Source organism: Imperialibacter sp. (genome assembly GCF_048007035.1).
Taxonomy (GTDB): Bacteria; Bacteroidota; Bacteroidia; order Cytophagales; family Cyclobacteriaceae; genus Imperialibacter.
This window is the reverse complement of the sequence record NZ_CP180355.1, coordinates 3195924-3311266: the sequence shown is the minus strand read 5'-3', so window position 1 is coordinate 3311266 and position 115343 is coordinate 3195924. Positions and strand designations below refer to the sequence as shown.

Genomic DNA, 115343 nt, shown 5'->3' with positions numbered 1-115343 from the left:
ATACTTCAATAACGACGGCCAATTAGCCTCTTTTGAAGAGAATATTTCAAATATAGCATTTTGTTGGTAGGAGAAAATCAAAATACGGAAAGGTCAAAAAAATATTTTTGAGGTTGAAACAAATTACTCTATACACAGATAATATTTAATATTAAATAATACACAAATTAACGTTCAATGTATATATTAAGATAGATTTCTACACAACAACATATTTAATATAGAACGTATAGAAGTTATATAAAAAAATCATATTTACAGCGCAAACGATTGCAAAATTTACTTGTCGGACCCACACTATAGCAATACCGGCCAATACATTCTGCCAGTCGGTACCGGACGCAAAATCCACACCCTGATGAGAAGCCTCCTTCATATGAGCACTATTTCAAATAGTGCTCTATGATGAAATAGCCATAAGGAGAGCCATACCTAGCGGAAATGAATAAAGTCGGAGAACAGTCGACTATCACTTCCGAAATGCTATTGGCTATTCCATGTGGCCGCTGAAAAACAAATTTTATACACATGAAATATGGAGACAATCTTTCCTATTGGTGATTTTACTACGCAATACTGGCCCAGTAATTTCTTCCTTAAAAAAATAGTTATAATTTACCTAGCACATTCGAGACCCTACATATATACCTACTAAGCACCTTACTATGAGCACGACCAAAGGCCAGGAAGCAAAAGCTGTAAAAGCATTAAAGAGGATTAGCAAAAAGGAAATGAAAGACACCCTTCTTGTGGAGATAGCCTGGGAGGTCCTTAATCAGGTGGGTGGGATATATACAGTGATACGATCCAAGGTGCCGGCCACTATGCCCAAATGGGGAGATAACTACTGCCTGCTGGGCCCCTACTTTAAGCACCAGGTATCCGCTGAATTTGACCCAATTGATGATTTCTCTGATCCTTTTGGCAAGGCCGTTGTTAAAATGAGGGAGAAGGGATTTGAAGTGCATTATGGCCACTGGCTTGTGACGGGGCGCCCCAAGGCTGTTCTGTTTAACCTCGGCAGTATCTGGAGCAAGCTTGGTGAAATCAAATACCTGCTATGGGAACACCACGGCATCACCACACCAGCCGAGGACCACCTGATCGACCAGGTAGTTGCCTTTGGAGAGTGCGTTAAAATCTTCCTCGATGAGCTATCGTTGGGTGCCTCCAAAAAGAAAAAGATCATAGCGCACTTCCATGAGTGGATGGCTGCGTCGTGCATTCCAGACATCAGAAGGCAAAAAATGCCGATATCCACGGTATTCACCACCCACGCCACCTTGCTGGGGCGCTACCTCGCCATGAACAGCTCTGACTTCTACCAGCACCTGCCTTTCATGGACTGGTCGAAGGAAGCAACCAATTTCAACGTAGAGGCCATCGCCAACCTGGAGAGAGCAGCGGCTCACGGAGCTCAGGTGTTCACCACAGTTTCTGACGTTACAGCCCAGGAGTGCAAGTACCTGCTTGGCAGAACGCCTGATGTGATCCTGCCCAACGGCATCAACAATCAGCGGTTTGAGGCATTGCACGAATTCCAGAACCTTCACAGGGAGTACAAAGAAAAAATACACCAGTTTGCTATGGCTCACTTCTTCAAGAGCTACACTTTCGACCTGGACAATACGCTGTATTTCTTTACCTCGGGCAGGTATGAATACAAAAACAAAGGGTTTGACCTGGCCCTTGAGGCGCTGGCTCGCCTCAACTGGAGGCTGAAAAATGAAGGCAGCGAAATGACCGTCGTTATGTTTTTCATCACAAAACAGCCATTCCACAGCATCAACCCCGACATTCTGCACAGCCGGGCCGTGCTCGAAGAGCTGCGCCAAACAACAGACGCTATCAAGAAACAGGTGGGCGAAAGATTGTTCTACTCGGCCGCCTCCAGCAGCGACCATCGTCTACCCATGCTCAACGACTTTGTCGACGACTATTGGAGACTGCGCTACAGAAGGCTTCTGCAAAGCTGGAAAACGGACCAACTACCACCAGTAGTCACTCACAATTTGGTCGACGACGGTGGCGACGACATCCTTAACTTCCTCAGAACATCCAGCCTGCTGAATCACGAAGATGACAGGGTGAAAATTGTGTATCACCCTGACTTTGTAAACTCAACCAACCCGCTGTTTGGCATGGAGTATGGCCAGTTTGTAAGAGGTTGCCACATGGGCGTTTTCCCGAGCTACTACGAGCCCTGGGGCTACACTCCGCTAGAATGTATTGCCAGTGGGGTGCCAGCCATTACGAGCGACCTGGCTGGGTTTGGCGACTACGTATTGCACAATATGAAAGACCATGCCAGCAATGGAATCTATGTGGTAAACCGGCAGAAAAGAAACTTCAATCAGTCGGCCGACCAGCTTGCTTACCAAATGTACAAGTTCATCAATATGAACCGAAGGGAAAGAATAACCTTACGAAACAAGGTGGAGAGCACGTCGGTGTATTTCGACTGGACTACCCTAACGAAGTATTATGATCAAGCCTATCAGCTGGCGCTTGATAGACTGAAGGCTTAGTCCAAATAAAAAAAGCGTCCTCAAATGAGGGCGCTTTTCCTATCTATTAATGATAATATAAACCTTAACCGATTGAAATTCTCTTGAAAGAAGTGACCGTCAATCCCTTTTGAACACTGTCAAGGTATTGAGCAATCGTTTTTGAGTTGTCTTTCACGAAAGCCTGGCTAAGCAATGTGCTTTCTTTGAAGAATTTATTCAGCTTGCCAAGAGCGATTTTCTCTACCATCTCCTCTGGCTTGCCCTCCTGACGAGCAATGTCTTTTCCAATCTCAATTTCTTTTTCAATAACAGCTTTGTCAACGCTGTTTTGATCAACTGCAATTGGGTTCATGGCTGCAATCTGCATACCCACGTCACGACCAGCGTCAATCACGTCAGCGCTGTTTCCACCTTTTAGAGCTACCAAAACGCCAAGTTTGCTGCCAGCGTGGATATAAGAAACTACAGTTTCGGCTTCCATCACTTCGTAAGCAGAAATTTCAAGCTTCTCACCAATCTTACCAACAAGCTCTATGATCTTCTCGTCAACTGTAAGATCGCCAGCCTTAAGTGCTTTCAAATCTTCTACCGAAGCTGGAGACTTAGCAAATGCCAGGTCAATGATCGTGTTGCCGAGCTTAACGAATTCTTCGTTTTTAGCAACAAAGTCTGTTTCGCAAGTGAGCGAGATAAGAACTGCCTTTGTATTGCTGTCGTTAGTGCGCACAAAAACGGACCCTTCTGTAGTTTCACGATCAGAGCGGGAAGCAGAAACCTTCTGTCCTTTTTTCCGCAAAATCTCTATTGCTTTTTCGAAGTCACCGTCCGATTCTGTAAGTGCTTTCTTACAATCCATCATGCCGGCGCCAGTCATTTGCCGTAACTTGTTTACGTCTTGTGCAGTGATTGCCATTGTTATTTATCCTTTAATGTTTTTTGAAATGCTTTAAACAAAAATTGAACACCGAAGGATCTCCGATGTTCAATTTTTAAAATCTATCCGTTTCCGGATACACTATTTATAAATTAATCTTTTGATTCTTCTACTGTCTCTACTTCATCTACCCGACGCTTCTCATCTTCGTCTTCTTTAGACTTTGCATCGTCTTTTTCTCTCTTGCGCTCATTGAGACCTTCCTCAATTACTTCAGAGATGTAAGATAAAATTAGTTTCACAGACTTGTAAGCATCATCGTTGCCTGGGATAGGGAAATCAACCTCGTTAGGGTTTGAGTTTGTATCCACAATAGCAAACACAGGAATGTTCAGCTTTTGAGCTTCTTTCACTGCTATGTGCTCACGCTTGATATCCACGATGAAAAGAGCTGCAGGAAGACGAGTAAGGTCAGCGATACCGCCAAGCACTCTTTCCAGCTTTTCTTTTTCACGAGTCACCATCAAACGCTCTCTCTTGGCAAGGCCGGTGAAGCTTTCTTCCTTCATCAACTTGTCAATACCCTGCATTTTCTTCAATGACTTGCGGATAGTAGCAAAGTTTGTAAGCATACCGCCCAACCAGCGCTCAGTAGCATAAGGCATCTTCAGCCTTCTTGCTTCATCAGCCATCAGGTCTTTGGCCTGCTTCTTCGTAGCCACGAACATCACCTTGCGGCCTGAACGTACTACTTGCTTGAGTGCTTTAGACGCTTCTTCGAGGCACACAAGCGTTTTGTTAAGATCGATAATATGGATTCCATTCTTCTCCATGAAAATATATGGAGCCATTTGGGGATCCCACTTTCTCGTTAAGTGTCCGAAATGAACACCAGCGTCTAGTAAGTCCTTGTATTCTAGATTAGCCATTAATTATATATAAAGTATATGAAATACTGATTAACGCTTACTGAACTGGAATCTTCTACGAGCCTTAGCACGACCGTATTTCTTACGTTCAACCATACGAGGGTCTCTGGTAAGGAAGCCTTCCTTCTTCAATGCCGGACGGAACTCCTCGCTGATTTCGCAAAGTGCCCTGGAAATTGCCAAACGAATCGCTTCTGCCTGACCTTTGATTCCACCACCGTCAACATTGATTTTGATGTCATACTTGCCCGACTCGCTGGTAAGCTCAAGAGGCTGCTGAACAATCAGACGAAGGATTTCTGAAGGGAAGTATTCTTCAAGGCTTCTTTCGTTTACGTTGAAAGTACCTTTTCCGCTCTGAAGATATAGTCTCGCTACGGAGGTCTTTCTTCTGCCTATGGTATTGATTACGTCCATTAACTAATTACTAATATGTTAACTTGATTTCTTTTGGTTGTTGTGCAGCATGAGGATGCTCAGTGCCTGCATAAACATATAGATTGCGGAATTGCTCTCTGCCCAAGCTATTCTTTGGAAGCATTCCTCTTACTGCCATCTCAACAAGTCTTCTTGGGTCTTTTTCCAACACCATTCTAGGTGAAGCAAAACGCTGACCACCAGGATAACCTGTGTGACGGATGTATGTTTTGTTGTTCATTTTCTTACCGGTAAGGCGAACCTTCTCAGCATTCAAAATGATCACGTTATCTCCACAGTCCATGTTAGGAGTGTAGCTAGCCTTTGTCTTTCCACGAAGAACATTAGCCACCCGGCTTGAAAAACGACCAAGAATCTGATCAGCAGCGTCAATCACTACCCAGTTCTTCTCAATTTTTGCCTTGCTTAGAGACTGTGTTTTGTAGCTTATCGTATCCATTTATCGAAACAGCTTTAATTTCTTTATTGTGTACAGAATATACCTTGCCCTCAAAAAGGGACACAAAGATAGAAGTATAAAAATTGAATTACAATAATGCCCTGAAAATATTTAAGTTAGCTCCGGCCGCTTGCCAAAATCAACTTCTCACGGATCAACTGTTCTTCTCCAACTGCTTGATCAACACCTCAAAGTCTTTAGGGTAAGGTGCCACAGCCCCCACTTTCTTTCCGTCCAGGTCTTTGAAGACCAATTCATGAGCGTGTAAGGCATAGCGCTTGATCAAGGGTTGCTCTTCTTCGAACTTCCCAATATTAAACTTGCGTTTAAGGCTGGACAAGTAAAGCCACTTGCCACCGTATAGCTCATCGCAGGCAATAGGCGCTCCGGCATAAGCACAATGCACTCTTACCTGATGCATCCGACCCGTCAGTGGCTTGCAGCTTAACAAGGTGTGGTTGGAAAACGCTTTTATAGAATTCAATATCGTCTCTGATGCCTTTCCTTTTCGACTGGGCTTCACCTCACCTTTTCCGGTGGTAAGCAACGGAACAGCCACTTTGTGATCCTCAAACTTGTGGATGCCATCCGTCAGCGCATGATATATTTTATAGACCTTCCTTTTTTCAAACTGGATAGCCAGGCTTCTGTACGCCTCTGGGTTTTTAGCGATAGCGATTACCCCCGACGTGTTTTTGTCGAGCCGGTGCGCTACCTGAGCATCAGTCACGTAGCCTCTTGCCAAATCGAGTACATTGCGTTCGCTCTGCCTGTCCATGAGGGTAGAAAGAAAAGGAGGCTTGTTTACCAGCAGGTAGTTCTCATTTTCAAACAAAATCCAGTCTTCAAATTTCTCTTTCTTCATGAACCAAAACTAATTCCGGCCACAAAGCTATCACACAAAGAGCAAAAACCCTCCAATGGTTGAATTAAGGTTGCCAATAGCTGATATTTATCCTTCCTTGTTGAAAAGAACCCAATATGAAAAGATCAACCTTCCTGTTTCTCACCGCATTACTCTGCCAGCAGGCTTTCGGTCAGCAAAATGAGTTTCTGGCAAAAGTGGAAGCGGCCTACGACAACTTCGCCGAGAAAAGCATCTCAGTAAGGCGGTTCAAACACAGCGATGTGGAGCCACTGCTTTTAAACCTAAAGACGAAACAAGGCTTCGCTGTTACCAAAGCAGGTGAGAGCATTGAGGGCCGGAGCATCTATTTGGTGAAAGCCGGTACGGGCCCGGTAAAAGTTTTGCTTTGGTCGCAAATGCACGGCGACGAAACAACCGCTACGAGGGTACTGCTCGATCTTTTCAATTTCCTTGCTGACAAAAGCACATTCGCCAAAGAAAAGGAGGCCTTATTAAAAGGCGTCACTTTGTACTTCATTCCCATGCTGAACCCCGACGGAGCGGAGCAATTTCAAAGAAGAAATGCCCTGGGTATTGACATCAACAGAGACGCCGTAAGGCTACAGTCGCCGGAAGCACAGTTACTAAAGCACGTCAGAGACAGCCTGAATCCTGATTTCGGCTTCAACCTACACGACCAGAATTCGGCAACCAGCGCCGGCAGCACAGGAAAGCCAGCGTCTCTGTCTTTTTTGGCACCCGCCTATAACGAAGCAAAAGACATTAATGCATCAAGAAAGGCCGCCCTGCAAGTCGTGGTCAAACTCAACAAGCTGGTTCAAAGCTACATGCCAGGCCACACTGCCAGATACGACGACACCTTTGAGCCCAGGGCCTTTGGCGACAACATCCAGAAGTGGGGAACCAGCACAATATTAATCGAATGTGGTGCTTACCCTAACGACCCTGAAAAGCAAGTCATCAGAAAAGTGCATTTTCTCGCTCTGCTGGGCACCCTGCAAAGCATAGCCGATGGGAGTTATAAAAACCTTGATAGCAACGACTATTTCAAAATACCTGAAAACGGACGGTACTACGTAGACCTGTTGGTTAAAAATGGGAAGCTAGCGCTTGACAGCAGCTTGTATACCATGGATTTAGCCATACGCCTCAGGGAAAACACCCGTGAAGACCTGAGAACCTACGACGTGGCGGGCTATATTGAAGATGTTGGCGATATGTCGGTCTATTTTGGCTACGACGAAATTGATGCGACCGGAATGATGATCGTGCCAGGGAAAGTTTACCCGGATATTTTCGATACCATGGATGCCATTCCAGTTGACAATATCGACGACTGGCTGCAGGAAGGGTACACTTATGTGAAGGTGAGAAAGCCAATCGGGAGATATGTTGACTTGCCCGTCAATATTATCGGCGCTTACCAAACGCCTGATGAAAGCATCTCATTTGGCGATCCAGCCACATTCATTGTCACAAAAGACGGAAAGGTGGCGTTCACGGTGGTAAATGGCATGGTTTACAACCCGACTGCCAACAACAAGGGGGTGAAGAACGGGGTAGTGATCAGGTAAAACAAAAAATGCTCTATCAGGCATTTGCGTAATTGATGGTAGGCCAGGCACCCTCAAGCACTACATTGAACAATTCAAATTTATTTCATGAATATTATGAAGATTTCATAAAATTACGCAACGAGCACTAATCTCCTCTCTACTCACATAGCCTTTCCATTAAGAATCACTATTTTTGGAAGCCCTAATTTACACTTAGTCGGCTCAAGCCAAACAAAGGCTATGCCGGCATAAAAATTATACTTTATGAGAGACGTGCTGGAACAGGTAAGGATTGAACTTGGCAAGCCTTACGAAGACCTGACCTTTTTGCTGGAAGCCCTTAGGGATTCATTATCCGAAAACGGTGAAGAAGCCATTGCTTCCAAAATTCCCTGGATTAACAAAATAAACTTTAGCAATACCGACCAGCTTAGCGAAAAGGAGATTCAGCTTTACTCACTGGTGTTTCAAATAGTGAACATGGTTGAAGTAAATGCGGCTGTGCAAAGCCGCAGGCATTTGGAAGACCAGTCGCTGGCTAGTATCAGTGGTTTGTGGGCCAGAAATTTACAATCGCTCAAGGAGGCTGGAGTCAGCCCAAAAGACATTGCCAGCAAACTGGCCGAGATTTCAATTGAGCCGGTGCTCACGGCACACCCAACGGAAGCCAAGCGTGCATCCGTTCTCGAGCACCACAGGGAGTTATACCTCCTCATCGTGCAGCGGGAAAACCAGATGTACACGAAAAAAGAGAAGGACAATATCAGACACAACATAAAACTGGTATTGTACCGCCTCTGGAAAACCGGAGAGATTTATGTGGAGAAGCCGGACGTAGCCTCTGAGTTAAGAAATATACTTCACTACCTGGTAAATGTGTTCCCGGACGTGATACCAGTGCTTGACCGCCGCATGATACAAGCGTGGGATGACGCAGGGTTTGACAGGTCTCTTCTCCTCAACAACACCGCCTTTCCGAAGATCAGCTTTGGTGACTGGGTGGGCGGAGACAGAGATGGTCACCCACTGGTAACTGCCCAGGTGACCGCCGAAACGCTACAGACCTTAAGACTCAATGCCATCGTGGTAGTGCGCCGCCGGTTACTTATGCTGGTAAAGCACCTTAGCCTGGCTTGCGACATTGATAAAGTGTACCCGCCACTAAGAGAGAGGGCCTACCACCTGATGCATGAGTTGGGTGAAAAAGGAATTGAAGCTTTGCAACGCAACAAGGGCGAAGCATTTCGGCAGTTCGTCAATATTCTCATGGCCCGACTACCCATTGACACCAAAAGGGGTCATGCCACCGAGCTACAAGACTTCAAAGGTGCCTATGCTGGCTCAAAAGAGCTGATAGACGATCTTACCATTTTAAAAGATGCACTCATAGACTATGGCGCCAAATCCATTGCTTTTGATGAGGTAATAGGAGCCATCAGGATCGTAGAAACATTTGGCCTTCACCTGGCCCGCCTCGATATACGCCAAAACAGTGCATTTCACGACAAGGCTATTTCTCAGCTGATGGACGCCGCTGGTCTGAAAGGGGCTGACTACCTGCAGTGGAATGAAGAAGAGAGACTGGCCTTTCTGAACAAAGAGCTAGCCTCCAACCGGCCTTTCGCCAACAAGAATGTTCCGCTGGGTGAAAACGCCCAGGCTGTGGTAGACTGCCTCAAGGTGGTGGAGCAGCACATTTCAAAGTATGGCACAGAAGGCATCGGCTCACTCATTGTCAGCATGACCCGGAGTGTCTCCGATTTGCTCGCCGTTTATCTGCTAGCGAGAGAAGCCGGGCTAACAACCCAATCGGAAGAAGGGCTCGTTTGTATTTTGCCGGTGGTTCCATTGCTTGAAACGATAGAAGACCTTGAAAACGGCGGTCAAATTTTACAAGGCTTTTTGGAGCATCCTTTCACCAAAAGAAGCATTAAATACATAAAAACGAAGAACCAGGCCAGTTCGCTCTTCCAGCAAGTGATGGTAGGATATAGCGATAGTAACAAAGATGGTGGCATCATGGCCAGCCAGTGGAACTTGTACAAAGCACAGTCTCGGTTGAGCCAAATTGGACGTGATCTGGGCGTGAAAATTGTGTTCTTCCATGGCAAAGGCGGCTCAATCAGCCGGGGCGCTGGCCCAACGCACTACTTCGTTAACGCCCTTCCGCATTCTTCGCTTCAGGGAGCCATCCGGCTGACCGAACAGGGTGAAACCATTGCGCAAAAGTATGCCAACAAGGTAAACGCTGAGTACAACCTGGAACTGTTGGTTGCCAGCACAGCCGCCCGAACTATTTTGGACGGAGTGACCGAGAGAAAGTATCACCCTATGGCGGAAATTCTTGAGAAGCTCGCCAACGAAAGCAAAGGCTACTACGAGAAGTTGATGCATGAAGAAGGCTTCATACAGTTTTTCAGAGAAGCTACCCCCATCGATGCTATCGAATCCAGCAAAATTGGTTCGAGGCCTGCTAGAAGGTCCGGCGCCAAGTCATTGGAGGATCTGAGAGCCATTCCGTGGGTATTTAGCTGGAGCCAGTCGAGGTACAATATGACCAGCTGGTTTGGCGTTGGATCTACTCTGCAGAATTTGAGAGACAATCAGCCCGAAATTTATGCGGAGTTCAAGAAGGCAATCAAGTTTGATCCTCTCATTCGGTATGTTTTCACCAACATCGACACCAGCCTCGCTTCCACTGACGAATTGATTATGAAGGAGTATGCGTCGCTGGTAACTGACGACAAAGTGAGAGATAAATTCCTCAACATCTTTATTACGGAGCTAAAGAAAACAAGTGAAGCGCTTGAAGGTCTTCTGGGAAGGCCAATGAAGGAAAGGCGGAGAAACCACTACTATTCCAGTCTTTTGAGAGCATCCTTGATGGACAACCTTCACAAGACCCAGGTGAGTTTGCTCAAAAAGTGGCGCAAAGAGAAAGAAGAAGGATCTGACAAGACAGAGGTAACACTTACTCATTTGCTCATTACTATCAATGCAATAGCAAGTGCTATGCGAAACACCGGTTGATGAATTGATTTGAATTGCGCCTGAAAAGTGTCATATTTCTTAATATTTCGCTTTCAGGCCATGAATCATCCTAAACTCGCTGTACTTATCTCAGCATTTATCGCCACGACGCTGTCTGGTTGTTATATGCAAAACGCCCCAGTCCATTTGGGGCAAAAGATAAGCGGTGTGTCGCTGGTGGCAGGCAGGGAAGTAAGCACTGAAGAAGAACTTGAGCACCTCGACAGCGTTGGTGCCAAATGGGTTGCTATTATTCCCTTTGCCTTTGCCCCGGGGCACTCTCCTGAGCTGCACTTCAATCACTCCCGCCAATGGGGTGGCGAAACAACCAATGGCGTGGGGCAACAGATTGTGGCTGCCCATAGCAAAGGCCTTAAAGTAATGGTGAAACCGCATGTTTGGGTGAGAGGCGACGGCTGGGCAGGCGATTTCGTACTTCAAACGGAGGAAGAATGGGCGACATGGGAAGAAAACTATCTGAGCTACATCATGACTTACCTGAAAGTGGCCGACTCATTGAATGCCGAAATTTTTTGCATTGGCACTGAATTCAATCAGGCCATCATACACCGCCCTGATTTTTGGGTGAAACTTGCTACCACGTGCCGGGCGAACTTCAAAGGCAAACTGACCTATGCCGCCAACTGGGACAACTATATGGAGGTAAGCTGCTGGGAACAGGTGGACTACATTGGCATTGATGCATACTTCCCAATCAGCGACGAAAAAACACCTTCAGTAAAACAGCTGAAGAAAAATTGGGCGGAGCCGAAAAAGTCACTGGAAAAGCTTTCTAAAAAATTTAACCGCCCCATTCTGTTCACTGAATATGGCTACCGCAGCGCTGACTATGCAGCAGCTAAACATTGGGAATTGAACGAAAAAGAACAGCCGCTAAACCTCCAGGCCCAGAGCAATACGTATGAGGCGCTCTTCCAGTCTTTCTGGGACGAGCCATGGTTTTCTGGCGGGTTTCTTTGGAAATGGTATCCTGATCACCCCAGGGCTGGCGGAATGGAGAACAACGACTACACGCCACAAAACAAACCCGCAGAAGTTGTTATCAAAAAGTGGTATGGCCGGGAAGCAAATATTCCCCAGGCAGGCAACTAGTCCAGTGCTTTCGCTTTGGGGCTCGCCATGGCCAACACCTTGAACATCCACTTGGCTAACGGCTTGTTTCCCTTTCGCTTCGTGAGATCCAAAAACCAACCATACTTCTTCATGATTGGTATTTTATGAGTCTCGACCAGTTCTATCAGAGCTCCATCGGGGTCTTCTACATAGGCGAACCGACCTCCGGCTTCACCCATAGCAAAAGTGCCTTTGCTATCAATGGTAAATTTGTGGCCAGCTTTGTTCAGCACCTTCTGAAGAGGCTCCATATCCAGCACATCGAAGCAAAGGTGGATGAATCCACAGTCGCCCCAATATCTGGTATCGTCAAAAATTCTTTTTCCTGCTTTGTCTTTCCGTTCAACAAGCTCAAGCTCTATCCCGCCCAGCAGTTGACTAAACGCTCCCACTTGTCCGGGAGTTTTGCTCAACACCAGTCGCCGGACAGACGGTGAGCCAGCATCGACGAACTTGTCTCCCTTGGCTTCTTCATCGAACACTACTCCGGACGTACCAAGCAGCGTCTGGTAAAATGACAGCGATTTGTCCACTGACGAAACTCCTATAACGGCTCCGAAGATGCCGCCAGTGAGGTTGCCATTCTCGCCGAACCATCCTTCTGAAATCTCAACAACCTGGAATATATTACCCATTGGATCCTTTACCCACGCATATCCTCTCCCTTTAGAGTCTGTCAGAATCTCCGACACCTCCGCTTTGGCGCTTTGAGCAAGTGCTACAAATGATTTGATGTTTCGGGTTTTGATCTTTAGAGCGAACAGACCGAGGTCACCATACACAGGGTTAAAAGAGCAGCTGCCGGGTGTTCTGCTTGTAAACTGCCAAATTTCCGCACCACCGCCTCCTGCCATATTCAACGCCAGCACAGCCCTTCTGGAGTGCACCTCTCCGCCGGTGTAGGGCGTCATAAGTGCTGCTTCAGCTCTGTCGTCGAAGATGGCGACAGACAAGCCGAACATTTTGCTGTACCATGGCCAGTATTTATCAATATCCGGCACACCTATGCCTGCCTGCTGAACTCCAGTAATGTAACTTTCCATAGAACCTATTGATCAGTCTTGAGTAGTTTTTTATAAAGGCTTGCCAGCCTATGCTGAGAAGCGCCCCAAAAATACAAGCTAAAAACTAAAAAGTTAGCAAATTGAACCCGAAGGTAGCTATTGGTGTCATATTTTCTTGCTGACACTACTATATCCCTGGGCATGATGCGGAAGCTGCTTTTTTTCTTTATCCGTTCTATGATGTCATAGTCCTCCATGATAAGATAGTGTTCCTGAAAGCCGCCCAAATTCCGAAAAAGCTCTTTTGTGATAAAAAGCGTTTGATCGCCGCCCCGGCACCAAAGAAATGGGAACCTTGTAAAAAAAGCATTGATTCTAAGCGGCAAATTGTTCGAATTGAAGCGGTAGCGATAACAGCCGCTTTCGTAACCAAGTGAAAGCGACTGAGAGATATCGGTCACATAGTCGGGCTCAACAACAACGTCGGCATGCACAAAGTAGAACACATCGCCGCTGGCTTTTTCAGCACCAAGGTTCATTTGCACTGATCGCTGCCTGACAGCAGTTTTAACCACCACCGCCCCCGCAGCCGCAGCTAATCGAGCTGTGCCGTCACTGCTCCCTCCATCCACAACAATTATTTCCCTGCTTTCGTCATCACCGTGCTTTTTCAGGCTTTCAATCAAGCACACGATATTCTGCTCTTCATTGTAGGTTGGAATGATTACACTGATTGTCATTGATGCGTCGGGTCGTTCGTATTTTCTCCAATTCAAACCTGCCCGCCTTGCGTTTGTTCTCGCCATTTGCTTACAAGCTCCGTCCAGCAGGTCTCCTCAGACTTGTGCCAGTATAGCTGCTTCAAAAGCAACACCCAAAAATTTACTGATTATTTTTGCGCAGCGGCACTTACTACTCATCCTCGTCGGGTGAGTCATCCCGAAGAACTTCTATTTCCTCCATGTCGCTCTTGCGGAGTTTAAAAAAGAAAGTTGAGCCTTTGCCCACCGTGCTGGTAACACTGACTTTGCTGCCATGGGCTTCGATAATGTGCTTGACGATGGCAAGCCCCAAACCAGTCCCACCTTTTTCTTTCGACCGGCTCTTTTCCACTCTATAAAACCGTTCGAACACCCGCTTCAAGTCTTCAGGAGGTATTCCACGCCCGGTATCTTTGACGAATATAGTTACATCATGTTTTCCCTCTTCGAAATCGATCTCCACCATGCCTTCATCCTTGGTATACTTGATTCCATTCGAAATGAGGTTAGTCAGCACCTGATAGATTCTCTGAAAATCGGCGTGAACATAAATCGGGGCCTTCCCCGCCTTCGTATAGCTAAGCTTGATTTTTTTCTTCTCGGCTTTTTCTTCGAACTGCTCAATGATTTCTTCTGTAAGCTCCCGAACATCAAAGTCTTCAAAATGCATTTTAATTTCACCGGTTTCCATTTGAGAAATGGTTAACAGGTCGTGCACCAGAATATCCAGACCATCAAGGCTCTTGGCGGCTTTTTTCAAGAACTTGATCCTAACAGACTTGTCTTCAACCGCTCCATCCAAAAGTGTGTGCACAAATCCCTGAGCGGCAAAAATGGGTGTCTTCAGCTCATGGGAAACATCGGCAAGAAACTCCCTTCTGAAAGCCTCCATCTTCTTCAACTCATCAATCTCCCGCTGCTTAATTTTTGCATAGGAATAAATCTCTTCGTTGATTTTCTTAAGGGGGCTGAGGGGATTTGAAGAGGGATCGTCTACTTCAGTGAAATCTTTTTTCCTTATGTTTTCAAATGCTTCATTAATGCCATTGATTTCCTTAAAAAAAAGAAATTCCAGCACGACGCTGATCAACAGATAAGAAGACGAAAACGAAAGCCCAAATGCGACAAAAAGAGCTGTGACGGTTACCTGAGGCAGCAGGTACAAAAAAGCAGTAGTAATAACGGATATGGAAACAGATAGCAGCAGCGCAAGGGCTCGGGAGTTAAGCAACATAAAAGCTTAGTTAGCCTCAAACTTATATCCAACGCCTTTCACGGTAGATATATATCCTTCCCCTATTTTCTCTCTGACTTTTCTGATATGCACATCGACTGTGCGTGCCAACACATATACGTCGGTGCCCCATATGTTCTGCAACAGATCATCCCGGCTGAACACCTTTCCAGGGTTTTGGGCAAGGAAGTACAGCAGCTCAAATTCCTTTTTGGGAAGGTTGATCTTGTCCTCTCCAATGGTGGCAGTGTAGCTTGTCCGGTCAATACTTAAATCACCTGCCGACACCTGATTGTTGTCCTTCTTCTTTTTAGAGTCTCTTCTGAACAAGGCGTTTATCCTGCTCATCAAAGCCCTCGGCTTAATCGGCTTTGTTATATAATCGTCGGCTCCGATATCAAAAGCCGCTACCTCCGAGTATTCTTCGGACCGTGCTGTTAGAAAAATAACGAAAGAATTATTGAGCTCTGGTATCTCTCTTAGCTGCCTGCATGTTTCCACACCGTCCTGATGAGGCATCATTATGTCCAGCAGAATGAGGTCGGGATGGTAGGTTTTGGCAATTTCAACGGCCTTTCTACCATCGAGCGACGTCTTTACGTCATAACCTTCTTTGGCCAGGTTGTACTTTAGCAGCTCTAATATGTCAGCTTCATCGTCTACTACCAGTACCTTTTGTGATTGCTTATTTCCCATTGTTCACCGGGGGATTACGATAATTTAAAAACCAGGTCTTAGCGCTGTATTTTTTGTTACTCAACTGATAAAAACCAGCTACGAATACTAAAGACGGCTTAAAAGTAGACAATAAAGAACTGAATGTAAAAGCGGTAACAATTTGTTAATACTACTCCTGAACGACCGCCAGCCTAGACTTAATATTCTTTGCGTCGGTGATATCAATGTCTACCGAACCCACTAAAAACATCTTAGCTCTCACTTTGAGCGGAATCTTATTCGCATCGTCAGACATCCATAGCAAGATAGCATCTTCCCCTTCAAAAATACTGTTTTCAGGCATAACAGGTGCAAAAACCAATGAGTTGATCTTGCCGAGCTTGGTCTTAAGCACTTCACGCCTCACAAACCTGATTTTCATATCGAAAAGCTCTTTGTCGAAAAAAGCCTTTACCTGGAGCGTATCGTTGGGTTGAGTTTTTGAAAAGTCAAGCGTCCGGATGTAGTAGTAACCACTTACCAGGTCCTGGATATTGGACGGTATGTCGTACATTTTAGTTTCCTTCGGCCTAAAGGTATGCTTGTCCAGCGTGGTCACTTTGGCCTTTTCGTTCTGGTGATCAAAATCAACCACTTCGTATTTTCTATACCTTCCTTCCTGGATATTCCTGTAAAACTGGTGCGGCACCAGAGAGGCGGTGTCATAATAAGTGCCCCAGTTGTCCTTTACGCTATACAGAAAATCGGCCAAGCCTGTAGTTTTTCCGTAGACGTCGATGCGGTAGCAGGGCCTCCCGTTCCGCCTTTCAATATCCGGCAGAATGCTCATCGTAGCTTCACCGGCGGTCAGCATGCCAATATGCAGCCTGTACTCCAAAAGCTCACCCTTTTTGAAACTTCGGTTACTAAGGGTTCTAAATGCACGATCACCAGCGTACTGACCGAACGCTGAAAAAATTCCTGCGAGTGCTATTAACCCACCTATTTTTGTCAGTATACTTTTCATAATGAAGGATATACTCCTTTTAAATAAGTCACATATGCCCTAAGGTCACCCCCAAACCTTTCCTCTAATTCATTTTCGAAGCTGGTCATCTTACCACGGTACCTGAGGTATGACATAAAGAAGGTATTATTAGGCAACCTGTTCTCGGCCTTCCACTGAAAAGGCTTTCTTTCTTTGAAGCGCAGGGTGTCCAGGTTTTTCATTATGTCATAAATCATGTCCCATTTTTGCTCACTTTTCAGGGCAACAGACATTGATTCGTCCATAGTTGTATATAAGCTATCCAATTTTCGTGCCCCATTCAAATAGTGACGGTAGATCTTTTCATAATCGACCTCTGAGTTTACATACGATGTGAGTTCGGCTGAGTTTTGTCCGAACCGGTTCTTTAAGAACTGAATGGCACCCATTCTTCCCACAAAGCTGGCCAGGTTCTCATTAAATTCCACGCTGTCTTTCACGTAGAGCGTGCCGTGTGTAAGCTCATGAATGATCAATTCAGCCAGATCACCTTCTGACCTCTCCAGCATTTTACTCAAAATCGGGTCCTTAAACCAGCCCAGGGTAGACCAACCGCTTACCATGCCGATATGCGTGTCGTAGCCAGCCGAGTCCAGCCTCGCCCTTTCAAGCTTCGCCTTTTCCAGGTCAAAGTACCCCTTGTAGGGAAACGACCCCAGAAACGGAAACTTCCAGCGATATGGCACCAGTGCAAACGGCTCTGCGGCGGTTACATTCCAGAGTAAATTTTCACCCTTCTGATTGTACATCGTCGTGTAGTTGTCAGAAGGGGAAATACCCAGAGAGTCAACCGCAAAAGACCTTATCTCCTGAATGAGCCTTAGCTTGGCCTTTAAAGAATCCGGGAAGTCGGGCGACTCAAGAAATTCCCCAATTGGTTGAGCTTCCCACAAGATCTCAAACTGACCTTTGCCCTGCATCCACCCATAACTAACCAAATCTCTATAGTAGATCAATACTGCTGCCAAAAGCAGAACAATCGTTAAAACAATCTTTTTCTTCACGATTCCAATTTAGCTCTTCAACACCTAACGACGAAAAATATTGTACAGGAAGCAAATCGCCGAACCATTTAGAATGTCAAACGTATAATACCTTGTAAAACATAGTACTAATCATTACCTTGTCTATATGAAGTCTCCTGAACAATTTCAAAGGCACAATAAGATCATCGGAAAAATTCTTATTGTCGTATCACTTCTGCACCTTGTGTTCTCAGCTTTTATGTACAACGCTGTTTATTTTTTCGACAGCTGGGAAATATTTAGTGACATCCATATAGGAGGGCTTACGTTCAGGCATCCCGCTGCCCTTATGTATGCCTTCCCATTTTTCTATGTTGGACTGGCCATTATCGAGTTTATCCTGGCTGCCGGCATACTGGCCAACCAAAAATGGGCGCAAAAAGCATCGATGGCACCTGCGGTTTTCTACTTCTTCAATTTTCCGCTGGGCACTGCATTTTGTATTTATATCTTCCTCACTTTCTGGGAAACACCCACAGCCGCTGAGATGGAAGTCAGTCAAAAGGCGGAAGAGAATAGCTGAGGGCCATTGTTGAGTGACAGGGTAAATCTGCCCATGATAGCGTTGGTATTTGAGGCGAATCCTAGTAAATTCACAGCCCCAATACTCAATATTTTAATCACATATCATGAGCGATAAAACTGAAAAACTGAAGGCGCTGGCGCTGACCATCGACAAACTTGAAAAAACTTACGGCAAAGGCACCATCATGAAGCTGAGTGATGAGCGGGTAGTTGACGTGCCAGCCATTTCTACAGGCTCTTTGGGGCTTGATATCGCTCTTGGTGTTGGTGGAATTCCAAGAGGCCGGGTAATTGAAATTTACGGACCGGAATCATCAGGTAAAACCACCCTTTCAATGCACTGCATTGCGGAGGCTCAAAAAAAGGGAGGTCTTGCTGCTTTCATTGATGCGGAACATGCCTTTGACAAATCCTATGCAGAAAAGCTCGGCATTGACACCGAGAACCTGCTCATTTCTCAACCCGACAATGGAGAGCAGGCGCTTGAAATTACAGAACACCTGATCCGTTCAGGCGCTATTGACATCATCGTGATTGACTCCGTAGCTGCCCTTGTGCCAAAAGGAGAACTTGAGGGAGAAATGGGTGATAGCAAAATGGGTTTGCAAGCCAGGTTGATGTCGCAGGCTTTGAGAAAGCTGACTGGTACTATTAATAAGACTGGCTGTTCCTGCATATTCATTAACCAGTTGAGAGAGAAAATAGGCGTGATGTTCGGAAATCCTGAAACGACCACTGGTGGTAATGCGCTGAAGTTTTATGCTTCGGTTAGGCTTGACATTCGCCGTGTGGGTCAAATCAAAGAGGGCGCTGACAACGTGACTGGCAACCGCACCCGGGTGAAAGTGGTAAAGAACAAAGTAGCGCCTCCATTCAAAATCGTGGAGTTCGACATCATGTACGGTAAGGGTATCTCCAAAGTGGGCGAGATCATTGATATTGGGGTTGATCTGGACATTGTGAAAAAGTCAGGCTCATGGTTCTCGTACCAGGAAACCAAGCTGGGTCAGGGAAGGGATTCAGTAAAGGAATTGCTGCTCGACAACCCGGAACTGATGGAAGAAATAGAAAAGAAAATCAAAGAAAAAATTGCGGGCGTTGCTGCACCGGCCCCTGCAGTGGCAGATAAAGAATAAACAAACAAAAAGCCTTTAGTTTTTCGATCCTCAACGGGCTTAAAACTAAAGGCTTACTTTTTACAGACTCCCGGTCTACTTTGCGTAAGCAATCGATCTCATCTCACGAATAACAGTCACCTTTATCTGCCCCGGGTACTGCATATCTCTCTCGATCTTCTGGCTAATCTCAAACGACATGTCGCCAGCTCTTTGGTCAGAAACAGAATCCGCATCCACAATCACCCTGAGCTCACGACCGGCCTGAATGGCGTAGCACTTGTTCACACCGTCAAACTCCAGCGCCAAAGCTTCCAGCTCCTTCAATCGGCGGATGTACGACTCCATCACCTCACGGCGAGCACCCGGCCTTGAGCCTGAAATAGCGTCACATGCCTGAATGATAGGTGAAATCATCGCAGTCATCTCTACCTCATCATGGTGAGCGCCAATGGCGTTGCAAACATCAGGATGCTCCTTGTATTTCTTGGCCAGCTCCATGCCCAGGATCGCATGTGGCTGCTCTGGCTCTTCCGGCCACACCTTGCCAATATCATGTAGAAGCCCGGCTCTTTTGGCCATCTTGGCATTCAGCCCAAGTTCAGCAGCCAGCGTGGCGCAAAGCTTCGCTACCTCTCTGGAGTGTTGAAGCAGGTTTTGTCCGTAAGACGAACGGAACCTCATCCGGCCAACCATTTTGATCAATTCAGGGTGCACCCCATGAATACCCAACTCAATCACAGTCTTCTCACCAATTTCAACAATTTCATCATCGATGTTCTTGGCAGTTTTGGCTACAATCTCTTCAATACGGGCAGGGTGAATCCTACCATCCTGCACCAGGCGGTGCAAAGACAATCTAGCTACCTCACGGCGCACCGGATCAAAACCTGAGATGATGATGGCTTCTGGTGTGTCGTCAACTATGATCTCCACTCCTGTAGCCGCTTCCAATGCCCGGATGTTTCTACCCTCACGCCCAATGATCTTGCCTTTGATGTCGTCACTTTCAATGTTGAAAATGGAAACACAGTTTTCTATGGCGTGCTCTGTAGCAGTTCGCTGGATTGTCTGGAGAACGATCTTCTTCGCTTCCTTGGTAGCAGTCAGCTTCGACTCTTCAATAATCTCTTTGATGTGAGACGATGCCTTGGAACGAGCCTCATCTTTCAGCGTTTCCACCAGCTGCTCTCTTGCTTCGTCGGCTGTGAGGCTTGAAATTTTTTCGAGGATCTCTACTTGCTGCTGCCTGATTTTGTCCAGCTCTTCCTTCCTCTTTTTCAATATCTCCATTTGGGCATTCAGGTTCTCCTTGGCAGAGTCTAGCTCGGCCTCGGTTCTCTTGTTCTGCTCAAACTGCTTAGACAGCGCCTGCTCTCTCTGCTTGATCTTGTTTTCGTTGGAGATGATGATGGCCTTTTTCCTATTCGACTCCTCCTCGAATTCTTCTCTAAGCTTCAGGAATCTTTCTTTGGCTTCAAGAATTTTATTCTTCTTGATGTTCTCAGCCTCAATTTCAGCTTCTTTTACCAGCAGCTTACTCTTTTCTTCAATGTCCGACTCCTTAGAAGCATAGGATTTCTTAAGGGCCATTCTCCCTGCGAGAAAGCCCGCCACAATCCCAACAAAGGCAAATAGGATGATATATACGGTTGTGTCCATAACATTTAATATAAGGTGTATACTATTACTAGTTAGCACCAGCAGAAATTGCTACAGAAGCACAGGGTAAAAAATGATATGCAGGTTTATAAGGCCTGGGTGATCAGATGATTTAGGTGAGTAATTTTTTCTAGTGTTACCTGATCATTGTCTACAACAGTCTCGTCGACTTTCAGTTTCTCAATAAGCAAGTCGAAGGACACCATTGCCAGCAAGTCTTGTGGATCGTCGATGCCAAATTGTTCCTTGTACGACTTCATCCTTTCATTCAATTGCTTGCCTGCCTGACGTACCATGCCCTCTTCATGAGCCGATACCTTCATTGGGTATTCTCTGTTGCCTATTTTTATCCGTATCGAAAGCTGTTCCCCCATCACTTATCCTTACAGGTTATTGACTCAAATGAGCAATGCACCTATCTATCTCCTTAATATATTCATTTAATACTTGTTTGAGTTCTGTCGAGTCGTCTCCGCTCAATGCCAAACTATCAGCAATCTTACTAATTTTAAATTTATTTTGGAAGTCGCTTATCTGATGTTCCTTCGAACTCAAAACACTACGGAGCTCTTCATTCTCCGTTTTGGTATGATCTAACTCTTTTTTCAGGTTTTTATATTCATTTAAAAGAAGGGAAATCTTTCTTTCCAATGAGTTTAATTCCGAGTTGAGTTGGTTTGAGTTCATAGTAATCACTTCCTTATTATAGCTCCAAGCTGACTTTCAAAAGCAGCTATCAACGCATTCATTGTTTTGTCAATTTGCTTGTCCTTCAGGGTCTCCTTCTCATCCTGAAGAGTGAAACTGATGGCATACGACTTCTTACCAGCTTCCAGCTTGTATCCTTCATAAACGCTGAAAACATTCAGCCCCTTGATCAGTCGACGTTCCGCTTGTCTGGCTACTTTCTCTACCTGAGAGAAACTCACTGACTTGTCCAGCACTAATGACAAGTCACGGCGTACTTCCGGAAACTTGGGCACCTCAGTATAATCGATTGTGCCTTTGTACCATTTCAGCAGTTGCTTCCAGTCGATGTCGGCATAAAAAACCGGCTGTCGCACCTCCGCCAGCTTGAGCACCTTTTTGTTTACCTGCCCAATGCTTGCAAACATTTTTCCATTCAACGAAAAATCAAGGCCCGACTCAAATGTCTTGTCTTTGGTGGGTTGAGTTTCGTATCCAGAGATGTTCAATTTATTTAAAATTTGCTGTAAAGCAGCGGACAAGTCGTAGAATTCTGTCGTCCTGGTTGGCTCCCTCCAGGATTCCTCATGAGAGGCGCCTGTAGCAAACAATGCCAGCCTGTTTTGCTCCCGGTACTTTCCACTGTCCTTCTTATGATACGTCTTGCCAAACTCAAAAAACTTCAGGTTCGGTTGGCGATGGTTGTTGTTGTAAGCCACCACTTCCAGTCCACTGAAAAGCATTGACTGACGCATCACGCCAAGCTCTTCACTCAACTTGTTGAGAATAACGACATTCTGCTCTTCCTCGTACAATCCTGATTTGGTACCATATTCAGCATTGGTCAGAGAGTTGGTGATGATTTCGTAGAAGGACCTTGCCGCCAGGAACTCCGAAATTTTAAGCTGAAGCTTATTGTCGTCCACTGTCGGAAATTCCGACAAAGTTTTGGCACCAATAGTCGCCGATAACTCAATATTATCGATGCCATACACCCTCAAAACCTCCTCTACTATGTCTATTTCACGCTGTACATCCACCCTGTAGGGGGGCACAACAGCGGTGAAATCATCAGCAGTTAAATCCTCAATACCTATATGTAGGTTTTTCAAAATTTTCAGAATAGCCTCTTTGCCGATATCTTTCCCCATCAGCATATTGACCCTGGCAAAACGAACTTTGAACCTGAAGTCGGCAATGGGCTGCGGGTAAATATCAACTACCTCAGAGCTAATGCTTCCTCCAGCCACTTCTTTAATAAGCAGTGCAGCATGTTTCAAAGCATTTACGGTCCCATTTGGATCGATACCTCGTTCAAACCTGAAAGAAGCATCAGTTTTCAGACCATACAAGATGGCAGTTCTTCGCACGTAGTCAGGAGAGAAGTAGGCAGACTCGAGAAAGATACTTGTTGTGGTGTCGGACACGCCCGAGTGTGTACCACCGAAAACGCCTGCTATACACATTCCTTCCTCTGCATCGCAAATCATCAGGTCATTGGCCGAAAGTTTCCTCTCTTTCTCATCCAATGTGGTAAACTTAGTGCCTTCGGAAAGCGTCTTGACAACCACCTTTCCTCCCTTGATTTTCGCAGCGTCGAAAGCATGTAGCGGCTGACCCACGCCGTGGCAGATATAATTGGTGACGTCAACGATATTATTGATTGGAGTGAGTCCTATCGCCTCAAGGCGAGCTTTGAGCCATGACGGCGAAGGCCCAACTTTCAGGCCCGTCAATGTAACACCTGCATACCTTGGGCACGCCTCAGCGTTTTCAACAGAGACGTAAATTTGAAGAGACTTATTGTCTGCCTTGAAAGCATCAATAGCCGGGAATTTCAAAGGCCTTCCGTAAAAAGCTGCCAGGTCTCTGGCTGTGCCGTAGTGCGAGGTAGCATCGGCCCTGTTGGGTGTTAGGCCAATTTCGAATACATAGTCTGTGGTTGGCTTAAAGTAATCTGCCGCTGGCGTGCCATTGGGCAACTGCGTATCTAGTACGATCACTCCTCCGTGATCGTTGCTCAGGCCTATCTCGTCCTCGGCGCAGATCATCCCATTGGACTCTTCTCCCCTTATTTTTGCTCTCTTGATTTGGAAAGGCTCACCTGCCTTAGGGTGTATCGTGGTGCCATTGGTAGCCACCACTACCCGCTGCCCTTTTGCTACATTGGGAGCACCGCAAACAATGCCCAACAGTTCGGGCCCACCAACATCAACTTTTGTCAGCTTCAGCTTATCTGCATTCGGGTGGGGTTCGCATGCCACCACTTCGCCCAGCACCAGGCCCTCCATGCTTCCGGGAATCTCCTCGTGAAATTCGAGCCCTTCCACTTCCAACCCCAACCCGGTAAGTACTTTTGACACCTCCTCGGGCTTCTCTGTCAGATCAATATATTCCTTCAGCCAATTATATGAAATCTTCATTCCTTGCTTCTCTTCTTCCTTATTTAACTCGTTTCAAAAAAACGAAGGGGTAAAATTAACCAAATAGCGTCAAGTAGTAGGCGAGCTAGTAGTTTTTTTCGCCTGCCTCGATAGCGATGTCCAAAACATTCTCTTTCAAAGGAAGGGGGCATGAATAACTGCTGTTGTACTCACAGTAGGGGTTGTAGGCCAAATTGAAATCCAGCACAATTTGCCTGGCATTTTTTACTGACACGTCGAGGTAGCGGCCTCCGCCATACGTTGATTCCCCACTGGTGGCGTCAGCAAACGCCAGGAAAGTGACATTTTGCATGCCTGGCCCGGCCTGCCTCAACAAAGTCAATTTTTTCCTCTGGCCTTTGATTTCAAATTCAACGAATGCAAATTTTTGATACTGCTGTGTTTTTCCATCGCTGGTGCCCAACGTTACCAGCTCTTTCGTCTCCAACTGATTGACATTAGCCATGACTTTGTAGGATGGATCAGCAGGAAAATACTTTAACTCGGTAAATTCTTTTCCTTTGAAGGGAGAGTCAGATGAACTCCGCATAAACTCGTTCTTCTCCTTGCGTTCCTTTTCAATGGACGCTATATACTCTTCGGGTGACTCTTCGCCGGAATTCGCTAAAAAAATAACGACACCAACCACCACTGCAAGAATACTGATAATCAACTTCGAACCTTTCATCTTACCTATAATGTTGCTTCGTCTGCAAAACTATAATATCCTTCGTCACAAAAAATCAAATGGTCAAGTACAAGTATCTGAAGCAACTCTCCGGCAGCTTTCATCGACTTGGTGAGCCTTATGTCCTCCTGGCTCGGCCTGGGGTTTCCTGAAGGGTGATTATGAGTCAAAATAATCCCAGTACAGCCCGGCAGCTCTAATGCCTTTTTATAAATAACCCGGGGATCGGCTACAGTGCCACTAATACCTCCCAAACTCACCTGTTGCACAGAAATTACCTTGCCTCCACGGCCAAGAAAAATAATCCAAAACTCCTCGTGGGCAAGGTCAAGCAAATAAGGCCGCATGAAATTGTAGGCCTCTTTACTGGTGATGATGACGGGTTTTGCTTCTGTGGCTTGCTCCTTCCTCCGCCGGCCCAATTCGAGTGCGCTCATGATGGTAATGGCCCTTGCTTCGCCGATGCCCTCAAAAGTAGTGAAGTCTGCCATGCTAAATTTCCCAAGCGCATTAAGGTCGTTGTTTACCTTTTGGAGGATCATTTTGGCAATGTCGACGGCAGAGTGCCTCTTTGTGCCCGAGTTGATAAGAATGGCAAGCAGTTCGGCATCTGACAAAACCGACTTGCCTTTCGACATGAGCTTCTCCCTTGGCCGATCATCTTCTGACCAGCTTTTTATCGACAGCCGTTGCGTGTAGTCACCTTCCGACATACTTGATTGATTTGCTTCTTAAAGTAACCAAAAACAATAAATCAACCACCAATAAAAACAAAAAGCCCCTTCAAATTGAAGAGGCTCCTTGAATCTTCGGGCAAATTGGTGTTTAGTCTAGCGCATTAACCAGCTTAGCCAATTTTGATTTTTTGTTAGAAGCATTATTTTTATGAATAATGTTTCTCTTAGCAAGCTTGTCAATCATGCCTGCAACTTTTTTGTAAAGCTCAGTGGCTTCTGCTTTATCAGTTGATCCTACAAGCTTTTTGATAAAGGTACGAGTCGTTTTGTGCTGATAACGATTTCTCAACCTTTTGGCTTCTGTAGAACGAATTCTTTTTAACGACGATTTATGATTAGCCATACTATTTTAGTACTTGCGGTAAACAGTTCATTTTTAGAGAGCGCAAAGATAAAAGTATTGTTTGAATTTACAAAACCCTCCTGGAATATAATCTCCAGCGAAGCAACTGAAAGCCTATGCGCCCCAACAGTAAAGTGATAACATTCTCAGCTTCATTTAAAGCTACTTCGCTATTAGCCGTTTTAGGGACGCTAATCGCAAATATATCGTTTTCGAACCCGGGCAGCGGCCGATGGGGATTTTTTGCTCACCAAAAAATAAACCACCTGGCCGTTTACACATTACCTCAGGAATTAGGGGTTTTCTTTAAATACCATATTCAGTATGTGGAGGAAAATGCTGTTAACCCTGACAGGCGCAGGTATGCGATTCCTGAAGAAGCTGCCAGACACTATATAGACATCGACATTTATGGAGACAGTGCCATTTACAAGATGCCAAGGTATTGGAACGAGGCTGTAGAAAAATATACCGAAGATACGCTCCAGGCATACGGTGTCGTTCCCTGGCATATTGCCACCATGAAAAACTTCCTTACAAAAGCTTTTCGGGAAAAAGACATTGATCGCATTCTTCGCTATGCTACAGACATAGGCCATTATATAGGCGACGCCAATGTGCCTCTTCACACTACGGAGAACTATAACGGCCAGCTCACCAATCAATATGGCATCCACGGTTTCTGGGAATCGAGGCTACCAGAACTATTCTTTCAGGATTACGATTTTTTTGTTGGCAAGGCCGAATACATAAAAAATCCCCAGATGGAGGCTTGGAAGGCGGTCACCAATGCCCACCTGGCGCTCGATTCGGTGCTTAGGTTCGAGAAGCAACTAAATGCTCAGTTTGCCGAAGACAAAAAATACACGTTTGAAGAAAGAGGAGGCAGCATGACTCAAACTTATTCACGTGAATACGCAGCGGCTTTTCACCAAATGCTGGGGGCGCAAGTCGAAAACAGAATGCGAGCTTCGATAAAGATGGTAGGTGACTTTTGGTTTACTTGCTGGGTAGATGCCGGCCAGCCCGACATGTATGAGTTGGTCAAAACACAACTAACTGAGAGACAAAAGAAGGAACTTGAGGCTGAACAAGAAGCCTGGAGAGTGAAGAAAGTTAGCACAAGAGACCACGAGGGAGGGGAGTTACCGTGATCGTTCTTCTGAACTTTAAGGTAACATGTCATTCGCCCGACAACATTGTTTGACCTTTCTGAGTTAATTGGCTACCATGAAAAGCACCCACTTTATATTTCTCTTCAGCCTAAGCCTCTTTTTTTCTTGTGAAAAGGAGGGTGAGACGCCAACCGACCCAGTTGAAGATGACTTTGTGCCGACTCCCACCACAACTGTTTTGAAGGCTGGCGAATTCACGAATGTTGCTCATAAAGTGACTGGTAAAGCCACTATATACCAAACCGGCGGCACGAAAACCCTGGTGCTTGATCCATTTACTACTGAGAACGGGCCGGATTTGTACGTTTACCTAAGCTCTGACACAAAAGCATCAAAGTTTGTAAGTCTTGGGAAACTTAAATCAACCAACGGCAAGCAATCCTATGAAATCTCCAGTGACACAATGTTGGACGACTTTAGTTACGCCATTGTTTGGTGCGAAGACTTCAGTGTGAACTTTGGAAATGCGGAGCTGAAGTAGAACCTCTACTCTTCCATCCTCCTCTTTAGTTTGACGGGATTTCTGGCCTTACGCATCCTCATATTAATGACCTCCACAACGAGGGCGAAGAACACTGCAAAGTAGATGTAACCCTTCGGCACGTGGTGATGCCAGCCTTCGATAAACAACATAAATCCAATCAAGATGAGGAAGGACAGCGCCAGTACTTCCAGCGTGGGGTGGTTGTGAATAAAGTTGCTGATAGATCCTGCGAACACCATCATTACGCCCATGGAAATAACAACGGCTATGATCATCAGCAGAAGGTGCTCAGTGAGCCCAACGGCGGTGAGGATCGAATCGAAAGAAAAAATCATGTCGAGCAACACAATTTGAACAATGACATTGAGCAAGGTTGCCGACTTGGACGCCTTTTCTGAGTCGTCTCCCTCCATTTTCTGGTGCACCTCCATGACCGACTTAAATACCAGAAACATGCCGCCAGCCATCAGCACAAGATCCCTTCCACTAAGGTCGGTGCCAAAAAGCGAGAAAAGTGGGCTGGTAAGGCGTGTGATATAGTTGATGCCAAATAACAGACCAATGCGCATTACCAGCGCAAGGCCAAGCCCAACAGTCCTGGCTCTCTTTTGCTGGAGGTCAGGCAGCCCTTTTGAGACAATCGAAATAAAAAGGATATTATCTATCCCGAGAACAATCTCAAGAAAAGTGAGGGTGAGAAGGGCAATCCACGAAGATGGTTGAAGGAAAATATCAAAGCTCATAATAAATAACTCGTTTCAATCTGCTGCAAAAGTAATAAGCAGATGAATGAAGCTCTGATATTTTCCAACTAATAAGTCAATTTTTCAACAATGAAACTTAAACAACCGGAGCCCAGCCCTTCTGATATTCTCTGCTCCAATTTTTAAGCGCATCCTTGTCATTCAAGATCTGCCCTTTAGCAGGATCAATGTTCAGGGTTCTTCCTGTTTCCTGAGAAATATTTCCAAAGTGGCAAAGCTGAGTACTAATAGAAGCATCGGCAATTGGTGCGTTCAAAGTTTTGCCTTCACGAATAGCATCGGCAAAATTATTGAAGTGATACACATCCAAAATGCCCTCGCCCATTGTGTTGGTCGTAGCGCTTTCAGCGCCTTCCTTCACTTCTTTCACCAGCTTACCGGACATGTCGAATAGCTGATAGGAGTTTCTGTCGAGTAGGATTGTTCCTTCTGTGCCATGGATGGTTACGCCTCTGCCTCTGTTGTAAACGTCAAACCCGTTACAACTTCTTCCTTCCCACGTGATCATTTTACCACCTTCAAACTCGTAGTTGACCATCTGAGTATCATAGTATTCCCAATCGTCTTGAAACGCATAACGGCCACCAGAAGAGGATACTTTCGTTGGATAATCGACGCCAAGTGCCCAGCGGCTAATGTCTATTTCGTGCGTACCGTTATTGTGCAGCTCGCCAGTGCCCCAGTGTTTGAACCAATGCCAGTTATAATGCACCACGTTGTCTTTGTATTCCTTCCTGGGTGCCGGCCCCTGCCAAAGCTCCCAGTCCAGCCACTCAGGCACCGGAGCAGGTTTGCCCACACCTATCGACTTGCGAGCATTTGCATACCAGGCTTTACAAGCATAGGCTTTGCCGATAATTCCATTTCTGATGTCACTCATGGCTTCCTTTGACGCTAACCCTGAGCGCTGCTGGTTACCCATTTGCATCACAATTTTGTTTTTCTTTTGTGATGCAACCAACATACCCGTTTCATTCGGATTGTGGCTACAAGGCTTTTCGATGTATACATGTTTGCCAGCGTTGGCACCCATGATACCCATCGGTGCATGCCAGTGCTCAGGGGTGGCTATAGTAATGGCGTCAACATATTTGTTCTCAAGGAGCTTACGAAAATCTTTCTCTGTTTTCGCTTTTTTGCCCATTGCCTTTTCTATGTGAGCGCCTGCTGAGTCAAATACTCTGGAGTCAACATCGCACAAGTAACCCAGGCTGGCATTGTTCACTTTCGAAATGGCCGAAATATGGGCCCTGCCCCTGCTATTGGCTCCCACCACTGCAAAGTTTACCCGATCGTTGGCTCCAAGAATGGAGCCGTAGCTTCTGGCCGACATGGCGAATGAAAGCCCGACGGTCCCTAACGCCGTCTTTTTAATAAATTCTCTTCTCTCGTTATTTGTAGGCATCTCAGTTAATTTTATAGTTCTCTGATTCTAATATTCTTGTAACTCACTTCGTTTCCGTGATCCTGAAGCAGGATGTGACCCACTGGCCACCTGCCAAACTCCGGCCATTTGCTATACTTGCTATAAGCGACCAGAGCCCGGAACATTTGCGAAAAGCGCTCGTATTCCACGACCTTTGTGCCGTTCAGCCAGTGTTCAACATGGCCATCCTTTGAAATAACTTTTGCAGTATTCCAGGTGCCCACACCATTGAATGGCACTGGCTGGCCCGGATCAGAAAGATTCTCTGCTGTAATCAAATCGTACAAAGACGATAATGTACGATTTCCGTTTACACCCATTTTAGCGTCCGGGTGCAGCTCGTTGTCAAGTACCTGAAACTCGCAGCCAATGGCTGAACCTGACCCTTTGTTCATTTCAGGATCCACAAAATACTTGATGCCGCTGTTGGCTCCAGGAGTAATTTTGAACTCAAGCTGCAACTCGAAATTGCCGTAGGTTTTGTTAGTAATAATGTCGCCAGGGCCTGCTGCTTCAGCACCGTCGGTTGCCAATATGGTCAGAACGCCGTCTTTCATTTGCCAGCCTTTCGCCGGGAACTTATCCAGCTTGGCTCCTCTCCAACCTTCGGTGGTTTTGCCATCCCACAGTAATTTCCATCCATCGCTGATCTCCTGATCAGTCAGTTTGACAGTTTGATTTTGAGCGCAAGACTGAGTAAAACCAAAAATTGTTAATACAAAGAGTGTTGTTAGTGTCGTGTTTTTCATTTTCATACCTGATTGAATCTATGAAGGTAATAAAATATAAGGCTCAGGAGAATACCGTTCATCCTTTCCCGTTGTTTGCAATAAAAAAAGCTGCCAAAAACCAGCAGCTTCAAAATAACTCTTGAGGAAACATTATCCAATTTTCAACCGCTACTTAGTCATTTTTCTGTATTTGATTCTGGTAGGGATAATATCTCCCCCAAGTCGAGCTTTTCTGTTTTCCTCATAGTCAGTATAGTTGCCTTCGAACCAATAAACCTGGCTATCTCCTTCAAATGCCAGTATGTGTGTACAAATTCTATCCAGGAACCACCTGTCGTGAGAAATAATGACGGCACAGCCTGCAAAATCTTCCAAGGCATCTTCAAGCACTCGCAGGGTGTTCACATCCAGGTCGTTAGTCGGCTCATCGAGCAGCAACAGGTTGGCCCCCATTTTCAGTGTTAACGCCAGGTGCACACGGTTTCTTTCACCACCGGAAAGTATGCCAACCTTTTTCTCCTGGCATTGCCCGCAAAATTGAACTTGCTTACGTATGCCCGGGAGTTGATTTGCTTACCACCCAACTCAATCAATTCATTTCCTTCGGAGATCGTCTGCCAAACCGTTTTGTTAGGATCAAGGTTATCGTGCTCTTGGTCAACGTAGCCAGTCACCACAGTGGGGCCGACTTCAAATGACCCGGCATCGGGCTGAACCTTTCCGGTTATCAATTTGAAGAGCGTCGTTTTACCGGCACCGTTAGGCCCAATAATACCGACTATGCCAGCTGGTGGTAATGCGAACGACAGGTTCTCAAAAAGAAGCTTGTCACCAAATGCTTTTGAAAGCCCCGTTGCCTCAATGACTTTATTGCCGAGTCTCGGCCCGTTAGGAATAAAGAGATCCAGCTTGGCTTCCTTTTCTTTGACTTCCTCGCCTGCCATTTTATCGTAGGCATTCAAACGAGCCTTTCCTTTCGCCTGACGAGCCTTGGGTGACATTCTGATCCACTCCAACTCACGCTGCAGGGTCTTTTGTCTTTTAGACTCCGTCTTTTCTTCTTTGGCCATTCTATCCTGCTTTTGCTCCAGCCACGATGAATAGTTGCCTTTCCATGGTATGCCTTCACCACGATCAAGTTCAAGTATCCAACCCGCTACATTATCAAGGAAATAACGGTCGTGGGTCACAGCGATGACCGTGCCTTTGTAGTTCTGCAAATGCTGCTCCAGCCAATGCACCGATTCGGCGTCAAGGTGGTTGGTAGGCTCATCCAGCAATAGCACGTCCGGCTCTTTCAAAAGCAAGCGACACAACGCTACTCTTCTTTTTTCACCGCCAGAAAGGTTCTTGATAAGGGCGTCACCAGGAGGTGTCCGCAAGGCATCCATGGCAATCTCCAGCTTGCTATCCAACTCCCAGGCGTTTACATGGTCAAGTTTCTCCTGCACCTCTCCCTGGCGCTGAATCAGCTTATCCATAGCGTCGGGGTCGTCAAGCACCTCCGGATCTGCAAATTTTTCATTGATTAGCTCAAATTCCTTTAGCAAATCAACAATCTCCTGAGCCCCTTCTTCCACAATGTCTTTTACGGTTTTATTGGGGTCAAACTGCGGCTCCTGCTCCAGCATTCCCACGGTGTATCCCGGCGAGAAAACTACCTCCCCCTGAAACTCCTTGTCTACCCCTGCTATAATTTTAAGCAACGAAGACTTGCCTGAACCGTTCAACCCAAGGACACCTATCTTGGCACCGTAGAAAAATGAAAGGTAAATGTTCTTTAAAACCTGTTTTTTCGGGGGGTGAATTTTGCTCACACCCGCCATTGAAAAGATTATTTTTTCTGCACTCATTGTATAGGGTATTATTGATTCAAAGATGGTAAAAATTATTACCAATGATTCATCTTTGATTTATATTAGTTATTTTGCACCAAATGCTCATTTATCCGCAACATTATAATTATTTAGGAACTTGGAAAGACGAGACATACCCTTTGGGTATATAGCAGACGAAAAAGTTTACCTGTCGGCCTACATGGAATTTTCTGACAGGCAAATTGGCGAAGTAAAAGAAAGTGAAGAGAAAACCATCCAATACTTTTTGGATCGCTTTCAACACCTCGTACAGAAGATTGATGAGCTCGAAAAAGCCATCAACGAAAGCGAAAATAAGGGCTCGTACCTTATGAAGCTCCTTCACATGAAGGAATCCCTTGGCAACTACGACGGACTGGGAGACTACCATCCGCTCTTTGAAAGGCTCACGGTGCTGGAAGAAGATTTGAATGTAGCCATTGCCAAAAACAGGGAAAGAAATAGTGAAATAAAAACAGCTTTACTGGAAGAATTGGATCAGGCACTGGCCGAAAGCGATTGGCGGGAAGCCACTGATAAAGTGCTCGACGTGAAGGATCGCTGGATCAAAACGGGAAATGCCAAAAAGGAAATAAACGCTGAACTGGATTTAAGTTTTCAAACGAAGCTTACTGACTTTTTTGACAGAAAGCAGGTCTATTTTGAAGACAGAAGAAAAGCATTTGATGTTCGCATTCAAAAGTGCGAAGACTATATCAACGAATTGAAATCGTTGAAACCAAAGAAAGCCGAGCCAGGTACCATTGACCGGGTTCGTGAGATTCAAAGGGAGTGGAGAAACGTGGGTGAGCTGCCAGCCAGAGAAAAGCGCCGACTTGACAAGGATTTGCGGTATCACACCAACTATTTCTTCCGCAGACCAGACGCACCATCGGGAAGCTTTCAAAGCAGGGGTGGCTTTCAAGGGCGCAGCGGGCCTCCTGCAAGGACAATGTACGGCGGTGGTGGCAGGCCCCAAGACGGAGCCCGACCAGCCTACAGCGCCCGGCCTAATGTGATGCCATCTCCTGAGGAGCTTGAGAGTAATTTGGTAAGAAAGGTTGCGCTTATTCAAGAGGCGGAAACACTGGCTGACTTAGGCACCCGTGAAAGCGTGGACGAGCTTAGAAAACTGCAGCAGATATGGAAGGGCATTGGTATGGTGCCAAAAGAAAGAGCCAAAGAAGTAACAGAGCACTTCCTGATTCTCTGTGATCGGGGCCAGGAGAGAATTTTTCTCGAAAACCTGGCGGCCAACAAAGACCCTGAATACACCAAGAAGAACAATCGGGAGAAGACACGATTCAAGATGAAGCTTATTCGTGACCTTCTGGTAAGAGACGAGCAGGATTTGCAGACCTATCAGGAAAATCTTGACAGGCTCAATGCCACCAAACAGGCATTCGACAAGATGCTTCACAATAAATACCTCAACCAGAAGCGCAAAGTGATTGTGAAAAGGCAGCTGTTACAAGAGCTGAAAGTGTCGCTGGATCAAATTTGAAGCTTTTTGAAACTTTTATTGGATAATTTTGTATTTATCCATAAAATGAAGCCATCAGCGCTGCGATTGGGCATGCCTATTTTGCCTCTTTCCTGCAATTCAGAGCCGATTTAACTTATTGTGTATGAGAAATTTAATAAAGGCCTTTGATTACAAAAACTGATGACTAATTTTGCGCACTATTTGAAAAACAGAACAAAATTGGAGGTATAGATCATGTATTGGACACTTGAACTGGCTTCGTATCTTGAAGACGCCCCATGGCCCGCCACCAAGGACGAATTAATTGACTACTCCATTAGATCAGGAGCACCACTAGAAGTAGTAGAAAACCTGCAAGAGCTAGAAGATGATGGTCAACCGTACGAAAGCATTGAAGAAATATGGCCGGACTACCCGACCAAAGAAGATTTCTTTTTCAACGAGGACGAGTATTAATACCCGTCGTCAATAGAAATAATGGCTAAAATTATGGCCCGGTAGCTTATATCGGGCTTTTTTTATTTTTCAGCAACGCCTCCGCAATCAGTAAATCGGCCTGATGCGTGATTTTAATATTTTCTTCGTTGCCTTCAATAAGCACTATTGATTCCCCAGCCGACTCCACCACGCTGGCATCGTCGGTAAACAGGGGGCTTTCGGGCTGCGTGTAAGCCATCTTGATCACGCCAATGTCGAATGTCTGGGGGGTTTGAACCAATCTGTATTTGGACCGATCACGTGCTGCCGAGTTGCTACCAGGGCCAGAAACTTCCCGAATCGACTCCTTCAGTGGTAAGGAGGCTATCGCATTGCCTTGTTTCGATGCTACTTCAAAGCCCCGAGCAATAACCTCAGCCGACACAAACGGGCGTACTCCATCGTGAATGGCCACCAGTCCTTTGTCTGGCAAGTGCTCTAACCCATTTCTCACTGACTGAAACCTGGAAGCACCACCCGCCACTATTTGATGTGCCGGCAAAAATCGATGCTCTTCGCAGAGCTCTTTCCAAAGAGCCATGTTGCTTGGAGGCAACACCAGAATGACGGCTATAGAAGGATCGAACGAGAAAAACACTTCGATTGTACGCATGAGTATAGGGCGGCCGTTTACCTCCAAAAACTGCTTGGGCAGCGTACTGCCCATTCTGCTTCCTGAGCCTCCCGCTACTATGATCACGTACTTTTCAGGCATAAAAAAACTCCTGTTTGTTAAACCTTCGAAAGATAACGCCGAAGTTTTGTAAACAGGAGCTTCTTAAAAGAAATCTGCTTCGTTACAGAATCAGCATGGCATCGCCATAGCTGAAGAAACGATATTTTTCTTTGATTGCCACACGGTAGGCCTCCATCACGAGGTCATAGCCTCCGAAAGCGCTCGCCATCATCAACAGGGTTGATTCAGGCATGTGGAAGTTAGAAATCAAAGCGTTGCAAATCTTGAATTCGTAGGGAGGAAAAATGAACTTATCCGTCCAGCCTTCATTAGGCTTCAAGCGGTTGCTGGCAGAAACTGACGACTCCAGCGATCTCATCACCGTAGTGCCTACTGCCACCACCCTTTTTTTCTCGTCGATGGCCTTGTTGACCATATCCACTGTTGGCTGGCGTACGAAGAAGTTCTCCGAATCCATTTTGTGCTTGGTCAGGTCTTCAACGTCGACAGGGCGGAAAGTGCCCAAGCCAATGTGCAGCGTAATAGGGTTGATTTCCACACCCTTGATCTCCAGGCGCTTCATCAGCTGCTTGGTGAAGTGCAAACCTGCTGTAGGTGCTGCTACTGCTCCAACATTCTCTGCGTAAATAGTTTGGAAACGCTCTCTGTCGTCTGGCTCAGCTTTTCTTTTGATGTACTTTGGAAGTGGTGTTTCTCCAAGCGTATCGATCATCTTATAGAAGTCAACGCCTTCGCCATCATAAAGGAACCTGATGGTTCTTCCTCTTGAAGTAGTGTTATCAATAACCTCTGCGACAAGGTCTCCATCACCAAAGTAGAGCTTGTTGCCAACCCTGATCTTACGTGCAGGATCCACAAGCACATCCCATAAGTGCAACTCTTTGTTGAGTTCTCTTAGAAGAAATACTTCAATTTTAGCACCTGTTTTTTCCTTGTTACCGTATAACCTGGCAGGGAAAACCTTTGTGTCGTTAATGATAAAGTTGTCCCCCTCATCGAAGTAGTCAACTATGTCCTTAAAAGTTTTGTGTTCAATTTTTCCTGAATCTCTGTGCAAAACCATTAAACGAGATTCATCTCTGTTTTCAGAGGGATAGAGGGCAACCAGCCCCGCAGGGAGGTCAAATTTAAATTCTGATAATTTCATTTAATATTACGGTATTAAATTGTGAAGGAGGTGGTAGTCCATCAAATAAAGGATGCAAAGATATAGAAAGTTTCAGTACGATGTAATTATTTGTATTGAATGTCAACTAATAAAATAAAAAGCCTTGCTGATCATCCGCTTAACACTCGAAAGCTTCAGGTTTGCCTGGAACGCTCTTAGGTCCAACCTACTGAGAACAGTTCTTTCCTTATTAGGGGTGACCATTGGTATCTTCGCCATCATTGCCGTGTTCACGATTGTGGACAGCCTTGAACGCAGCGTTAAAGACAGCCTTAACTTTCTTGGGTCAGACAATATCAACGTCGAGAAATGGCCGTATGGGTTTGGCGGCGGGCCATATCCCTGGTGGAAGTACATGAATCGGCCACAGCCTACCTATGCTGACTATCAGTTTCTGCTGGAAAATGGCGACAGCTTTGAAGCCATAACTATCTCCGCCCGAAGAGGTGGTGTAACAGCCAAACAAAAAAATAATTCGACCTCCTCCGATCTTATGGGCGTCGCTTTTGACCATAAGGATGTATATGAAATACCTCTCGAGAAAGGCAGGTATTTTACCCGACTGGAAGCCGATGCCGCCCGCAATGTGGCCATTATTGGCGCCCGAATTGCGAAAGATCTTTTTCCCTACGAAGATCCTGTAGGCAAAACAATAGCCATGCGAGGCCTGAAGTACTACGTGATTGGCACTATAAAAGAAGAGGGTGAGGGATTCTTGGGCACTCCCAGCAACGACGACAATATTTACGTTCCTTATAAGACATTTCTTAAGCTCTACTATAGCGGAGCCAGAGATGGAATAGGCTCATCAATTACTGCCAAGGGTAAATCTTCAGACATCGGATTGGTTGAGCTCGAATATGAGCTACGAGGACTCATGCGCCAAAGGCGGGGGCTCAAGCCGAAGCAGGAAGATGACTTTGCACTCAATCGCCCCGAAGCACTGGTGAACTTTATCAGCTCGACTTTTGACGTACTGAGTGTTGCAGGTTGGGTCATTGGAAGCTTCTCCATTCTCGTAGGTGGTTTTGGTATTGCCAATATCATGTTTGTGTCCGTAAAAGAGCGAACCAATATTATTGGTATTCAAAAATCACTCGGTGCCAAAAACTACTTTATCCTGTTTCAATTCTTGTTCGAAGCGATTTTCCTCAGCGTGATTGGAGGCGGAACTGGTATCTTCCTGGTATATCTGATATCCTTTGTGAGCCTGGGCACGCTCGACCTGCAGCTTACGGTAGGCAATATTATTCTTGGCCTGGGCGTATCAGCTGTTATAGGCATGGCCTCGGGCATCATACCTGCTGCAACCGCCTCGAGGCTGGATCCTGTTATCGCTATTCGAACGCAGTAAAAGCACATACCTCACCTAACAATTTGTTCACAAGCTCCTTGCTGATGTGACCAGTATGTTGTTTTCTTATTTTTTTCCATATAGCTGGCAACTGTTTGGTGCCAAAACGTGTTGAATATGCTTTGCTCACCAAAGCCTGATCTAACTTTATCATGTCGAAGGAAAAAATCATCCTTTTTACCCTTGCCGGAATAAATTTCACTCATATTATGGACTTCATGATCATTATGCCCCTTGGGGATTTGCTCATGAAAGTATTTGAAATTACTCCCCAGCAATTCAGCCTCATTGTCTCCAGCTATACATTTACAGCAGGTATATTCGGATTTGTGGCGGCCTTTGTCATCGATAGATTTGACCGAAGAAAGGCGCTCCTATTTCTTAATGTGGGGTTTGTGGTCGGCACCATTGCCTGTGCACTTGCTCCAACTTACGTCGTTCTTCTTTTTGCAAGAAGCCTAACTGGCGCCTTTGGAGGTGTATTGGGTGCATTGATCTTGTCGGTGGTGGCCGATGTGGTGCCGGATGAGCGCAGAGGGCAAGGGATGGGAATTGTGATGGCTGCCTTTTCGGTGGCATCGGTGGCAGGAGTGCCTTTTGGTTATTTCCTCGCAGAGAAGTTTAGTTGGCACGCTCCATTCTTGCTTTTGGCTGGCATGGGCACTTTGATTACCCTGGCGATATTCAAATTTATCCCTTCACTCACGGGACATATGGTAAAAAAATCGGATCGACCCAGCCCCGCCAAGGTACTGACAAATGCCATTTCGCTACCCAATCAGAAGCTGGCACTGCTTTTTATGCTAACGTTAATTCTGGGGCAGTTCTCGATTATCCCATTTATTGCTCCTTACATGATTCGAAATGTGGGCTTTGAGGGTGATCAAATTACTTATATCTACCTGGTAGGCGGCGGACTGACCATTTTCACCTCTCCCTTGATTGGGAGGCTTGCTGATAAATTCGGGAAGAAGACTGTCTTCATTGTGTGCGCCAGTGCTGCTATTATTCCCGTCTTTCTGATCACACATATGCCGCCTGTGCCAGTGGCGGCGGCTTTGGTGGTAACCGGACTTTTCTTTGTTCTTGGTGGAGGCAGAATGATCCCAGCCATGGCAATGATTACCTCTTCGGTGAAACCACAGAACAGAGGGAGTTTCATGAGCATTAGCTCATCGGTACAGCAGCTGGCGGCTGGCTTGGCCTCACTGATTGCCGGAGTGATTGTGATTGACAACGGGGGAAGCCTGGCCAGGTACAACTGGGTGGGTTATTTTGCCATTGCCGTTACTGTGGTTTGTATTTTCCTTGGTTCAAGAATTAAGTCTGTTGAGCAATTGGCGGCTGACGACGCTGTTATAGCAAAAGAAAAGGAAGCGCTTGCTGAAGCCTGACAAGAAAATACATGGCTCTGAAATGAAAAGCCTTCCGTTTTTAAGTGAAACGGAAGGCTTTTTTAGTCAAGGCCCCGAAGCGTTACTTGAATTTAGGATGCTTCATGCCAGGAAAGTTCTTGTCGAAGAATTCGCCATAGTCTTTAATGATTTGGGGCATTTCTTTACGCAGCCACAAAATGCCTATCAGGTTGGGGATGGTCATCAGCGCAATGGTAATGCCTGACAATGTCCAGATGATAGTGGTGTCGGTAAAAGAAGCAAAGAAAAAGGCGATGGTATAAATGATGTGATATGGCATTACTGACTTAGGCCCGAGCAGGAAGGTCATGGCTCTGTCGCCATAATACGACCAGGAAATAGCCGTGCTAAAAGCAAAAAGCAGAAGCCCAATAGCGACAATATACTGTCCCGCATCTCCAAAGAAACTCCTGGTAAAGGCGATGGTAGTAAGTGGGGCGCTATGTACCAGCGATTTTCCTTCGACCAAAAGGTCGCCTGAAGGATCAACAAGATTACCGTTTTGCACTTTGACAGATCCGGTGAAAGGGCTGCCAGCTTTTGAAATCTTTACATCTTCGGCTATGGAGCGTGAGTGAATGATTGACAGGTTGTTGGTCACCGAGCCATCCTGCACATTCAGGTCACCGTTGTATAAGGCAACAGCGCCTTTGTTAGTAAGGTGTCCGAAGAGCTTTTCCTGATCCTGCGGATTATTTTCGTCGTAAACGCCGTTAAGCACAAACATGTCCGTTTGTTGAAAAACATTTTGGTGCTTTTCATTCCAAACGCCACTTGAGAGTAGCACAAGGCCAGTAACGGTACAGATGATTATTGTATCAATAAAAGGTTCCAGAATGGCCACCATACCTTCCGAAAGAGGCTCGTTGGCTTTAGCGGAAGCGTGAGCAATAGGTGCAGAACCCTGACCTGCTTCGTTGGAGAATAAGCCCCTGTTCACACCTCTATTAAATGCATAAGCCAACGTAGCACCTAAAAAGCCGCCTGTGGCAGCCGAGCCAGTAAACACATCAGCGAAAATCGATACAAATGAAGGGATGATATTGCCGGCGTTGTAGAAAATAACAGCAAATGCTCCAATGAAGTAAATGATTGCCATGGCTGGTACCAGCTTAGAAGTAACCGCCGCAATTCTTTTGATGCCTCCAATGATCACCATGCCAAGGAAAATAGAAAGCACAAGGCCGGTGATCCAATGCTCAATGCCAAAAGTGGCAAATACCGAATTGGAAATACTGTTAATTTGAGGTAAGCTGCCTGTACCAAATGAGGAAAGAACGGTGGCTATTGCGAAAAGGGTTGCCACCCAGCCCAGGCTTACTTTTTTGCCAAACAGCATGAAATTGGCATTCTTCATATAATACATGGGGCCGCCTGCTTGTGAGCCATCTGCAACAGTTTCCCGGTATTTGTGAGAAAGTGTTACCTCCACAAATTTGGTGGTCATGCCCAGGGCAGCAGTCATCAACATCCAAAAAAGGGCAGCAGGACCTCCAAGGTGGATAGCCAGGGCCACGCCTGCAATGTTTCCGGTGCCTACAGTGCCCGAAAGTGCCGTTGAAAGCGCCTGAAAATGGGAAGTATCGCCGGGCAGGTCAGATTTGTCGTATTTACCTGACACCACCCGCAGTGCGTGGCGGAAGAAGCGTATCTGAGGAAACTTGAGGTAAATGGTGAAGAACAGGCCGGTTCCAAGCAGGAAGTAAACAAACCAATCGGCACTGCCGATAAAGCTGTCGATAAGAACCAGAAAATCGTTGATTTGCTGCATCATACGGGATAGGTTAATAGTAGAATCGTTGGGAATGAGTTTTGTACAATCGACAAAAATAAGAATAATAGCTTCTGGTGAAAGGAGCATTATATAAAAAGCCTGTTTGACCGTACTTCAAGAAGCTAAAGACCGTTAATTTGCTCTGTGACAGAAATAGTAATGAAAATAGACGATTGGCTAACCCTTCTTGAAGAGGAGCAGCTGGAAGCCGCCAATTTCGACTTACCAGTTGGTAGCATCCCATCGTTTCGAACCTACCCGTTATTTCAAATCAAACGCACTGACCCCAATGTCTTTTTTCCGGCTTTGATCGCAAGTAAACTGCTGGAATGGAAGCGCCTGATGAACTCTTCCCAAACCGAACGGGCTGACAAGATTGTCGCCGGAATTGTCGGCACCTTTCCTCTCTACAAAAGCCGCCGGGGCCGCATGCACTACAACTTCTGGCCAACCGATCCTGACTTGCCTTTCCCCAATGGCAGGTTTCTGCATCGATTCGACTTCTTCCGCCTGCCTGATGATATTGACGATACGGCCCTGGTTTATAAAGCCCTGTCAGCCGACCAAAACACACTATTAACTCTGCGGGAAGACATTGAAAAACATTTCATCAAATACTACCCACAACAGCCCAAGGTATATGCTGCATGGCTGGGAGATAAAATGCCCTGGGTAGCGGACACCTGTGCCATAGTCAATTTACTAAGCCTGTTTCGGGGGCTGCAGCCCACCGAGTTCACCAGACAGTCGGACGAACACATAAAAAAAATAATAGAGGAGGCTCTGTATGTGACGGCGCCGTATAAGGTAGCTCCTTACTATCCCGACACGGCCGTTATTGCCTATCACCTTGCCAGGTGGGTGTCAAAGAATGACGACACTTACCTTCTCAGCACGCTGCAAAAGTCTCTGGAAGAGCTCCTCAAGGCAGAAAAAAATGAATTCCGGGCAATGCAGTATTGCATCAGTTTGATGAGACTTGGCGCCTCGCCAACAAAATCCATCGCTGATGACAGACTAGATGCTGACTTGCAAAATTCCCCGTGGTTTTATGGAACAATGTTGTCAGCCGTAAGACCCGGATGGCTCCAGAGCATTGGCCAGCTAAAGCTCTTTCACATCGCCCATTCATGTCCGGCGTGGAATCACACACTATGGTTAGAATACACATTACTAAAAAAAATGACAGAAAAATGAAACATTGTATCGTAATATTACGATTAACAGACTTACCGGGCAGTCCGGCATATTTTTTATCACTAATCATCGTAATAATACGATTAATCATGAGAACACAAGAACTACTATCGTTGCTCAGGGCAGAAAAAGGAAGGCAGCTTGAATTTGAGTACGCACCAGGAAAATTCGTTCCAGCCACTTTTCACATCACGGAGGTAAAGAACCAAAAGATTACGTCGGTAGATTGCGGAGGCAGAAAACTGGCATTCAATCAGACGGTTATTCAACTCTACGTAAATGACCTGGAGACCTTGAGGAAGCCCTGGACAACCGACAAGGCACTTTCCATATTAGATTTGGTTGACACCAAAGATACAATGGACAAGGAAGCGGAAGTGTTTTTTGAATGGGGCCACGGAGCACTTAGAACGTCGGTTTACAGCGTGGAACAAATAGAAAATGATGAGGACACGCTGCGCATCAAGTTATATGCTCAGCCTACGGTTTGCAAACCAAGTCTCGAACTTGCTTTGTCAGCGGCATCGTGCTGTAATTGATTTTTGCTAGCTTGGTTGAAATGTGCCGCCAGCGCCAACTGAAGATTGTGCCTGGCACTAAAAATTGCTTCGAATGAAAACTGAGATAGCTGAAATGGTGCCCTCCGACTGGCCAGAAGTGGAGCGCATCTACCTGGAGGGCATTGAGACAGGGCTGGCGACATTTGAAACCCAAAGCCCTGGCTGGGAAAATTGGGATGCCGGGCATATTCAGGAGTGCCGGTTGGTTGCCAAAGTAAATCAGCATGTAGTCGGTTGGGCGGCACTAAGTCCAGTCTCGAAACGACAGGTTTACAAAGGCGTGGCTGAGGTGAGCATCTACGTCAAGAATGATTTTAGGGGAAAAGGTCTGGGGAAGTTGCTCTTTCAGGAATTGATCATTGCGGCGGAGTCGGAGGGCTTCTGGACTTTGCAGTCTTCGGTCTTCAGGGATAACGTGGCGACAATAGCGCTTCACAAAAGCATGGGCTTCAGGGAAATTGGCTATAGGGAAAAGGTTGCCCAGCTACATGGGATATGGAGAGACACTGTGCTGTTAGAAAGAAGGAGTAAGACGGTGGAATAATGCAGTTGTTTTAAAGGTGGTACCACCAGCTGACGCTGTGGGCACCACCGCTAATACCCGTACTTCTCTTTCCACAAAGTCCTCAGCTGCTTTCTCATTTCTTCCTCACGAGCGTTCTTTCCGGGGTCGTATAGTTTCGTGCCTTTGATTTCTTCGGGTAAAAACTCCATCTCGGCAAAGTTGCCTTTGTGGCTATGGGCATACTGGTAGTCCTTACCATAATTGAGGTCTTTCATCAGTTTCGTAGGCGCATTGCGAATAGCCAAAGGAACAGAAAGGTCTCCTGTTTGATTCACAAGGGAAATGGCGCTGTTGATGGCCTCGTAGCTGGCGTTGCTTTTTGCGGAACAGGCCAGATAGGTGGCGCATTGAGAAAGGATGATGCGTGATTCCGGGTACCCTATCATGGTGACCGCCTGAAAAGTGGAAGTAGCCAGTAGCAAAGCGTTTGGATTGGCATTGCCTATATCTTCCGAGGCCAGAATGAGCAAGCGCCGGGCAATGAACTTCACATCCTCACCTCCTTCAATCATCCGAGCTAAATAATAAACCGCCGCATTTGGATCGCTGCCCCTGATGGACTTGATGAATGCAGAAATAATATCGTAGTGCTGCTCGCCCGACTTGTCGTAAATGCTGATCCGCTGCTGGGCGGTGCTGGTCACCATCTCGTCGGTAATCTCCAATGGGTCGTCTGGATACTGGTCAGTGACCAGTTCAAACAAATTCAAAAGTTTCCTGGCATCGCCGCCTGATAGTCGGAACAAAGCTGCCTTCTCCTTCAACTTGATCTTCCTGTCCTTCAATTTTTCGTCCGCCTTCATGGCGTTCGCCAGCAGGTTCTCAAGGTCTTTTACTTCAAGTGCCTTCAAGGTATACACCTGGCAGCGACTGAGCAGGGCCGAGTTGATTTCAAAGCTGGGATTTTCGGTTGTGGCACCAATGAGTGTGATTTTACCTTTCTCCACAGCCCCCAATAGCGCATCCTGCTGCGATTTATTGAACCGATGAATCTCGTCAATGAACAACACTGTGCGAATGCCAGGCCTGGCCTTCTGAATGACCTCCCTCACATCTTTTACGCCGGCACTGACAGCGCTAAGCGTTTCAAAAGGTACCTTCAGAGTATTGGCAATGATATTGGCCATGGTGGTTTTGCCAACACCAGGAGGTCCCCAAAAGATCATCGAGGGAATTTGCCCGGAAAGGATCACTTTTCTCAAAATACCTTTCTCTCCCACCAGGTGCTCCTGCCCGATCAGCTGATCGAGGGTGGTGGGGCGCATACGTTCGGCGAGGGGAAAAGTGTTTTGGAACATGTTGGTGTTTTGGCGTTTTACCGGGAAAACAAAGTAAGCAAATTTGATCTAAACAGTCGTGTAGCACAAGCATGAATCCGGTAAAAAACAAAGCCTCTGCATCCAGGAGAAATAGTTTCTCGCCATGGAGCAGAGGCGCAACGAAAATCTGAAACTTAGTTTAGTTCAGCAACATCGCCGACTTCACCAGATTGATGAATTCTATGCGGTAACCGTTTTTATCCTGGCCTTTGGCTTCAGTAGCCAGCGACACTATCTGGTCGTAGGTAATGTCACCTTTGAACTCAGAGTTTCTTAGCATCATGCCAAAGCCTGCCACCGCAGCTGACCACCTGTAATTCTCCGACGTTTTGGCTGTTGGCTTGTCCATGATGGTGCTCACCAAAAGCTTGCTGGTGTCGCCATCAGGTTGCTTGTAGCGGAGCTTCACTGTCATCAACTCATTTGTTTTAGCAGCGTCAGGTACGACGGTATTCTGCTGATACTTCAAAGGATCAACCGGCAAAAAGCTACTGTTGACTCCCACAGGTATGATTTCGTAAAGAGCGGTTACTGTATGGCCTGAGCCTAATTCCCCGGCATCCTTCTTGTCGTCATTGAAGTCTTCTTTGTTCAAAAGCCTGTTCTCATAACCAATCAGGCGGTAGGCCTGCACTTTAGCGGGGTTGAACTCCACCTGTATTTTCACGTCTTTGGCTATGGTGAACAGGGTGCCTCCAAATTCATTAACAAGCACTTTTTTGGCTTCCAGAATATTATCAATGTAGGCGTAGTTACCATTTCCCTTGTCGGCAAGGATTTCCATTTTGGAATCTTTGTAATTACCCATGCCGAAGCCAAGAACGGTTAGGAAGATGCCATCATTTCTTTTTTGCTCAATCAGTCTTTCCATGCTTGCATCGCTTGACTCGCCCACATTGAAGTCGCCATCCGTGGCCAGGATCACCCGGTTGTTTCCACCTTCTACAAGATTTTCGAGCGCCGTTTTGTAAGCCAGGTGTATTCCAGCACCACCTGCTGTCGACCCACCTGCCTGTAGTTTATCGAATGCCTCCATGATGGTTTGCTTGTCGCTGCCGCTTGTTGGAGGGAGCACAAGACCAGCCGCACCAGCATACACCACGATAGCTACCTTGTCAACCGGACGTAATTGCTCCGTCAACAGTTTGAAAGACGACTTCAGCAAGGGCAGCTTGTTGGGATCGCTCATTGAACCTGACACATCAATCAGAAATACCAGGTTGCTTGGAGGTAGATTGTCGGTTGGGATCACTTTGCCTTGCAAGCCGATGTGCACCAGATAGTGTTTTGGATTCCATGGAGCATAAGACAATTCGGTGTTGATGGAAAAAGGATCACTGCCTTCAGGCTGTGGGTAATCATAATCAAAGTAGTTGATCATTTCTTCGATGCGGACGGCGTCTACCGGGGGCTTTTGGCCCTGGCTCAGGAATCTTCGCATGTTGGAGTAAGAAGCTGCGTCGACATCGATAGAAAAAGTAGAAAGCGGTTCGTTCAGCGGTTGATGGAAAACGTTCTCGTGGATGGTAGCATAGCCTTCGGTGTTGTGAACCACAGGTGCAGGCTCCATATGATAGGCTGTACTGTAAGCCGCTCCCATCGCCATCGACTTCTTCATGCTTCTTTCCATGGGTTGACTAACCGCCATATCAAAGACAATCTCTTCTTCGTCAGCCACTTCCTTTAGTTCCGGTTTCGGTGCAATGGTCGGCTTCCAGCTGGGATCAGCTTTCATCCTCACCTCCAGCAACTTTCTTCCGACCACGGCTACCTCCTTATTAAAAAACCTGGTTTGGTAAAAATGAGTACATTGTTCTCAGTGGGCACAAAAATTTCGAATTCACCTTTCAGATTAGTGACTGTGGTCTTGCCGGTTGTTTTGACGGCAACATTCACGTCCGTTAGCACCTTGCCATCTTTTTCATTCAGCACCGTGCCATTAACCTTTATGGACGCCGGGCTGTAGGCAGTAAATGAAGATAGCACCAGGGCTATCAGTACGAGGGGTTTTGCTACATTTTTCATTGTCATCATTGTTTGATTTTGATAACAGGATGCAAGACCAGTTCAAATTCCATAAATTGGGCACAACTATTTTCTATTTTTCCGTTCTGTTAACAATTGACTGACCGTTTACAAAAGCAACATCTGTTTGGAATTACTTGATAGATTTTCTGATGAGGCCCTGTGGCAGGGGTTCGTGACTGAAAAGGACAGGCAGGTGCTGGCAGTACTGTACGACCGCTACCTCGCTCTTGTTTATGGAGTTTGCCTCAAATACATGGGCGACAAAGAGGAGGCCAAAGATGCTGCCATGGAGGTTTTTGAGAAACTCTACGAAAGCAGCCCTTCCCAAAAAGTAGAAAAATTCCGAAGCTGGTTATTTGTCGTAACCAAAAATCACTGTCTGATGAAGCTTCGCTCCAAAAAAGGTGTACAGGAAAAAAATGTGCAACTATTTATGGAATCGACCGAAGTTGTGCATCCTTTAGACGAAGAAGAAACTGATCTCACACCGCAACTACAACAATGCCTTGAGCAACTGAAGACGGAACAGAAAGGATGTGTGGAGATGTTCTATTTCAACAAAAAGACCTATGAAGAGATCGCATTGAAGAAAAGCATAGATGTGAAACAAGTGAAAAGCCATATTCAAAACGGAAAAAGGAACCTGAAGCTCTGTATTGAGAGTAAAAGATGAGCAAGCCCAAAAACGATATCGATCCATCAAAAAGCCAGGAAGAAAAAGACCTTCTGCGCTACCTCAATGAAGAGATGAGTAGCAAGGAAAAGTATGCATTCGAAAGAAAGGCAGAAAATGACCCTTTCCTCTATGAGGCGATGGAAGGCCTGCAGGATATGGACGTGAAGCTTCTGGCCAAAGATTTGGCTGATATGAAAAAGAAACTGACCAGGTCTGAAAGTGCACCTTTTTACAGCTTCTCTAACGTTTGGAAAATAGCGGCCGTGGCTACGCTGCTACTGGTGGCAGGCTTCTCGGCCTGGAGACTGACAATGTCGCCTCGGTCGGAGGAAAATGCATCCACCGAGACATTAGCTGCGGATTCATCGGTGGCCATCAACGACCCTGCGCCAATTGAGAGGGATGAAACCGAAGAACAGGCCGATTCGGCAAAGTCAACAACCGACAATACCTCTTCTCAACAAAATCTGGTCGCTGAAAGTCAGCTGGTTGAATCACCAAAGCCTGTAGCTGGAGAGGAGAACGCAAGTCCCCAGGTTTCTGGCCCTCCGGTGGCCGTGGCCGATGAGGCTGAGCTAAGTGATGAAATAGCGGTTGCTGAAGAAACACCTGACCTTACACTAGCAGACGACATAGAAATTGCTCAAGCAGAAGAAAGCAACCAGGGTGCTGGTTTGGCATTGCAGGAGACGGAAAGAAAAGAAATTGCTACAGAGCCGGTACCTCAAGAAGTGACCGCCCCACAATTATCTGAGCTGAATGCCATTACAGCGGCTGATGCGAGTAGTGATGCAGCAAAGGCAAAAAAGGAAGCCGATCAAGCCAGTCAGCCGGTTGCCAGATCAGCAAGAATTGCCACCACCACGCAACTGGCGACACCTGTGGCAGGACTTGAGGCTTTTAGAAGGTATGTGACTGACAACCAGCAAAAAACAGCCGACATGGTAAGTGGTGAGGTGGGATTAAGTTTTACCCTGAATGCTCAGGGCACTCCGCAGAATATTAAGGTAACAAAGCCGCTTTGCCAGGCCTGCGATCAGGAAGCAATTCGGCTGTTGCAAAATGGCGGGGCATGGAAATACAACGACGGTGTGACCGGTTCACCATTGACTACCACAACTATTCAAATCAGCAACTAGGCTGAATTGGCATCAGGGCGTTATAGTGCCTACCTTCGTGCCTTAATATCAAGACATGAAAGCAAACCCCTGGTGGGTTCATCCTGCACTTTTAATCACTGGCTTACTCTACGGCGCCAACTACAGCGTTGCCAAATCGGTGATGCCGGAGCCGGTATCTCCGTTTGCGTTCATTCTAGTGCGGGTGTTTGTAGCAACAGTACTCTTCTGGCTTATTCAGCCATTATTTACAAACGAAAAAATAGAGAGCCGCAAAGATTTTATCCGGCTGGCTGTCTGCGGCTTTTTTGGCGCAGCTATTAACATGCTTATGTTCTTCAAAGGCCTCAGCATGACTTCTCCTGTCAACGGCGCTTTGATCATGACCCTTACTCCAGTGGCAGTAGTCACAATGTCTTACTTTTTGCTAAAAGAGCGGATCACCACAAGAAAAGCGATTGGGCTTTCTTTTGGTTTGGCCGGTGCGGTTTCTCTTGTAGGCCTTCATGAATTCTCCTTCAGCAACAGCTTTCTTTTGGGAGACCTTCTGGTGATCGGCAACGCCGTTTCTTATGCTATTTACCTTGTTTTGGTCAAGCGACTGATGGCCCACTACCACCCTTTGACGGTGGTCAAATGGACATTTCTTTTTGGATTGCTTTTCGTTACTCCGTTTTCAATTCACGAGGCTGTTAACATCCCATTTGGGGACTTGTCCAGCGCACAATGGATTAGCATCGCCTATGTGCTCATTGGAACGACCGTTATTGCCTACATTGCCAATGTATCGGCCTTGAAATACGTGAACTCGTCAGTGGTTGGCTATTACATCTTTCTTCAACCTCTTTTCGCCACGCTTATTGAAGTGGTATCGGGGCGGGAGCTACCAACCGTTGGCAAGCTCATTTCCGCAGCTCTTATTTTTCTTGGGGTATACCTGGTGAGCGTTAAAAGGGGTAACTAAAACGCACTTTTCAGCTTCCCCACAGCCTGGCCAAAATAGTCGATCATGTCATCCTTGATGTCCAAGTGGGTCACCAGCCTTACCTCATGCTTTCCAAATGGCACAGCCAAAATGCCAGCCTCTTTCAGTTTGGCTACCATGTCTGTTGCAAGCACCTTTTTGTCCAGTTCAAAGATGACAATATTGGTATCGACAGGTAAAAGCCCGGTAACATATGGAAGTGTTACTACCAGGTCTCCCAGCGCTTTGGCTTTCTGGTGATCAATCTTCAGTCTTTCTACATGGTTGTCGAGCGCATAGATGCAGGCAGCTGCCAAAAATCCCGCCTGACGCATGCCACCGCCAAAAACCTTGCGCACCCGTTTTGCCTTCTTGATGTGCTCATGGCTACCCACCAAAGCAGAGCCAACAGGAGCACCAAGTCCTTTAGAAAAGCAGACGGATACGGTATCGAACAGCTCGCCAACGTCCTCTGGCCGATCGCTCGTTTCCACTAATGCATTGAAAATACGAGCACCGTCAAGATGCATTTTCAAGCCTTTCGAGCGGGCGGCGTCACTCACAGCTTTGGTCTGGGCCAGCGTGTAATAAGCACCTCCCCCTTTGTTCATTGTGTTTTCCAGCGACACCAGCCGGGAGAGTGGCAGGTGGATATCATCCGGGTTATTGATGTTTTCCAATATGTGCTCCGGCGAAAGGCGCCCCCGGTCTCCATCCACAAGCCTGGCAGATATATGAGAGTTACTGGCAATACCTCCACCCTCATAGAGGTAAATATGAGAGCGTTTGTCGCAGATGACTTCGTCCTGTGGTTGCGTGTGGATGCGGAGGGCAATCTGGTTGGTCATGGTGCCAGAAGGGCAGTAGATGGCTGCCTCCTTTCCGAACAAGCCGGCTATTTTTGCTTCCAGTTTTTTTACGGTGGGGTCTTCATCGAAAACATCGTCGCCGACTTCCGCTGCCATCATGACTTCGAGCATGCCTGGCGTGGGCTTTGTTACGGTATCACTTCTGAAATCTACTGTCATCATGCAGGCAAGATATTAAAATGTGTTTGTATCAGGCAAAAAAGTGGCTCGTGAAGACACTAGGCCACAGCGAAAGTTGTATCACGAAAAAACGAATGGCAAAGGCCGGTAGGTTCTCTCCACCAACTTGCTTGTAAAAAAACAAAAGGTCCAAGCGGGACGCATTGAACCAGTTTTGTTTTTTTATTCACTGCGAACTGTCTTGAGCTAAAGCTATGAAGGACAGCTACTTCAAATATTTATCAAAGTACACCTTTGCCGCTTCAAAGGTGCGGAACCAGCTATCATACCGCAGGAAGCCGTGCACTTCGTCGGGGAATATGAGCAGATCGACGTTCACTCCTTTTTCTCTGAGCGTCTCGGCAAGGTCGGTGGTTTGCTGGAAAAGCACGTTGCGGTCGTCGTCGCCATGCACGAGCAAAACCGGCGCCGTCCATTTCGAAAGGTCAGATACCGGCGAAGACTCGTAAGCCTTCTCCATCAAGTCGTCGCTGATGCCCCACCAGCCGCCGGGGCTAAATTCCTTTGCCCGGAAAGCCCAGTCATGCACGCCGTGAAGGTCAACACCTGCTTTGAAAAGCTTCGGATTTCTTGCAAGCCCCATAGCAGTGAGGTAGCCGCCGTAGGAGCCTCCCCACAAGCCTATTTTGGCTGGGTCTACTTCCGCCCTGCCTTGCAGGTATTTGCCTCCGGCTACAATGTCCTGGTATTCTGCTGCTCCCCTTGGCCCCTGGTTTTCAGCTCTGCGAAAGTTTTTTCCATAGCCTATGCCGTCCCGGTAGTTCACCGACATCACCACATAGCCCTGACTGGCCAGGTACTGGTTGAAGGCATAAGCGTTGGAATAATAACTTGAATAGTGGAAGGTCAGCAACATTTGTCTGATGGGGCCGCCATGCATGAAAATAATGGCGGGATGCTTCTCACCCTTTTTATGAGTAGCGGGCATAAATAGTTGTGCGTGAATTTCAATGCCATCGGGCGATTTGTAAATGACCTGCTCCGGCTTGACCAGCGACTTAGCAGGAAAGGCCAATGGAGCAGCCGAGGAAATTTGTTTCACGGTCGTCGCTCCAGTCGCCAGAAAACCGACAGTCTTGTCAAAGTTATACCCCATGTATTGCATGGCCAGCCCCTTCCCTGTCGCCAATGGCACCGGTGTCATTTCGCTTCCTTCTCCTTTTGTCAGTGCCTTTGGGACTCCACCTTTCACGGCCACACTATACAGATGCCTTCTGTCGATATCTCCACAGTTAGAAGAAAAATAAAGTGTACTCCCGTCTGGAGAAATTCCGCTGTCCTCTGCCTCGCAGGCGCCGGGTGTCAAATCGGTAAGCCCCGACCCATCCGGATTCATGCTGTAAATATGCATCCAGCCCTCGTGTTCTGAATAAAATAGTAGTCTGTTTGCTTTCGTCCACCGTAATGGAGCCGCCGGGTACGATTGCGCAAAGCCACCATCGTCCGAAGGGGATTTCCATACTTCTTTAGCTGCCCCCGTGACAGCATCCGCCACCATGATTGAAAATGACTCTCCACCGGTTAGGTTAGTCAGCTCATATCGTTTCAAGCCGCTGAACCTGACAAAAGCCACCTGTTTGCCGTCAGGCGACCATACGGGAATCATGTCTCTGCCTACCGATGGAGCCATCCAGCGGATTTCCCCTTTTTCTGCACTGAAAATCCCCACGAAACTATGATCTCCTCTTGAGCTGGTAAAAAGCACTTCTTTGCCATCAGGTGACCATGACTGCCCACCATTGCTGCCACGGGCCCGAAATAACAGCCTTTCACTATCAGATTCGGGAATGCCGTATTCATTGATGTTTATTTGGAAAATACCTGCCGGGCTGGAAAAAAGAATGGTGTTTTCAGTGGGATGGACGGTTGGTGAGTAGCCGTTTGCCACCCTGATCGCATCACCACCTTCTGTAGAAATAAGCCAGATAATTTGCTCGGCGCCTTCGGGGTTGCTATCGGGATTGGCTATTTCGCCGTTGCGGTTGGGTGCACTGCCTCGCACGTAGAGCAGCCATTGGTCATTCATGAAAAAGCTAAGGGAAGATATTTCCTGCCCATCATCTTTACCATAGCTGGTAAGCTGAACCGAAGGCCCATCAGGCCCTTTTGCAAAGTAGATATTTCTTACCCCCCTTTTGTTTTCAACCCACGCCATCGCATCGGTCGCCCTGCCAGCTACCAGCTCAGTGGCAAAGGGGTAAGACATCACCTCCTCAAGGCTGAACTGCGCAAGTGCGGGAAAGGATAGGATAGGAATCAGGATAACCAGCAAAAGCTGGCGGAAACGAGTGATCATTTTGTGCTTGGTTAGTCATAGGTAATTTACCCAAATGAATCGTTCCCGCCAACTGGTTTAAGTGAACTGGCTGTTATTCACTTTCCACGATCAGAAACTCCACCCTTCTGTTGAGCTGCCGACCATCAGCGGTGTTATTATCAGCAGTTGGTTTGGTGAGCCCGTAGCCTTTGAATGCCAGTCGCCCAGGGTCGATACCCTGCTTGATTAAATAATCATAAACGGCCTTTGCCCTGTTGGCGCTCAACTTCATGTTGTAGTCAGCGCTGCCCGTGTTGTCGGTGTGCCCCGATATCTCGATACGCAGTCCCGATTGGTCGGTCAGCAGCTTAACAAACCGGTTGAGCTCAGGAGTAGCTTCCTTCTTGAATGTGAACTTATCTACGTCAAAAAAGATGTTGTTAAGCCGCACCACCTGCCCCTTTTCAATTGGCACCAAATAAAGATCCTTATTGATTTCCCGATACTCCTTCAGATTGACAAGATCAAGGTTTTCGCTCACTGAAATAAACCCATCGGATTGACCCAAAAAGCCATAATTTTCACCCGAAGGTAAAATAATGCTGTAGCTACCATCTATTGCATCGCTATTGGCAACGCCTGCCTGTTTACCGGAACTCAGCACTTCATAGTTGATGCTGGCTCCCAGTGGCTCGTTTGTTTTGGCATTGAGTACCCGGCCCCGCACTACCACCACGGGTTTTGGCCTCAGTGATTCAGGAAGTCTCACCCGATATAAATCGCTCTTCCCATAGGAATCTTTGCCGTAAGAGGAGAAGTATGCGTAGTCGCCCGATGCGGTAAAAGAATAGTATGCGTCAAATTGGGGAGAGTTAATGTGAGGCCCCAGGTTTTGTGGCTCTGTCCAGTTGAGCCAGGTGTCGTCGAGGCGTCGGGTAACGAACATGTCGGAGCCGCCGTAGCCGGGCCACCCTGACGTAGAATAGTAAAGAGAAACACCGTCGGCAGCCATATAGGGGAAAATTTCGGATGCTGCTGTGTTTACAGTTGGCCCGATATTCATGGGTGCCGTCCAGGTGCCGTTTTCCCTTTTAAAACTAACATGGATGTCTTTAGAGCCAATGGAGTTGTCTCGCTGCAAAGTCATCAAAAGCGTTTGTCCGTCGGCAACAAGAAAATACTCTCCGAACTTATTGTGGTTGTAGAAGCTGTCGATATCGACTTTTACAGGAAAGCCCCACTTGTCACCTTCCTTGTGTGTGATCGAAACACCCACGCCCATCGTTCCGTCGGCATTGTAGGTGTTGAGCAGCAAGGCAGTTTGGTTATCGGGCAAAATAGACTCCAGACCGCTGTTGCTGGCATTGTTGAGGGGTCGGCCAATGTTCACTGCCGTATCAAGGCTGCCATCTTCGTTAATTTTCGCAAACCAAATGTCCTGAGTAGCCGGATCATCAAGATTCTCCGGGTGGCCTTCCCTTGTGAAGTATAATACCTTGCCATCCGGCGAAATAATGGGATTAAGGTCATCTGTAGGCGCATTCACACTTGCAGAGAGGTGTTCTATCTGCAACACCTTGTCCGCATCGGGAGACAGGTTAATCCCCACTGGAACCGGTGCCTCCGAGTCACTAATGGCTATTGCGTCGAGCTCGTTAAAGCCGGGCACCGAAGCTGTGCGCAACTCGACCTTTACCGCAGCCACCTTGTAGGTCGTTTTAGGGAACACATGTGAAAGCAGCCTACCAGCCTCACTCAGCGGTGCGGTTGAGTCGTTTTGGTAAATAACCGATTCGTTGTCTGCCTCATCGTAGAGCAGAATCCTGCTCACAGCACCTGGATTGAAGATTTCGACCACGGCTACCTGGCTGATTTGCATAGGCTTGTCGAAGCCAACTTTGATCCACTCGCCTTCAGGACTATTTTCCTTGCTGGGCGTCCAGCCGCATGGTGTCGCTCCAAATACCGGATACCTGCTTGGCTTACCCAGAATCTCTTTGGCGAGATATTGTCCTTTGTAATTGTTGTTGATGTACTCGCTGGAAAAACCAACAACTGAAGAGGCCCACTGCACCTGCTGGGCTTTTAACGTAAACATGCCTGCACACAACAGAACAGCTGTGGTAGCCCACTTTCTAAAACTTGTAGCAATCATAAATGTACCTGTGTTTTGTTAACAAAACAGCGGCTAAACAGGTACGCATCCTGGGCCAAACAAGGCCCTCTTTAAGGCCGAAAATTATAGATTAATTTTGGATACTTCTCAATAGTTATTCAATTTCTTGTAATTCCTCAGGCCACTGAAGTATCCACTCAGAATGCCGGAATGGCTCCCATCCTACACTTACCAGGTCAACTTCCGGGTCAATCAAAGGGTGGGAAGGGTGGCCATTGAGACTTACCACACAATCGACAAATACGGCCACCTCTTCCCAGCCTTTATTTTCGTATTCCTTTCTGAGATGATGAGCAAACTGCCAGATGATGTCGGGATGGCTGCTGGCCATCCTGCCTTTAAGTGAACCCAGGTAATGAGACGGACGAACTTTCACTACCTCCCCAGTTTTCTTGTTGGTGACTCGGTAAACAGCACTGCCACTCTTCGTCCGAAGCATCATATGCCACGATAACTTATGGCCTTCATCAGTCCAATGCACGTTGCCCTCAAACAAATGATGCCTCAATGGCAGCAATAGCTGAATCAGGAAATAGCCCAAAAAGAGGAAGTAACCTGGGTTGTTTAGCAAGTCCGTTTTTGGCGGCAAAGCAATTCCCAATTTCCACCTTCCAAGTAGTTTTTTTCGGAGGTCGGCACCATCGAAAAAGAAGAACAGGGTGCCCAGCATGAGGTAGGGAAAGATGCCTATTTGAAAAATAAATGAATTAAAGAGGTGAAAAGCTATCGATAAGGCGACGCCTACCCAGCGAGTCCTCTTGATTAATAACAACCAAATAATAGCTCCGTCAAAAACGATGCCCCCATAGGCAAGTACATAGTGAACCCACTTATACTGCAACACACCACCCACCAGCCAATAGTGAGACTTGCCCTTCATCCAAATTTCCATCGGCCTTGTTTCCAGCCAGTCGGGGTAAACTTTGGCGATACTGGCAAACGTATAAACGATCAGCAACTGAAGCACAAAAAAGGAGATACACCACCTGGGACAAGACGTTGATCGTTTATCAGGGTGGTAATGGGCGTCAAGAGACAAATCATCGGCTGCGGGCATCAGTGCCATGGCGTAAGCCATCAGCATAAAAAGGTAGTGATGATTGTTATAGTGGGCCTTGTGGGAGAAGTAAATGTATGTCCAGGTGAGGGCAAACGCCCAGGCTGAAAACCTGTACCGCCAGCCAAGCATGATCATGATGCCAAGCACACAAACAAAAGCAAAAACCAGGTACATCCCAATGCCTGGCAGTGGCTGCATCCAGCCTAGTCCCTGATAGGTAAAAACAACAACTGCTTCAGTATAAATTTCGGAGATTTGCCCCAGCAAAAAAAAGCTTGCTCCCTCCATAAATACGAGAAAGCCAAAAACCACCCGAAACAACACAAGGGGTGTATTGTCAACTGGTTGTGATAAGTACTGTCGATTAAGTGTCAGAGAGGAAAACACAGCAAAAAAGTTTGTGTAAAGAAATGAATCTCCGGCATAAAAAAAAGGGCCCTAAAGACCCTCTTTTTCAAACCAACCTAAACCTATCTACTAAAAACAACTATGCGTTGTTATTTCTTATTCATTTAAAAGCGTTTACGTTTCAATTGACCATTGTGTTGCCCCCGGCAGTGAAATTTTGATCTATTTCTTTCGCCAATTTTTTAGCTGTCACCAGTTTCTCAAGCTGCAGCTTTGCTTCAACCCTCATAGCGTCATCTTTTTGGCCAACGGCCGCTCCCGTCAGTACCCTTTCACCCGCTACAAACCCGGACCCATTGAAAGACGACAGGAGCGAGACGACTGCCACAATTACTCCCAGTAGGAGAATCTTTGTTGTATTTGCGTTCTTCGATTTCATAATCTCTTTGTTCAATGGTCATGAAAATAAGTCAACACTTGTGCCAAAAATTTCAACAGTCTAATAATCAAATAGTTAAATATTTCCTTTCGCAAAAAAGTGTACATATATGAACAATAACCTACCGATAGATGAACGAAACTGACCTGGCTTCAGCATCTGAAGCGCTGTTAATTCGTACAAATGGGCTGATGCTATATTTTCAATCCTCATTTTCCTAATTTTGCAGCTTTACAAACCCAATTATGAGTCAGTCACTTGAAGAAATTCGCAGTCTGGTAGAAAAAGAGGTTCAGGCCATTCATAATATCCCGGTAGATGAGTCGATACTGAACGCCATTGATGCGCTATACGAACAGATACATATTAATAAAGGCAAGATCGTCATTAGCGGCATTGGCAAAGCCGGTCAGATAGGGCAGAACATCGCCACCACTTTTTGCTCGACAGGTTCCCCTGCTGTGTTCCTTCATCCGTCGGAAGCACAACATGGCGACCTGGGAGTTTTGCAGCCCAACGACATCCTGCTCGTGATTTCCAATTCGGGCAAAACTGAAGAAATACTAAAGTTGTTGGAGCTGGCAGACAACCTGTACCCAAAAATCAAGACTATTTGCATCACCGGCCATCCGGAAAACGAACTGGGAAGAACAGCCAATATTTGCCTGAGCACCGGGCAACCGAAAGAAATTTGCCCACTCGATCTCACCCCAACGACCAGCACCACGGTGATGTCGGTTTTGGGCGACTTGCTGGTGGTAATGTTAATGAAAAAGATCAACTTTGATAAGGCTGGCTACGCCAAAAGGCACCATAGCGGCTACCTCGGACAAAAAAGCAGAATGCAATGAGTAAACTATTCCTGATAGCCGGCCCTTGTGTGGTCGAAAACGACAAAACACCTTTTGAAATAGGCAGAAAAGTAAAAGGCATCTGCGACGAGTTGGGCATCGATTACATTTTCAAGGCCAGCTTCAAAAAAGCCAACCGCACCAAGCTCAACAGCTTCACAGGCATCGAAAAAGAAGAGGCCATGGCTATTATTCAAGCAGTGGGGAAAGAACTTGGCGTGCCTACCATTACCGACGTGCACGAAAGCTATGAGCCGGCCATCGCAGCCAAATATGTAGACTACCTGCAGATTCCGGCCTTCCTATGTCGGCAAACCGATTTGCTGCTGGCAGCTGGTGAGACAGGCAAAGGCGTGAATATCAAGAAGGGGCAGTTTATGTCGCCCGAGGCGATGAAGTTTTCACTGGAGAAAGTGCTGTCCACCGGCAACAAAAATGTGTGGCTTTGTGAGCGTGGGTTCTCGTTTGGCTACGAAGGGCTGGTGGTGGATGCCACAGCTATTGCCAGGCTAAAGAAGCATGGCGTGCCCGTGGTGATGGATTGCACGCACTCTGTTCAACAGCCCAACAAAGCTGATGGTGTCACAGGAGGCAACCCCGAAATGATTGAAACCATGGCACTTTCCGCCATTGCTACTGGTGCCGACGGCCTTTTTATAGAAACCCATCCCGATCCAGCCAATGCTTTGAGTGACGGCCAAACGATGCTGCCGATTGAAAAGCTTGAGGGAATACTGAGGAAAGTGATGAAGGTGAGGAAAGCACTGGAGGGGTAAAGCACCAAAATGGCAAATCGCAAAAATCAAGTAGGCTCCAAGGGTCAAATATAAAAAAGAGAACTAGGTGAGATCAAGACTCTCAACCATAGCCTTGAGCTCATTCGGCTTGAGGTCACCTTTCTCACTCTTGTCATAGATCGTTAACAAATAGACGCCTCCAGCCTCGGCGTAGAAGTATGTAATTACTCTAGCACCACCCCTCTTTCCTTTGCCTTTGCTACCAATTCCAAGCCTAACCTTAAAACAATTATTTCCTATGGGAGTACCCAAATCGGGAGTTTGCAGAATCTCAGTTATTAGCTGACTAAACTCCTGTTTAAGAGACGGAAATTTTTTTACGAGACGTTTTAACTCCTTTTCAAATCGATGGGTGGGTATGATGCTATAGCTCATCCAACAGTTCCTGAGCTGTTTTGAGCTTAATTTTTCCTTGCTTATGTAAACGCACCTCCTCTGCAGCCTCCTTCAGGTTCTCCCAAAGCTCAGCTGAAGCCAGGGACATAGGCTTTGCATTCTTCACGAACGACAGGCTTTTCAGTACCTTCATCCCAAAAACGGCCTCTTTGTCAGGAATATCAACCAAAACTTTCATAGATTTCAATTTTTTGCTTCTTATTTCAGCCTCTAAGTGAACACGGATAAATTTAAGAAAATTCAGATGATATTTAAGCTGGCCAAAATGATGGCTCCGCAAGCCGGCTCATGCAGCAGCGAAAATCAGCATCAGGTTTCCCTTTTAGCGGGCTTCCATCCCTTGAATTTGATCAACTTGTGTATGTTTTCACTTTTGTTTTTTGATCTTAGGCCTTTGAATAGATAACCTTGATTTTTAATGCCTCCTAAATATAACATCAGGCTCCTCATTCTCGACGTTGACGGCACACTTACCGACGGCGGTATTTACATTATGGAAGACGGGAGTCAGTTCAAAAAATTTAATTCCCGTGATGGCATGGGCATCCGGCTGCTACAGAAAGCGGGCATTGAGGTTGGGATCATCAGCAATGGAAAAACCACCTCCATGGTACAGGCCAGGGCCGACATGCTGGGTATGACGAAGTGCTATGTCGGCGAAGCAAAGAAAATGGATGTGTTGGAAGCCTGGATGACTGAAATGGGCATAGGCCTTGACCAGGTGGGTATGGTGGGCGACGACATCAACGATTTGCCTGTCATGGAAAAAGCAGGGCTCTCGGCCTGCCCGGCTGATGCAGTGAAGGCAGTGAAGGAAAAAGCTGATATCGTGCTTCAGCTCAAAGGGGGCGAAGGATGCGTGCGTGAATTAATCGACAACTACTTGCTGGCCGATTGAAAATGGGGTTAAACCGGCCTATTTAGGTTTGGCAAAGCGATTATTAATCCTATTTTTGTGCAAAAATCTTACGACAGAATGAGCGTTCTAGTAAATAAAAATTCCAAAGTCATCGTGCAAGGCTTCACAGGCACTGAGGGTAGTTTTCATGCCCAGCAGATGATTGAATATGGAACCAACGTAGTAGGAGGTGTTACTCCGGGTAAAGGAGGTCAGAAGCATCTTGACAAACCCATTTTCAATAGTGTAGAAGAGGCTGTGCAAACGACGGGAGCTGATGTTTCTATCATTTTTGTACCACCAGCTTTTGCCGCTGACGCTATCATGGAAGCAGCTGACGCCGGCATCAAGGTAATTGTGGCAATCACAGAAGGCATTCCTGTAAAGGACATGATGACTGCCAAAAACTATATCAAGAATAAAAAAGTAACGCTGATTGGCCCTAACTGCCCTGGCGTCATCACCCCTGGCGAAGCTAAAGTAGGCATCATGCCTGGTTTTGTATTCAAAAAAGGAAGAGTGGGCGTAGTATCTAAGTCAGGTACCTTGACTTACGAAGCAGCTGACCAGATCGTGAAGGCGGGTCTTGGTATTTCAACAGCAATTGGTATTGGTGGTGACCCCATCATTGGCACTCCTACCAAAGAGGCTGTTGAATTGCTGATGAACGACCCCGAAACTGACGCCATCGTGATGATTGGTGAAATTGGCGGTAACTATGAGGCACTTGCTTCTGAATATATCAAGAGCACTGGCAACAAAAAGCCTGTTGTTGGCTTTATTGCCGGCCAAACAGCCCCTCCGGGCCGTAGAATGGGTCACGCTGGTGCTATTATTGGTGGTGCTGATGACACAGCAGCCGCTAAAATGAAGATCATGGAAGCCTGCGGCATTCACGTAGTGCAGTCTCCTGCGGATATAGGAGAGACACTGGCCAAAGTGCTTAAGAAATAAGTAATACATTATAACAAGCAAACCTAAACCAAAGAACAGAGCCGCCCTGCAACGCAAGGCGGCTTCTGTTTTTTCCACTTGTTTGGTTTAGAACTTCAGCGTATAGACGATGTTGGGCAACATAGCCAGCTGATAGGATTTCACAATGTTGCCAGTGCCCGCCACATAGTATTCATTCACCAGCGCCTGGTTGTTGGTAACGTTCGTTACATCAATTTTAAATTCGCTTGTCGTCTTCTTCCTGTTCTTTCTCGTGCCAATGGCCAGGTTAACGAAAAACACATCGTCGCCCTTCACTGAAAACGGATTGGCATCGTCTCTAACTTCTGTACCGAGCTCCCTGGAGGCTTCAAGGTCGATGGGACTATACCTTTGCCCGCCAATAAGCGCCGCTTTGGCGTTGACAAAGAGTACTCTGTTCTTGTCGGTACTCCCCACTTTAAATTCTTTTCCCCCTATCACATTCACGATATAATTTCCATCAAAAGCGGACGCCCTCTCAACGCCATCTTGCGCTGTGTAAAGTGACTTGTACAACGACACAGTTGACATATAGTAGAAGCCACGGGTCAGGTATTGCTCCAGCGTAAGCTCTACACCATAGTTTCTCCCGGTCCCTTCATTTACCAGCGATTCATTAACAAAAGCTCCTGAGCTGTTGATCATGGAGAAGCTGCTTGACGGATCTTTCTCCACCGGCACATCGTATAGCTGCTGGTAATAGGCTTCCAACTTCAGGTGAGTGCTCTGGTTGATCACCTGATTGAAACCCAGCACATAATGCGCCGCTTTAGTTGTTCTCAGGTTCTTGTTGGGCTGCAAAAGTGAGCCATCCTCCTGCGTTTGTTTGGCCAGATAAGCAGAAACCGGCTCCAACCGGCTATGAAGACCAAAACCTGCAGTAAAAGCCTGCCTGCTGTTGAGGTCGTACTTCAAACCAACTCTTGGCTCCACAGATTGCGTATTGTTCAAAGCAAAAAGGAAATAGTGAACACCGCTGGTCATGGTCCATGCCTCGTTGAATCGCAGTTTCCAGCTACCAAATCCCTGAAGGTTTCCTGTGTTCCCTTTGTCATTCAGCCACGTCTCCATGGTCTTGTTTTCATAATTGTAAAGATCAACTTTGGCGTTGTAGCCAAGCCTTGAGTAGATAATACCCGTTTCAAACTTATTTTTTGCATTCAGTTTGTAGTTCAAAGTGCTGGCTACTCTGACACTATTTTTATTGAGATCAATATCTTCCACATCTCTGAAGCCGGTGTCTTCATTCATGTCGTAATTCGAAGTTTGGCCCGACAGCGCAAGCGAAACAGAGTTCCTGACAAACACATTGTCATTAATAAAGTAGGTGTGATTAACACCCACTACGCCCAGGCGAGCGCCAAAGTCTCCTCTGGAAAGTACAACGTCCTCATCTTCCTCATCAGTTTCGGTTTGGCTGATATTGCTAATGCCGCCCAGGCCAAACATGGTCACGTACTGCTTCTTCCCTATTGGCAAAGCGATATTAAAAGACCCGTCCTGATACTTGGGCACGCCGTTGAAATCAAGAATACCAGCGTCGGACAGCAGCTGCAATGAGGAATAGCGATAGTTGGCTATGTAGGAACCATTATACCCTTGCTTGAAAGGCCCTTCAGCTGTAAAGTCCACTCCGAACACACCGAGAGAAGTAGTATACTCTCGGTGCTCGTTGTTTCCCTTTTTGAATTTGATGTCAAAGACTCCTGAAAGTGCATTGCCATACTCAGGCGAGAAGGCTCCGGTGAAAAAATCGGAGTTATCGAGCATATTGCTGTTCAAAGCATTCACCGGACCGCCAGTGGCCCCTTCGTTCGCAAAGTGATTGGGGTTCGGTATTTCTACACCTTCCAATTTCCACAAGATTCCCTTGGAGGAGTTTCCTCTCACCACAATGTCATTATTACCCTGAGCATCGCCGTTCACACCAGCAAAAGCTGATACCATTCGGGCGGGGTCATTAATGGCACCAGCATAGCGCTGTGTTTCCTCCACCGAAAATGAACGGGCACTGACCAGCGCCATCTCATTCAGCACTTCAGACTTGTCCTTTTTTGCAGTGACGATTACTTCATCCAGCTTGTCAATCGACTCAACCAGATCAATACTCAGAAGTACCTCCTTGGCGGAATTGACCTGAATATTTGGAATAACCTTGTCTTCATAGCCAATGTAGGTCACATAAAGCGAAGCCCTGCCAACTGGCACATTTGTAATCCTGAAGTTGCCATCCAGGTCGGTCACAGCGCCAAGTATTGGGTCGGTGCCAACTATCTGGACGGTGGCGCCAATCAAAGGGCTCTTAGCATCCTGGTCTAGAATCTGTCCTCTAACGGTTTGTGTCATTTGCTGAGAAAATGACAAAGAAGTAGCAAGCAGGAGGAATGCTCCTGATAATAAAAAAGTCTTCATGAGTGTTTTTGTGTGGTTTATTGGAAAAAGGAGGGGGAGGTATTAAAACCTCACCCCAACATGATAGCCTACCCAGGCCTTCACGTTTGTACCCGAAAAAGTCTGGTCATAAAATCCATTCTCACCGAGGCCGAGACCATAGCTACCATCAGCATTAACTGAGCGGGAAGTGGATATATTCAATATCGGGCCAGCGTTCACTGATAAGGTTTTGAATATTTTGTAGCCTACATTGACTGATAGTTTGGTCACCTGATTAAGGTCGTCCTGAAAATCATCCACTCTGTTTACCCCAAAAGAAGCAAGCTCAACGCTTGTTACAAATTTGTCTTTGATGGGTTTAAACTGCGTACCGAAACCTGCACCTACCGCCCATAGGGGATTGTCGCCTGTTTGAATTCCAACCTCAAGTACGCTGTAAAACTTATCGGTTCCCGACCTGAATGCTGCATTGATATCGGTGATGTCGTTGTAGCTCAGGGCAACTTCGTGCTTGCCAGTCCTAACAATGTTCAGAAAGCCTATTGTTGCACCCTTTTCTACTGTGTCGGCAATGTTGATGATACCAAATTGGAAGCCTCGCAGAGTTTTGGTGTAGTTGGCAAAACCAGATGCCTGCACACCATTCACTTCCTTCGCATGGTTATAAAACCCGCTGAGCTGAGCACCTTTCAGAGAATCATTGGCATAGTTAACAAAACCGGCACCCTGCACACCCTTCACGCTTTTAGCATAGTTGACAAAACCTGAGCCCTGTGCTCCGACAACGTCACCCAGTGCAAAGTTTACAAAGCCGGTTCCCTGCACCCCGGTAATATCGCCGTGAGCATAGTTCACAAAGCCAGACCCCTGGCCGCCGATCACATCACCATGGGCATAGTTTACAAAACCTGAACCCTGCACCCCAGTCAAGCCTTTGCTCATATTGACAAAGCCTGCCATTTGGGCTCCTGTCACCTGCTGTTTGACACCGTTTACAAAACCGGCTCCCTGGAAGCCTGTAACGTTTCCTCCTACAAGGTTTACAAAACCTGATAGTTGCAGGTACTTCACATCCGACCTGTCGACGTTAACAAATCCACCAAGCTCAACACCATTGACACCATAGTTGTACCCGGCAAATATGTTCAACGAAACATTGTTGAGAGATTGACCATAAGGTTTGAAGTTGGTACCCAGCACCGGAACAAACGACACCTGGAGTGCCTGCTCGCTGATAATCTCTTCAGCTACATCGCTTTTCTGATCTTCGTTTGAAGACTCTTGTGCTTTACTCGCAAAGGTTACTAAACCAAGGAGCATCATCGATAAAAAAAATTTTGAGTTCATGACTTTAATTCTTTAGAGTTCTACTTAATTTCTCTTTCCCCTATGGAAATTAAAGTCGCTGCTACCCCCACGAGCAGATGAAAAAAAATCAGGAAAATATTTTTAAGAGCACTATTATGTAGCCAAACAGGCTAAAAAAGGCGTAAAGCGGCAGTATAGCCTACCCAAACCTTAGAGTTGGAAGTTGCGCCGGAAGATTTGAAAAGTGGTCGTCCGCCAAACTTTGTAGAAAGATCCAGCGCCTCTCTGTCGGAAGAGTAATTAAAGAAATGTACAACGGGGCCGGCATTGATAGACGCCCACTTCAGGAGCCTAAATCCGAAATTAACCTGGAACCGGTAGTCACTCGGGGCGTCTTCAATCCAGGTATCCATTGGTTGCACAGTGTTTGTTGACAGCTCAAAGTCGGTATAGATTTTTTCGGTCCAGTCCACCTCTGTCCCTACTCCTATCCCCATTGACCAAATGGTGTTCTCCTGAGGAACAACACCAAGCGTCAACAAGGTGTAGAAATGCTTCGTGCCAGACCGAAAGGAGAAATTCAGATCCGTAATGTCATTGGCGCTTACGTCAAAGGCGTGAAATCCTTCCTTCACCAAGTTAAGAATACCGATGGTGGCTCCCTTCTCAACCTTTTTTGCAACGTTCACAAAACCAACCTGAAGACCATTGACGGTTCCTGCCATATTGATAAAACCGGAAGCCTGAACACCATTAACGGCGGTGGCCATATTCAAGAAGCCAGCCCCTTGAATACCCCTCACCCTTCCAGCCATGTTCACAAAGCCGGTTCCCTGAACACCGTTCATGTCGAGCAGCGTAAAGTTAGTGAATCCTGAGAGCTGTGCGCCATTGATGTTGTTGGCCACATTCACAAAGCCTGTACCCTGCAGGCCCGTGTAACGAGTACCAGCATGGTTAACAAAGCCAGAAAGCTGCGTGCCCTTCCCTCCAGAGGGGGTAAGATTGACAAAACCAGATGCCTGTACCCCATTCATTTCGCCGCCGACAATGTTGCCAAATCCGCTAGCCTGAACACCCGTTACGTCCATTCTATCCACATTGAAGAACCCACCCAATTCAACTCCACTTACCGAATGGTTGTATCCTGCAAAAACGTTCAACGAAACATTGTTCCCGATTTTGCCGCCCATCAGCCCATTAGTTCCTACCACAGGCAACAGTGACAGTTGAACCCAGCGCTGCTCGACCATGTCGACGTTGCGAATATGCTGCTTCGCTTTTCTGTTGACCAAAAACCTGACAATGTTCAAAGAATCAATGAAACGTCGGAGTGTTCTGTCTCTGGTTTCTTCGGTTGCTTCCAATGGCTGCAGCTCAATCTTAACCGGCGCTATCTGCTGATTAACAATCCTGATTACCGTGTCTTTATAGTTCTCTTTGCTGATGGCGAAAGCGGTCACGCCATCCTGAAAAAAGGTGGACAGCTTGTAAGAACCATCCTCGCCGGAAAGGGTCGATGATAAGTTATTTACGTCGTAAACACTTGTATTGGCAAGGCTTCTGCCCGTGCGGGCATCTACAACTTCGCCCACAAACTCGATATTGGACTTGTGCGATTGCCTATCTGCCACCGGCTGAATAATTATGTAGCTGCCCCGTACTTTGTAATCAAAGCTCTTTCCGAGCGTCTTTTTTAAAACTTCCTCAAGTGATGTCTCCTGAAAGCTGGCAGTAATGTTTTTATTTGGAAGCAGGTCCGGATTATAGGAAAATCTGCAGTCGGCCTGATTCGAGATTTCAGTAAGCGCCTGCCCAATCGGAAGATCAGTGAAGTTTAGTGACAGCCGTTGGTCAAGCAGGTTTTGACACCAGGCCCTACCAACAACCGCTACCAAAAAAAATGTTAAAAAAATCAGTTTTCCGGACATCCCGTTCCCTTTAAAAGAATGACGTTTCCACTTTTACTAACCTTCAGGTCGAGCGTAAGCGCAATCACATCAAGGATATTGTTCAAAGAGTCATTTTCAAAGTTTACGGATAGGCGACAGTTAGCCATTTGCTCATTTTCGAGCTCAATATCTACAAAATAGGCCTCTTCAATAGCATCTATCACGTCGGGGAGAGAATGGCCAGCAAAGGAAAGCCGACGGGTTCTCCAAAACTGATCTACTCCGGTTGAAGTAGACCCACCGGTAGAGGCCAAAAGTCCCGACTTAGCTGTGTACGTAGCTTTCTCGCCCGGGGTTAGGATAACTTCCTGTGTGCCCACGGAAAAAGAAACTCTTCCGGTAGCCACAAAAACAGCAACCGTGTCCTCCATTACCGAACTCTTGACGTTGAATGAGGTACCAAGCACCGTAATGATAGCAGGCCCGGCATGAATAACAAAAGGCTTAACGGTATCGGGCGCCACTTCAAAAAAAGCTTCTCCTTTCAAGTTCACCTGCCGAAGATTGGCAGCAAACTCCTCGGGGTATTGAATAATACTTTCTTCATTCAGGGTGATATGGGAACCATCCTGAAGGTCAACGTTTATTATCTCGGAGGCTGACGCTACCTCGGTCATCTGCACTTCGGTGAAATAGCTGCGCAAGAAATAAGTGATGCCACCCAGCAGAACCAGAGAAGCTGCAATCCGCATAATCCACGGGTTTCGACTTTCCAATTTCTTCTGGTTGCTGACGGCGGTCGCCTTAGCTGTTTTTACGTTGGCCCAGGCAGCGTCTACATCAAAAGATGTGTGTGTCGTTGCGTCGTCCATCATCACAGCACCGAGGTCTTCCCAAAGCATTTTTTGCTGAACAAAAGCCTCTTCATTTGCGGCAGACTCAGCAACCCACGTCATCACAGCCGCTGACTCTGCATCAGACGCTTCGCCGGCAAAATACTTTGCGAGCAACTCGTTGGTGACTATATGTGGACTCTGCTTACTCATCTCTTCATTTGTTCGACAACAAGATTACCATTTACCCCCATGCAAAAACAGAAACAATAAAACCGCAGGCAGATACTCGCCCAACTCTTCCCGCATGATCTTCAAAGCCTTACCCATTTGATTCTCCACGGTCTTCAACGACAAGTTCAGTTCGTCGGCAATTTCCTTATATCTTTTGCCCTCAAACCGGTTTAGCTCAAATATCTCCCGACATTTTTCCGGGATTTTATCCATGGCACTGGCAATCTTTTCTTTCAACTCCTCGAGTTCCAGAAAGTCGGTAGACTCTCCCACTGGTGCCACGTATCGTGTTCTGTCTGCATACTTCTGCTCTACCTTTTGGTGCTTAATATAGTTGAGGCAGGCATTCCTGACGGCTCCAAAAAGGTAAGACTTTATCGACGTTTTGATTTTCAGCAGATCTGTTTTGATCCACATATCGCTGAAAAGCTCCTGCACAATTTCCTCGGCTATTTCCGTATCCTTCACATATTTGAGGGCAAACGAAGCCAGCCCTGAATAATATTCACGGAAAATACCCTCGAAGACTTTTTCGTCAGCGATGTTGACAATATGGGCAGTATGTTCTATCTGATCTGACAGTTTCTGCGTGATTTCCTGCAATAATAGTGAGTTTTATATCAAAAACAGGTTGCCTGCACGGTTAAGAACAGGGCAATCGTATTTAAAACCATCTGTCGAAATTCTTCTTTTTTACCCTGGCCCTAAAGGGAAAAGAAGAATTTCAAAGCTGTTTCACCCTTAAGGGCAGCCGACGTGGAACGGGGTAATAAACAGCTTTGAAAGTAAAATGTGGAATTTGTTTTAAATGGGATTGGCCTGTTGCTAAGAAACCAAAAACAGCTACCCTAAAAAAAGAAAAGCCGGGAACGCCCCGGCTTTACAAAGTTCAAGCTTTTGCAAGGCTATTCTTCGTGTAAAATATCAACAGGGTTGCTGAAAGCGGTTTTTACCGACTGATAGCTTACTGTGAGAATGGCCAAAACCAGGGCACTCAATCCGGCGTAAGCAAATACCTCCCATTTGATGCTTGTTCTGTACTGATAGTTTTGCAGCCATACATTAGCCGCCCACCAGCCAAGTGGCACGGAGATAGCGAAGGCAATGATCACAAGCCGGGCGAAATCCTTACCCATTAACACCACAAGCTGACTGACCGACGCCCCCAACACTTTCCGGATGCCAATCTCCTTGTTGCGCACTTCTGCCATGTAGGAAGCCAGCCCTAGTAGGCCCATACATGCAATTAGTATAGCCAAACCGGTGAATACAGAAAACAGTTGACCCAGGCGCTGCTCAAATTCGAAAGCGCTGAAAAACATGGCATCAGTAAACTGGTAGCTAAATGGTAAGCCGGGTGCAAATTCGTCCCACTGCAATGTCAAAAAGCTTAGAAAGTCTTTTACGTCGGCAGCCTGATTATTTTCCGGCTTCAGTCTGACTGACAGAAAATGTGTCTCCTGATGGGTGATAGGCGCTCCGTAAGGAAACACCGCCAGCGGCTGGATCGGGCTGTCAAGCGTCCAGTAGTTAAAATCTTTAATCACACCAATGACATTGAAGCGGGCACTCCAGTAAACGAGCTTTTTGCCAATCACAGTCTCATCATTGTTCCAGCCAAGGGCTTTGACTGCATTTTCGTTCAGCACAACACTCGTACGGTCGGCCTGGAATCCCTCTTCAAAGATTCGGCCGTGCAGCACTTCAACACCCAGGGTCTGCAAGTAATTGTTACTCACGTTCATGTAGTTAATCGGCTGCTCATTCTCGGGGTCATCCTCGGTAGTGAAGCTGTCACCATCCCATATATTGGGAGGAACCGACGTAGACATGCCCACCGATGCAACCGAAGGATTGTTGCTAAGTACTTCTCTGAACGACACCCTCTTTACTGAGTCCATTCTTTGCACCTGCGGCACAATGATCAGGTTGTTCTTATCAAAACCAATATCTCTGCTTTGCAAATAAGTAATCTGGTCATAAACGATAAAAGAAAGCACGACCAGTGTAATGGAAATGGCAAACTGAAATACCACCAAGCCTCCACGAAGCAGTTGGCCGCCCTTGCCCACCTTATTTTGCTTTCTAAGTGCCTGAATAGGGCTGAAACGAGCCATGTAAAACGCCGGATAAGCGCCGGCAAGAAGAGCGGTAGAAAAAATAATTATTAGCAGGAACATGACCTTTGTGCCACTATCGAAAAGACCAAGGGTGGACAATTGGATGCCCGCCAGACTGTTGAAATAAGGAAGGCAAAGCTCAACAAGGCCTATTGCGAGGGCGGATGAGAATATTACCAGGATAAAAGACTCGGCCAGGAACTGGAAAAGCAGGTGCCCTTTCAATGCGCCCATCATTTTACGCACACCTACCTCTTTTGATCTGCTGACTGATCGTGCTGTGGCCATGTTCATGTAGTTAACACTGGCCAGCACAAGCACCATAATGGCTATTGCCGATAGTACGTACACATAGAGAATATTGCTTGTTGGCCCAAGTCTGTTAGGGGAGCTTACCGAGTGCAGCCATATATCAGACAAAGGCACAAGGTACAAATGCCAGGGCTTGCCACCAGACGTGATGGTCTCATACGCCTGGCCTGCTCTCTTGCTTGGCAGGTCAAAAATAGCTTCCCTGACTGATTCCGGGTTTGCACCTTCCTTCAACAGGGCATACGTAACAAAGCCAGACCAAAACCAAGTCGCCTTCCGGGCAGCCACTTCGGGGAACGACGACATAGAAGCAAGGACATTAAAACTGAAATGGCTATTGGGTGGCACGTCTTCCATTACACCAGTGACTTTGTAAAGCCCCTCGGTTCTTCCATCCGTCATTTTCAGCGTTTGCCCCAAAGCGTCAACTTTGCCAAAATACTTCAGCGCTGAAGACCGGGTGATGACCACCGAAAACGGCTCATCAAGAGCGGTTGAAGCGTCGCCTGCGATCATTTGAAAGGTGAATAGCTGCAAGAAGGTGGAGTCCACTGCACCCACGCCGTTGTCTTCATACGCAACCACGTTTTGCTGAGAAGGCACACTTACGAGTCTGTCACCCACCGTATACACCCTCGCCGTCTGCTCCACGCCGGGGATATCGGTGCGGATGGCATCGGAAACGCCCGGCCCCGTAGAGCCAAATGTCGGATATGCATCGCCCCAGATAAATGTCTGATCGATCCTGTAAAGCCGATCCCCCTTTTCATGGAATCCATCGTAGCTAAACTGGTAGTCGATATAAAGAGAAATAACCATAAACACTGCCAGCCCTACTCCCAATCCAAACACATTGAGAATGGAGTAAAAGCGCTGCTTGAGCAGGTTCCTGACGGCGACAGTTAGAATGTTCTTTAGCATATCCTTAAATTTTTGTCTACCCAAGCAAGACAACCATTGTACCAAACTGTAATCTATTGCTTTTCAGTTAATTACAAAAAAATGCCTTGCCTTTCCAATTCCAGTATCAAACAGAGGTGTCTGATATCGGACAGTGTAAAAAGAAAATCCCACCGAGTGGCGGGATCTTCCTGCATTAGTAACCTATGGCTTTTTCAGCTCGGGTAAAGCTCTTCTTGTGCGTTAGCCACTTCCCACCTTTTTCAATGAACCCAAGCCTACATAGTTACAATCAACATACTCTTCCTGGTCACTTCCGGAGTATTGTGATCACTTACGAAGTATGAAATAGTTTTGGATTTCTCTATGCCTGAAATCAGGTGGTTATTTGCCCGAGTACCACCATGTTCTCCAGTGTTGGTGACTCCAGCCCTCCTTTGGGCTCAAGGGTGATGGCAAACGCTACAGCTCCTTTGATGTTCTTCATCTTCACAAGACTATTGGGGTTAGTAAAATCAATCACCCCCATGTCAACTGGCTTACCCTCCACAATGGCCCAAAGCTGATAATCCTGCTGATCGCCAGGCGTACCCAAATTACCCAGGTCAAGGTAGACCTCTTCCGAGGCCGTGTTCCAATAAACAAACAATTGAAGGTTGGAGTCTTCTTTTGTGGCGTTCAGTTGAATTCTCCTGGTGCTTTCGTCTGTGGCAAGGGCCAGCATTTGCTCGTTTTGGTCAAGCGAATTCTTCACCTGGTCAAGCTCCTGCGCCATCATGCTGTTCTGGGCAACCAGGGCTTCGTACTCTCCACTAACGCTGCTATATCTTTGAAAGTAGAATAGTGCTGCTGCAAATGAGAGTAAGGCAATGGTCACCGATGCCGCCATCATCCAGTTACTTTTTATTTCACCAGCTTGCTGAAGATGTATCTGCTTCCCTACCGGGGTAGACTCGGGAAGAGCGTCGAAAAGCTTTTGCTTAACTGATACAGCGGGTGCTATTCCAAGTTCCTGATCCATCAACTCCATCGCCTGCTCAACAGCCTCAAGTTCAGCCTTCACCTCGGGGTGCTCAGCGCACATACGCTCCACTTCAGCTTGCTCAGCTGTTGAGAGCGTGCCCAGAACGCAAAGTTCCAATATCCCTGACTCGATGAATTCTTTACTTGTCAACGTTTAGTAATTTTCTTAATAATTTCATTCCTGCCCTCAGCCTTGTCTTTACAGTGCCGAGAGGGATATTGAACTTCTCTTCAATTTCCGATTGAGTGTATCCCTGAAAGTACATCAAGTCTACAATCTCAGCCTGGTCCGGTTTTAGTTTGCTGAGCAACTCTTTTACGCCAATGCCATCCACTTTCATTTCTTCCATTGGCAGGGCCGCCTCAGCATATACGAAGGACTCGACCGAATCAGTTTTACCTGACTGTGAAAATTCTTTGGATCTTGTTTTGTCAATGGCCAGGTTCCTGGCAATATTCACCATCCAGGTATACAGCTTGCCTTTGGCAAAATCGTATTTCTCAGAGCGCTCCCAATACCTCAAAAAGGCATCGTTGAGCACCTCGGAAGCTACCTCTTCACTTTTCACGATTCGGAAAACAACACCAAAAATGGCCTTTGAATATCTGTCGTAAAGATACTCAAAGGCCAGCTTATCCTTTTCCTGAATGCGGCGGACTAACTCTTCTTCCGGGATGATATAGACGGTTCTTCCGCTCAACTACGGGTCTGTTACAGATGGATTACCTCGTCGTAAGCCGCTGCTGCTGCTTCCATCACCGCTTCCGACATGGTCGGGTGAGGGTGTACCGACTTGATAATCTCATGACCGGTAGTTTCCAGCTTTCTCGCTGTAACAATTTCGGCGATCATTTCCGTTACGTTGGCACCAATCATATGGGCGCCGAGGAGCTCGCCATATTTAGCATCAAAAATTAATTTCACGAATCCGTCGGCTGCGCCGGCAGCTTTGGCTTTGCCGGACGCCGAGAATGGAAACTTGCCAACTTTGAGCTCATAGCCAGCCTCTTTGGCAGCCTTTTCGGTGTAGCCTACAGAAGCCACTTCTGGTGAGCAGTAGGTACAACCGGGGATATTGTTGTAATCCAGCGGTTCAGGATGATGCCCTGCAATTTTCTCTACGCAGATAATACCTTCGGCAGAAGCAACGTGCGCCAGCGCCTGGCCTTTCACAATATCGCCAATGGCATAAATGCCTGGGATATTCGTTTTGTAGTAGTCATCTACCAGCACTTTACCTCTGTCAGTAGCAACGCCTACGTCCTCCAGACCTATTCCTTCAAGATTGGTAGAAATACCTACGGCAGAAAGAACCACATCGCACTCAAGGTTTTCTTCGCCTTTCTGCGTTTTCACGGTCACTTTGCACTTCTTGCCTTTGGTGTCAACTTTGGTTACTTCCGAGTTGGTCATGATGGTCATGCCAGCTTTTTTGAAGATTCTCTCCAATTGTTTCGACACTTCCTCGTCTTCGAGCGGAACTATATTGGGTAGAAACTCTACGATGGTGACATCCACACCGATTGATTTGTAGAAGTACGCAAACTCTACACCGATAGCCCCTGAGCCAACCACCACCATGCTTTGTGGCTTTTTGTCGAGCGTCATGGCCTTTCTGTAGCCGATTATTTTTTCATTATCGATGGGCAATGCTGGCAATTCACGTGAACGACCTCCGGTTGCCACTATGATATGGTCAGCCTGGTAGTCAGTCTTCTTGCCGTCTTTGGCAGTTACTTCAACTGTCTTGTTTTTCTTCAGCTTACCGAATCCTTCGATGTGATCAATTTTGTTCTTTTTGAAAAGGAACTGGATGCCTTTGCTCATTCCGTTGGCTACATCCCGGCTTCTCTTCACCATGCCATCAAAATCTGCCTCGGCACCTTTTACTGAAATGCCATAGTCTTTGGCATGATTGATATATTCAAATACCTGGGCACTTTTAAGTAAGGCTTTGGTAGGTATACAGCCCCAGTTGAGGCAAATTCCCCCCAGCTCATCACGTTCTACCACACCTACTTTCATTCCCAGTTGAGAGGCCCTGATAGCGGCCACATAGCCTCCGGGTCCACTCCCAATAACAATCAAATCGTATTTCGTAGCCATTTGAATATGTTTATGTCAATTTTAAAATATAGTCTGGCGGCAAATTTAAACCGTTTGGCTGGAGAAAAAAATTTACATTATATATCGTATTTTCTTTCCCGAAGCCATCAGGCAGGTCATTTGTATAAGAGGTCTTAATATGCTTATTTCGACTTTACATGAGCACTCAAATGAGCCCGTATCAACGTCCTTGTTTGAAGGTTTTAAATAGAACCACTTTATAGGAAGGTAGGTTCGGAGGGAATTAAACAACTTTATATAATGAAACTATTGGAAGGAAAAGTCGCCCTCATTACCGGCGCTTCAAAAGGTATTGGTAAATCTATTGCAATGGCATTTGCTGAGCAAGGTGCCACCGTAGCTTTTACTTATCTGTCAAGTGTAGAAAAAGGCCAGGCGCTCGAAAAAGAGCTGTCAGCAAAAGGTGTAACAGCCAAAGGCTACAGATCGGATGCCAGCGACTTTCAGGCGGCTGAAGAGCTGATCAACTCAGTAGTAACCGACTTTGGAAGACTCGACGTGCTGGTAAACAACGCCGGCATCACAGCCGACACATTGCTGATGAGAATGAGCGAAGAGCAGTGGGACAAGGTGATTCAGGTGAACCTGAAGTCTTGTTTCAATACAGTAAAAGCGGCCACGAAACCATTCCTGAAGCAAAAGAGCGGCAGCATCATCAACATGACTTCCGTAGTTGGCCTCAAAGGAAATGCAGGCCAGGCGAACTATGCTGCTTCCAAGGCAGGCATCATAGGCTTCACCAAATCAGTGGCCCTTGAGTTCGGCTCCCGCAATATCAGATCCAATGCGATTGCACCAGGATTTATAGAAACAGAAATGACTGACGTGCTGGATGAGAAGATTGTGCAGTCGTGGAGAGATGCCATTCCATTGAAAAGAGGTGGCCAGCCCGAAGATGTGGCCAAAGCCTGTATCTTTCTTGCCTCCGACATGTCAACCTACATTACAGGCCAGGTGATCCAGGTCGATGGTGGCTTGTTGACCTAAAACCTTTGAATCGGTAATCGGCTTTGCAACCACACCGGTCACTCATCGCCGATTACCGGTTAACATAACCCAGCGTGCCGCTCACCAAATTTACAGTATCTTCCAACACCCTTTTGCGGTGCACTTCGTTATCATTGATGAGTCTTAAAGAGCCAAATGACAGAAAACAATAATTTACTGTTCGAACATTCTCCCTGGTGGATTTTGGCGTGCTGTGCTTTGGGTTTGCTTTATGCTTTTTTGCTGTACCAGAAAAAATCACCTGGTCAACACTGACAAACCGCATCCTTTTCAGCATTCGTTTTCTGCTGGTAAGCTTCCTGGCCATTCTGTTGCTCAGCCCTTTTCTCAGGCTCGTACTTAATCAGGTAGAAGAACCCATTTTTGTCCTTGCCCTCGATAATTCCACTTCAATTGCCAGCGGTTTAGACTCTACTCAGCTTTTGGCCGTGTCCAGGCAAGTGGACCAGCTGGCTGCTGCACTGGCTGCTAAAGATATAACTGTAGAAAGAAGGAACCTCAGCAACGAAGACCTTTCAAAGTTTGAAGGCATACCTTTTGACCAGAAAACAACCGACCTTTCGACACTTCTCAGAGAATGGCAAACCGAATTCGAAGGGAGAGCCTTTGCAGGTGCACTGATAATATCCGATGGTATTTACAACAAGGGCATGGCTCCCCAGTATCTCAACTTTACCGGCAAAGTTTATACGCTGGGCGTTGGAGACACAATTCCTGTAAAGGACCTCATTTTGAACAATGTTCAGTTCAACAAAATCGCCTATCAGGGAAATCTTTTCCCGGTGCGGGCAGAAGTAATTAATCAAGGCATTGAAACAGGAGAGTTGGAAGTTTCCATTTTAAAAGACGGGAAAATAATCAGCACGCAAAGAATAAAAGGCGGTGGTAGCGAGCTTCTCAACGCCGACTTTCAGGTGCCCGCCGAGCAGAAAGGCCTTCAGCACTACGTAGTTCAGGTATCGACCCATCCTGAAGAAACGATCCTGTCCAATAACCGGCAGGACATATACATCGACATTGTAGAGGGCAAAGAAAAAATCCTCATCGCTTCCGGCGCTCCTCACCCCGACATCAAGGCCCTTAAGGCTGCCATATCGAAAAATGAAAATTACGAGGTCAAAACCTACGTGCCAATGGTGGACAAAGAGCTGCCCACCGATGTGTTTGACCTTGTTATCCTTATCTCACCTTTCGAAAGACAACGAAGACTGGCTGCTTTGCTGGAGAGAGTGAAGAATGAAAACATGAGTGTATGGTATGTACTGGGCAGCACCACTTTGTGGGCGGAAGCCAACGACCAAAACACGCTCTTCAAGGTAGAGAGGACAAGAAATGAGTCAGATCAGGTCAGGCCTGCGTACAATGATGCTTTTCAACTTTTCACGTTCGAAAGTGAGTGGAAGGGCATAGTCAATTCTTACTACACCCCGGTGACAGTTCCATACGGTGACTATCAAATCAGCGGTGGCGTTGCTGTGGCGTTGTTTCAGAAAGTAGGCGCTATTACCACTCCCCGGCCCATGTGGTTTTTCTCGCAAAACCAGCTACCCAAGCAAGCGGTGACTTTAGGTGAAGGCCTTTGGCAATGGCGCATGCAGGAGTACTCGAGAACAGATAATTATGTAGCATTTGATAATCTCGTGCTGAAAACGGTACAATACCTGAGCTCTAAAGAAGACAAAAGGAAGTTTCGGGTGTACACCACAAAAACTGAATTTTTCGACAACGAGCAGATCATTTTTCAAACTGAAACCTATAACGACGTCTTCGAGCCTGTTTATGGCACAGAGGTGGAGCTAAAGTTGACCTATACCGATGGAAGCGTAACCAACTACAACTATACTACAGCGCCGGGAAATACCCGATTCCGGCTCAATGGACTGAAAGATGGTATTTACAGGTTTGAAGCCAGTGCCATGGTAAACGGGAACAGGGAGCTTGCCTCGGGTCAGTTTACTATAAGAAAGCTCGACCTTGAAAACCTACAGCTGACAGCCAATTTTAATGTTTTGAGAGAGTTGTCAGCAAGCACTGGGGGTAAGTTTTATGCAGCTAATCAGGTTGATGCTATGATCGCCGACCTGACCGCACTGCAACCAAAAGGCAGGATTTACAGCTCAGAAAACTACCTTCCGATTATTCATCTCTGGTGGATCTTCACTATCCTCCTGGTGCTGCTGTCAGCAGAGTGGTTTACCCGAAAATATTCGGGCAGCTATTGAGAAAGATCCTCATCACTTGACTAAACCGGGATTAATTTGAATAAAGACTACAAAAGCTTGGTTTGTGTCAGTGGCCTAAATAACCCTTCCAACTAAGCTACCAGCCACTGCCCAGGGCAGTCTTCATAAACCTTTGTAGTCTGGTAGTGGCAGAACTGACTGACCAGAAAATATTCGGGCCTCCAATAAAAAAGAAAAGCCAGAAGTGAGACCTCTGGCTTAGCTAATTCTATTTGAGTATTTACTTCAGTTACTCTTTTTTTTCTTTCTTCACTTTCTTCTTTTTCAGCGAAATCACCAACTGCTCGGCGTCGGTTACATGATCGGCAAGGATAACGTCCCCCTCCTCAATTTCACCTCTAAGAATTTCTTCAGCCACCGGATCTTCCAGGTATTTCTGAATGGCCCGGTTCAGCGGCCTTGCACCATATTGCGGGTCATATCCTTTGTCGGACAAGAAATCCTTTGCCTTTTCTGTGAGCTCCACCTGATAGCCAAGGTCTGTGATTCTCTTAAACAACTTACCAAGTGTGATGTCAATGATCTTATGAATATGCTCTCTTTCGAGGCTATTGAAGATAATGATATCGTCTAACCTGTTAAGGAATTCTGGGCTGAAGGTCTTTTTCAAAGCATTCTGGATGGTCGACTTCATCACCTCATCCATGCTGTTTTGTCTCGACTGAGTAGCAAAACCAATGCCCGCTCCGAAATCCTTCAAATCACGCACACCAATATTGGATGTCATGATAATGATGGTGTTTCTGAAATCGACTCTTCTGCCAAGGCCATCCGTAAGAATACCGTCGTCGAGCACTTGCAACAGGATGTTGAACACATCAGGGTGTGCTTTCTCAATCTCGTCGAGTAACACCACAGCATATGGCTTACGGCGCACTTTTTCTGTCAACTGACCACCTTCTTCATAGCCAACATATCCCGGAGGCGCTCCCACGAGTCTCGATACAGAGAATTTCTCCATGTATTCGCTCATGTCGATGCGCACCAACGAATCGTCCTTATCGAAAAGGTAAGTAGAAAGCACTTTTGCCAGTTCGGTTTTTCCAACACCTGTAGGGCCAAGGAAAACAAAGGAACCGATTGGCTTCTTAGGATCCTTCAAACCTACTCTGGTACGCTGAATAGACCTTACGAGCTTCTTGATAGCCTCTTCCTGACCAATTACTTTGCCAGCCAGCTCTTCACCCATTTTCAGCAATTTGTTACCCTCCTTCTGGGCTACCCTGCTTGCAGGAATGCCGGTCATCATGGCTATTACTTCCGCTACGCTTTCCTCGTCCACTGCATAACGCTTCGATTTAGTCTCTTCTTCCCAGCGAGTCTTGGCATTTTCCAACTCCTCTATCAGCTTCTTCTCCTTGTCTCTTAGCTGTGCTGCCTCCTCGTACTTCTGGCTTTTTACCACCCTGTTTTTTTCCTTTTTCACATCTTCGATCCGCTCTTCCAACTGCACGATGTCTTCAGGAACATGGATATTGTTAATATGAACACGGGCACCAGCCTCATCCATCACGTCGATGGCTTTATCGGGCAGGAACCTGTCGCTGATATACCTGTCGGACAATGTCACGCACGATGCAATTGCCTCAGGTGTGTAATTCACATGGTGATGCGACTCGTACTTGTCTTTGATGTTGTTCAGTATCTGCATGGTTTCTTCCACCGTAGTGGCATCTACCATCACCACCTGAAAACGACGGGCAAGCGCACCATCTTTCTCAATATACTGACGGTACTCATCAAGCGTAGTGGCTCCAATACACTGTATTTCGCCCCTGGCTAAGGCCGGTTTGAACATGTTGGAAGCATCAAGCGAGCCTGATGCACCACCCGCACCTACTATGGTGTGAAGCTCATCGATGAAAAGAATCACGTCAGGTGATTTCTCTATCTCATTCATCACCGCTTTCATTCGCTCTTCGAACTGTCCACGGTACTTTGTGCCAGCCACCAATGAAGCAAGATCAAGCGTTACCACCCTTTTATTAAAGAGCACTCTCGACACTTTCTTCTGAACGATCCTCAGCGCAAGACCTTCTGCAATGGCTGTTTTGCCAACGCCTGGCTCACCAATAAGAATAGGGTTATTCTTTTTACGGCGGCTAAGGATTTGTGCCACCCTTTCGATTTCCTTCTCACGACCTACAATTGGGTCGAGCTTGTCATCCTCGGCCATCTTGGTCAGGTCTCTGCCAAAATTGTCGAGTACGGGCGTTCTGGATTTCTCCCCGCCTTTTGCCGCACCAGCTTCTCCTCTTCCGGCAGACCCGCTTCCGCTGCTGCCAAATATTCTTGAAGAGGAATCGTCGTCAGTATCATCAGTGTCTGACGATGCCAACGGATTTTCTGTTTGATATTCCAATAGCTCTTTCACGACTTCGTATGTTACGTCAAATTTCTCAAGAATTTGAGTCGCTATATTGTCTTCATCTCTCAGGATGGAAAGCAATAAGTGCTCAGTGCCGATCAACTGGCTCTTAAATATTTTGGCCTCCAAATAGGTGATTTTAAGCACTTTCTCTGACTGCCTGGTCAGGGGTATATTGGCTAGGTTTTTTACGTTGCTGGTGGCAGTGCCTTTGGTTGCCTGCTCCAGCGCAGTGCGAAGTTCCTCCAGAGAAACACCCAGTTTCTTCAGCAAGCCTACAGCTACACCTTCGCCTTCTCTAATCATCCCCAACAATAAATGTTCAGTGCCTATATAGTCATGCCCGAGACGGAGCGCCTCTTCCCGGCTTAGAGAAATTACCTCCTTGACTCTATTAGAAAATTTTGCTTCCATAAAATGGTATATCCTGTATTAGAGTAAAAATAATTTTTTAGTAGCGCAATTACTACTAATTGATGGTCGATTTGAATCTATTTAACAACGCCCTTCTCCCAAATGTTCAGTTCACAATTTACTAAGCTAATAAGGCCACTTTACTGAGGACTTCTTAATAATATGTAATGTATTAGGGCCTTCGCAAAAGATTAAATCGAGAATGGAGAGGTTAGGGACAAATTCGCTGCCAAAGTTTTGCTGGTACACAGCAGGCACGAAATGATCAATTTCCCCATTAGTGCTCTTGGGGCTAATTTTCGACCTCAAATCGGTAAAATCAAAATCTTTTGCCAATAAATATTTTTCTGACTGTAAAAATTTGTCTGACAGTCCGGCGCATTTCAGACATAATGACAGCAACTTTTCATTAAAATCAAGCAGCCTGTCTGTCGGACTCAGAATCGCCGTTTGAAAATCCTCGCCAAAAAATTCGAAGAAAGGCGACTTGCCATAAGCGGAAAGGATGCCCTTCCAAAATGGCCGTTGCCACGAAATGCTGTTATCAATCAACACTTCGTGAAAAGGGATTTTGGGAGCTGTGTGGCGCACGGGCACTGTCAGCGCCAGAGGGCCGTTGGCTCCAAGGACGATGCACCGGTTTCTGTAAGACTGCTTGATGTAGTTTTCATGCACATCGAAAATCACTTTGTCGAAGCTTTCCCAAACTGCGAAGTATTCAATGCATGGCAATAGCGGAAACTCGCAAACCACAATTTTTTCTGCGCCCACTATAAGAACTGGTTAAAATCTCCAAGCCCCTCTCTGATCACCTCAAACTCGTCGTCGACGCAATTGACAATAGTGCTGGGCACATTGTTGCCATAGCCGCCGTCAATCACTGCATCTACCAGGTCTTCATATTTTTCAAAAATGAGACCCGGATCGGTTGAATACTCAACAACCTCGTCCTCATCGTGAATGGAGGTAGTGATAATCGGATTACCCAGCACATTTACTATTTCCCTGGGAATATTGTGGTTTGGCACCCTAATGCCGACCGTTTTTTTATTGGCATGCAAAATTTTTGGCACCCGGCTGCTGGCCTCCAAAATGAATGTAAAAGGCCCCGGGAGCGCTTTCTTCATCACTTTAAAAACAGGCGTGCTCAGGTGGCGGGTGTATTCCGAGATATGACTAAGGTCGTAGCAAATGAAAGACAGGTTGGCATTTTTCATTTTCAGCCCCTTAATACGCAAAATTTTCTCAATGGCTTTCTGATTGAAAATATCGCAACCCATTCCGTACACTGTGTCGGTCGGGTAAATGATAACGCCTCCGTTTCTCAATATCTCCACCACCTGATCAATCTTCCTCATGTCGGGATTATCGGGGTGTATTCTTATCAACTCTGCACTCATATGGTTAGCTCTTTGCCTCCTTTAGAAACATTTTCCGACCCGAAAAGAATCTTTTTGCATCAAAAAATTCCAAATCCTGTTAAATACACTAAACTTTGAAGCCGCTAAGTTAACTGAAGTTAAACAGGTATGACAAAACGCAACGTATTGGTTGGGGCAATAGTGGTATTTTCCACCCTGGTATCATCATTTGCTTTTTACGCTTATCAGGTGCTCTTCACTCCCAATTTTTTAACTGAAACAGAAGGGGATAAGCCGTTCATTATTGAGAAAGCAGCTACTTTCAAGGATGTGCAAAACTCACTGTACGACAATGGTTATGTGACCGACCTGGTTTCCTTCAGCTTCCTTGCCAAGCTGATGAACTACCATGAGGCGGTGAAGCCGGGGTATTATATCATCCGAAAAGACATGAGCAATATCGAAGCCATCAGGATGCTGCGGGCGGGGCTGCAACAACCTGTTGACATCACCTTCAGCAATGTGCGCCTCATGAGTGAGTTGCCTGAGAAGCTGAGCAAAAACCTGATGATGTCGGAAGAGGAACTCAAGGCTTTGTTGCTTAGTGACTCGGTGGCTGAGGCCTATGGATTCACCCAGCAAACGTTCATCAGCATGTTTATTCCGAACACCTACGAAGTGTATTGGACCATTACGGGCAAGGCATTTCTGGACAGGATGCACAACGAGTACACCAAATTCTGGAGTGCACAAAGAAAGGAAAAGGCCGATGCGCTGGGAATGACGCCTGTGCAGGTTTCCACGCTGGCCGCTATTGTGCAGGCAGAATCCATTAAGGGTGAAGAAAGTGCCACCATTGCCGGGCTGTACCTCAACCGCCTGAAGAAAGGCATGCCCTTGCAGGCTGACCCCACGCTCAAATTCGCCCTTGGCGACTTCGCCATCCAGCGACTGCTTCTCAAGGACCTCGAGATAGATTCGCCCTACAACACCTACCGGAATGCTGGCTTGCCTCCGGGCCCCATCAACATGCCAACCATACAGAATATTGACGCCGTGCTGAACTACGAAAAGCATAAGTACCTGTATATGTGTGCCAGAGAAGATTTTTCGGGTTATCATGCGTTTGCCACCAACCTGATTGATCACAACAAGAATGCAAAACGTTTTCAGGACGCTTTGAACAAAGCCAAAATATTCCGTTAAATATGTATACCCACGAAACCCAGCTGAGAGTACGCTACGCAGAAACAGACCAGATGGGCTACGCTTACTATGGCAACTATGCTGCCTACTATGAAGTAGCAAGGGTTGAATGCATCAGGTCGCTGGGGTTCTCTTACAAAAAGCTGGAAGAAATGGGCGTGATGCTGCCTGTACTGGAGCTGCACACCCGCTACCTGCTGCCCGCCCGCTACGACGAGTTGCTGACTATCAAGGTGGTGATCCCCAAAAAGCCGACGCTGAAGATTCTTTTTCAATACGAGATATTGAATGAAGCTGGTAAGCTGATCAACCAGGGAGAAACTACACTGGTGTTTATTAACATGGAAACCAACAGGCCGATGCGCATGCCCGAGGTGATGGGGAAGCTTTTGGAACCGTATTTCAGTAATCAGTAAGGAGTATTGAGTAAACAGATTACTGAATACTCCCTACCCTTTACTTTTTTTCTTCCTGCCTATTGGCATATATCACCCAAACCACTACATTTGCAATCCGTTTGAAGAACGACCAAGTAAAGGAATGGCAGACTTGTCTGTAGATGCCTTGAAACCTCAGACGGAATTTTAATTAGAGGAGTGGCAGAGCGGTCGAATGCGGCGGTCTTGCCCCAAAGGGATCCCTTCGGGAAAAACCGTTGAACTGCTCAAACAATGTTCTTTACATACATATTGAAAAGTGAGGTTGATCAGACTCATTATTATGGTCATTCAAGCAATTTGCTTGAGCGGCTGAAAAAACATAATGGTGGAAAAGTAAGATCAACTAAAGCCAAAAGACCGTGGAAAATTCTCTACTATGAAGAATTTGAAACAAAGTCCGAGGCCTACAAGAGAGAAATGTTTTTTAAATCGATAGATGGTTATCGGTTTTTAAAAGATAAAGGTATTATTTGACCAAACACAGAGGAGTGGCAGAGCGGTCGAATGCGGCGGTCTTGAAAACCGTTGAACTGCGAGGTTCCGGGGGTTCGAATCCCTCCTCCTCTGCAAAACAAGAGCTGGACGAAAGTCCGGCTCTTTTTGTTTGTAGCTCTCCAAACATCACACAATTCACCGTTGAACTGCGAGGTTCCTGGGCGGTTCGCCGTTGCGATTCGAATCCTTCCTCCTCTGCTCAAACAAAGCCCTGGTGTATTGCACTGGGCTTTTTGTGTTTTTATGACCACAAGGGATATTGAGTTTAAATGGTAATCCCTCCAGATTTTCCGCTTGATCCCAAAAAAACAATTCGACGAAGGAGAATTAGGTTGGATAGGTTGACACTCCCCTCATCAGGGATCACAAAAGTAATCCCGATCCAAATTGCCTGATTTTTCATTTCAAGGAATCAGAGCCGGAACGAAAGACTCTGTCTTTTTGAAGCACCCTCCTCACTCCCCCGATACCCGCTTTAACCGGGCTTGATAGGCCTGCCAATAATTTCGTTTGGTGCTCTCATTCAAAAACGAGGCTGCAACTAATTTTTCTACTTTGTTGGACCCCGACCTCAATAGGTTAAATATATCTTTTGTCTGTTTTTCCGATATGCCGGCCTGTTCGGCCAAAGCGAAGAACTGCTGAAGGGTAGTGCCCTGACCGAACTTGGCAGGCAGCAGTCCGCCCTCCAGCGCAAACTCTTTATCCTCTATATGTATTCTGCTGTTTAGTAAATCATACGCCGGGCTCAGGCGATAGTCTCCCAGTGGAGTTTCCAACAGGGAAAAGTTTTTGAAGTGGGCATCTCCGTTAGAAAACAGATAGTTAAAAACCAGTACCCTGAACAATTTAGGTGCCTCCAGTTTGTAGGCGGGCACATAGCGTTTCATGAGCTGAAAAAGCTCCAGGTAGCTGCCCAAATACTTGTAATGCTCACCATGAGTTTGCGGCGTTCTTTCAGCCAGAGAAGCAAAATCTTCCTGAGCTCTTTTGCTTCCATCGTCCTTGACATCAAACCGCCTGGTAATGTAGGCTGGCGATCCATTCCTAAAAAATATAAGGGCATTCTCCGCTGTTTCTATGCCATATACCTGGCGGGCTATTTGCATCGTTAAGTGCTCATTGGCGGGCATTTGATCGGCATTCTTCCCGACCGACGGAACAGGCTTCAGGATATAGGCCCCCCTTTCACCTTCATTGACCAATCGGAGTTTGTTCTTTCCCAGCAGTGCCGAAAATTTCTCCTGAACACCCGAGATGGATATTCGCTTTGTATTTTCCTGGAATATTTCATCCGCTTCAGGATTGTCCGACGGAGACTCGTATGGCAGCACATGACAAACCTTTTTGCCACTGAAAACTCTCTTCAAACAGGTTCTGCTATAGGTATCAAAACCAGCCGCCAGCGTTCCCGGACAATATTTTATTTCTGGTAAACTCATGGCTGGCTTTCCACCTTAACAACCCTGATTGCCCCTATGGCATCTGTTTTTGCAGTTGCCATGAGGATTCCAAAATAATCATCAGCATCAAGCTTCATGTGATGGCAAACTACTTGCTTATTGGAGCCTTCAGGCAACATGTTGAAGAAAAAGGGGAAAAGATAGCTGGAATAATGTTCCTGTTGTGATTTGGGCAAAGTCAGACTGATAGCTGGTTTGCTACTATCCGCCATCCAACCATCAAGGTACCGGAAATTAAAGGTTCCGTCATCCTGCTGCGTGAGCACACCAGCTACTTGGTCCTTAAATAATATGTTGGCCGCTCTCATTTGCTATCCAGGGTATTCTTCACTTGCAAGCAAATCTCCATTCCCAGAACATCGGCAAGTTTTTGAAGCGTTTGGAGGGTGGGATTCCCCTTTCCAGTTTCAAATTGTTTGATGGTACGCAACCCCACACCGGAAATTTCTGCGAGCGTTTCCTGGGTAACCTGCATCATCTCTCTGCGATCTTTAACGATCTTATATATCTCTATAAAGTGCATCATACTGCTCTTTTCAATACAAAAATATGCTTTTCTCAGAGAAAAGCAACTAAAAGAGCTATATAATGCACTATTGAGTGTTTCGGTGGCCTGAAAACTGAAAACGTCATCCCGGTGTGCGCCTTCAAGCCCGCAGTGGCACATAAAAACACCAGGCCACAACCAGGGTTGTTTTGGTGAGTGTCTCCACTCACCAATCCCCTTACTCCCCCGCCTTAAACACTTCGTTCCCCTCATTCCCCCCTGCCATTAAGTAGGCCAGCAGGTCTTTCAACTCTTCCTCATTCAGCCTGTTCACCAGCCCGGGGAACATAAGCGAAATATAAGAGTACTTCGTGCTCACCACTTCACTCTTAGGAATAGTGCGGGTCACTTCCGGGGCAAATGGGTTCTGGAAAATAGTATAAGCGTCATCAGTTTCATTGGTCAGGCGCCCTACAATGGAGCTGCCATCTTTCATGGTAAACACAGTAGATGCATACTGATCAGACACTACCTTGTTAGGGTCGATGATCGCCTCCAGCATGTCTTTCTTTGAAAATCTCGTGCCCAGCTGGGTCAGATCAGGCCCAATGCCTCCTCCTTCGCCCTGCATGGCATGGCAGGACACACAGCGGGTGGCTGCAAACATATCTTTGCCTTGCTGAAAGTTTCTGACGCTTGAGTCTCCTTCAACCAGCGTCAGCGCCTCTTCTACCTTCCACTGCCTTCCTGGCCCTTTGGGTGCCGGGGCATTGTTAGCCAGGTCGTTTCCGGAATTGGTCAGCAGCTCACCACCAGACAGCTTGTCGTAATAGGCCAGTTTGTCCTTGGGCACATGGGTCAGAGCGGCCTGCCTGGCTTTGTTCACAAACCCAACGTAGCTCACGCCTCCCTTGTAATCAAAGGCCTTATTGAACCAGGCGAAATACTTTTCATGCATGTCCGGCGTCCAGCCGGTTTTCGCTTCGCTCAACACCGTAGCCAGGTAGGTTTGCTGCGCCGGTGGCACTTTGGACAGCATGCCGGCGATGTCCATACCATATTGTGGGTTTCTCAAAATAAGGTCGGACGATGCGCTGGCTGTTTTTTCTATCGGGTCATCCTTGGCATTTTCAAGCAAAGCGAGTGTTTTCTCGGTTCCTTTTGGGTCATCGAGGTACACCAAAAGCTTGCTAAGTCCACGGTTCAGCTTATTGGAGTTGGCTGGGTAGGCCTCATTCAAATAGGCCACGACTTGCGTTTTCACTCCGCCTGTTGGTGCACCCATTCTTAGCATCACCAGTTCCATGGCTCGCAAAAGATCAATTTGCTGCATTTCACTGAGCGCCTTATAATCTACCGATGCCAGCGCTTTCAATGCTGCATCTTTCTGGTTTTTATTGCCATGTCTGGAAAGGGCAATCATCGACTGTGTAAGTGCTACAGGCTGCTTTTCCGCCAGCGCTTTGGCCTGCCATTCGCTAACAAGCTGGTGCTCTACAGCCATTCTTGCTGCATAGCGAACAAATCGATCTGCATGGCTAAGATAAGGCCAGGCAAAGTCAACCGCCCCGGCCTGAGGCGCTCCATGGTAAGCTTCCAGCTGCTTTCGTATAGTGGCGGGTTCGGTGGCTGCTGCAACGGCAGGAGCTGCTACCGACTCGTCGCCTGAGTAGGTTACCCTGTAAAGATCCGACTCCAACCGACGACCTCCTGTGAGAAAATACAATGAGCCGTCAGGCCCGAAAATACCGTCTGTGAGCGGTAGCGGAACACCGGACAGAAATTCCTGTGGTTCGGCGCTATAAGATGCCCCATCAGGGCTCAGAAAAATAGCGTAGATAATACCGAAGCTCCAATCGGAAGCAAACAGTGCTTTCTGGTACTTAGCCGGAAACTTAGCATTTTTTCCGTGGATGAGGTTAGTGGGTGAACCCTGGCCAATATTGATCACAGGCGACAAATTGTCCGGATAGTAAGGCGACCACTTGCTGTTGCCCGTACGCCAGCCATATTCACTGCCGCTGGTCACATGGCAAATGCGGGTGGGACGGTACCAGGGCATGCCAAAATCCCATTCCATGTCCGAATCGTAGGTGAAAAGCTCGCCCTGCTCATTGAAAGCAATGTCATACGGATTCCGATAGCCAGCACTGACCAGCTCCCAAGTGGTTCCTTCGGGGTTTATTTTGGCGATCCAGCCGCCTGGCGCCATCCGGTCGTTAGCATGACCTCTTGGGTCCTTGATCAGTGGAAACAGGTTATCCTCCTGCCACACTTTTGGGTGTCGGTAAGCATCCATTTCCGGCACGTCGGTATGGTTACCAGCAACTACATAAATAGATTTTCCATCGGGTGCAAGTACCACACTGTGAGGGCCATGCTCGCCTGCTCCATGCAAAGACTTAATTAATGTGATCGATTCAAACTGATCGTCACCATCCAAATCCTGTAGCCTGTAGAGGCCGCTTGTTTTTTCAAACTCCTCATTGCCCCAGTGGTTGACCATCACATACAAACTATTGAAAGCATAGAGCAGCCCCTGGGCGTAGCCCATGCCTATTTTGAAAGCAGATGTGTCATTTAGCGCTGGCTTAAGATCGCCTACCTTCAGCCGCTCTATCCTGAGCGAGTCCCCCGACTCTTTGGCAGGGACTTCCAGTCTGTAGAGCCAGCCATACTGGTCGGAGGTGATCATGCGGCCCTTGTCGTCGAACGTCATAGCTACCCATGAGCCGTTTTCGTTTTCGGAAGGGCTGTACAAATGCTCGGCCTCAAAACCGGGCAGCAGCTTCAGCTTGGCAACCTTTGGATGAACAGGCTTTGTTTCGGCTTCTTTCTTTTCCTCGCAGGCAGAGGAAAGACTTACAAAAAGAGCAACAGACAATCCTGCTAGTATTCTCTGGGAAATGGTGAACTTCATGCAGTTTAATGTTAGGTGTTTAGGATAAGAACTAAATCTAAAAAATACTTTCAGATTGAACACCAGTTATTTGCTTAAAGGCGATAACAGAGCAAAGAAAAATCAAGCTTTGCCTGGATAGATGCGAAATTGGAGCAAGAAGCGGCCAGATTCGCCGATTACCATTTGGTAAACTTTCTATCTCAGTGCTAATTTCCTTTTCACTTTCTGTAATAAACCCAGTAGCTTCATCACTAATATTTAAATGCTATTTCAATCAGTCAACCCAAACAACTATAAGCCTTGAACATTCTCGTTACAGAACACATCCACAAGAGCTTTGGCGATTTCAAAGCGCTGGATGATGTAAGCATCACCATTCCCGAAAATACCATCTTCGGACTGCTTGGCCCAAACGGTGCCGGCAAAACCACGCTTATTCGCATCATTACGCAAATCCTTATGGCCGACCAGGGCAAGGTCATGTTTCATGGCCGGCCGCTGGAGCTGGAAGATGTGCACCGCATTGGCTACCTGCCAGAAGAGCGGGGTCTCTACAAAAAAATGAAAGTGGGTGAGCAACTGCTTTACCTGGCACAGCTCAAAGGAATGAGCAAAGCCGAGGCCTCCAAAAAGATAAAGGCCTGGATGGAGAAATTCGACATCATTAGCTGGTGGGGCAAAAACGTGGAAGACCTTTCCAAGGGCATGGCGCAAAAAGTGCAGTTTATTGCCACCGTGTTGCATGAGCCATCTTTAATAATTCTCGATGAACCTTTCTCGGGCTTCGACCCTGTGAACGCCAACCTGATCAGAGATGAAATCCTTGAAATGAAGAAAAAGGGCATCACCATTATTTTTTCCACCCACCGCATGGAGTCGGTGGAAGAGCTTTGTGACCATATTGCGCTCATCAACAAGTCGAAGAAAATACTCGAGGGGCCAAAGAAAGACATCAAGGAAACCTACAAGTCCAACACGTTCAATGTGCTCCACCATGGCAAAGTGAATGGACTGCCCGCAGACTTTGACACTTTAAGTACTGAGGAAGTAGAAGGGGCCATTCACTCGACCATTCAGATCAAATCGGCTCTCGGGCCTAACGATTTGCTCAAGGCGCTCATCAGCCAGGTGGAAGTGCATGAGTTTGTTGAAAAAATACCCAGCATGAACGAAATTTTTATCCAAAAAGTACAGGAGGGCGGCCATGAATAAGATATCACTCATTATAGCAAGAGAATACATCACCAGGGTGCGCAAGAAGTCGTTTCTGGTTATGACCATAGTGGGCCCGTTGCTTTTTGCACTGCTTATTATAGTGCCAACCTGGCTTGCCACCCGAGACGGTGACGAAAAGATCATTGAGGTTGTTGACGAATCCGGCTTATTCAAAACTGTGTTGACCGACACCGACGAGATCAAATACTCTTTTGTGAATGAAGACCCTGACGCCCTTAAGCAATCGCTTGAAGGCAGCGGGTATTATGGATTCCTGTACATTCCCAATATTGACATCGACAACCCGCAAGGCATTCAGTTCTATTCCACGTCGAAACCCAGTCTAAGTGTCATTGGCGATTTGGAATGGGGCATCAGGCAAAAAATTGAAAATATTAAGCTGGAAAAGTCAGGCCTCGATAAACAAGTGCTGGATAACCTGAAGGCGAACGTCGACATTGCCACCATCAGCATCACTGACCAGGGCGAGCAAGAAAGTAGCTCCATAGCCGCTACCGGTATTGGTTACATTTCATCGCTGCTGATTTACTTTTTCATTTTCTTTTTTGGCGCCCAAATCATGCGTGGCATTATCGAGGAAAAAACCAGCAGAATCATTGAGGTAATTATTAGTTCTGTGAAGCCCTTCCAATTGATGATGGGCAAAATAATCGGAGTTGGAGCCGTTGGTCTCACGCAATTTCTGCTGTGGACGCTTCTTACTTTTACTATTACCACAGTTCTCAGCAGTGTGTTTGGTTTCGAGCCACAGGCTGCAAATGGAATGGTAAATGCCCAGCCCGGAATGGCAGAAGTGCAGGCAGCGGCGGCCGATCAAAACGAGTTCGCTAAGATCATGACTGCCATAGGGTCAATCAACATCCCGCAGGTGCTCTTCTTTTTTCTTATTTATTTCCTTGGTGGATACCTTCTTTACGGCTCACTATTTGCCGCAGTAGGTTCAGCAGTCGATTCAGAGGTTGACTCTCAGCAGTTTATGCTCCCGGTTACGCTGCCACTCATACTTTCGATCGTTTCTTTGGGAGCAGTTTTGAATGAGCCGGATGGGTCTTTGGCTTTCTGGATGTCCATGATTCCGCTGACTTCTCCGGTCGTCATGATGATGCGGATACCCTTCGGCGTACCCATTTGGCAGCTCCTGCTTTCTGTTACGCTCCTGGCCGGTGGTTTCATGTTTACCGTGTGGCTTGCTGCCCGAATTTACAGGGTGGGCATTCTCATGCACGGCACCAAAGTGAACTACAAAGTGCTAGCCAAATGGTTTATGATGAAGAATTAATTAACGTCGTCACTGGATGTGGAATTGACGAACTAGAATTATCAGGAGGTTTTCAGGTTTCGCTCCCTTAAGGGCCAGGGGTCAATTGAAACCTGAGAACCTCCCCTGTAGCAAATTATTCATCTGGTGTATAATCAATGGATACTGCATTATGACACTCCCTATAAATGAGTTTCATGCAATTACCTGGCGAGACAATATCTGCTCAAATTTCCCGTATCTTAGCTTTCACTTATAGCCAAAGATATTCGGAATGCAGTACCCTCTGAAAGAAGCCACTACCCTCGAGTTTTATAAGGATAACTCCAACTTCAAGTGGGTAGTGGTTTTAATTGCCATCCTGATCAGCATCGGGTCTATCTACTACACCAACATAGTGGTTGAGAGTCTTAAGGAAAGAGAAAAAAGGCTTATCGACCTTTTTGCCAACACCCTGGAGTATACCGCCAATGAAGACGGTGAAGCCAACCTCACCTTCATTTTTGATGAGATCATTGTAGCCAACAACTCAATCCCGGTTATTATAGCAGACGAATTCGGCATCCCTTCGCAGTCGAAAAATGTTAAAAAAGCCGACGAAGCAAAAACGGAAAGAGAACGAATAAGAATCCTGGCAGAAACGCTCAAGGACATGGAGAAAGACCATGAGCCTATTGTGGTTACGCTGCGTAACAAAAACAAAAACTACGAAATAACAGGCTACAACTATATCTACTACCAAAACTCTGACCTTCTCAAACAACTCACCTACTACCCCTACATCCAACTGTCAGTTATTTTCCTTTTCGGGCTCATTGCCTACATCGCCTTCAACTCGTCCCGCTCCGCCGAGCAAAACCGGGTTTGGGTGGGGCTGGCAAAAGAAACGGCTCATCAGCTGGGAACGCCGCTCTCCTCGCTCATGGCATGGGTGGAATATTTCAAAACGGACGACCGCTTCAAAGATTCAGACATTATCCCTGAGCTCAACAAAGACATCGAAAGGTTGGAAATGATCACCTCCCGTTTTTCGAATATTGGTTCGGTACCGCAGCTCAACGAGGAAAATCTCTACGACGCCCTGGAGGAAACCATCAGCTACCTGCAAAAAAGAGTCTCGACCAGGGTAAAGTTTATTCTCAGCGCTTTCCCCAACAAAGACATCAAAGCCGACATTAACAAACCCCTGTTCGCCTGGGTGGTGGAAAACCTTTGCAAAAATGCCGTGGATGCCATGAGTGGCACCGGCACCATCGAAATCAAAATCCTGAAAGCCAACGAAGGCAAGGTAATGGTCGACATCAGCGACACAGGAAAAGGCATTCCCAAATCAAAAATCGGTTCGGTATTCCAGCCAGGCTACACCTCCAAGAAAAGAGGCTGGGGACTTGGACTAACGCTGGTAAAACGAATTATTGAAAATTACCACACCGGAAAGATTTTTGTTAAATCATCTGAGCTGGACAAAGGGACCACATTTCGCATCGTTTTGAAAGTTTAGTCGGGAAGGACAAAATCGCCTCTCAAAGCCTTATTCTAAGTGGTTCACAGATAAGCGGAAAAGAATTCAAATTCTTTGGAATCAAGATGGGAATCAAACTTGGCTTTAAAGGATTATTGGTTTAATTTTGCACTTCGAAATTCAAAGTGACATAATTCTTATAACACTCACAAAATAATGGCGAACACCGGAAGAATAACCCAGGTAATTGGACCCGTCGTTGACGTTAGTTTTGAAGGCGAAGGCTCCAAACTGCCCGAAATCCTTGATGCCCTTAAGGTTACCAAAGAAAATGGCCAGGTAGTAATCCTGGAAGTACAGCAACACCTGGGCGAAGACAGGGTTCGTACTATTGCCATGGACAGTACAGATGGTTTGAGCAGAGGGATAGTAGTAACAGATACTGGCACTCCTATTTCCATGCCCATAGGCGATGATATCAAAGGCCGTTTGTTCAATGTAGTTGGTGAAGCCATTGACGGCATCAGCCAGCCCGAAGGCAAAAAAAGGCTTCCAATTCACCGCTCTGCCCCCAGGTTCGAAGATCTTTCAACTTCCACCGAGGTGCTTTTCACAGGAATCAAAGTAATCGACCTTATCGAGCCTTATTCAAAAGGTGGTAAAATTGGTTTGTTCGGTGGTGCTGGTGTGGGTAAAACAGTATTGATCCAGGAATTGATTAACAACATCGCCAAGGCCTATGCAGGTTTGTCTGTGTTTGCCGGTGTGGGTGAAAGAACACGTGAAGGAAATGACCTTCTTCGTGAAATGATTGAATCTGGAATTGTAAACTATGGCGACGACTTCCTTCATTCGATGGAAAAAGGTGGTTGGGATCTTAGCAAAGTAGATAAAAAGAAATTACTTGACTCGAAGGCCACCTTCGTATTTGGCCAAATGAACGAGCCTCCTGGGGCCCGTGCAAGAGTGGCTTTGTCAGGCCTTACCCTGGCCGAGTACTACCGTGACGGTGATGGCACGGGCAAAGGAAAAGACATTCTTTTCTTTATCGACAATATCTTCCGTTTCACCCAGGCTGGTTCTGAGGTGTCTGCCCTTCTTGGTCGTATGCCTTCTGCGGTAGGTTACCAGCCTACACTGGCTACTGAAATGGGTGCTATGCAGGAGAGAATTACTTCTACAAAAAATGGTTCTATTACATCGGTGCAGGCTGTTTATGTACCTGCTGATGACTTGACTGACCCTGCTCCGGCAACTACCTTCTCCCACCTTGATGCTACTACAGTACTTTCAAGAAAGATTTCCGAGCTAGGTATTTATCCTGCTGTGGATCCTTTGGATTCTACGTCAAGAATTCTTTCAGCCGACATCGTGGGCGAAGAGCATTACAGATGTGCGCAAAACGTGAAGGAAATTCTTCAGCGCTACAAAGAACTTCAGGACATCATTGCCATCCTTGGTATGGATGAGCTTTCTGACGAAGATAAACTGGCTGTGTCAAGAGCTCGCCGTGTGCAGCGTTTCCTTTCTCAGCCATTCCACGTAGCAGAGCAGTTCACAGGTATCCCTGGCCAGTTGGTTGACATTAAGGACACCATCAAAGGCTTTAACATGATTATGGCTGGTGATGTCGATCACCTTCCTGAATCAGCTTTCAACCTGAAAGGAACTATTGAGCAGGCTATCGAAGCTGGCGAGAAAATGTTGGCTGAAGCTGCTAAAGCGTAATCTGAAACTGTAGAAAATGTATTTGGAAATTATCACACCCGATCGTAAAGTGTTTGAAGGAGAAGTTGATGCTGCTACCTTCCCCGGCAGCGACGGCTCGTTTCAGGTGCTGAACAATCACGCACCTATTATCAGCTCTTTGGCAAAGGGAGATTTAATCTACAAAACCAAAGAGGGATCAAAAATCCTTATGGTTGATGGTGGCGTGGTGGAGGTAAGGAACAATCATGTGATTGTTCTTGCAGAATCTGTGGAATAGATCATCAAAGCAAATAATAAAAGCCTCTGACAGCCCTTGTTGTCAGGGGCTTTTTTCGTTTTAACCGGCCTCTGACGCCCTTGTTGCGGACTGAGTTACCACTTTCCAGGCATTCAAACTGGGTGTCAACTATTTAGACTACTTTTATCAACACATTATACTTACCTACTTGCTCATGAAAAGAATTCTGATCCTATTAGCTCTCGGGCATTTTTTATTCGTCGGCTGCACCTCCAACCAGCCGACTACCCCCTGGCAGATTGGCCCCTTTGTCAAACAGGACGACGCCAACCCCATCTTAACGGCTCTCGATAGCACAGCTTTTTTCTGCCCCGTAAGGATGGACAGCGTGTATTGGGAGGCGAAAGACGTATTTAATCCCACGGCGCTGGTAAGAAATGGGCAAGTGCATTTGCTCTACCGAGCCGAAGACAGGGTTGGAAAATACGCTGGCACATCCCGCATAGGATTGGCCATAAGTGATGATGGCATTCACTTCGAAAGGATGCCAGCCCCCATTTTCTATCCCGAAAATGACGCTCAGAGCAAATATGAGTGGGAAGGTGGCTGCGAAGACCCCAGGATAGTGGAAAGCGAAGACGGCACCTACTTTATGACCTACACTGCTTACGATGGCGAAATAGCTCGGCTGCTGGTAGCTTCTTCCAAAGACCTTGTGAGCTGGACAAAATACGGGCCTGTCTTTCAATCAGCCGAAAATGGTAGGTTCCTCGACCTTTGGTCGAAATCAGGCGCTGTTGTCACCAAAAGAGAGGGCGATAAATTTGTCGCTACCAAAATCAATGGCAAGTACTGGATGTACTGGGGCGACACCAACATTTACCTGGCCTGGTCCGACGACCTCATTAGCTGGACGCCGGTAACTGACGATGCGGCTGGTGTAACCGACTACAAGCTGAAGCCCATTTTCGGCCCACGGCCGGGCAAGTTCGACAGCGACCTGGTGGAGCCGGGCCCGCAGGCTTTCATAACCGACCACGGCATTCTCCTCATCTACAACAGCAGAAATTATGGAGAAAACCGAACGGCTGATTTGGCAGACGGTACCTACTCTGCAGGGCAGATTCTTTTTGACATCAACGACCCCTCCGAAGTGGTAAGCCGCTCCGACGATTACTTTATGACACCCGATAAAGACTATGAAATCACCGGCCAGGTAAACAATGTGTGTTTTCTGGAAGGCTTAGTGAATTTCAAAGGCAAGTGGTACTTATATTACGGAACCGCCGACTCAAAAATCGCAGTAGCTGTTGCGAAATAGCTTCTATTCAGATTAAAAACCATTTCGTTTTTCGTATATTTAGATAGGTATTAGCCTGAAAACCAGCTTAAACTTACCGGCATGGTAAAGATTCGTCTTTCCCACAAAGCTATTGCGTTCGCTATTTCTGTGGTGTTTCTTTCCTGCGACAGGAACGAATCTCTGCACGAAGCTTCTTTTCAGGTGTTTGCCCTCTCCCCGTTGATTGGTGCTGCTGGTGATACTATCACAATTTCAGGAGATCATTTCAACTTTATCAGCCCTGCGGTGGCTTTCAATAGTACGCCTGCAAATTTGGTCAACCGAACCGCCACTGAACTTATGGTGATAGTGCCAGAAGGAGCGACCACTGGCCTTGTAAAGGTGCGGTATCAGGGATATTCTGCCGCAGTCCCCCAGGAATTTACGGTTGTTACCAAGCGCCCGGCAACAAGGCACACTTTCGAAGTGCATGAAAATGGCAGAGTGGCTTCCATGATTCTTTCTTTTAGCGAGTTTGAGAAATTAAACGAGCGCTCATTTGACCTCGAAGAATACCAAAGCCTCTACAGGGACCTGTACAGAAAGTTTGAGGACGACTTCGACTTCATCATCCAAATTGCAGCGAATAACAGCATACCCCGTGGCCAGCCTGCTGGCTACGAGGGAAATATCTCCAACCACATTGATGGGATTGGCATAGGAGAACTTGAACTCACCACTGGGTATGGATCCGCTGGACGTTTGCAGTCGCTAGTAGGGCTCCCCACTCTGACAGGATTGCAAACCGGCCCGCTCCTTCACGAAATAATGCACCGATGGGGGAATTTTGTCATCGAGGACGTTGAATACTATGACCTTAGTGAAAACAAGCCCATTCCGATGCCTACCCACTGGGGATTTTCGGGCTGCGGTGGAATGCTGGGTGGATTTGTACAATCAACATTGTACGACAGCATCGACGGCAATCCGAACCTGTACATCTTTCGGGAAGAGCCAATCAACGGCTATTCTGATTTTGAGCTCTATCTGATGGGGCTGCTGCCTCCTGATAGCCTGGAACCTTTTGATGTATTCACTAACGTGGTATCCTGGACAGGCCGAAAGCTGGAAGCCAACACCAGAAATACATACAATCGGGCAAGGATAGAAAGAGAATTCGGCGTAAGGAAACCCGACGTTAGCAACTCGCAAAAACATTTCCGGGCATTGGTGCTGGTAATGACTCCCTACCCGCTAACCGACGCACAGTGGATCAGAATAGATGAACAAACTGTAAAATTTTGTGCAACTGAAGATGACGGCGAGCCTTTTATCAATTTTTGGGAAGCCACCAGAGGACTGGCCACACTGAGCATGGACTCTCTTTTTAGTTCAATTAAACCAGAATAAAGCATATCTTACCGGTAAGGATAAAACAGACTCTCAGAAAATGAAAACACAGCTAATAGCACTCACTCTATTAATGGCCTTTAATGCCACTTTGGCTCAAAACAAACTCACCAAAGAAGAAAAAAAGGATGGCTATATGCTCCTTTTTAATGGAAAAGACCTCTCTGGCTGGATAGGCAATAAGCAAGATTATGTGGCGGAAAACGGCACTATTGCAGTGAAAACAGATGCAGGTGGAAGCGGCAATCTTTACACTGAAAAGGAATACGGAGATTTCATTTTCCGTTTTGAGTTCAAGCTAACACCTGACGCCAACAACGGCCTGGGCATTCGCACACCGCTGGAAGGTGATGCTGCTTATGTAGGTATGGAACTGCAGATATTAGACAACACTGCCGAAATGTACTCCAAGCTTCAGCCCTATCAATACCATGGCTCTGTTTATGGGGTTATCCCTGCTAAGCGTGGTTTTTTAAAGCCTGTTGGCGAGTGGAACTACCAGGAGGTTGAAGTGAAGGGCAACAAAGTGAAGGTGACGCTTAATGGCGAAGTAATTGTGGATGGCGACATCGCCGAGGCCAGCAAAGACGGCACCATGGATCATAAGGAGCACTCAGGTCTAAAAAATAAGACGGGTTACATCGGCTTTTTAGGACATGGTTCGGAATTGTATTTCAGGAACATCAGGATTAAGGAACTGAAATAGTCAATCGCTCCACGCAAAACAAGGAAACTATCAGAAATGATGGGTCAAGCAATAGGCCAACAGAGTGCCAGTCAAAACAAAAATTCTGGCTTTCAGCAACTGTCGGCAATAAAAAAGCAACAGGTCCAAGCCTGTCCCGGCCGGGCGAGGCGCATTGAACCAGTTTTGGTTTTTTAGGGACGAACGAAAACCGCAACAAAAAAAGCCATCGGTAATGATGGCTTTTTTTGTTTCCGCTCCTCCTCTTGGGCTCGAACCAAGGACCCTCTGATTAACAGTCAGATGCTCTAACCAGCTGAGCTAAGGAGGAATATTCTGGTTCCGAATGACTTACCAAAAGAGAGGCTCGTCAAATGGGAATGCAATATTAGCAGGTTCATTTTAATTGTGCAAAAACAGCGGCCATATTTTCCTTATTCACAGGCATAATTTTTTGTGCCAACAATCTGCTATTTTAGCTAGCGGAACACAATGCCTGTTAAAAAACGTTAATGTAGCATCACAGACGATCCTATTTCGTTACACTGGTGTTAACTGACTAAAAAAATACCGAGTTATGAATAAAAGACAGATTTATGTAGCGATGCTATTCTCCTCCCTTTTGAGTGCGATGATAGCTATAGGCGGGTATCAACTGCTAAACAACCAGAATGATGAGTTTTCATCATTCGAAGACCGTCAGAATGTAAGGTTCTCCAATTTCCTCGACACGACGAGTGTGGTGGTGCCAGAAGGACTTAATTTTGTATACGCTGCCAAAGCAGCTACACCAGGCGTGGTACACATCAGGTCAAAATACACCTCCACACCCACTGCCAGCAACAATCAATTTGATCAGTACTTCCGGGACTTCTTTGGTAACAGGGGGCAAAGGGCTCCATCAGGTGCCAGCGGCTCAGGTGTGATCATAGCCGACAATGGCTATATAGTAACCAACAACCACGTGGTGGAAAATGCCTCAGAGGTGGAAGTGCTTATGAATGACAACAGAACTTTTGATGCTAAGGTGGTGGGCACTGACCCGACGACTGACCTTGCGCTATTGAAAATTGATGGTAAAAATCTTCCCTTCGTAAAGTTTGGAAGCTCAGAGCATATCAACGTCGGCGAATGGGTACTGGCCATTGGCAATCCATTCGAGTTCAGGTCGACTGTAACGGCTGGTATTGTAAGTGCTACGGGCAGAAACATAAATATACTTCGTGACCCCAGCAATAGAAACCTGCAAATCGAGTCGTTCATACAGACAGATGCCGCCGTTAACCCCGGCAATAGTGGAGGGGCATTGGTCAACCTTAGAGGAGAGCTTGTTGGTATCAATACAGCGATCGCCACCCACACCGGCTCTTATTCAGGCTACTCTTTTGCTGTGCCTACCACACTTGTGAAAAAAGTGATGGATGACTTGAAGGAGTTTGGTGTGGTTCAAAGGGCTTTACTGGGAGTGAACATCGTAGACGTAAATGCTGCCCTGGCTGAAGCCAGAGGACTCAATGTGCTGAAGGGCATTTCGATTGAGAATGTGAACCCCAACAGTGGCGCTGCCGACGCCGGCCTTGAAAAAGGGGATGTGATTATCGCCGTTGATGGCAAAGGCGTTGACAATGTAGCCAAGCTTCAGGAAAAAATAGCTGTTAAAAGACCAGGCGACAAAGTGGAGGTCACTTATATAAGAGGCGGCAAAGAAAGCACCGTGAAGGTAACGCTGAAAAGCACGTCTGACTCTATCGAGGTTGTGGAAGCCAGAAGCTCTTTCTCAATAGAAGGAAGCAACTTTACAGATGTGAGCAGGGAAGAAATGCAAAACCTAAAAATCGATGGCGGTGCAAAAGCCACCGAGGTAAACGACGGTAAATGGAAAGAAGCTGGTGTTCGTGCCGGTTTCATCATCACCAATATCGACAAAACTACCATCAGAAATATTCAGGACTTGGCAAGAGTGATGGCCAACAAAAGAGGTGGAACGCTGATTGAAGGTGTTTATCCCGATGGAACGGAGGCTTTCTATGGCATAGGCTGGTAGCAGCGAGAAACTATCTTATAAACAAAAAAGGGTTCATACAGTATGAACCCTTTTTTGTTTTACATGTGTTCCGGGCTCCTTCACTTCAACCAGCTGCTTAGCATCCAAATGGTCTTTTCCTGCTTGGCCAGCAAGTCTGATATGAGGGAATTAGTGCCTTCATCATTCGCTTCGGCACTTTGATCCAGAATAGGCCTTTCCAAATTCAAAAGCTCTATATACTGCTCAAGAATGCTCTCAACAGCTGTCCTTGCCTCGCTTACCTCAGTCACCTCTCTGATTTTGCTTTCCTTCAGATACTGGCTGATCGAGTGCAAAGGCACACCGCCTATTGTGAGAATTCTTTCAGCAATTGCGTCTATGTCTTCTGCGGCGGCCGTGTAGTATTCTTCAAACTTTTCATGCAGCCCAAAGAATTTCTCTCCTTTGATGTTCCAATGAAAGCCCCGCAGGTTTTGGTAAAACACCTGATAGCTGGCAAGCAAACTATTCAAAGCTTTTACTTCGATCGCAGCAACATCCTCATCTATTCCTATGTAGTTCATGATACTATTGGTTTAAATTCTTATCCTTTTACCATCAGATAACATTCAAAACCACACAATAGATCACTCGAATTGATTGTTATTATCAATCTGACTATAGGTATTTTCTATGACGATTAGTATGAAAGCCTATTAACTAAACGAAGCGCTTAGTGTAATTCGTTTAGGCTTTCTTGAATTTGATTTTGTAGTCCTCGATGGCTTTTTCTACAATTTCCATGGCAACCACTCTATCCATAAAGTCGTGCACCACCACGGTTTTGTGTTCGAGCTTTTTGTAGTCTTCAAAAAAGTTCTGAATCTCATTTTTGAAGTGATCAGGCAGCTCACTGATGTCATTGTAATGGTTCCAGCTCATATCGTGCTGAGCAACGGCAATGATCTTATCATCCGCCTCGCCCTGGTCGAGCATGCGCATCACACCGATTACTTTGGCAGGCACTATGCAAAGAGGCACCACTTCGATTTGCGACAACACCAGAATATCCAATGGATCCTTGTCGTCACAATAGGTTTGAGGGATAAACCCGTAGTTGGCTGGATAATAAACTGAAGAATAAAGCACCCTGTCGAGCATTAGTAAACCGCTGTCCTTATCGAGTTCATATTTGGCTCGGCTATTTTTTGGTATCTCAATGATGCCATTAATGATTTCCGGTGCCTTTTCGCCAAGGCTTACGTGATGCCAGGGGTTAAATCTATCCATAGTTATTGTTTCATGTATCAGTAAAGGTAAGCATCTGTCAGCAGAATTCGCAACTGCTGAAACCGGCAAACAGCGAGCATGCACACTTGAGCCGTAAACTCAAAATCAAATGGCGGTAAATTGGTTTTTTCACTTTTTCCTTACAAAAGTGAAACTTATCGTTGCCGATTCAGTATATTACTTACAATACTGAATAAAATATGGAAAATCTAAAGTTGGGCAATTTTGAGGAGATCGTGCTACTACTTGTTGGGGTATTGTATAATGGTGCCTACTCCGTTGCCGTTGTAGAAGAGTACAAAAAACAAACTGGCAAGAGCATCAATATAAGCGCCATCCACACGGTATTGTACCGGCTGGAAGAGAAGGGTTTCCTGGAATCGAAACTAGGCGAGGCGGGTGATTTCAGGGGTGGCAAGCGCAAGAGACTGTTTTACCTCACGCCATATGCACGAAAGGCTCTGGAAGAAATTGCTTCGCTGCGGGAGCAGCTGCGCAGTCAAATTCCAGCCATTTCCATACAATAGTTCCCCGAGTATGAGTCACGAAAAACATTTCCCGCCACCACTAGCTCTGAAGTTTTTTCGGTGGTACTGCCGCAAAGACAGGCTGGAGGAACTAGAGGGCGACCTGGAGGAAAGCTTTTATGTCTTGCTGCATGTTGGCAAAGCGCCCGGGCTGGCCAAGCTGATTTATTGGTGGAACGTGATCAGGTGCTTTCGAAGCTATGCATTTAAACGTTCGGCCACTTATACATCAACAAATACCTATTCCATGCTAACCAACTACCTCAAGGTCATTCGCCGAAATTTCTCCAAACAAAGAGCCTATGCCCTGCTCAATATCACCGGCCTGGCTATTGGGCTTGCGGCCTTTATTCTAATTACGATTTACCTGCATTTCGAAACAAGTTTTGAAAACTTCCACACAAAGTCGGATCAAATCTACAGGCTTACTGTCCACTACACATCACCCAGCGGCTACGACACACATTTCGCCAGAGTAGATGCCGACTGGATCAACGGAATTCCCGAGGAAATTCCTGAAGCAGAGAAGCTCATCCGCTTTCAGAACCACGAGCCTAAGTTTGTGCGAATTGGAGAAGAAAAATTCAGGCAGGACAACGCCTTTGTAACAGACAAAGATGTCTTCGAAGTTTTCAACTTCCCTCTTACAAAAGGCGATGCAAAAACGGCCCTGGCCGAGCCGCTTTCCATCGTGATATCGGAAGCTGTTGCCGAAAAGTACTTTGCAAACGAAGACCCGATGGGCAAAGAAATATTCATCACTGGCTACTGGTCTACCGACGAAACCGTCTATAAGGTTACCGGTGTGATGAAAAACCTGGCGTCCAACACCCACCTTCCTGTCGACATGTTAATTTCTTTTCGAAACGAAGCCGAAAGATCGTGGTGGGCGTATACCTATGTACTGTTTCAGAAGGGCACCAACATGGTGTCTGTTCAGGAAAAGCTGGAGGCAATGGCTATCAAGATAAACGGAGACCAGGCACTTCAGGGCACAGAGTTTGTCTTTCAGCCTTTGAGCGACATCCACCTCCATTCAAATCTCGCCCGGGAAATAAGGCCCAACGGCTCCATTACTTATGTTAAAATATTCTTGCTGGTAGCCATCCTCATTTTGGCCTTAGCTATCATCAACTTCATGAACCTGACCAGCGCCATGTCTATTGCCCGGTCAAAGGAAATTGGCGTGCGTAAAATCCTTGGCGCCGGAAGCTCGCAAATTGTGTTCTATTCTTTAACTGAATCGGTGTTGTTCAGCATGGCTGCCGCAGGGCTTGGGTTGGCCCTGTCCTTTTTGGCTTTACCTGTTTTCAACGAGCTAACAGGAACTGAGAATCTTTTGCCGCCTTTAGTACTCGTTGCCGTGTTGCTCGGCGTGGCAGTAGTTACCGGACTACTTGGCGGTTTCTACCCGGCTTTTGCGCTTTCTTCTTTCAAGCCTGTGAACATTATCAAAACCAGCAAAGCCTTTTCGATCGGTAAAAAAACAGGACGGTTTAGTGTAAAAAGAGTACTCATCAGCCTACAGTTTGGTATATCCATTCTGCTTATCGCCAGCGCCATGATAGCCCGTCAGCAGTTCGTTTTTCTGAACGAGAAAAACCTTGGTATGGAAAAAGATCAGGTAATTGCCCTGCCCGGCGTGCCGGATACCGTAAAAGACAAGTTCAAATTGTTCAAAGATAAGCTGGACGGGCAACCCGGCATCAAAGGAGTCAGCGCATGTCTTGAAGTGCCTTCCAGAGAAATACGGGATGGAGGAACAGTGACTGCGGAAGGCATCCAGGAAAACGTCGATGATGCCCCGTCGATGGATATTCAGGTAATCGATCACGATTTTATCGACGTCATGGGAATGGAGCTGCTGGCAGGCGAGCCGTTGCCAAAAAGCCTTGCCTACGAACCACTTCCTCAGCTAACCGGCGCCAACAACGATGTTGAAGAATACCTGCTCAGCAAAAGAAGGGCCTACATTCTCAACGAAACTGCCATGCATGCTATTGGTTGGCAAACTCCCGAGGAGGCTATTGGTAAAAATGTGGATTGGAACCAGGGCACCTATAAGCTTGCAAAGGGCCCCGTTGTAGGTGTGGTGAAGGATTTTCATCAGGAAACCCTTAAGAATAAAGTGGATCCTATCATCATGGTTTTTGAACCTTTATGGCTGCGTACGTTTTTGGTGAAACTTGAAACCAATGACGTAGCTTCAACGATGTCCGTTATAGAAGGTGCCTGGAATGAGCTTTTTCCAAAGTACCCTTTCGAGTACCAGTTTCTTGATGAGCTTTATGAGAACCTCTATAAAAATGAAAGGCAGCAGCTCCAATTGCTTTATCTGTTAAGCGGGCTGGCTATTACTATCGCCTTTATTGGTTTGTTTGGGTTGATTGCTTACTCGCTGAAAACAAGAGTAAAAGAGTTGGCCATCAGGAAGGTGATGGGAGCCAATTTCACCTCGCTTATCCGGCTAATTGGCAAGGAATACCTGCTGGTGATGCTTGCTGGCGCAGCGCTGGCCATTCCGTTGAGCTATTTCTGGGTAAGTAAATGGCTGGAGAACTTCGCCTATAGGATTGATATATCTGTGATGAGTTATTTAATAACTTTGGCGGGCATCTGCCTGCTGCTTATGGCCACCGTGGCTCTGCAGACTATCAAAACTACTGGCAACAATCCGGCAGACACATTAAGAGAAGAGTAAAAATTGGACGGGAAATTGGGCAACCTCCACCAACCGAAGAACCTATCCACCTTTTCGTCAAAGGCTGCCCGGGCAACCGTAGCGACTGCCTTTATTTCCCTAGAAGCTTACTGAAGAGGTAAAAAAAGACCGGCCTTCTGCCGGTCTAATCAACCTACCAACCAATGTTCCTGCATTAGTTATTCACTTCAGGCTTATAGTTTTTGTACGCTGGGCCTTTGAGTCCCTTTGTGTTTTTTCCTTTTAATTCATCAAGCCTAACCACTTCAAACTCCGACTTGTCAATGTCCCAGGGCTTTTGGTTTTTCGCCTCGGGCCCCTTGGCCTTAGCAGCTTTTCCATTTACCAGTAAGGTGCTACTTCCTTTATACTTTTCAGTCGGGCTGGCATTTTTGTATGCCGGTCCTTTCAAAGACTTGCTTTGTGCATTGGCACTGAAACATATAGCCAGGCCAAGAATAAGGGTTGTTGTTGCTGCCTTTAACATAATTAGGGTGCGTTTAATGTTCATACAAATAAACGAACTAACGGCACCCCCGGCCTTCGCAAAAAATGGGTAATTGGATATGTGGTAAATACGTAATCTGGTATGTGGTAAATACGTAACGCTAAATGAGCTTACGGCGATAGGCTGCATTGATCATTTCGGAAGCGTTTGCGGCGCCGAGCTTTTTCATGATACGGGACCGGTGCGTTTCCACCGTGCGGACGCTAATAAACAGCTTGTCGGCTATTTCTTTGGTGATTTTGCCCTCAGCCACCATTTTCACAATCTCAATTTCCCTTTCCGAAAGAATAGGTGACGGGCTTCCCGGCCCGGACATATCTTCCAGCAGAAGCTCCGATATCTTATTTTTAAAGTGTCGCTTTCCGAGGTACACCCCACGTATGGCTTCCCGCAATTCGTTTTCACTTGTGTCTTTAAGCAAATATCCCGACGCCCCCTTCTTGAGGCTCTCCTTCACGTACTGGAGTTCCTCGTGCATAGTTAGCATGATACATTTTGTGTCAGGATATTTTTCCCTTACCAGCGGAAGAATGTCGAGCCCCGACTTGTCTGGCAAAGAAATGTCCAGCAGAATGATGTCCGCCTTCGTGGTTGTTAGCTGATGGAGGAGAGCCTCACCAGTTTCTGCCTCACCAACAATTTCAACGCTCTCTTGCGCTTGTAGTAAAGCCCTGAGACCATTCCGAAATAGCTGGTGATCGTCGGCAATAATGATTCTTATAGTACTCATGATATCGGAATTTCTATCTCTATGCCTGTTCCTGTTTTTTCTGATTCTATATAAAAAACACCGCCCATTAACCTTACCCGCTCTTCAATATTTCTGAGCCCCAGGCCGGTGAATCCTTCTTTCTGCCCAACCTCAAAACCAATGCCATTGTCCTTTATATACAACGCCAAATGATCATCGAAAACTGTGATTGAAAGTTGAATTTCGTCACATTGCGCATGCTTGATAGCATTGTTGATAGCCTCCTGCACCACCCGGTAAATATATACTTGTTTGTCCTTCTCTAGTTTATAGTTAGAATTCTCAAGCTCATTAAAAAATAAAACTTTGATCTGAGTACTGTCTTCAATGTCCGAAATAAGCTGTTCAAGGGCCTCGCTTAATCCAAAATCACGAAGCACTGCCGGCATCAGGTTCCTTGCCAGGCTTCTGGTTTCCGAAATAGTTCTTTCAATCAAATCTCGCATGTCAGCATTTTCAACCAACAGGCCGCTCTTTTCCATTCTTAGCTTCAAGGTAGTTAGCAATGCCCCGAGCCCGTCGTGTAAATCCCTGGAAATCCTTTCCCGGTCTTTTTCCTGTGCTTCAATCAATACTCGTTTCGAGTTGAGCTCAAGCGCATTTTTTTCATTGTTTAGCGTAACCAGCTGATCCCGCATTTGGAGAATGGCTTTCCCCAATTCATCGTGGCTGCTCAGCATTACATAGGTAGACTCCATCTTGCCTTCACCAATATCGGAGGCAAATGATGCAATCTGCTTCAGAGAATGGATAAGCTTATCCATCGACAGTGTAATCTGCTGCATTTCCAACACGGGACCAGAAGGTCGGATGTCGGAAGGTAAGGTTCCCAGCGATAGTTGGTCAGCCACTCTTCGAAGTTGCACAATGGGGTTCGACAGAATTTTACCGAGAAAAACAGAAATGGCTAACGACACCGCCATCAAAATCCCCACAACTATGACCATCTTCTCTCTAATCGAATAGATGGGTCGCATAAGCTCGTCGAGGTCAATTTCTGTTAAGAGAGCCATTTTTATCCCATAAAAATCAACGGGCCGAAAAGCTCCCATCACGCCCACATCCCGGTAGTCTGTGTAGATCGTGACGTCTTCTTTGCCGCCAATGGCCGACAGCACACCGTGGCTGGGGCTCGATATGTTAGTAGGGTATTCCTGAGGGTGGAAGAGAGAGGCTGACATGAGGCGATGTCGCTCATTAACTACGTACGACTCGCCGGTTACACCAAGCCCGGTACGCTCCAGTAGAATATCCTGAATGTCCTGCAAGCCAAAAACCAGGCGGACTTGCCTTTTCTCACTCGTGAAAAGAAAATTGTAATAGGTGGAGTCTACGTCGAGGCTGGCTACAAACCGAACCTGATCGGGGTCAAATTCGTGCAAAACCACAATCCGTTTTATTTCGGATATCGATTGTAGGTTTTCCACCAGGTCGGCCTCACTTACACCATGAAGGTCGGCGTTGGATAAAATGTGATCCGCTTCTTGCTTCTTGTCTCTCAGGTGAAGCTCTATGAGCCGTTTTTTAAGAATATTAACGGCGTTTAGTTTGTCCTTTGCTCTTAAAACAAGCTCCTCTTCAAGGCTCGAATAGGTAATATTGAACACCACCAGAATAAAAATGGTGCTGAAAACAAAGAGGCAAAGGGTGAGCCATATATTGAGTTTAAGCTTCAAGACGGAATAACTTATTAGAAGTTAAACCGCCAAGATGCAACCTTTATTTAATAATGGAAAGAGAGATTTTACACAGTGCAAGGCTTTGCCTCATCTTATTTTACCTCCAGGGCATATTGCATTTCCTCCTGTTCCACCAGGCAGTTCTCCCTTGGAATAGTCACCCTGAAGGCGGTGCCCTTGCCAAGTGTACTAAACACCTTGATAGTGCCCCCCATTCTCTCCACTTGCGTTTTTACCAGGAATAATCCCATCCCTTTTCCTTCCACGTGGCTGTGAAAGCGCTTATACAGTTTGAATAATTTACCCTCAATTTGTTTCGTATCCATGCCCAAACCGTTGTCCTTCACCCACAAAACCAAGTCAGCTTCAGTCGTATATGAGGTGACCTCGAGTTCGAGAGGCCGTCTGGGATGCCTGTACTTTAGTGCGTTCGTCGTAAGATTGTGAATAATTGAGTGAGCATATCCTCTAATCACCTCTAACTGAATAGATTCATCGGCTTGCACACTGATTTTTGCCCCAGACTCTTCAATTTGAAGCATGAAAGACGAAAGCACCTGCTGAATCAAATCTTTCAAGATAAACTTTTGCTTCACTTGAGTAGAGGACTCTTTTACCTGAAGAATATCGTTCAGATCGATGAGGATTGTATCCAGTTGTTGTGCCGATTCAGTAAGATGCTTTAGTATCTTCAGGTTGTATGGGTTGAAAGCCTGCGACTTATCAAATATTTGGGTCAGTCCGAGAATGTTGACAACCGGAGCTCTCAGGTTGTGAGAAACTATTTGAGTAAACTCCTGCAACTCCTTGTTGCGGGCGACAAGCTCATTGGTTAGCCCCTGAGCGTCACTTTGAGCTTGTTTCCTCTCACTTATGTCTTTTACAATAGCAACAAAGTAGTGTTTGTTATTGTGGTTTAAATCACCAACCGGCGACACAGCCAGATTAATGCAAAACGACTCTCCATTCTTTTTATAAGAAACCAAGTCCTCCTGAATATAGTCTTCATTAGCAATGGCTTCAAACACCTTCGTCAATTTTTCGCTATCTGACTTGGGGCCCCTAAGTAGATTAATAGGGTTCTTATGCTCCACTTCTTCGCTGCTAAAACCTGTCATTTTGAAGAAAGCATCATTAGAATAGACCACCCTGTATAAAGAGTCATTTTTCTCAGTTGGCTTGCTGATGATTAGCACCGCCTCTGCAATATTTTTAACGGCGGCCTCCAATATCACACGTTGGTTGTCTTGCTTCTTCCGTTCGGTAATATCTGTTTCGATTGAAATAAATCGCTCAAGATTACCCATAGCGTCAAAAATCGGAGTGATTTCAAGCGCCACCCAAATTTTTTCACCGTTCTTTTTGTAGTAGACAACCTCTTCTCTAATGATTTGCCTGCCAGCAAGTTTCTCCTCAATCCTCTTCGCAACCGCACTATCCGTATCGGGCCCACTAACAGCATCCGCAGGGGATTTACCTGCTATTTCAGCAAGGGTAAATCCCGTCATCTTTTCATATGCTTCGTTTACCCATGCCACCCTGGCATTGGCGTCTGTTATAACTACTCCGTTATGTGTTTTGCTAGCTACCAGAGACAACTTTTGCAATTCAGCTTCGGCTAACTTTCGATGAGTTATGTCAAGGTGGGTTCCCAGCGCCCTTACAGGCCTACCACCAGCATGCCTCTCCATTACCTTGCCTCTGTTGTGTATCCATACCCAATGGCCATCTTTGTGGCGCATCCTGTACTCCATATCAATCATCTCGGTTTCCCCGTTGATATGGCTTTTTATGCTACCCAAAGCTGCTTCCAGGTCGGCGGGATAGACTAAACTTTGCCAGGTTGCCTGAGAACCGTCCATTTCGTCGGCGCTGTAACCCAGCATTTCCTTTAACTGTTCATTGTATTGAGCCTCCCAGGTTTGCACGTTAAGGTCCCAAATTCCAAGGTCGGCCCCTTCAAGTACCATCTCCAGCTTTTCATTGCTCTCCTTCAGTTTCTTCTCCTGGTCAACTTTCCAGGTTATATCCCGGCTCACACATGTTACTCCTTCAATTTGTCCGCTCTTGGGACTTTTTAAAGGCTGAAATGAATTTTCGTAGCTCGCTGTGCCAATAGCCGCTGATATCGTGTCCTGGAATGTAAAGGAAATCCCTCTTAATGCTTTATTATAAAGCTCCTTCCATTTACTGTTGTCCTCAGCCATGTTTATGGCTAGCACATCATCTCCAGGGCGACAATCGTGACCTGAAAAAAGCTTTATGGAAGATCGGAACGCCTCATTGAAGAAAAGTAATTTATACTCTGTATTAACTGCCCAAACCATCTCAGGGCTATTGTTTATAATATTCCAGGCGTAGCTATCACGCTGGTGTTTGGTATATGACGCCTTAGTGATGTGCACGTACCCATAAATGGCGATCATTGCCCCTGTCAATAGCAAAAGTGAAGCTTGTGTATGGGTTAGTATATATGCAGAAACGAGAAAATCGTTGACCGACACCAACGCCAAGGCAATAAAAACAAACGCCAGAAGCGACTTCATGGGGAGGTAAGCTCCCCTCAGCAAAACTTTTATTTTTTCCATAGCAAACAACTCATAATCCTTTCGTCATTTTTGAAGGATTGCAACAATAAATAATTAATAATGTTGTGAGTAATGGAAGAGAGTGATGATACAAAGATCACTATTACAACGAATCAATTGCTATGGCCGATATGTGATTTCGACCAAGCGGGGGCAGTGGGGGACATAGACGCCAAATCTTTAGACAACCGAAATTTGAGGGCCGGGCAAAGAAAGTAAAATACTATACTTTCTTGAAGCTTATGATGAACTCCGTTCCTCTACCGACTTCACTTTTGATTTCCATAGAGCCCTCGTTGCTCTCAATAAATTGCTTGACCAGTAAAATACCCAGGCCGGTTCCGGGCTCATTGCTGGTTCCTGGCTCGGTCAGTCTTTTGCTTACTTTATTTTGAATAGCACTTAGCTTTTCTTTGGTCATGCCAACACCATTGTCCACTATGTGTATCGAAGTCGTTGAGCTATTTTGCGAATAATCAATCCTCACTTCACCACCTTCCCTTGTGAACTTGATAGCGTTGCTGAGTAAGTTTTGCACAATGATTTTCAGTTGGGAAACATCCGCCCGCAAGAAAATATCGGCTTGTGGCTGGTGAACCAGGCTTATATTTTTCTCCCCGGCCTGAAAACCATAAACAGCCACCAAATCCTGCACAACTGCAGTGGCATTAACGTCCTCAATGGTAACTTGAATGCCAGAAAACTGCGCTCCCGCCCAAGTGAGCAGGTTATTGAGCATGTTAGCTACATTATCAACTCGTTTACCGAGCTCGTCAAATAATGCGAAGTCTTTGAATGCTGTTCCAAACTTTCCCTTCATCAATTCGATCGTTGACTGCATCGAAGCTATCGGACTGCGCATGTCATGACTTATAATAGAAAGTATCAGTGAATTAGTGCTATTCAACGCCTCAAGCCTTTCATTTTGCTTTTCTATCTGCTCCTTTTTCCTGGCAATGTCCTCATTTTGCTGCGTGAGTTTTACGTTGAGCCTGCTCTTTATCTTGCTATTTCTCGATAAGAGATAGGCAACGGCAAGTGTGAATACCAACACCACTGCAAAAATAATACTAGCCAGAAAGGTAACCCGAAGCTCTTTTTCCTGAACCTTGTTCTCCTGAGCCAGTTTTTGATTCTCTGCTTCGTGGTATTTAACCATCAACAAGTTTATTTCTTTCTCTTTTGCCTCGCTGAGAATCGAGTCACTTAACTGCTTATATTTTTTATGTGTTTCGAATGCGTTTTCAAAATCACCGCTTTCAGCATAAGCCTCTGCCAGCACCCCGTAGGCTCTTTGCTTGTCCCACATTGCCCCCATCTCTCTGCATAGTCCAGAGCGTAACGTCCGTGATTGATAGCTGTTACGGGTTCGTCTAGCCTAATGTAGGCCTCAGCCATACCGGCGTGCGCAAATGTGCTCTCCCAGTTGCTTTGATAATAATCCGCACTAAGCACTTTTTTGTACTGCTCGATGGCATCCCTGTACCTGCCTTCGTGAAAATAAGTAAGCGCCAGGCGATTGTTTACCATGAGCTTGATCCTTTCATTTTTGTAAACATTACAAACCCTGATAGAAGCATCGAGATAATGGTAGGCGCTGTCAAACTGACGCAACTCGTCGAAAGCGAGGCCAAGGTTAAAATAATTATTCGCCAGGAGGGAGGAGTCAGTGCTGTTTTTACTGTACCAAATTGACTGCCGCTGATACTCAATCGTTCTGGTCAAGTCGTCCTTACCGAGATACACCAAACTGATACCATTCAGACTTAGTGCCATCCCCTTTCCGTTGCCAATCTGCCGATGCAACACCAGAGCACTTGAGTGAGCATCGAGCGACAGATCGTAAACGCCTCTGATGTAGTAGCAGACCCCCTTCTTGGTCAGGCTATTGGCGAGTCCTCGTGTAAAATCCAAGTCTCTGGAATACTCCTCTGCCAAACTGCAGTAGTAAAGCGCACTGTCAGTGTTGTCGTACTGATACGCTGTGGCTATATCAATTAGAAGATTAACGGTAGTTGTGTCCGGGTTCGTCGTTTTCCTTAGTTCCCAATCATTGAGAAGTGAGTCGAGAGTTGATTGCCCGGAAGAAAAATAGGACACAAAAAGCAGGAAAGTCAGAATCAAACATCTCGGAATCATCATCTTGGAGAACAATAATTAGCAAACAAAACACCATAGCCTATGCATAATTATTTAAAAAAAAGGGTAATTCAAACTAAGTGTTAACCCTCCTTATGTACCTGGCTATTTGTTCAAGAATTTCGCTTTTATAAAACAAGCTATTGCTTGCTAACCAGTTGGCACAATGGCTATTCCAAAAAGGCAAATGAATAAACTGAAAATCTATTTACTTCTTGCTGACGAACTCTACGTTGCCGAGTGCAACGTCTATATTGAACTCCATCAAATCGAGGGCATCGGGATGGTAGCTGGAGCTGGTGTACACATTTTTTCGTATCTGTGTAAACTCAGCTGGCATTTTAACACTGCAAAGAGGCGAGTTGTGCAGGTATATAATCACCGGAACGTTTTCCTTTGGCATGATCATTTCCAATCGGCCGGCCCCTACGCTGGCCCTGATTTTGGATGATTGCTGGCTTTTATCACTAAAGTCGAGCACTGCTGTTCCAAACCCCACTTCGGCCACGATTACTTTTGAGTTGGTAAGGTTGATATGATTGGCGATCAGCGACCCCAGGTCAACTTTCACAAAAAAAGTGTCCATTGCCACCAGGTTTCCCTTGCCATCGGCATAATCAACAATGACGTCAGCACTTCCGGTGTTAATCTTTAGTTTTTCTACAGGAATGCCCGAAAGATCAACATCGGCATTTCCGATACCATAAGCTAGCTGCAGAGAGTATACTTTGTCCTCGGTAAGGAGAATCTTCCAGTAATTCTTGTCGTCTTTCTTGTTGTCTCCAAAAATACTCGACGTCAGACTTTTGCTTATTGTGGAGGATTGATAGTTTTCAAGGTCAAGATTAACATGCTTGACGCTGTTCTTTATGTAAGTCTTGAACGATGGGTTGATGGTTTCGAAGTCTGGATTGCCATAAATATTGACTGGCTGGGCTGCTTTCACAGGCCGGATATAGCAAGAGCCAGAAGTTGCACTCAAACAAAAATCTACCTTTTGAAAGGCAGAGTCGTTGCTCACAGAGTAAAACTTTTTTAACTGACTAAATGACGAAAAACTTGCTAAAAGACTAAAACTCAATAAAACCAATCTCCGCATAGTGGCTATCAACGATATACAGCAGAGAGAGTTGCGAATGTTGAAAGAAAATAATAAAAAATGCAGTTCCTTTCGACGAAACTGCATTCCGATATAACTTTTAAAAGAATTCTTTCATTTTATCGAAGAACCCTTTTTCCGATTTCCCCGGATTAGGGCTGAAATTGTCGGATTCCCTGAATCTTTCGAGTATTTCTCTCTCTTCTTTGTCAAGTGTTTTGGGTGTCCAAACATTGACGTGGATCAGCTGATCGCCCCGGCCATAGCCGTTCAAGTCAGGGATACCTTTGCTTCTCAGTCTTAGCAACTTGCCACTCTGGGTGCCTGGCTCAATCTTTATCTTGACGTTGCCATCAATAGTAGGCACTTCCAGCGAAGTACCGAGGGCGGCGTCAGCGAAGTTGAGGTACAAGTCAAAAATGACATTGTTGCCGTCTCTTTTCAGCAACTCATCTTCAATCTCTTCCACCACAATCAGCAGGTCGCCAGGCGTTCCGCCGCCGGGAGCAACGTTACCTTTGCCTGACATCGACAATTGAATGCCATCAGAAACACCAGCCGGGATTTTGATGCTGATCACTTCTTCTTGAGGCTGCAAGCCGGAGCTATCTACGCCGGGAGGGCGTTTGTCGACTCTTTGGCCTGAGCCACCGCAAGCACTACAGGTGCTGCTCGATACCATTTGGCCAAGCATGGTGTTGACAACTTTTCTCACCTGACCAGCTCCACCACAGGTAGAACAGGTAGCGTAAGTCACTCCGGGAGCTGTCACCAGCCTGGTCACTTTTATTTTCTTTTCAACGCCATTTGCTATTTCTGCAAGGGTAAGCTTCAGCTTAATACGAAGGTTAGATCCTTTACGACCACCTCCACGACCGGAGCGCCCACCACCAAAAAAACTTTCAAAAGGGCTGCCGCCACCGCCGCCAAAAATATCGCCGAACTGATCAAAGATGTCGTCCATTGACATGCCACCGCCACTGAAACCGCCGCCAGGGGCACCACCAACGCCCTGATGACCGTAGCGATCATACCGCTGGCGTTTCTCAGCATTGCTCAGCACTTCATAAGCTTCGGCCGCCTCTTTGAATTTTTCCTCCGCCGTAGGGTCATTGGGGTTTTTGTCAGGGTGAAATTTGATGGCTATTTTTCTATAAGCCTTCTTTATTTCTTCCTGCGGTGCACCCTTTTCTACTCCTAGGATTTCGTAAAAGTCTCTTTTCGCCATAATCGATTATGCCCCTGTTACCACTTTTGCAAACCTGATGACCTTGTCACCTAAAACATATCCCTTCTCAACAACATCTATCACCTTTCCCTTCAGCGAATCGTCAGGTGCAGGAAACTGAGTCACTGCTTCGTGCAATTCGGGGTTGAACTCATGGCCGGTTTCAACTTCCATGGCCTTCAGTCCTTTTTGGTCAAGCACTTTAATTAATTTGTTATAAATAAGATCGACACCTTCTTTTACCGAAGCCTCGATTTCTTGCCCATCTATCGATTTTTTTGCTCGTTCAAAATCGTCAACTACCGGAATAAGAACAGCCAGTACGTCCTCACCAGCGGTTTTGATAAGTTCCACTCTTTCTTTGGCGGTCCTTCTTCTATAGTTATCAAACTCAGAATAAAGCCTCAGGTATTTATCTTTCGACTCTTCCAATTCTCTCTTAAGCACGGTCACTTCGTCTTCGGCGACGTCTGACCCATTGTCAGTACTCTCCTCAGAGGCATTGGCATTTTCGCCATCCAAAACCTGCTCTTCTACACTATTCTCAATAGTTTCTTTGTTCTCTTCCACGTTTTTTTTTGCCATTTCAAGAAACATTAATTCCTGCCAGCAAGAGTCAATTACTTTGCCAAACCACTTCTGACTGACAAGATGACACTAGCTGTTAATGGTTTGCCAAATCTTATCCTTCAATTCCTGTATGCCTTGTTGGGTTACGCTCGAAATAAATATAGCTTCTACATCGTCGGGCAGCTCTGCTTTCATCTCCGTCATGAGCTCTTCATCGAGCATATCTGACTTTGTGATCGCCAGCAGCCGTTGCTTATCCAGTAGTTCCGGGTTGAACTTTTTGAGCTCGTTTAGAAGGATGTTGTATTCTTTTTTGATATCAGATGCGTCGGCTGGCAGCATAAACAGGAGAATGGAATTTCGCTCGATATGACGCAGGAAGCGTACGCCGAGACCTTTCCCTTCAGCGGCGCCTTCGATGATACCTGGTATGTCGGCCACAACGAACGACTTAAAGTCACGGTAGGGCACAACCCCCAAATTGGGTGTGAGGGTGGTAAAGGGATAGTCGGCTATTTCGGGTCTTGCCGCAGAAATAACAGAAAGAAGCGTCGACTTCCCGGCATTTGGAAAGCCAACAAGACCAACATCGGCCAAAAGCTTCAGCTCCAGGATCACCCAACCCTCCTCACCAGGCGTGCCTGGCTGGGCATAAGTAGGCACTTGATTGGTAGGTGATTTAAAATGGTCGTTACCCAGCCCTCCGAGGCCGCCCTTTTTTAAAATAACTTTCTGACCATCTTCAACAATCTCCAGTAACTTTTTGCCGGTCTCGGCGTCCCTTGCTACCGTCCCGAGTGGCACATCGAGAATAATGTCCTTGCCCTGAGCACCCGTACATTTATCGCCTGCACCTGCCACACCATTTTCCGCAATGATGTGCTTCCGGTATTTGAGGTGCAACAAAGTCCACAGTTGCGAGTTTCCTTTCAGAATAATGTGGCCACCCCGGCCACCATCGCCGCCGTCGGGCCCTCCTTTATCAATAAATTTTTCCTGATGAAAGTGAACTGAACCAGCCCCGCCGTTGCCCGACTTACAGCTAATTTTTACGTAATCAATGAAGTTGTTGTCAGCCATATAATAAATGAGGACGCTTTTCGCCATGGAAAAGCATCCCCCTCCTTATTTCTTTGCTCTTAGAAAGAGTCTATTACGCTGCAAATGTCGTGAAATATCTCTTCTATTTCACCAACTCCCTCTATTTGATGGTATTTACTTTGCGACTTGTAGTAATTAGCTACCGGCATCGTCTCATCCTGATAAACCTTTATCCGGG

The 115343-nt window shown here is 46.3% G+C and carries 101 protein-coding genes, 2 tRNA genes and 1 pseudogene (1 of these 104 only partly in view); 39 read left to right on the top strand and 65 right to left on the bottom strand.

Annotated features, from left to right (window positions below; all coding sequences use genetic code 11):
• The first annotated feature begins 665 nt into the window (after positions 1–665).
• The gene (locus tag ACMVP2_RS14310; RefSeq protein ID WP_339790346.1) at positions 666–2528 is read left to right on the top strand and encodes a glycosyltransferase; all 1863 of its coding nucleotides are present in this window, start codon (positions 666–668) and stop codon (positions 2526–2528) included.
• A 64-nt stretch (positions 2529–2592) separates the two neighbouring features.
• Here ACMVP2_RS14310 and tsf read toward each other — a convergent pair whose 3' ends face one another.
• The 5 genes from tsf to ACMVP2_RS14285 all read right to left on the bottom strand — a co-directional run bounded on the left by tsf (position 2593) and on the right by ACMVP2_RS14285 (position 6055).
• On the bottom strand, positions 2593–3423 hold the full coding sequence (tsf, locus tag ACMVP2_RS14305; RefSeq protein ID WP_317489556.1) for a translation elongation factor Ts: 831 nt from the start codon (positions 3421–3423) through the stop codon (positions 2593–2595).
• A gap of 113 nt (positions 3424–3536) precedes the next feature.
• Positions 3537–4313, bottom strand: a complete 777-nt coding sequence (rpsB, locus tag ACMVP2_RS14300) for a 30S ribosomal protein S2 (RefSeq protein ID WP_416868129.1) — start codon at positions 4311–4313, stop codon at positions 3537–3539.
• 30 nt (positions 4314–4343) lie between these two features.
• The gene (gene rpsI / locus ACMVP2_RS14295) at positions 4344–4730 is read right to left on the bottom strand and encodes a 30S ribosomal protein S9 (protein ID WP_151996380.1); all 387 of its coding nucleotides are present in this window, start codon (positions 4728–4730) and stop codon (positions 4344–4346) included.
• A 10-nt stretch (positions 4731–4740) separates the two neighbouring features.
• Positions 4741–5190 (bottom strand): 50S ribosomal protein L13, encoded by a 450-nt coding sequence (gene rplM, locus ACMVP2_RS14290; RefSeq protein WP_317489555.1) that lies wholly within the window; start codon positions 5188–5190, stop codon positions 4741–4743.
• 154 nt (positions 5191–5344) lie between these two features.
• The gene (locus ACMVP2_RS14285; protein ID WP_151996378.1) at positions 5345–6055 is read right to left on the bottom strand and encodes an RluA family pseudouridine synthase; all 711 of its coding nucleotides are present in this window, start codon (positions 6053–6055) and stop codon (positions 5345–5347) included.
• 116 nt (positions 6056–6171) lie between these two features.
• On the opposite strand from ACMVP2_RS14285, the gene ACMVP2_RS14280 reads away from it, so the two are divergent.
• The 3 genes from ACMVP2_RS14280 (at position 6172) to ACMVP2_RS14270 (ending at position 11757) form a co-directional block, all read left to right on the top strand.
• On the top strand, positions 6172–7632 hold the full coding sequence (locus tag ACMVP2_RS14280; protein WP_416868128.1) for a M14 metallopeptidase family protein: 1461 nt from the start codon (positions 6172–6174) through the stop codon (positions 7630–7632).
• A 246-nt stretch (positions 7633–7878) separates the two neighbouring features.
• On the top strand, positions 7879–10644 hold the full coding sequence (locus tag ACMVP2_RS14275; protein WP_416868127.1) for a phosphoenolpyruvate carboxylase: 2766 nt from the start codon (positions 7879–7881) through the stop codon (positions 10642–10644).
• Positions 10645–10704: 60 nt separating this feature from the next.
• Positions 10705–11757, top strand: a complete 1053-nt coding sequence (locus tag ACMVP2_RS14270) for a glycoside hydrolase family 113 (RefSeq protein WP_416868126.1) — start codon at positions 10705–10707, stop codon at positions 11755–11757.
• On the opposite strand, the gene ACMVP2_RS14265 is transcribed toward ACMVP2_RS14270, so the two are convergent.
• The 6 genes from ACMVP2_RS14265 to ACMVP2_RS14240 all read right to left on the bottom strand — a co-directional run bounded on the left by ACMVP2_RS14265 (position 11754) and on the right by ACMVP2_RS14240 (position 17486).
• Positions 11754–12821 (bottom strand): VOC family protein, encoded by a 1068-nt coding sequence (locus ACMVP2_RS14265; RefSeq protein WP_339784998.1) that lies wholly within the window; start codon positions 12819–12821, stop codon positions 11754–11756. The two genes, ACMVP2_RS14270 and ACMVP2_RS14265, sit on opposite strands and share 4 nt — an antisense overlap.
• Positions 12822–12826: 5 nt before the next feature.
• Positions 12827–13588, bottom strand: a complete 762-nt coding sequence (locus ACMVP2_RS14260; RefSeq protein ID WP_339784996.1) for a TIGR04283 family arsenosugar biosynthesis glycosyltransferase — start codon at positions 13586–13588, stop codon at positions 12827–12829.
• A gap of 106 nt (positions 13589–13694) precedes the next feature.
• Complete coding sequence (locus tag ACMVP2_RS14255) at positions 13695–14777, bottom strand: sensor histidine kinase (protein WP_339784994.1); 1083 nt, start codon at positions 14775–14777, stop codon at positions 13695–13697.
• Positions 14778–14783: 6 nt separating this feature from the next.
• Positions 14784–15473 (bottom strand): response regulator transcription factor, encoded by a 690-nt coding sequence (locus ACMVP2_RS14250; protein ID WP_151996371.1) that lies wholly within the window; start codon positions 15471–15473, stop codon positions 14784–14786.
• A 151-nt stretch (positions 15474–15624) separates the two neighbouring features.
• Positions 15625–16461, bottom strand: coding sequence for a DUF3108 domain-containing protein (locus ACMVP2_RS14245; protein WP_416868125.1), 837 nt, complete (start codon positions 16459–16461; stop codon positions 15625–15627).
• Positions 16458–17486, bottom strand: coding sequence for an aminopeptidase (locus ACMVP2_RS14240; RefSeq protein WP_339784990.1), 1029 nt, complete (start codon positions 17484–17486; stop codon positions 16458–16460). The genes ACMVP2_RS14245 and ACMVP2_RS14240 overlap by 4 nt, the downstream gene beginning before the upstream one ends.
• Before the next feature lie 127 nt (positions 17487–17613).
• Between ACMVP2_RS14240 and ACMVP2_RS14235 the strand changes: the two genes are divergently transcribed.
• Both ACMVP2_RS14235 and recA read left to right on the top strand, forming a co-directional pair.
• Positions 17614–18030, top strand: a complete 417-nt coding sequence (locus ACMVP2_RS14235) for a hypothetical protein (protein WP_317489545.1) — start codon at positions 17614–17616, stop codon at positions 18028–18030.
• A 106-nt stretch (positions 18031–18136) separates the two neighbouring features.
• The gene (recA, locus tag ACMVP2_RS14230) at positions 18137–19168 is read left to right on the top strand and encodes a recombinase RecA (protein ID WP_416868124.1); all 1032 of its coding nucleotides are present in this window, start codon (positions 18137–18139) and stop codon (positions 19166–19168) included.
• A gap of 75 nt (positions 19169–19243) precedes the next feature.
• On the opposite strand, the gene rny is transcribed toward recA, so the two are convergent.
• The 7 genes from rny to rpsT form a co-directional block, all read right to left on the bottom strand.
• Positions 19244–20809, bottom strand: a complete 1566-nt coding sequence (gene rny, locus ACMVP2_RS14225) for a ribonuclease Y (RefSeq protein ID WP_317489544.1) — start codon at positions 20807–20809, stop codon at positions 19244–19246.
• A gap of 86 nt (positions 20810–20895) precedes the next feature.
• A complete protein-coding gene (locus tag ACMVP2_RS14220) occupies positions 20896–21183 on the bottom strand; it encodes a cell division protein ZapA (RefSeq protein ID WP_151996366.1) in 288 nt (95 codons plus the stop codon).
• 16 nt (positions 21184–21199) lie between these two features.
• Complete coding sequence (locus ACMVP2_RS14215) at positions 21200–21460, bottom strand: hypothetical protein (protein ID WP_339784985.1); 261 nt, start codon at positions 21458–21460, stop codon at positions 21200–21202.
• A gap of 41 nt (positions 21461–21501) precedes the next feature.
• Complete coding sequence (gene pheT, locus ACMVP2_RS14210) at positions 21502–23919, bottom strand: phenylalanine--tRNA ligase subunit beta (RefSeq protein WP_416868123.1); 2418 nt, start codon at positions 23917–23919, stop codon at positions 21502–21504.
• An 85-nt stretch (positions 23920–24004) separates the two neighbouring features.
• Positions 24005–24607 (bottom strand): DUF1684 domain-containing protein, encoded by a 603-nt coding sequence (locus tag ACMVP2_RS14205; protein ID WP_416868122.1) that lies wholly within the window; start codon positions 24605–24607, stop codon positions 24005–24007.
• Between the two features lie 5 nt (positions 24608–24612).
• Positions 24613–25320 (bottom strand): RadC family protein, encoded by a 708-nt coding sequence (gene radC, locus ACMVP2_RS14200; RefSeq protein WP_416868121.1) that lies wholly within the window; start codon positions 25318–25320, stop codon positions 24613–24615.
• A 112-nt stretch (positions 25321–25432) separates the two neighbouring features.
• Positions 25433–25687 (bottom strand): 30S ribosomal protein S20, encoded by a 255-nt coding sequence (gene rpsT / locus ACMVP2_RS14195; RefSeq protein WP_317489540.1) that lies wholly within the window; start codon positions 25685–25687, stop codon positions 25433–25435.
• A gap of 116 nt (positions 25688–25803) precedes the next feature.
• On the opposite strand from rpsT, the gene ACMVP2_RS14190 reads away from it, so the two are divergent.
• Both ACMVP2_RS14190 and ACMVP2_RS14185 read left to right on the top strand, forming a co-directional pair.
• Positions 25804–26841, top strand: a complete 1038-nt coding sequence (locus tag ACMVP2_RS14190; protein ID WP_416868120.1) for a zinc dependent phospholipase C family protein — start codon at positions 25804–25806, stop codon at positions 26839–26841.
• A gap of 76 nt (positions 26842–26917) precedes the next feature.
• Positions 26918–27343: a DM13 domain-containing protein gene (locus tag ACMVP2_RS14185; protein ID WP_416868119.1), complete on the top strand. Its 426-nt coding sequence runs from the start codon at positions 26918–26920 to the stop codon at positions 27341–27343.
• A 5-nt stretch (positions 27344–27348) separates the two neighbouring features.
• On the opposite strand, the gene ACMVP2_RS14180 is transcribed toward ACMVP2_RS14185, so the two are convergent.
• The 4 genes and pseudogenes from ACMVP2_RS14180 to ettA form a co-directional block, all read right to left on the bottom strand.
• On the bottom strand, positions 27349–28089 hold the full coding sequence (locus ACMVP2_RS14180; RefSeq protein WP_416868118.1) for a TerC family protein: 741 nt from the start codon (positions 28087–28089) through the stop codon (positions 27349–27351).
• A gap of 97 nt (positions 28090–28186) precedes the next feature.
• Positions 28187–29515, bottom strand: coding sequence for a Gfo/Idh/MocA family protein (locus ACMVP2_RS14175; RefSeq protein WP_416868117.1), 1329 nt, complete (start codon positions 29513–29515; stop codon positions 28187–28189).
• 11 nt (positions 29516–29526) lie between these two features.
• Entirely contained in the window at positions 29527–30285 is a 759-nt protein-coding gene (locus ACMVP2_RS14170; RefSeq protein WP_416868116.1) for a 3-keto-disaccharide hydrolase, read from the bottom strand.
• A 150-nt stretch (positions 30286–30435) separates the two neighbouring features.
• Positions 30436–32120, bottom strand: a pseudogene (ettA, locus tag ACMVP2_RS14165) (energy-dependent translational throttle protein EttA).
• A gap of 121 nt (positions 32121–32241) precedes the next feature.
• Between ettA and ACMVP2_RS14160 the strand changes: the two are divergent.
• Positions 32242–33627, top strand: a complete 1386-nt coding sequence (locus ACMVP2_RS14160) for a DUF349 domain-containing protein (RefSeq protein ID WP_339784965.1) — start codon at positions 32242–32244, stop codon at positions 33625–33627.
• Between the two features lie 216 nt (positions 33628–33843).
• Positions 33844–34065: a DUF2795 domain-containing protein gene (locus ACMVP2_RS14155; protein WP_039751840.1), complete on the top strand. Its 222-nt coding sequence runs from the start codon at positions 33844–33846 to the stop codon at positions 34063–34065.
• A gap of 46 nt (positions 34066–34111) precedes the next feature.
• Here ACMVP2_RS14155 and ACMVP2_RS14150 read toward each other — a convergent pair whose 3' ends face one another.
• Together ACMVP2_RS14150 and queA are read right to left on the bottom strand one after the other, a co-directional pair.
• Positions 34112–34801: a 2-C-methyl-D-erythritol 4-phosphate cytidylyltransferase gene (locus ACMVP2_RS14150; protein ID WP_416868115.1), complete on the bottom strand. Its 690-nt coding sequence runs from the start codon at positions 34799–34801 to the stop codon at positions 34112–34114.
• 82 nt (positions 34802–34883) lie between these two features.
• Positions 34884–35930, bottom strand: coding sequence for a tRNA preQ1(34) S-adenosylmethionine ribosyltransferase-isomerase QueA (gene queA, locus ACMVP2_RS14145; RefSeq protein WP_151996350.1), 1047 nt, complete (start codon positions 35928–35930; stop codon positions 34884–34886).
• Positions 35931–36054: 124 nt separating this feature from the next.
• Here queA and ACMVP2_RS14140 point away from each other — a divergent pair, with 124 nt between their 5' ends.
• Positions 36055–37305, top strand: a complete 1251-nt coding sequence (locus ACMVP2_RS14140) for an ABC transporter permease (RefSeq protein ID WP_317489531.1) — start codon at positions 36055–36057, stop codon at positions 37303–37305.
• A 152-nt stretch (positions 37306–37457) separates the two neighbouring features.
• Complete coding sequence (locus ACMVP2_RS14135) at positions 37458–38699, top strand: MFS transporter (RefSeq protein WP_416868114.1); 1242 nt, start codon at positions 37458–37460, stop codon at positions 38697–38699.
• Positions 38700–38781: 82 nt separating this feature from the next.
• Here the strand turns inward: ACMVP2_RS14135 and ACMVP2_RS14130 are convergent, their stop codons facing one another.
• Positions 38782–40494, bottom strand: a complete 1713-nt coding sequence (locus tag ACMVP2_RS14130) for an alanine/glycine:cation symporter family protein (protein WP_416868113.1) — start codon at positions 40492–40494, stop codon at positions 38782–38784.
• Between the two features lie 159 nt (positions 40495–40653).
• Between ACMVP2_RS14130 and ACMVP2_RS14125 the strand changes: the two genes are divergently transcribed.
• From ACMVP2_RS14125 to ACMVP2_RS14115, 3 genes are all read left to right on the top strand, one after another.
• Entirely contained in the window at positions 40654–41691 is a 1038-nt protein-coding gene (locus tag ACMVP2_RS14125; protein ID WP_416868112.1) for a hypothetical protein, read from the top strand.
• A gap of 89 nt (positions 41692–41780) precedes the next feature.
• Positions 41781–42230, top strand: coding sequence for a DUF6428 family protein (locus tag ACMVP2_RS14120; RefSeq protein WP_416868111.1), 450 nt, complete (start codon positions 41781–41783; stop codon positions 42228–42230).
• Between the two features lie 73 nt (positions 42231–42303).
• Positions 42304–42795: a GNAT family N-acetyltransferase gene (locus tag ACMVP2_RS14115; RefSeq protein WP_416868110.1), complete on the top strand. Its 492-nt coding sequence runs from the start codon at positions 42304–42306 to the stop codon at positions 42793–42795.
• A 50-nt stretch (positions 42796–42845) separates the two neighbouring features.
• On the opposite strand, the gene ACMVP2_RS14110 is transcribed toward ACMVP2_RS14115, so the two are convergent.
• From ACMVP2_RS14110 to ACMVP2_RS14100, 3 genes are all read right to left on the bottom strand, one after another.
• Positions 42846–44114 carry a replication-associated recombination protein A gene (locus tag ACMVP2_RS14110; protein ID WP_416868109.1) on the bottom strand — a complete coding sequence of 423 codons (1269 nt, stop codon included), beginning with the start codon at positions 44112–44114 and terminating at the stop codon, positions 42846–42848.
• Positions 44115–44274: 160 nt separating this feature from the next.
• A complete protein-coding gene (locus ACMVP2_RS14105) occupies positions 44275–45900 on the bottom strand; it encodes a vWA domain-containing protein (RefSeq protein WP_416868108.1) in 1626 nt (541 codons plus the stop codon).
• 2 nt (positions 45901–45902) lie between these two features.
• The gene (locus tag ACMVP2_RS14100; RefSeq protein WP_416868107.1) at positions 45903–46160 is read right to left on the bottom strand and encodes a carboxypeptidase-like regulatory domain-containing protein; all 258 of its coding nucleotides are present in this window, start codon (positions 46158–46160) and stop codon (positions 45903–45905) included.
• Positions 46161–46287: 127 nt separating this feature from the next.
• On the opposite strand from ACMVP2_RS14100, the gene ACMVP2_RS14095 reads away from it, so the two are divergent.
• From ACMVP2_RS14095 to ACMVP2_RS14085, 3 genes are read left to right on the top strand one after another with little or no spacing between them, the layout of a single operon-like run.
• Positions 46288–46836 (top strand): sigma-70 family RNA polymerase sigma factor, encoded by a 549-nt coding sequence (locus tag ACMVP2_RS14095; RefSeq protein WP_339784938.1) that lies wholly within the window; start codon positions 46288–46290, stop codon positions 46834–46836.
• Positions 46833–47978 carry a hypothetical protein gene (locus ACMVP2_RS14090; protein ID WP_416868106.1) on the top strand — a complete coding sequence of 382 codons (1146 nt, stop codon included), beginning with the start codon at positions 46833–46835 and terminating at the stop codon, positions 47976–47978. Before ACMVP2_RS14095 ends, ACMVP2_RS14090 begins: the two co-directional genes overlap by 4 nt.
• A gap of 55 nt (positions 47979–48033) precedes the next feature.
• Positions 48034–48921: a DMT family transporter gene (locus ACMVP2_RS14085; RefSeq protein WP_339784934.1), complete on the top strand. Its 888-nt coding sequence runs from the start codon at positions 48034–48036 to the stop codon at positions 48919–48921.
• Here the strand turns inward: ACMVP2_RS14085 and ACMVP2_RS14080 are convergent.
• The 5 genes from ACMVP2_RS14080 to ACMVP2_RS14060 all read right to left on the bottom strand — a co-directional run bounded on the left by ACMVP2_RS14080 (position 48918) and on the right by ACMVP2_RS14060 (position 56250).
• Complete coding sequence (locus ACMVP2_RS14080) at positions 48918–49949, bottom strand: threonine aldolase family protein (protein WP_416868203.1); 1032 nt, start codon at positions 49947–49949, stop codon at positions 48918–48920. The genes ACMVP2_RS14085 and ACMVP2_RS14080 overlap by 4 nt on opposite strands.
• 226 nt (positions 49950–50175) lie before the next feature.
• Entirely contained in the window at positions 50176–52266 is a 2091-nt protein-coding gene (locus ACMVP2_RS14075; protein WP_416868105.1) for a S9 family peptidase, read from the bottom strand.
• A 73-nt stretch (positions 52267–52339) separates the two neighbouring features.
• A complete protein-coding gene (locus ACMVP2_RS14070) occupies positions 52340–54382 on the bottom strand; it encodes an OmpA family protein (protein ID WP_416868104.1) in 2043 nt (680 codons plus the stop codon).
• Between the two features lie 115 nt (positions 54383–54497).
• Positions 54498–55850, bottom strand: a complete 1353-nt coding sequence (locus ACMVP2_RS14065; protein WP_416868103.1) for an HTTM domain-containing protein — start codon at positions 55848–55850, stop codon at positions 54498–54500.
• Between the two features lie 142 nt (positions 55851–55992).
• A complete protein-coding gene (locus tag ACMVP2_RS14060; protein WP_416868102.1) occupies positions 55993–56250 on the bottom strand; it encodes a hypothetical protein in 258 nt (85 codons plus the stop codon).
• A 245-nt stretch (positions 56251–56495) separates the two neighbouring features.
• Here ACMVP2_RS14060 and ACMVP2_RS14055 point away from each other — a divergent pair, with 245 nt between their 5' ends.
• Both ACMVP2_RS14055 and kdsA read left to right on the top strand, forming a co-directional pair.
• On the top strand, positions 56496–57101 hold the full coding sequence (locus ACMVP2_RS14055) for an SIS domain-containing protein (RefSeq protein ID WP_339784924.1): 606 nt from the start codon (positions 56496–56498) through the stop codon (positions 57099–57101).
• Complete coding sequence (gene kdsA, locus ACMVP2_RS14050; protein ID WP_151996333.1) at positions 57098–57877, top strand: 3-deoxy-8-phosphooctulonate synthase; 780 nt, start codon at positions 57098–57100, stop codon at positions 57875–57877. Before ACMVP2_RS14055 ends, kdsA begins: the two co-directional genes overlap by 4 nt.
• A 63-nt stretch (positions 57878–57940) precedes the next feature.
• On the opposite strand, the gene ACMVP2_RS14045 is transcribed toward kdsA, so the two are convergent.
• Complete coding sequence (locus tag ACMVP2_RS14045; RefSeq protein WP_339784920.1) at positions 57941–58273, bottom strand: hypothetical protein; 333 nt, start codon at positions 58271–58273, stop codon at positions 57941–57943.
• Positions 58263–58472 carry a hypothetical protein gene (locus ACMVP2_RS14040; RefSeq protein WP_339784918.1) on the bottom strand — a complete coding sequence of 70 codons (210 nt, stop codon included), beginning with the start codon at positions 58470–58472 and terminating at the stop codon, positions 58263–58265. The genes ACMVP2_RS14045 and ACMVP2_RS14040 overlap by 11 nt, the downstream gene beginning before the upstream one ends.
• A 240-nt stretch (positions 58473–58712) precedes the next feature.
• Between ACMVP2_RS14040 and ACMVP2_RS14035 the strand changes: the two genes are divergently transcribed.
• Positions 58713–59192 carry a KdsC family phosphatase gene (locus tag ACMVP2_RS14035; RefSeq protein ID WP_416868101.1) on the top strand — a complete coding sequence of 160 codons (480 nt, stop codon included), beginning with the start codon at positions 58713–58715 and terminating at the stop codon, positions 59190–59192.
• Positions 59193–59270: 78 nt separating this feature from the next.
• The gene (gene sucD, locus ACMVP2_RS14030; protein WP_151996329.1) at positions 59271–60146 is read left to right on the top strand and encodes a succinate--CoA ligase subunit alpha; all 876 of its coding nucleotides are present in this window, start codon (positions 59271–59273) and stop codon (positions 60144–60146) included.
• 87 nt (positions 60147–60233) lie between these two features.
• Here the strand turns inward: sucD and ACMVP2_RS14025 are convergent, their stop codons facing one another.
• The 9 genes from ACMVP2_RS14025 to lpdA all read right to left on the bottom strand — a co-directional run bounded on the left by ACMVP2_RS14025 (position 60234) and on the right by lpdA (position 73290).
• Complete coding sequence (locus ACMVP2_RS14025; protein WP_416868100.1) at positions 60234–62579, bottom strand: TonB-dependent receptor; 2346 nt, start codon at positions 62577–62579, stop codon at positions 60234–60236.
• Between the two features lie 42 nt (positions 62580–62621).
• Positions 62622–63908 carry a hypothetical protein gene (locus ACMVP2_RS14020; RefSeq protein ID WP_416868099.1) on the bottom strand — a complete coding sequence of 429 codons (1287 nt, stop codon included), beginning with the start codon at positions 63906–63908 and terminating at the stop codon, positions 62622–62624.
• Positions 63909–64039: 131 nt separating this feature from the next.
• Entirely contained in the window at positions 64040–65800 is a 1761-nt protein-coding gene (locus ACMVP2_RS14015; RefSeq protein WP_416868098.1) for a DUF4974 domain-containing protein, read from the bottom strand.
• Positions 65785–66807, bottom strand: a complete 1023-nt coding sequence (locus ACMVP2_RS14010) for a FecR family protein (protein ID WP_416868097.1) — start codon at positions 66805–66807, stop codon at positions 65785–65787. Before ACMVP2_RS14010 ends, ACMVP2_RS14015 begins: the two co-directional genes overlap by 16 nt.
• A 24-nt stretch (positions 66808–66831) precedes the next feature.
• Positions 66832–67431 carry an RNA polymerase sigma-70 factor gene (locus tag ACMVP2_RS14005; protein ID WP_416868096.1) on the bottom strand — a complete coding sequence of 200 codons (600 nt, stop codon included), beginning with the start codon at positions 67429–67431 and terminating at the stop codon, positions 66832–66834.
• A 302-nt stretch (positions 67432–67733) separates the two neighbouring features.
• Positions 67734–70181 (bottom strand): ABC transporter permease, encoded by a 2448-nt coding sequence (locus ACMVP2_RS14000; RefSeq protein ID WP_416868095.1) that lies wholly within the window; start codon positions 70179–70181, stop codon positions 67734–67736.
• Between the two features lie 355 nt (positions 70182–70536).
• Positions 70537–71334 (bottom strand): anti-sigma factor domain-containing protein, encoded by a 798-nt coding sequence (locus ACMVP2_RS13995; RefSeq protein ID WP_416868094.1) that lies wholly within the window; start codon positions 71332–71334, stop codon positions 70537–70539.
• The gene (locus ACMVP2_RS13990; RefSeq protein ID WP_416868093.1) at positions 71324–71884 is read right to left on the bottom strand and encodes an RNA polymerase sigma factor; all 561 of its coding nucleotides are present in this window, start codon (positions 71882–71884) and stop codon (positions 71324–71326) included. Before ACMVP2_RS13990 ends, ACMVP2_RS13995 begins: the two co-directional genes overlap by 11 nt.
• An 11-nt stretch (positions 71885–71895) precedes the next feature.
• The gene (gene lpdA, locus ACMVP2_RS13985; RefSeq protein WP_317489502.1) at positions 71896–73290 is read right to left on the bottom strand and encodes a dihydrolipoyl dehydrogenase; all 1395 of its coding nucleotides are present in this window, start codon (positions 73288–73290) and stop codon (positions 71896–71898) included.
• Between the two features lie 261 nt (positions 73291–73551).
• Here lpdA and fabG point away from each other — a divergent pair, with 261 nt between their 5' ends.
• Together fabG and ACMVP2_RS13975 are read left to right on the top strand one after the other, a co-directional pair.
• Positions 73552–74298: a 3-oxoacyl-[acyl-carrier-protein] reductase gene (gene fabG, locus ACMVP2_RS13980; RefSeq protein ID WP_339784897.1), complete on the top strand. Its 747-nt coding sequence runs from the start codon at positions 73552–73554 to the stop codon at positions 74296–74298.
• A gap of 197 nt (positions 74299–74495) precedes the next feature.
• Positions 74496–76541: a hypothetical protein gene (locus ACMVP2_RS13975; protein WP_416868092.1), complete on the top strand. Its 2046-nt coding sequence runs from the start codon at positions 74496–74498 to the stop codon at positions 76539–76541.
• A gap of 250 nt (positions 76542–76791) precedes the next feature.
• Here ACMVP2_RS13975 and ACMVP2_RS13970 read toward each other — a convergent pair whose 3' ends face one another.
• The 3 genes from ACMVP2_RS13970 to ACMVP2_RS13960 all read right to left on the bottom strand — a co-directional run bounded on the left by ACMVP2_RS13970 (position 76792) and on the right by ACMVP2_RS13960 (position 80744).
• Positions 76792–79344, bottom strand: a complete 2553-nt coding sequence (locus ACMVP2_RS13970; RefSeq protein ID WP_339784893.1) for an ATP-dependent Clp protease ATP-binding subunit — start codon at positions 79342–79344, stop codon at positions 76792–76794.
• Between the two features lie 126 nt (positions 79345–79470).
• Positions 79471–80115, bottom strand: coding sequence for a WbqC family protein (locus tag ACMVP2_RS13965; RefSeq protein ID WP_416868091.1), 645 nt, complete (start codon positions 80113–80115; stop codon positions 79471–79473).
• Positions 80115–80744, bottom strand: a complete 630-nt coding sequence (locus ACMVP2_RS13960) for an L-threonylcarbamoyladenylate synthase (protein ID WP_151996317.1) — start codon at positions 80742–80744, stop codon at positions 80115–80117. Before ACMVP2_RS13960 ends, ACMVP2_RS13965 begins: the two co-directional genes overlap by 1 nt.
• Before the next feature lie 129 nt (positions 80745–80873).
• On the opposite strand from ACMVP2_RS13960, the gene mltG reads away from it, so the two are divergent.
• The 4 genes from mltG to ACMVP2_RS13940 all read left to right on the top strand — a co-directional run bounded on the left by mltG (position 80874) and on the right by ACMVP2_RS13940 (position 82918).
• On the top strand, positions 80874–81911 hold the full coding sequence (gene mltG, locus ACMVP2_RS13955; RefSeq protein WP_416868090.1) for an endolytic transglycosylase MltG: 1038 nt from the start codon (positions 80874–80876) through the stop codon (positions 81909–81911).
• A gap of 2 nt (positions 81912–81913) precedes the next feature.
• Positions 81914–82327, top strand: a complete 414-nt coding sequence (locus tag ACMVP2_RS13950) for a thioesterase family protein (protein WP_339784887.1) — start codon at positions 81914–81916, stop codon at positions 82325–82327.
• A gap of 255 nt (positions 82328–82582) precedes the next feature.
• A complete protein-coding gene (locus tag ACMVP2_RS13945; protein WP_339815524.1) occupies positions 82583–82825 on the top strand; it encodes a GIY-YIG nuclease family protein in 243 nt (80 codons plus the stop codon).
• 8 nt (positions 82826–82833) lie between these two features.
• Positions 82834–82918 (top strand) — tRNA-Ser (locus ACMVP2_RS13940).
• Between the two features lie 383 nt (positions 82919–83301).
• Here ACMVP2_RS13940 and ACMVP2_RS13935 read toward each other — a convergent pair.
• The 4 genes from ACMVP2_RS13935 to ACMVP2_RS13920 all read right to left on the bottom strand — a co-directional run bounded on the left by ACMVP2_RS13935 (position 83302) and on the right by ACMVP2_RS13920 (position 87716).
• Entirely contained in the window at positions 83302–84288 is a 987-nt protein-coding gene (locus ACMVP2_RS13935) for a type II toxin-antitoxin system HipA family toxin (protein WP_416868089.1), read from the bottom strand.
• On the bottom strand, positions 84285–84617 hold the full coding sequence (locus ACMVP2_RS13930) for a HipA N-terminal domain-containing protein (RefSeq protein ID WP_416868088.1): 333 nt from the start codon (positions 84615–84617) through the stop codon (positions 84285–84287). Before ACMVP2_RS13930 ends, ACMVP2_RS13935 begins: the two co-directional genes overlap by 4 nt.
• Positions 84614–84835, bottom strand: a complete 222-nt coding sequence (locus ACMVP2_RS13925; RefSeq protein WP_339784879.1) for a helix-turn-helix domain-containing protein — start codon at positions 84833–84835, stop codon at positions 84614–84616. The genes ACMVP2_RS13930 and ACMVP2_RS13925 overlap by 4 nt, the downstream gene beginning before the upstream one ends.
• Positions 84836–85034: 199 nt before the next feature.
• Positions 85035–87716, bottom strand: coding sequence for a c-type cytochrome (locus ACMVP2_RS13920; protein WP_416868087.1), 2682 nt, complete (start codon positions 87714–87716; stop codon positions 85035–85037).
• Positions 87717–87998: 282 nt separating this feature from the next.
• On the opposite strand from ACMVP2_RS13920, the gene ACMVP2_RS13915 reads away from it, so the two are divergent.
• From ACMVP2_RS13915 to ACMVP2_RS13880, 8 genes are all read left to right on the top strand, one after another.
• A complete protein-coding gene (locus ACMVP2_RS13915) occupies positions 87999–88910 on the top strand; it encodes an ATP-binding cassette domain-containing protein (RefSeq protein WP_350073480.1) in 912 nt (303 codons plus the stop codon).
• Entirely contained in the window at positions 88903–90213 is a 1311-nt protein-coding gene (locus tag ACMVP2_RS13910; RefSeq protein ID WP_416868086.1) for an ABC transporter permease, read from the top strand. Before ACMVP2_RS13915 ends, ACMVP2_RS13910 begins: the two co-directional genes overlap by 8 nt.
• A 253-nt stretch (positions 90214–90466) precedes the next feature.
• The gene (locus ACMVP2_RS13905; RefSeq protein ID WP_416868085.1) at positions 90467–91693 is read left to right on the top strand and encodes a sensor histidine kinase; all 1227 of its coding nucleotides are present in this window, start codon (positions 90467–90469) and stop codon (positions 91691–91693) included.
• A 177-nt stretch (positions 91694–91870) separates the two neighbouring features.
• A complete protein-coding gene (atpD, locus tag ACMVP2_RS13900; protein ID WP_416868084.1) occupies positions 91871–93382 on the top strand; it encodes a F0F1 ATP synthase subunit beta in 1512 nt (503 codons plus the stop codon).
• A 16-nt stretch (positions 93383–93398) separates the two neighbouring features.
• Positions 93399–93641: an ATP synthase F1 subunit epsilon gene (gene atpC, locus ACMVP2_RS13895; protein ID WP_317489485.1), complete on the top strand. Its 243-nt coding sequence runs from the start codon at positions 93399–93401 to the stop codon at positions 93639–93641.
• Positions 93642–93816: 175 nt separating this feature from the next.
• Complete coding sequence (locus ACMVP2_RS13890; protein ID WP_416868083.1) at positions 93817–94923, top strand: glycoside hydrolase family 130 protein; 1107 nt, start codon at positions 93817–93819, stop codon at positions 94921–94923.
• An 81-nt stretch (positions 94924–95004) separates the two neighbouring features.
• Positions 95005–96294 (top strand): IPT/TIG domain-containing protein, encoded by a 1290-nt coding sequence (locus ACMVP2_RS13885; protein ID WP_339784864.1) that lies wholly within the window; start codon positions 95005–95007, stop codon positions 96292–96294.
• A gap of 40 nt (positions 96295–96334) precedes the next feature.
• Positions 96335–97000, top strand: coding sequence for a 3-keto-disaccharide hydrolase (locus ACMVP2_RS13880; protein ID WP_416868082.1), 666 nt, complete (start codon positions 96335–96337; stop codon positions 96998–97000).
• A 236-nt stretch (positions 97001–97236) separates the two neighbouring features.
• On the opposite strand, the gene ACMVP2_RS13875 is transcribed toward ACMVP2_RS13880, so the two are convergent.
• Positions 97237–97310, bottom strand: a tRNA-Asn gene (locus ACMVP2_RS13875).
• A 246-nt stretch (positions 97311–97556) separates the two neighbouring features.
• On the opposite strand from ACMVP2_RS13875, the gene ACMVP2_RS13870 reads away from it, so the two are divergent.
• A complete protein-coding gene (locus ACMVP2_RS13870; protein WP_416868081.1) occupies positions 97557–99023 on the top strand; it encodes a Do family serine endopeptidase in 1467 nt (488 codons plus the stop codon).
• Between the two features lie 80 nt (positions 99024–99103).
• Here the strand turns inward: ACMVP2_RS13870 and ACMVP2_RS13865 are convergent, their stop codons facing one another.
• Positions 99104–99568 (bottom strand): Dps family protein, encoded by a 465-nt coding sequence (locus ACMVP2_RS13865; protein ID WP_416868080.1) that lies wholly within the window; start codon positions 99566–99568, stop codon positions 99104–99106.
• A gap of 163 nt (positions 99569–99731) precedes the next feature.
• Positions 99732–100274 (bottom strand): inorganic diphosphatase, encoded by a 543-nt coding sequence (locus ACMVP2_RS13860; RefSeq protein ID WP_339784857.1) that lies wholly within the window; start codon positions 100272–100274, stop codon positions 99732–99734.
• A 200-nt stretch (positions 100275–100474) separates the two neighbouring features.
• Here ACMVP2_RS13860 and ACMVP2_RS13855 point away from each other — a divergent pair, with 200 nt between their 5' ends.
• Together ACMVP2_RS13855 and ACMVP2_RS13850 are read left to right on the top strand one after the other, a co-directional pair.
• Positions 100475–100801: a PadR family transcriptional regulator gene (locus tag ACMVP2_RS13855; RefSeq protein WP_339784855.1), complete on the top strand. Its 327-nt coding sequence runs from the start codon at positions 100475–100477 to the stop codon at positions 100799–100801.
• Positions 100802–100811: 10 nt separating this feature from the next.
• Positions 100812–103502 (top strand): FtsX-like permease family protein, encoded by a 2691-nt coding sequence (locus ACMVP2_RS13850; protein ID WP_416868079.1) that lies wholly within the window; start codon positions 100812–100814, stop codon positions 103500–103502.
• 175 nt (positions 103503–103677) lie between these two features.
• On the opposite strand, the gene ACMVP2_RS13845 is transcribed toward ACMVP2_RS13850, so the two are convergent.
• The 11 genes from ACMVP2_RS13845 to ACMVP2_RS13795 all read right to left on the bottom strand — a co-directional run.
• The gene (locus tag ACMVP2_RS13845; protein ID WP_339784851.1) at positions 103678–103989 is read right to left on the bottom strand and encodes a hypothetical protein; all 312 of its coding nucleotides are present in this window, start codon (positions 103987–103989) and stop codon (positions 103678–103680) included.
• A 121-nt stretch (positions 103990–104110) separates the two neighbouring features.
• On the bottom strand, positions 104111–104740 hold the full coding sequence (locus ACMVP2_RS13840) for a response regulator transcription factor (protein ID WP_339784850.1): 630 nt from the start codon (positions 104738–104740) through the stop codon (positions 104111–104113).
• The gene (locus tag ACMVP2_RS13835) at positions 104737–106437 is read right to left on the bottom strand and encodes a sensor histidine kinase (protein ID WP_339784848.1); all 1701 of its coding nucleotides are present in this window, start codon (positions 106435–106437) and stop codon (positions 104737–104739) included. Before ACMVP2_RS13835 ends, ACMVP2_RS13840 begins: the two co-directional genes overlap by 4 nt.
• A 95-nt stretch (positions 106438–106532) precedes the next feature.
• The gene (locus ACMVP2_RS13830) at positions 106533–109028 is read right to left on the bottom strand and encodes a PAS domain S-box protein (protein ID WP_416868078.1); all 2496 of its coding nucleotides are present in this window, start codon (positions 109026–109028) and stop codon (positions 106533–106535) included.
• Between the two features lie 223 nt (positions 109029–109251).
• Entirely contained in the window at positions 109252–110337 is a 1086-nt protein-coding gene (locus ACMVP2_RS13825; protein WP_416868077.1) for a sensor histidine kinase, read from the bottom strand.
• Complete coding sequence (locus ACMVP2_RS13820) at positions 110235–111170, bottom strand: tetratricopeptide repeat protein (protein WP_416868076.1); 936 nt, start codon at positions 111168–111170, stop codon at positions 110235–110237. Before ACMVP2_RS13820 ends, ACMVP2_RS13825 begins: the two co-directional genes overlap by 103 nt.
• Before the next feature lie 205 nt (positions 111171–111375).
• Positions 111376–112188 carry a hypothetical protein gene (locus ACMVP2_RS13815; RefSeq protein ID WP_339784842.1) on the bottom strand — a complete coding sequence of 271 codons (813 nt, stop codon included), beginning with the start codon at positions 112186–112188 and terminating at the stop codon, positions 111376–111378.
• 178 nt (positions 112189–112366) lie between these two features.
• The gene (dnaJ, locus tag ACMVP2_RS13810) at positions 112367–113494 is read right to left on the bottom strand and encodes a molecular chaperone DnaJ (RefSeq protein ID WP_317489469.1); all 1128 of its coding nucleotides are present in this window, start codon (positions 113492–113494) and stop codon (positions 112367–112369) included.
• 6 nt (positions 113495–113500) lie between these two features.
• Positions 113501–114079 carry a nucleotide exchange factor GrpE gene (locus ACMVP2_RS13805; protein WP_339784838.1) on the bottom strand — a complete coding sequence of 193 codons (579 nt, stop codon included), beginning with the start codon at positions 114077–114079 and terminating at the stop codon, positions 113501–113503.
• A 72-nt stretch (positions 114080–114151) separates the two neighbouring features.
• Entirely contained in the window at positions 114152–115144 is a 993-nt protein-coding gene (gene obgE / locus ACMVP2_RS13800) for a GTPase ObgE (protein WP_151996473.1), read from the bottom strand.
• A gap of 59 nt (positions 115145–115203) precedes the next feature.
• Positions 115204–115343, bottom strand: partial view of an adenylate kinase gene (locus tag ACMVP2_RS13795; RefSeq protein WP_339784836.1) — the end only. It continues 433 nt past the right edge of the window; the window shows 140 of its 573 coding nt (coding positions 434–573); the start codon falls outside the window, past its right edge; its stop codon occupies positions 115204–115206.

Bases quoted from the DNA above. Each gene is read 5' to 3' on its own strand.
- ACMVP2_RS14150 (WP_416868115.1), bottom strand. From the start codon at position 34,801: ATGCCTGAAAAGTACGTGATCATAGTAGCGGGAGGCTCAGGAAGCAGA.
- ACMVP2_RS14310 (WP_339790346.1), top strand. From the start codon at position 666: ATGAGCACGACCAAAGGCCAGGAAGCAAAAGCTGTAAAAGCATTAAAG.
- rpsI (WP_151996380.1), bottom strand. From the start codon at position 4,730: ATGGACGTAATCAATACCATAGGCAGAAGAAAGACCTCCGTAGCGAGA.
- ACMVP2_RS14025 (WP_416868100.1), bottom strand. From the start codon at position 62,579: ATGAAGACTTTTTTATTATCAGGAGCATTCCTCCTGCTTGCTACTTCT.
- ACMVP2_RS14190 (WP_416868120.1), top strand. From the start codon at position 25,804: ATGCGCCCCAACAGTAAAGTGATAACATTCTCAGCTTCATTTAAAGCT.
- ACMVP2_RS13925 (WP_339784879.1), bottom strand. From the start codon at position 84,835: ATGATGCACTTTATAGAGATATATAAGATCGTTAAAGATCGCAGAGAG.
- ACMVP2_RS14135 (WP_416868114.1), top strand. From the start codon at position 37,458: ATGTCGAAGGAAAAAATCATCCTTTTTACCCTTGCCGGAATAAATTTC.
- ACMVP2_RS14010 (WP_416868097.1), bottom strand. From the start codon at position 66,807: ATGAGTAAGCAGAGTCCACATATAGTCACCAACGAGTTGCTCGCAAAG.
- ACMVP2_RS13905 (WP_416868085.1), top strand. From the start codon at position 90,467: ATGCAGTACCCTCTGAAAGAAGCCACTACCCTCGAGTTTTATAAGGAT.
- ACMVP2_RS14180 (WP_416868118.1), bottom strand. From the start codon at position 28,089: ATGAGCTTTGATATTTTCCTTCAACCATCTTCGTGGATTGCCCTTCTC.
- ACMVP2_RS14245 (WP_416868125.1), bottom strand. From the start codon at position 16,461: ATGAAAAGTATACTGACAAAAATAGGTGGGTTAATAGCACTCGCAGGA.
- atpC (WP_317489485.1), top strand. From the start codon at position 93,399: ATGTATTTGGAAATTATCACACCCGATCGTAAAGTGTTTGAAGGAGAA.
- ACMVP2_RS14220 (WP_151996366.1), bottom strand. From the start codon at position 21,183: ATGGGGGAACAGCTTTCGATACGGATAAAAATAGGCAACAGAGAATAC.
- ACMVP2_RS13820 (WP_416868076.1), bottom strand. From the start codon at position 111,170: ATGATGATTCCGAGATGTTTGATTCTGACTTTCCTGCTTTTTGTGTCC.
- ACMVP2_RS13935 (WP_416868089.1), bottom strand. From the start codon at position 84,288: ATGAGTTTACCAGAAATAAAATATTGTCCGGGAACGCTGGCGGCTGGT.
- ACMVP2_RS14020 (WP_416868099.1), bottom strand. From the start codon at position 63,908: ATGAACTCAAAATTTTTTTTATCGATGATGCTCCTTGGTTTAGTAACC.
- ACMVP2_RS14125 (WP_416868112.1), top strand. From the start codon at position 40,654: ATGAAAATAGACGATTGGCTAACCCTTCTTGAAGAGGAGCAGCTGGAA.
- ACMVP2_RS13885 (WP_339784864.1), top strand. From the start codon at position 95,005: ATGGTAAAGATTCGTCTTTCCCACAAAGCTATTGCGTTCGCTATTTCT.
- ACMVP2_RS13930 (WP_416868088.1), bottom strand. From the start codon at position 84,617: ATGAGAGCGGCCAACATATTATTTAAGGACCAAGTAGCTGGTGTGCTC.
- ACMVP2_RS14265 (WP_339784998.1), bottom strand. From the start codon at position 12,821: ATGGAAAGTTACATTACTGGAGTTCAGCAGGCAGGCATAGGTGTGCCG.
- ACMVP2_RS13960 (WP_151996317.1), bottom strand. From the start codon at position 80,744: ATGAGTGCAGAGTTGATAAGAATACACCCCGATAATCCCGACATGAGG.
- ACMVP2_RS13880 (WP_416868082.1), top strand. From the start codon at position 96,335: ATGAAAACACAGCTAATAGCACTCACTCTATTAATGGCCTTTAATGCC.
- ACMVP2_RS14060 (WP_416868102.1), bottom strand. From the start codon at position 56,250: ATGAAATCGAAGAACGCAAATACAACAAAGATTCTCCTACTGGGAGTA.
- recA (WP_416868124.1), top strand. From the start codon at position 18,137: ATGAGCGATAAAACTGAAAAACTGAAGGCGCTGGCGCTGACCATCGAC.
- kdsA (WP_151996333.1), top strand. From the start codon at position 57,098: ATGAGTAAACTATTCCTGATAGCCGGCCCTTGTGTGGTCGAAAACGAC.
- lpdA (WP_317489502.1), bottom strand. From the start codon at position 73,290: ATGGCTACGAAATACGATTTGATTGTTATTGGGAGTGGACCCGGAGGC.
- ACMVP2_RS13805 (WP_339784838.1), bottom strand. From the start codon at position 114,079: ATGGCAAAAAAAAACGTGGAAGAGAACAAAGAAACTATTGAGAATAGT.
- queA (WP_151996350.1), bottom strand. From the start codon at position 35,930: ATGAAATTATCAGAATTTAAATTTGACCTCCCTGCGGGGCTGGTTGCC.
- ACMVP2_RS14270 (WP_416868126.1), top strand. From the start codon at position 10,705: ATGAATCATCCTAAACTCGCTGTACTTATCTCAGCATTTATCGCCACG.
- ACMVP2_RS14255 (WP_339784994.1), bottom strand. From the start codon at position 14,777: ATGTTGCTTAACTCCCGAGCCCTTGCGCTGCTGCTATCTGTTTCCATA.
- mltG (WP_416868090.1), top strand. From the start codon at position 80,874: ATGACAAAACGCAACGTATTGGTTGGGGCAATAGTGGTATTTTCCACC.
- ACMVP2_RS14000 (WP_416868095.1), bottom strand. From the start codon at position 70,181: ATGCTAAAGAACATTCTAACTGTCGCCGTCAGGAACCTGCTCAAGCAG.
- ACMVP2_RS14015 (WP_416868098.1), bottom strand. From the start codon at position 65,800: ATGTCCGGAAAACTGATTTTTTTAACATTTTTTTTGGTAGCGGTTGTT.
- ACMVP2_RS14185 (WP_416868119.1), top strand. From the start codon at position 26,918: ATGAAAAGCACCCACTTTATATTTCTCTTCAGCCTAAGCCTCTTTTTT.
- ACMVP2_RS14250 (WP_151996371.1), bottom strand. From the start codon at position 15,473: ATGGGAAATAAGCAATCACAAAAGGTACTGGTAGTAGACGATGAAGCT.
- ACMVP2_RS13865 (WP_416868080.1), bottom strand. From the start codon at position 99,568: ATGAACTACATAGGAATAGATGAGGATGTTGCTGCGATCGAAGTAAAA.
- ACMVP2_RS13910 (WP_416868086.1), top strand. From the start codon at position 88,903: ATGAATAAGATATCACTCATTATAGCAAGAGAATACATCACCAGGGTG.
- ACMVP2_RS14120 (WP_416868111.1), top strand. From the start codon at position 41,781: ATGAGAACACAAGAACTACTATCGTTGCTCAGGGCAGAAAAAGGAAGG.
- ACMVP2_RS14045 (WP_339784920.1), bottom strand. From the start codon at position 58,273: ATGAGCTATAGCATCATACCCACCCATCGATTTGAAAAGGAGTTAAAA.
- tsf (WP_317489556.1), bottom strand. From the start codon at position 3,423: ATGGCAATCACTGCACAAGACGTAAACAAGTTACGGCAAATGACTGGC.
- ACMVP2_RS13830 (WP_416868078.1), bottom strand. From the start codon at position 109,028: ATGGAAAAAATAAAAGTTTTGCTGAGGGGAGCTTACCTCCCCATGAAG.
- ACMVP2_RS14115 (WP_416868110.1), top strand. From the start codon at position 42,304: ATGAAAACTGAGATAGCTGAAATGGTGCCCTCCGACTGGCCAGAAGTG.
- ACMVP2_RS13890 (WP_416868083.1), top strand. From the start codon at position 93,817: ATGAAAAGAATTCTGATCCTATTAGCTCTCGGGCATTTTTTATTCGTC.
- ACMVP2_RS14080 (WP_416868203.1), bottom strand. From the start codon at position 49,949: ATGACAGTAGATTTCAGAAGTGATACCGTAACAAAGCCCACGCCAGGC.
- ACMVP2_RS14040 (WP_339784918.1), bottom strand. From the start codon at position 58,472: ATGAAAGTTTTGGTTGATATTCCTGACAAAGAGGCCGTTTTTGGGATG.
- obgE (WP_151996473.1), bottom strand. From the start codon at position 115,144: ATGGCTGACAACAACTTCATTGATTACGTAAAAATTAGCTGTAAGTCG.
- ACMVP2_RS14175 (WP_416868117.1), bottom strand. From the start codon at position 29,515: ATGCCTACAAATAACGAGAGAAGAGAATTTATTAAAAAGACGGCGTTA.
- ACMVP2_RS14070 (WP_416868104.1), bottom strand. From the start codon at position 54,382: ATGATTGCTACAAGTTTTAGAAAGTGGGCTACCACAGCTGTTCTGTTG.
- rpsT (WP_317489540.1), bottom strand. From the start codon at position 25,687: ATGGCTAATCATAAATCGTCGTTAAAAAGAATTCGTTCTACAGAAGCC.
- pheT (WP_416868123.1), bottom strand. From the start codon at position 23,919: ATGAAGATTTCATATAATTGGCTGAAGGAATATATTGATCTGACAGAG.
- ACMVP2_RS13970 (WP_339784893.1), bottom strand. From the start codon at position 79,344: ATGGAAGCAAAATTTTCTAATAGAGTCAAGGAGGTAATTTCTCTAAGC.
- ACMVP2_RS13825 (WP_416868077.1), bottom strand. From the start codon at position 110,337: ATGTGGGACAAGCAAAGAGCCTACGGGGTGCTGGCAGAGGCTTATGCT.
- ACMVP2_RS14280 (WP_416868128.1), top strand. From the start codon at position 6,172: ATGAAAAGATCAACCTTCCTGTTTCTCACCGCATTACTCTGCCAGCAG.
- ACMVP2_RS14155 (WP_039751840.1), top strand. From the start codon at position 33,844: ATGTATTGGACACTTGAACTGGCTTCGTATCTTGAAGACGCCCCATGG.
- sucD (WP_151996329.1), top strand. From the start codon at position 59,271: ATGAGCGTTCTAGTAAATAAAAATTCCAAAGTCATCGTGCAAGGCTTC.
- ACMVP2_RS14275 (WP_416868127.1), top strand. From the start codon at position 7,879: ATGAGAGACGTGCTGGAACAGGTAAGGATTGAACTTGGCAAGCCTTAC.
- rpsB (WP_416868129.1), bottom strand. From the start codon at position 4,313: ATGGCTAATCTAGAATACAAGGACTTACTAGACGCTGGTGTTCATTTC.
- atpD (WP_416868084.1), top strand. From the start codon at position 91,871: ATGGCGAACACCGGAAGAATAACCCAGGTAATTGGACCCGTCGTTGAC.
- ACMVP2_RS14205 (WP_416868122.1), bottom strand. From the start codon at position 24,607: ATGAAAGGTTCGAAGTTGATTATCAGTATTCTTGCAGTGGTGGTTGGT.
- ACMVP2_RS13950 (WP_339784887.1), top strand. From the start codon at position 81,914: ATGTATACCCACGAAACCCAGCTGAGAGTACGCTACGCAGAAACAGAC.
- ACMVP2_RS14100 (WP_416868107.1), bottom strand. From the start codon at position 46,160: ATGAAAAATGTAGCAAAACCCCTCGTACTGATAGCCCTGGTGCTATCT.
- ACMVP2_RS13845 (WP_339784851.1), bottom strand. From the start codon at position 103,989: ATGTTAAAGGCAGCAACAACAACCCTTATTCTTGGCCTGGCTATATGT.
- ACMVP2_RS13860 (WP_339784857.1), bottom strand. From the start codon at position 100,274: ATGGATAGATTTAACCCCTGGCATCACGTAAGCCTTGGCGAAAAGGCA.
- ACMVP2_RS13855 (WP_339784855.1), top strand. From the start codon at position 100,475: ATGGAAAATCTAAAGTTGGGCAATTTTGAGGAGATCGTGCTACTACTT.
- ACMVP2_RS14085 (WP_339784934.1), top strand. From the start codon at position 48,034: ATGAAAGCAAACCCCTGGTGGGTTCATCCTGCACTTTTAATCACTGGC.
- ACMVP2_RS14285 (WP_151996378.1), bottom strand. From the start codon at position 6,055: ATGAAGAAAGAGAAATTTGAAGACTGGATTTTGTTTGAAAATGAGAAC.
- fabG (WP_339784897.1), top strand. From the start codon at position 73,552: ATGAAACTATTGGAAGGAAAAGTCGCCCTCATTACCGGCGCTTCAAAA.
- ACMVP2_RS14090 (WP_416868106.1), top strand. From the start codon at position 46,833: ATGAGCAAGCCCAAAAACGATATCGATCCATCAAAAAGCCAGGAAGAA.
- rny (WP_317489544.1), bottom strand. From the start codon at position 20,809: ATGGACACAACCGTATATATCATCCTATTTGCCTTTGTTGGGATTGTG.
- ACMVP2_RS13945 (WP_339815524.1), top strand. From the start codon at position 82,583: ATGTTCTTTACATACATATTGAAAAGTGAGGTTGATCAGACTCATTAT.
- ACMVP2_RS14075 (WP_416868105.1), bottom strand. From the start codon at position 52,266: ATGATCACTCGTTTCCGCCAGCTTTTGCTGGTTATCCTGATTCCTATC.
- radC (WP_416868121.1), bottom strand. From the start codon at position 25,320: ATGTCGGAAGGTGACTACACGCAACGGCTGTCGATAAAAAGCTGGTCA.
- ACMVP2_RS14110 (WP_416868109.1), bottom strand. From the start codon at position 44,114: ATGTTCCAAAACACTTTTCCCCTCGCCGAACGTATGCGCCCCACCACC.
- ACMVP2_RS14035 (WP_416868101.1), top strand. From the start codon at position 58,713: ATGCCTCCTAAATATAACATCAGGCTCCTCATTCTCGACGTTGACGGC.
- ACMVP2_RS14170 (WP_416868116.1), bottom strand. From the start codon at position 30,285: ATGAAAAACACGACACTAACAACACTCTTTGTATTAACAATTTTTGGT.
- dnaJ (WP_317489469.1), bottom strand. From the start codon at position 113,494: ATGGCGAAAAGAGACTTTTACGAAATCCTAGGAGTAGAAAAGGGTGCA.
- ACMVP2_RS13840 (WP_339784850.1), bottom strand. From the start codon at position 104,740: ATGAGTACTATAAGAATCATTATTGCCGACGATCACCAGCTATTTCGG.
- ACMVP2_RS13850 (WP_416868079.1), top strand. From the start codon at position 100,812: ATGAGTCACGAAAAACATTTCCCGCCACCACTAGCTCTGAAGTTTTTT.
- ACMVP2_RS13870 (WP_416868081.1), top strand. From the start codon at position 97,557: ATGAATAAAAGACAGATTTATGTAGCGATGCTATTCTCCTCCCTTTTG.
- ACMVP2_RS14235 (WP_317489545.1), top strand. From the start codon at position 17,614: ATGAAGTCTCCTGAACAATTTCAAAGGCACAATAAGATCATCGGAAAA.
- ACMVP2_RS14130 (WP_416868113.1), bottom strand. From the start codon at position 40,494: ATGATGCAGCAAATCAACGATTTTCTGGTTCTTATCGACAGCTTTATC.
- ACMVP2_RS13920 (WP_416868087.1), bottom strand. From the start codon at position 87,716: ATGAAGTTCACCATTTCCCAGAGAATACTAGCAGGATTGTCTGTTGCT.
- ACMVP2_RS14260 (WP_339784996.1), bottom strand. From the start codon at position 13,588: ATGGCGAGAACAAACGCAAGGCGGGCAGGTTTGAATTGGAGAAAATAC.
- rplM (WP_317489555.1), bottom strand. From the start codon at position 5,190: ATGGATACGATAAGCTACAAAACACAGTCTCTAAGCAAGGCAAAAATT.
- ACMVP2_RS14055 (WP_339784924.1), top strand. From the start codon at position 56,496: ATGAGTCAGTCACTTGAAGAAATTCGCAGTCTGGTAGAAAAAGAGGTT.